This is a genomic window from Salinarimonas soli (assembly GCF_008386575.1).
GTDB lineage: Bacteria > Pseudomonadota > Alphaproteobacteria > Rhizobiales > Beijerinckiaceae > Salinarimonas_A > Salinarimonas_A soli.
On sequence record NZ_VUOA01000019.1, the window covers coordinates 374,979 to 468,977 of the forward strand.

Annotated in this window: 86 protein-coding genes and 2 tRNA genes; 39 read left to right on the forward strand and 49 right to left on the reverse strand. The window is 71.1% G+C overall.

Features of this window, described 5'->3' with window-relative positions:
- Positions 1 to 219: 219 nt before the first annotated feature.
- Complete coding sequence (gene fae / locus F0L46_RS10980) at positions 220 to 738, forward strand: formaldehyde-activating enzyme (RefSeq protein ID WP_149817366.1); 519 nt, start codon at positions 220 to 222, stop codon at positions 736 to 738.
- Positions 739 to 874: 136 nt separating this feature from the next.
- Here fae and F0L46_RS10985 read toward each other — a convergent pair whose 3' ends face one another.
- Positions 875 to 1,576 carry a HisA/HisF-related TIM barrel protein gene (locus tag F0L46_RS10985; RefSeq protein WP_149817368.1) on the reverse strand — a complete coding sequence of 234 codons (702 nt, stop codon included), beginning with the start codon at positions 1,574 to 1,576 and terminating at the stop codon, positions 875 to 877.
- Between the two features lie 25 nt (positions 1,577 to 1,601).
- Between F0L46_RS10985 and F0L46_RS10990 the strand changes: the two genes are divergently transcribed.
- Positions 1,602 to 2,633: a hydantoinase/oxoprolinase family protein gene (locus tag F0L46_RS10990; RefSeq protein WP_149817370.1), complete on the forward strand. Its 1,032-nt coding sequence runs from the start codon at positions 1,602 to 1,604 to the stop codon at positions 2,631 to 2,633.
- Between the two features lie 4 nt (positions 2,634 to 2,637).
- Here F0L46_RS10990 and F0L46_RS10995 read toward each other — a convergent pair whose 3' ends face one another.
- The 8 genes from F0L46_RS10995 to F0L46_RS11030 are packed head-to-tail and all read right to left on the reverse strand — an operon-like array spanning position 2,638 to position 8,557.
- Entirely contained in the window at positions 2,638 to 3,576 is a 939-nt protein-coding gene (locus F0L46_RS10995; RefSeq protein ID WP_188311929.1) for a beta-propeller fold lactonase family protein, read from the reverse strand.
- Entirely contained in the window at positions 3,576 to 4,121 is a 546-nt protein-coding gene (locus F0L46_RS11000) for an SRPBCC family protein (RefSeq protein ID WP_149817374.1), read from the reverse strand. Before F0L46_RS11000 ends, F0L46_RS10995 begins: the two co-directional genes overlap by 1 nt.
- 12 nt (positions 4,122 to 4,133) lie before the next feature.
- Positions 4,134 to 4,724, reverse strand: coding sequence for a DUF447 domain-containing protein (locus F0L46_RS11005; RefSeq protein WP_149817376.1), 591 nt, complete (start codon positions 4,722 to 4,724; stop codon positions 4,134 to 4,136).
- A gap of 1 nt (position 4,725) precedes the next feature.
- Positions 4,726 to 6,132, reverse strand: coding sequence for a DUF6513 domain-containing protein (locus tag F0L46_RS11010; RefSeq protein ID WP_149817378.1), 1,407 nt, complete (start codon positions 6,130 to 6,132; stop codon positions 4,726 to 4,728).
- Between the two features lie 7 nt (positions 6,133 to 6,139).
- Positions 6,140 to 6,697, reverse strand: coding sequence for a flavoprotein (locus F0L46_RS11015; protein ID WP_149817380.1), 558 nt, complete (start codon positions 6,695 to 6,697; stop codon positions 6,140 to 6,142).
- Positions 6,694 to 7,329, reverse strand: coding sequence for an amino acid kinase family protein (locus tag F0L46_RS11020; RefSeq protein WP_149817381.1), 636 nt, complete (start codon positions 7,327 to 7,329; stop codon positions 6,694 to 6,696). Before F0L46_RS11020 ends, F0L46_RS11015 begins: the two co-directional genes overlap by 4 nt.
- Positions 7,326 to 8,048, reverse strand: coding sequence for a (5-formylfuran-3-yl)methyl phosphate synthase (locus tag F0L46_RS11025; protein WP_149817383.1), 723 nt, complete (start codon positions 8,046 to 8,048; stop codon positions 7,326 to 7,328). Before F0L46_RS11025 ends, F0L46_RS11020 begins: the two co-directional genes overlap by 4 nt.
- Positions 8,049 to 8,056: 8 nt before the next feature.
- Positions 8,057 to 8,557, reverse strand: a complete 501-nt coding sequence (locus F0L46_RS11030) for a DUF3280 domain-containing protein (RefSeq protein ID WP_149817385.1) — start codon at positions 8,555 to 8,557, stop codon at positions 8,057 to 8,059.
- Positions 8,558 to 8,683: 126 nt separating this feature from the next.
- On the opposite strand from F0L46_RS11030, the gene F0L46_RS11035 reads away from it, so the two are divergent.
- Genes F0L46_RS11035 through F0L46_RS11055 form a run of 5 tightly spaced genes read left to right on the forward strand, consistent with a single transcriptional unit; the run spans position 8,684 to position 13,215 of the window.
- Positions 8,684 to 9,898, forward strand: a complete 1,215-nt coding sequence (locus tag F0L46_RS11035; RefSeq protein WP_149817387.1) for an ABC transporter substrate-binding protein — start codon at positions 8,684 to 8,686, stop codon at positions 9,896 to 9,898.
- Between the two features lie 59 nt (positions 9,899 to 9,957).
- On the forward strand, positions 9,958 to 10,935 hold the full coding sequence (locus F0L46_RS11040) for a YVTN family beta-propeller repeat protein (protein ID WP_149817389.1): 978 nt from the start codon (positions 9,958 to 9,960) through the stop codon (positions 10,933 to 10,935).
- The gene (locus F0L46_RS11045; RefSeq protein WP_240539952.1) at positions 10,932 to 11,693 is read left to right on the forward strand and encodes an ABC transporter ATP-binding protein; all 762 of its coding nucleotides are present in this window, start codon (positions 10,932 to 10,934) and stop codon (positions 11,691 to 11,693) included. The genes F0L46_RS11040 and F0L46_RS11045 overlap by 4 nt, the downstream gene beginning before the upstream one ends.
- On the forward strand, positions 11,690 to 12,586 hold the full coding sequence (locus tag F0L46_RS11050) for an ABC transporter permease (RefSeq protein WP_149817391.1): 897 nt from the start codon (positions 11,690 to 11,692) through the stop codon (positions 12,584 to 12,586). Before F0L46_RS11045 ends, F0L46_RS11050 begins: the two co-directional genes overlap by 4 nt.
- Positions 12,587 to 12,600: 14 nt before the next feature.
- Positions 12,601 to 13,215 (forward strand): hypothetical protein, encoded by a 615-nt coding sequence (locus F0L46_RS11055; protein ID WP_149817393.1) that lies wholly within the window; start codon positions 12,601 to 12,603, stop codon positions 13,213 to 13,215.
- A gap of 205 nt (positions 13,216 to 13,420) precedes the next feature.
- On the opposite strand, the gene fdhF is transcribed toward F0L46_RS11055, so the two are convergent.
- Both fdhF and F0L46_RS11065 read right to left on the reverse strand, forming a co-directional pair.
- Complete coding sequence (gene fdhF / locus F0L46_RS11060) at positions 13,421 to 16,192, reverse strand: formate dehydrogenase subunit alpha (protein ID WP_149817553.1); 2,772 nt, start codon at positions 16,190 to 16,192, stop codon at positions 13,421 to 13,423.
- Positions 16,193 to 16,415: 223 nt separating this feature from the next.
- Positions 16,416 to 18,128: an NAD(P)H-dependent oxidoreductase subunit E gene (locus tag F0L46_RS11065; RefSeq protein WP_149817395.1), complete on the reverse strand. Its 1,713-nt coding sequence runs from the start codon at positions 18,126 to 18,128 to the stop codon at positions 16,416 to 16,418.
- A gap of 145 nt (positions 18,129 to 18,273) precedes the next feature.
- On the opposite strand from F0L46_RS11065, the gene F0L46_RS11070 reads away from it, so the two are divergent.
- Positions 18,274 to 19,173: a LysR family transcriptional regulator gene (locus F0L46_RS11070; protein WP_149817397.1), complete on the forward strand. Its 900-nt coding sequence runs from the start codon at positions 18,274 to 18,276 to the stop codon at positions 19,171 to 19,173.
- Here F0L46_RS11070 and F0L46_RS11075 read toward each other — a convergent pair.
- Positions 19,170 to 19,403 carry a hypothetical protein gene (locus tag F0L46_RS11075; protein ID WP_149817399.1) on the reverse strand — a complete coding sequence of 78 codons (234 nt, stop codon included), beginning with the start codon at positions 19,401 to 19,403 and terminating at the stop codon, positions 19,170 to 19,172. The two genes, F0L46_RS11070 and F0L46_RS11075, sit on opposite strands and share 4 nt — an antisense overlap.
- 269 nt (positions 19,404 to 19,672) lie before the next feature.
- Here F0L46_RS11075 and F0L46_RS11080 point away from each other — a divergent pair, with 269 nt between their 5' ends.
- A complete protein-coding gene (locus tag F0L46_RS11080) occupies positions 19,673 to 20,014 on the forward strand; it encodes a hypothetical protein (RefSeq protein ID WP_149817401.1) in 342 nt (113 codons plus the stop codon).
- A 77-nt stretch (positions 20,015 to 20,091) separates the two neighbouring features.
- Here the strand turns inward: F0L46_RS11080 and F0L46_RS11085 are convergent, their stop codons facing one another.
- From F0L46_RS11085 to F0L46_RS11110, 7 genes are all read right to left on the reverse strand, one after another.
- Positions 20,092 to 20,517: a cupredoxin domain-containing protein gene (locus F0L46_RS11085; RefSeq protein WP_149817403.1), complete on the reverse strand. Its 426-nt coding sequence runs from the start codon at positions 20,515 to 20,517 to the stop codon at positions 20,092 to 20,094.
- A 19-nt stretch (positions 20,518 to 20,536) separates the two neighbouring features.
- A complete protein-coding gene (locus F0L46_RS11090; RefSeq protein WP_149817405.1) occupies positions 20,537 to 20,791 on the reverse strand; it encodes a hypothetical protein in 255 nt (84 codons plus the stop codon).
- A gap of 14 nt (positions 20,792 to 20,805) precedes the next feature.
- On the reverse strand, positions 20,806 to 21,927 hold the full coding sequence (locus tag F0L46_RS26120; protein ID WP_188311921.1) for a DUF6662 family protein: 1,122 nt from the start codon (positions 21,925 to 21,927) through the stop codon (positions 20,806 to 20,808).
- A gap of 119 nt (positions 21,928 to 22,046) precedes the next feature.
- A complete protein-coding gene (locus tag F0L46_RS26125) occupies positions 22,047 to 22,217 on the reverse strand; it encodes a hypothetical protein (RefSeq protein WP_188311922.1) in 171 nt (56 codons plus the stop codon).
- A gap of 65 nt (positions 22,218 to 22,282) precedes the next feature.
- Positions 22,283 to 23,650 carry a sensor histidine kinase gene (locus F0L46_RS11100; RefSeq protein ID WP_149817407.1) on the reverse strand — a complete coding sequence of 456 codons (1,368 nt, stop codon included), beginning with the start codon at positions 23,648 to 23,650 and terminating at the stop codon, positions 22,283 to 22,285.
- Positions 23,647 to 24,318, reverse strand: a complete 672-nt coding sequence (locus F0L46_RS11105; protein WP_149817409.1) for a response regulator transcription factor — start codon at positions 24,316 to 24,318, stop codon at positions 23,647 to 23,649. The genes F0L46_RS11100 and F0L46_RS11105 overlap by 4 nt, the downstream gene beginning before the upstream one ends.
- A 2-nt stretch (positions 24,319 to 24,320) precedes the next feature.
- A complete protein-coding gene (locus F0L46_RS11110) occupies positions 24,321 to 24,596 on the reverse strand; it encodes a PepSY domain-containing protein (protein ID WP_149817411.1) in 276 nt (91 codons plus the stop codon).
- A gap of 187 nt (positions 24,597 to 24,783) precedes the next feature.
- Between F0L46_RS11110 and F0L46_RS11115 the strand changes: the two genes are divergently transcribed.
- Positions 24,784 to 25,047 carry a hypothetical protein gene (locus F0L46_RS11115; protein ID WP_149817413.1) on the forward strand — a complete coding sequence of 88 codons (264 nt, stop codon included), beginning with the start codon at positions 24,784 to 24,786 and terminating at the stop codon, positions 25,045 to 25,047.
- 227 nt (positions 25,048 to 25,274) lie between these two features.
- Here the strand turns inward: F0L46_RS11115 and F0L46_RS11120 are convergent, their stop codons facing one another.
- Both F0L46_RS11120 and F0L46_RS11125 read right to left on the reverse strand, forming a co-directional pair.
- Positions 25,275 to 26,006 carry a DUF1003 domain-containing protein gene (locus F0L46_RS11120; RefSeq protein WP_188311923.1) on the reverse strand — a complete coding sequence of 244 codons (732 nt, stop codon included), beginning with the start codon at positions 26,004 to 26,006 and terminating at the stop codon, positions 25,275 to 25,277.
- 256 nt (positions 26,007 to 26,262) lie between these two features.
- A tRNA-Pro gene (locus F0L46_RS11125) sits at positions 26,263 to 26,339 on the reverse strand.
- Between the two features lie 175 nt (positions 26,340 to 26,514).
- On the opposite strand from F0L46_RS11125, the gene F0L46_RS11130 reads away from it, so the two are divergent.
- The 6 genes from F0L46_RS11130 to F0L46_RS11155 all read left to right on the forward strand — a co-directional run bounded on the left by F0L46_RS11130 (position 26,515) and on the right by F0L46_RS11155 (position 31,580).
- Positions 26,515 to 26,589, forward strand: a tRNA-Gln gene (locus F0L46_RS11130).
- Between the two features lie 333 nt (positions 26,590 to 26,922).
- The gene (locus F0L46_RS11135) at positions 26,923 to 27,816 is read left to right on the forward strand and encodes a glycine betaine ABC transporter substrate-binding protein (protein ID WP_438646666.1); all 894 of its coding nucleotides are present in this window, start codon (positions 26,923 to 26,925) and stop codon (positions 27,814 to 27,816) included.
- A gap of 41 nt (positions 27,817 to 27,857) precedes the next feature.
- Entirely contained in the window at positions 27,858 to 29,348 is a 1,491-nt protein-coding gene (locus F0L46_RS11140) for an HAL/PAL/TAL family ammonia-lyase (RefSeq protein WP_149817419.1), read from the forward strand.
- The gene (locus F0L46_RS11145; protein WP_149817421.1) at positions 29,345 to 29,974 is read left to right on the forward strand and encodes an ABC transporter permease; all 630 of its coding nucleotides are present in this window, start codon (positions 29,345 to 29,347) and stop codon (positions 29,972 to 29,974) included. Before F0L46_RS11140 ends, F0L46_RS11145 begins: the two co-directional genes overlap by 4 nt.
- Positions 29,974 to 30,612 carry an ABC transporter permease gene (locus F0L46_RS11150; protein WP_149817423.1) on the forward strand — a complete coding sequence of 213 codons (639 nt, stop codon included), beginning with the start codon at positions 29,974 to 29,976 and terminating at the stop codon, positions 30,610 to 30,612. The genes F0L46_RS11145 and F0L46_RS11150 overlap by 1 nt, the downstream gene beginning before the upstream one ends.
- Positions 30,609 to 31,580 carry an ABC transporter ATP-binding protein gene (locus tag F0L46_RS11155; protein ID WP_149817425.1) on the forward strand — a complete coding sequence of 324 codons (972 nt, stop codon included), beginning with the start codon at positions 30,609 to 30,611 and terminating at the stop codon, positions 31,578 to 31,580. Before F0L46_RS11150 ends, F0L46_RS11155 begins: the two co-directional genes overlap by 4 nt.
- Before the next feature lie 7 nt (positions 31,581 to 31,587).
- On the opposite strand, the gene F0L46_RS11160 is transcribed toward F0L46_RS11155, so the two are convergent.
- The gene (locus tag F0L46_RS11160; RefSeq protein WP_210247631.1) at positions 31,588 to 32,391 is read right to left on the reverse strand and encodes a phosphate/phosphite/phosphonate ABC transporter substrate-binding protein; all 804 of its coding nucleotides are present in this window, start codon (positions 32,389 to 32,391) and stop codon (positions 31,588 to 31,590) included.
- The gene (locus tag F0L46_RS11165) at positions 32,388 to 33,392 is read right to left on the reverse strand and encodes an ornithine cyclodeaminase family protein (RefSeq protein ID WP_149817426.1); all 1,005 of its coding nucleotides are present in this window, start codon (positions 33,390 to 33,392) and stop codon (positions 32,388 to 32,390) included. The genes F0L46_RS11160 and F0L46_RS11165 overlap by 4 nt, the downstream gene beginning before the upstream one ends.
- A gap of 555 nt (positions 33,393 to 33,947) precedes the next feature.
- On the opposite strand from F0L46_RS11165, the gene F0L46_RS11170 reads away from it, so the two are divergent.
- From F0L46_RS11170 to F0L46_RS11190, 5 genes are all read left to right on the forward strand, one after another.
- Positions 33,948 to 34,925, forward strand: coding sequence for an ester cyclase (locus F0L46_RS11170; RefSeq protein WP_188311924.1), 978 nt, complete (start codon positions 33,948 to 33,950; stop codon positions 34,923 to 34,925).
- A 52-nt stretch (positions 34,926 to 34,977) separates the two neighbouring features.
- Positions 34,978 to 36,291 (forward strand): ABC transporter substrate-binding protein, encoded by a 1,314-nt coding sequence (locus F0L46_RS11175; RefSeq protein WP_149817430.1) that lies wholly within the window; start codon positions 34,978 to 34,980, stop codon positions 36,289 to 36,291.
- 61 nt (positions 36,292 to 36,352) lie between these two features.
- On the forward strand, positions 36,353 to 37,231 hold the full coding sequence (locus F0L46_RS11180) for a carbohydrate ABC transporter permease (RefSeq protein ID WP_149817431.1): 879 nt from the start codon (positions 36,353 to 36,355) through the stop codon (positions 37,229 to 37,231).
- Positions 37,228 to 38,127, forward strand: coding sequence for a carbohydrate ABC transporter permease (locus F0L46_RS11185; RefSeq protein ID WP_149817433.1), 900 nt, complete (start codon positions 37,228 to 37,230; stop codon positions 38,125 to 38,127). The genes F0L46_RS11180 and F0L46_RS11185 overlap by 4 nt, the downstream gene beginning before the upstream one ends.
- 8 nt (positions 38,128 to 38,135) lie before the next feature.
- The gene (locus F0L46_RS11190) at positions 38,136 to 39,212 is read left to right on the forward strand and encodes an ABC transporter ATP-binding protein (RefSeq protein WP_149817435.1); all 1,077 of its coding nucleotides are present in this window, start codon (positions 38,136 to 38,138) and stop codon (positions 39,210 to 39,212) included.
- 149 nt (positions 39,213 to 39,361) lie between these two features.
- Here F0L46_RS11190 and F0L46_RS11195 read toward each other — a convergent pair whose 3' ends face one another.
- The 5 genes from F0L46_RS11195 to dctP are packed head-to-tail and all read right to left on the reverse strand — an operon-like array spanning position 39,362 to position 43,504.
- Positions 39,362 to 40,225, reverse strand: a complete 864-nt coding sequence (locus tag F0L46_RS11195) for a shikimate dehydrogenase (protein ID WP_149817437.1) — start codon at positions 40,223 to 40,225, stop codon at positions 39,362 to 39,364.
- Complete coding sequence (locus tag F0L46_RS11200; protein ID WP_149817439.1) at positions 40,218 to 40,667, reverse strand: type II 3-dehydroquinate dehydratase; 450 nt, start codon at positions 40,665 to 40,667, stop codon at positions 40,218 to 40,220. The genes F0L46_RS11195 and F0L46_RS11200 overlap by 8 nt, the downstream gene beginning before the upstream one ends.
- A 9-nt stretch (positions 40,668 to 40,676) precedes the next feature.
- Positions 40,677 to 41,978: a TRAP transporter large permease gene (locus F0L46_RS11205; RefSeq protein WP_149817441.1), complete on the reverse strand. Its 1,302-nt coding sequence runs from the start codon at positions 41,976 to 41,978 to the stop codon at positions 40,677 to 40,679.
- Entirely contained in the window at positions 41,975 to 42,490 is a 516-nt protein-coding gene (locus F0L46_RS11210; RefSeq protein WP_149817443.1) for a TRAP transporter small permease, read from the reverse strand. Before F0L46_RS11210 ends, F0L46_RS11205 begins: the two co-directional genes overlap by 4 nt.
- A gap of 27 nt (positions 42,491 to 42,517) precedes the next feature.
- On the reverse strand, positions 42,518 to 43,504 hold the full coding sequence (dctP, locus tag F0L46_RS11215; protein WP_149817444.1) for a TRAP transporter substrate-binding protein DctP: 987 nt from the start codon (positions 43,502 to 43,504) through the stop codon (positions 42,518 to 42,520).
- A 134-nt stretch (positions 43,505 to 43,638) separates the two neighbouring features.
- On the opposite strand from dctP, the gene F0L46_RS11220 reads away from it, so the two are divergent.
- A complete protein-coding gene (locus F0L46_RS11220; protein WP_149817446.1) occupies positions 43,639 to 44,307 on the forward strand; it encodes a GntR family transcriptional regulator in 669 nt (222 codons plus the stop codon).
- Positions 44,304 to 44,975, forward strand: a complete 672-nt coding sequence (locus F0L46_RS11225; protein ID WP_149817448.1) for a GntR family transcriptional regulator — start codon at positions 44,304 to 44,306, stop codon at positions 44,973 to 44,975. The genes F0L46_RS11220 and F0L46_RS11225 overlap by 4 nt, the downstream gene beginning before the upstream one ends.
- A 135-nt stretch (positions 44,976 to 45,110) precedes the next feature.
- Here the strand turns inward: F0L46_RS11225 and F0L46_RS11230 are convergent, their stop codons facing one another.
- The 5 genes from F0L46_RS11230 to F0L46_RS11250 all read right to left on the reverse strand — a co-directional run bounded on the left by F0L46_RS11230 (position 45,111) and on the right by F0L46_RS11250 (position 51,162).
- Positions 45,111 to 46,115 (reverse strand): 2-dehydropantoate 2-reductase, encoded by a 1,005-nt coding sequence (locus tag F0L46_RS11230; protein WP_149817450.1) that lies wholly within the window; start codon positions 46,113 to 46,115, stop codon positions 45,111 to 45,113.
- 230 nt (positions 46,116 to 46,345) lie between these two features.
- On the reverse strand, positions 46,346 to 47,881 hold the full coding sequence (locus F0L46_RS11235; protein ID WP_149817452.1) for an acyl--CoA ligase: 1,536 nt from the start codon (positions 47,879 to 47,881) through the stop codon (positions 46,346 to 46,348).
- Positions 47,882 to 48,091: 210 nt separating this feature from the next.
- A complete protein-coding gene (locus tag F0L46_RS11240) occupies positions 48,092 to 49,612 on the reverse strand; it encodes a tripartite tricarboxylate transporter permease (RefSeq protein WP_149817454.1) in 1,521 nt (506 codons plus the stop codon).
- Between the two features lie 10 nt (positions 49,613 to 49,622).
- Entirely contained in the window at positions 49,623 to 50,126 is a 504-nt protein-coding gene (locus F0L46_RS11245) for a tripartite tricarboxylate transporter TctB family protein (RefSeq protein WP_149817456.1), read from the reverse strand.
- A gap of 28 nt (positions 50,127 to 50,154) precedes the next feature.
- On the reverse strand, positions 50,155 to 51,162 hold the full coding sequence (locus F0L46_RS11250) for a Bug family tripartite tricarboxylate transporter substrate binding protein (RefSeq protein ID WP_149817458.1): 1,008 nt from the start codon (positions 51,160 to 51,162) through the stop codon (positions 50,155 to 50,157).
- Positions 51,163 to 51,334: 172 nt separating this feature from the next.
- On the opposite strand from F0L46_RS11250, the gene F0L46_RS11255 reads away from it, so the two are divergent.
- Positions 51,335 to 52,768 (forward strand): helix-turn-helix domain-containing protein, encoded by a 1,434-nt coding sequence (locus F0L46_RS11255; RefSeq protein ID WP_149817460.1) that lies wholly within the window; start codon positions 51,335 to 51,337, stop codon positions 52,766 to 52,768.
- A 289-nt stretch (positions 52,769 to 53,057) separates the two neighbouring features.
- Here F0L46_RS11255 and F0L46_RS11260 read toward each other — a convergent pair whose 3' ends face one another.
- The 3 genes from F0L46_RS11260 to F0L46_RS11270 are packed head-to-tail and all read right to left on the reverse strand — an operon-like array spanning position 53,058 to position 57,273.
- Positions 53,058 to 54,155: an ABC transporter ATP-binding protein gene (locus tag F0L46_RS11260; protein ID WP_149817463.1), complete on the reverse strand. Its 1,098-nt coding sequence runs from the start codon at positions 54,153 to 54,155 to the stop codon at positions 53,058 to 53,060.
- 19 nt (positions 54,156 to 54,174) lie between these two features.
- Positions 54,175 to 55,884 (reverse strand): ABC transporter permease, encoded by a 1,710-nt coding sequence (locus tag F0L46_RS11265; RefSeq protein WP_149817465.1) that lies wholly within the window; start codon positions 55,882 to 55,884, stop codon positions 54,175 to 54,177.
- A gap of 60 nt (positions 55,885 to 55,944) precedes the next feature.
- The gene (locus F0L46_RS11270) at positions 55,945 to 57,273 is read right to left on the reverse strand and encodes an ABC transporter substrate-binding protein (protein ID WP_149817466.1); all 1,329 of its coding nucleotides are present in this window, start codon (positions 57,271 to 57,273) and stop codon (positions 55,945 to 55,947) included.
- Between the two features lie 322 nt (positions 57,274 to 57,595).
- Here F0L46_RS11270 and F0L46_RS11275 point away from each other — a divergent pair, with 322 nt between their 5' ends.
- From F0L46_RS11275 to F0L46_RS11285, 3 genes are all read left to right on the forward strand, one after another.
- Positions 57,596 to 58,324, forward strand: a complete 729-nt coding sequence (locus F0L46_RS11275) for a response regulator (RefSeq protein ID WP_149817468.1) — start codon at positions 57,596 to 57,598, stop codon at positions 58,322 to 58,324.
- Positions 58,325 to 58,402: 78 nt separating this feature from the next.
- Positions 58,403 to 59,110 (forward strand): response regulator transcription factor, encoded by a 708-nt coding sequence (locus F0L46_RS11280; RefSeq protein ID WP_149817470.1) that lies wholly within the window; start codon positions 58,403 to 58,405, stop codon positions 59,108 to 59,110.
- Between the two features lie 56 nt (positions 59,111 to 59,166).
- The gene (locus F0L46_RS11285; protein ID WP_149817472.1) at positions 59,167 to 61,116 is read left to right on the forward strand and encodes a hybrid sensor histidine kinase/response regulator; all 1,950 of its coding nucleotides are present in this window, start codon (positions 59,167 to 59,169) and stop codon (positions 61,114 to 61,116) included.
- Between the two features lie 3 nt (positions 61,117 to 61,119).
- Here F0L46_RS11285 and F0L46_RS11290 read toward each other — a convergent pair whose 3' ends face one another.
- The 6 genes from F0L46_RS11290 to F0L46_RS27050 all read right to left on the reverse strand — a co-directional run bounded on the left by F0L46_RS11290 (position 61,120) and on the right by F0L46_RS27050 (position 72,016).
- Complete coding sequence (locus F0L46_RS11290; protein WP_149817473.1) at positions 61,120 to 62,019, reverse strand: alpha/beta fold hydrolase; 900 nt, start codon at positions 62,017 to 62,019, stop codon at positions 61,120 to 61,122.
- A 26-nt stretch (positions 62,020 to 62,045) separates the two neighbouring features.
- Positions 62,046 to 62,918: a homoserine O-succinyltransferase gene (locus F0L46_RS11295; protein ID WP_149817475.1), complete on the reverse strand. Its 873-nt coding sequence runs from the start codon at positions 62,916 to 62,918 to the stop codon at positions 62,046 to 62,048.
- 26 nt (positions 62,919 to 62,944) lie between these two features.
- Positions 62,945 to 63,145, reverse strand: a complete 201-nt coding sequence (locus F0L46_RS11300) for a DUF1127 domain-containing protein (protein WP_149817477.1) — start codon at positions 63,143 to 63,145, stop codon at positions 62,945 to 62,947.
- A gap of 27 nt (positions 63,146 to 63,172) precedes the next feature.
- Complete coding sequence (locus tag F0L46_RS11305; protein ID WP_149817479.1) at positions 63,173 to 63,586, reverse strand: globin family protein; 414 nt, start codon at positions 63,584 to 63,586, stop codon at positions 63,173 to 63,175.
- Between the two features lie 290 nt (positions 63,587 to 63,876).
- On the reverse strand, positions 63,877 to 70,173 hold the full coding sequence (locus tag F0L46_RS11310) for a hypothetical protein (RefSeq protein ID WP_149817481.1): 6,297 nt from the start codon (positions 70,171 to 70,173) through the stop codon (positions 63,877 to 63,879).
- A 196-nt stretch (positions 70,174 to 70,369) separates the two neighbouring features.
- Complete coding sequence (locus tag F0L46_RS27050) at positions 70,370 to 72,016, reverse strand: methyl-accepting chemotaxis protein (protein ID WP_149817483.1); 1,647 nt, start codon at positions 72,014 to 72,016, stop codon at positions 70,370 to 70,372.
- Between the two features lie 140 nt (positions 72,017 to 72,156).
- On the opposite strand from F0L46_RS27050, the gene F0L46_RS11320 reads away from it, so the two are divergent.
- The 8 genes from F0L46_RS11320 to eda all read left to right on the forward strand — a co-directional run bounded on the left by F0L46_RS11320 (position 72,157) and on the right by eda (position 82,584).
- Entirely contained in the window at positions 72,157 to 73,011 is an 855-nt protein-coding gene (locus tag F0L46_RS11320) for an SIS domain-containing protein (protein WP_149817485.1), read from the forward strand.
- A gap of 138 nt (positions 73,012 to 73,149) precedes the next feature.
- A complete protein-coding gene (gene zwf, locus F0L46_RS11325) occupies positions 73,150 to 74,640 on the forward strand; it encodes a glucose-6-phosphate dehydrogenase (protein WP_240539953.1) in 1,491 nt (496 codons plus the stop codon).
- Positions 74,637 to 75,323 carry a 6-phosphogluconolactonase gene (gene pgl / locus F0L46_RS11330; protein WP_149817486.1) on the forward strand — a complete coding sequence of 229 codons (687 nt, stop codon included), beginning with the start codon at positions 74,637 to 74,639 and terminating at the stop codon, positions 75,321 to 75,323. Before zwf ends, pgl begins: the two co-directional genes overlap by 4 nt.
- Before the next feature lie 178 nt (positions 75,324 to 75,501).
- Complete coding sequence (locus F0L46_RS11335; RefSeq protein ID WP_149817560.1) at positions 75,502 to 76,524, forward strand: ABC transporter substrate-binding protein; 1,023 nt, start codon at positions 75,502 to 75,504, stop codon at positions 76,522 to 76,524.
- An 83-nt stretch (positions 76,525 to 76,607) separates the two neighbouring features.
- A complete protein-coding gene (locus F0L46_RS11340; protein ID WP_149817488.1) occupies positions 76,608 to 78,821 on the forward strand; it encodes an ABC transporter permease in 2,214 nt (737 codons plus the stop codon).
- Positions 78,818 to 79,888 (forward strand): ABC transporter ATP-binding protein, encoded by a 1,071-nt coding sequence (locus F0L46_RS11345; protein WP_149817490.1) that lies wholly within the window; start codon positions 78,818 to 78,820, stop codon positions 79,886 to 79,888. The genes F0L46_RS11340 and F0L46_RS11345 overlap by 4 nt, the downstream gene beginning before the upstream one ends.
- Positions 79,889 to 80,126: 238 nt before the next feature.
- Positions 80,127 to 81,950, forward strand: coding sequence for a phosphogluconate dehydratase (gene edd, locus F0L46_RS11350; protein WP_149817492.1), 1,824 nt, complete (start codon positions 80,127 to 80,129; stop codon positions 81,948 to 81,950).
- Between the two features lie 4 nt (positions 81,951 to 81,954).
- Entirely contained in the window at positions 81,955 to 82,584 is a 630-nt protein-coding gene (gene eda / locus F0L46_RS11355) for a bifunctional 4-hydroxy-2-oxoglutarate aldolase/2-dehydro-3-deoxy-phosphogluconate aldolase (protein WP_149817494.1), read from the forward strand.
- Positions 82,585 to 82,957: 373 nt separating this feature from the next.
- Here eda and F0L46_RS11360 read toward each other — a convergent pair whose 3' ends face one another.
- The 4 genes from F0L46_RS11360 to F0L46_RS11370 form a co-directional block, all read right to left on the reverse strand.
- On the reverse strand, positions 82,958 to 83,458 hold the full coding sequence (locus F0L46_RS11360; RefSeq protein WP_149817496.1) for a Ros/MucR family transcriptional regulator: 501 nt from the start codon (positions 83,456 to 83,458) through the stop codon (positions 82,958 to 82,960).
- A gap of 79 nt (positions 83,459 to 83,537) precedes the next feature.
- Entirely contained in the window at positions 83,538 to 83,774 is a 237-nt protein-coding gene (locus tag F0L46_RS11365; RefSeq protein WP_149817498.1) for a hypothetical protein, read from the reverse strand.
- 72 nt (positions 83,775 to 83,846) lie between these two features.
- Positions 83,847 to 84,017 carry a hypothetical protein gene (locus tag F0L46_RS26130; protein ID WP_188311925.1) on the reverse strand — a complete coding sequence of 57 codons (171 nt, stop codon included), beginning with the start codon at positions 84,015 to 84,017 and terminating at the stop codon, positions 83,847 to 83,849.
- An 86-nt stretch (positions 84,018 to 84,103) separates the two neighbouring features.
- Complete coding sequence (locus F0L46_RS11370) at positions 84,104 to 84,283, reverse strand: hypothetical protein (RefSeq protein ID WP_149817499.1); 180 nt, start codon at positions 84,281 to 84,283, stop codon at positions 84,104 to 84,106.
- 524 nt (positions 84,284 to 84,807) lie between these two features.
- Between F0L46_RS11370 and F0L46_RS11375 the strand changes: the two genes are divergently transcribed.
- The gene (locus F0L46_RS11375) at positions 84,808 to 85,455 is read left to right on the forward strand and encodes a PhoH family protein (RefSeq protein ID WP_149817562.1); all 648 of its coding nucleotides are present in this window, start codon (positions 84,808 to 84,810) and stop codon (positions 85,453 to 85,455) included.
- A gap of 31 nt (positions 85,456 to 85,486) precedes the next feature.
- Here F0L46_RS11375 and F0L46_RS11380 read toward each other — a convergent pair whose 3' ends face one another.
- The 3 genes from F0L46_RS11380 to F0L46_RS11390 form a co-directional block, all read right to left on the reverse strand.
- A complete protein-coding gene (locus tag F0L46_RS11380; protein WP_210247632.1) occupies positions 85,487 to 86,023 on the reverse strand; it encodes a response regulator in 537 nt (178 codons plus the stop codon).
- Positions 86,024 to 86,180: 157 nt separating this feature from the next.
- A complete protein-coding gene (locus F0L46_RS11385) occupies positions 86,181 to 86,972 on the reverse strand; it encodes a bacteriorhodopsin (protein ID WP_149817501.1) in 792 nt (263 codons plus the stop codon).
- 123 nt (positions 86,973 to 87,095) lie between these two features.
- Entirely contained in the window at positions 87,096 to 88,856 is a 1,761-nt protein-coding gene (locus F0L46_RS11390) for a sensor histidine kinase (protein ID WP_149817503.1), read from the reverse strand.
- A 292-nt stretch (positions 88,857 to 89,148) separates the two neighbouring features.
- On the opposite strand from F0L46_RS11390, the gene F0L46_RS11395 reads away from it, so the two are divergent.
- From F0L46_RS11395 to F0L46_RS11405, 3 genes are read left to right on the forward strand one after another with little or no spacing between them, the layout of a single operon-like run.
- On the forward strand, positions 89,149 to 90,513 hold the full coding sequence (locus tag F0L46_RS11395) for a flagellar hook protein FlgE (protein ID WP_149817505.1): 1,365 nt from the start codon (positions 89,149 to 89,151) through the stop codon (positions 90,511 to 90,513).
- A gap of 19 nt (positions 90,514 to 90,532) precedes the next feature.
- Positions 90,533 to 92,284 carry a flagellar hook-associated protein FlgK gene (gene flgK, locus F0L46_RS11400; RefSeq protein ID WP_149817507.1) on the forward strand — a complete coding sequence of 584 codons (1,752 nt, stop codon included), beginning with the start codon at positions 90,533 to 90,535 and terminating at the stop codon, positions 92,282 to 92,284.
- An 11-nt stretch (positions 92,285 to 92,295) separates the two neighbouring features.
- A complete protein-coding gene (locus tag F0L46_RS11405) occupies positions 92,296 to 93,777 on the forward strand; it encodes a flagellin family protein (RefSeq protein WP_149817509.1) in 1,482 nt (493 codons plus the stop codon).
- The last annotated feature ends 222 nt before the right edge of the window (positions 93,778 to 93,999 follow it).

The following is a 93,999-nucleotide window of genomic DNA, read 5'->3' on the forward strand; positions in this document are numbered from 1 at the left end:
GGCGCTCCAGGCCCGCGCGCGCGAGCGCAGCGCGCATCGGCCGGACCCGCCCGACGGTGCTGCGACCGCTTGTCGTTGGGGCAGCCGCGGGCTACCCTCCCGGGACTATCTGGCCAACCGGTTCGGCGCCGCCGAACGCTGAGAACAAGGATAGGCGAGTCGGCTGCTGCCTCTCGCGCAAGCGGCCGGAATGTGCAGCTCCAGGGGAGGAATCCGGAGATGGCGACAATCAGCAAGGTCATGGTTGGTGAGGCGTTGGTCGGCGACGGCAACGAGGTGGCGCATATCGATCTTCTCATCGGGCCGCGCGGCTCGGCGGCCGAGACCGCCTTCTGCAACAGCCTGACGAACAACAAGCACGGCTTCACATCGCTTCTCGCGGTGATCGCGCCGAACCTGCCGTGCAAGCCCAACACCCTCATGTTCAACAAGGTGACGATCAACGACGCCCGGCAGGCCGTGCAGATGTTCGGCCCCGCCCAGCATGCCGTCGCCATGGCGGTGCAGGATTGCGTCGCCGAGGGCACGATTCCCCTCGCGGAGGCCGACGATCTCTACATCTGCGTCGGCGTGTTCATCCACTGGGAGGCGGCGGACGACGCCAAGATCCAGAAATACAACTACGAGGCCACGAAGCTCGCCCTGGAGCGCGCCATCCGCGGCACGCCCACGGCCCGCGAGGTCACCGAGCAGCGCAAGAGCGCCAGCCATCCCTTCGCGGCCCAGACCGCCGCTTAGGGGAGCAGCCATCCTGAGCAGAACAAGCCACCGCCGGTATCGGGAGGCCTGCTTCAGCGATTGGCAGCTATCTTTCTTGGACGGACGTGACGTCGAGGGGGGCCCCATGGCCCCCCTCGTCCTCCCTCGGAGGCCCCTAGCCGAGCCCCAGATGCTCCCGCCGCAGGCGCCCGTCATGGATCGCGGAGGCGACGAGCGCCCCCGCCGCTCCCGCCCGGCGCAGGGCCGGCAGGTCCTCCGGGCCGCGCAGGCCGCCCGCTGCGTAGAGCTTGGCGCGCGGCGAGAGCCGGCGCGCGGCGGCGATCCGCTCGAGGTCTGGCCCGAGGCCGAGGCCCACCCGGGCGAGCGTCATGACGATCACGTCGTCGGGCCAGAGGGACGCGTCCTCGTGCAGGGGGGCGGGCCCGAGAGGCACCTCGCCCCGGCTGTCGAGGGACAGGATCGCGTCCGCTCGGAAGCGTCGCACGAGGGTCACGTCGGCCTGGCTCTCGCTGCCGAGAACGGCGCGGCCGAGGCCGAGCGACAGGAAATCCGCGACCGCCTCCCCGGTCGCGAAACCCGCATCCACCCACAGCTCGATCCCGGGGCAGGCGGCGGCGATGGCACGAAGGCCGGCGATGTCGGCCGGGCGGCCGGCGATGGCGTCGAGATCGGCCACGTAGAGGCGGCGCGCCGGCACCGCCGCGACGAGGCCCCGCGCCACGGCGGCAGGCTCGGCGCTCGGGCTCAGCGGCGTCTCGATCGGCGCATAGGTGTCGCGCGCGCCCGCCCGGGCCCGCACCACGAGGCCGCCGCGCAGGTCGATCACGGGCACGACGTCGAACGGGCCCTCGCTCATCATCCGGCTCCCAGGATCCCCCGCGATGTCGCATGATTCGCACGCCGCCGTCGTCGGCTGGGATCTGGGCGGCGTGCACGTGAAGGCGGCGCGCGTGGAGGGCGGCCGGGTGCGCGCCTTCGTGCAGGCGCCCTGCGCCCTCTGGCAGGGCGTGGACGCCCTCGACGAGACCCTCGCCGGGCTCCCGGACTGGGCGCGGGGCCGGGCCCTCCATGCCGTCACCATGACGGGCGAGCTCTGCGATTGCTTCGCCGATCGGCGCGAGGGCGTGGGCGCGCTCACCGCCTGGGCCGTGGAACGCCTGCCGGGGCGGGTGCTGGTCTATGGCGGCCGGTCCGGCTTCCTCGATCCCGCCGCGGCCCGGGCCGCCGCGACGGAGGTCGCCTCGGCGAACTGGCACGCGAGCGCGGTGCTCGCAGCCCGCCTGGTCCCGGACGCGCTTCTCGTCGACATCGGCTCGACGACGGCGGACCTCATCCCCCTGGCCGGCGGACGCTCCGTGGCTGCGGGCTATACCGACGCGGAGCGGCTCGAGACGGGGGAACTCGTCTATACGGGCCTCGTGCGCACGCCGGTCATGGCCTTGGCCCACGCCGCGCCGTTCCGGGGCGGCCTCGTGCGCCTCGCGGCGGAGCATTTCGCCACCACGGCGGACCTGTACCGGCTTCTCGGCGCGCTGCCCGACGCCGCCGACCAGCAGGAGGCGGCCGACGGGCGCGGCAAGTCGCTGCCCGAGACGCGCACGCGCCTTGCCCGCATGATCGGCCGCGACCGCGACGAGGGCTCGGACGAGGACTGGCGCCGGCTCGCCGCCTATCTCGCCGAGCGCCAGCTCCGCCGGCTGCATGACGCGGCGGCGCAGGTCCTATCGCGGGGCGTCGTGCCGGAGGGGGCTCCCGTCATCGGCTGCGGCGTCGGCCTCCCCCTCGCCGAGGCCCTGGCGGGGCGCCTTGGCCGGCCCTTCCTCGATCTGGCCGCCCTCGTCGAGGCGGACGACCGGGCCTGGCTCTCGGCCTGCGCGCCCGCCATGGCCGTGGCGCTGCTCGCGGCGGGGTGACCCCTCAGCGCAGGAACGCCCCGAAGGCGCGCGGGCCCGCCCCCACGGGGATCTCGCCGATGACGGCCAGCGTGCCCGTGTCGATGACGCTCAAGGTGTCGGATTCCCAGTTCGCGACGAAGATCCGCCGCCCGTCCGGGCTCGCCGCGATCCCCTCCGGGTACTCGCCGACGGGGATCTTCGTGATCGGAGCAAGCGTCGCGAGATCGAACACGCTGACGCTCGCCCCGTACTGATTCGTGGCAAAGCCCCGCCCGCCCGCGAGCGCCACCGCGTAGGGCCGCTCGCCGACGGGGACGGTGCCCACCACCCGGCGCGCCGCAAGATCGACGACCGTGACGTCGTTCGAGCCCACATTGGCGGTATAGGCGCGGGCCCCTTCCGAATCGATCGTCACCCCGAACGGCCGCTTGCCCACCGGCACCGCCGCGACCCGGGCAAGCGTCGCTGCATCCACGAGCGAGAGCGTGTCGTCGTCCCGATCCGCGACAGCCAGCAGGGCGCCGTCCGGCGTCACGGCGATGCCTGAAGGCGAGGCGCCCACGGTAGCCTCGCCCGCGATCTTGCGCTCCGCCGCGTCGACCGCGAGGACGCGCTTGGCATACCAGTCCGCCACGTAGACCCGGTCGCCCCGCGGCGCGACGGCGATGCCGAGCGGCCCGCCGGGGAGGGGCATGCGGGCCTCGACGGCGCGGGTCGCCGCGTCGATGATCGTGAGGGCCGGGCCTTCCGGGCTCGTCACGTAGACCTTGCCCGTCGCCCCGTGCACCGCGACGCCCGCCGGAGCGCCGGGCACCGGCACGCGGGCCGCGACCCGGCCGCCGTCGAGATCGACGATGGCGACCTCCTCGGCGGTCTGGTTCGTCACGAAGGCCTCGAGGGCATAGCCGGGGCGCGGCGCCAGGAGGGCGAGGAGAGCCGCGCCGACGATCGCTCTGCCGATCACGAGCCGCCCTTCTCGATCCGCTCTTTGAGAGCGTCGAGCCCGGCCCGGTAGACGCCCGACACCGCCTTCATGGCGGCCTCGTCGTTCAGCTCCGGCGGCGGGTCGTTGTTCGGGTAGCCGCGATAGAAGGCGCCGCGCCACTCCACCTTGGAGCGGCCCTCGCCCGCAGGCTCGACGATGAGCGTCGCGGAATAATTGGTGACGGGCAGCACCTTCGGGTCGACCTCGGCGATGCGATAGAAATAGCTGCGCTTCTCGGGCTCGTAGCGGGCCAGCACCTCGTCGATCGTGCCGCCGCCTTTCAGCGTCAGGCGCCGGGTCGCGTCTGTGGCGTTGCCGCCCTTGCCCTCGGTCTTCTCGACCACGGGATGCCAGCTCATGTCCTGAAAGTTGCCGATCACGGCCCAGACCTTGTCCGGCGGGGCGTTGATCTCGACGGCCTCGGTGGTCTTCTTGCGGCTTGGGCCGTGGGCCGCGGCGGCAAGCGGCACGAGGGCGGCGAAGGCGAGGGCGAGGCCCAGCGTGCGGCGGTTTGGCGTCATGGATTGGTCTCCTTACCCTTGGGATTGTTCTGCCGGGGCCGGCGCCGGGCCGAGCGCGGCGCCGATCTTCGCCCCGATCCAGTCCCAGGCTTCCCGTTCGCGGGGCCCGGCGGTCTTGGATATCGCAATCTCGAGATAGGCCATCTCGGCGCGGATCTTCTCCGGCGGCAGCATGTGCAGGCGCGTGGAGAGGATCGCGGCCTCGATGACGGCGCCCTGCGCCCGGTTGTAGCCGATGAAGGGCCGGTGCATGGCCTGGTGCACGACCCGGCAGCGAAAACGCGGCCGGATCTCGTCCTCTTCCCGGTCCACCACCTCCAGCTCCGCGTGGGCGAAGGCGTCGGCGAGCCGCAGGCCGGGGATAGCTTGGCAGGGCACCACGGGCCAGTCGCGCCGCCCCGTGACGCAGCCGGCGATCACCCGCACGTCGGCGGGCGCGGCGGCCGAGAGGAAGCGGTGCGCTTCCAGGTTCGTGATCGTGGGGGAGGGGCGGAACGGCGCGACGATCAGATGATCGCCCTCCGCATGCAGGCCGAAGGGCACCAGATGGTGGCCCCCGTCGGGATTGCGGGTGATGACGACGGTCTCCAGGATCAGGGGCACGTCACGCCTCCCGGGCCCGGGCGCGCAGCGTATGACCTGCCTCCTTGAAGCGGGTCGAGTCCTCCGCCGGGCGGTCCGCCGAACAGCCCCAGTCCAGGGGCTCGTCCTGGACGTAGCGCTTGCCCAGCCGCCAGGCGATCTCGGCTTTCGCGAGCTCGGCGCCGAGATAGAAGGCGTGCCCGCCGTCGCTCTCCACGGCGAGCCGCGGGAAGAAGGCGAGGGCGTCCGTCTCGACCACGTGGACCGCGCGGTTGAACACGTGAATGCCGTCCTCGGCCACCGCGATGCGGTAATTGGCGTCGCGCACCTGGTCGGCTTGCCCTGCGATCTCCTCGGGCGTCTGCACGAAGGGGCGCCGGTCGTGCAGGCCTAGCAGCGCGCGGCCATAACCCTTCGGGAGCGCGCCGTCGGCCTTGGCGGCATGCATGACCCGCCGCGCCGCGTCGTGCTCCTCGATCGTTCGGCGGGTATGGTGGCTCACCTGGACCACGAGCACGTTGCGGATCGACAGCTCGGAGCACATCCCCAACAACGAGGCCGTCATGCCGAGGCTATCGGCCTCGGTCAGCTCCGTCAGGTTGCCGGTCCCCATGAGCATCTCGACCTCGGGCATGAGCCGCCGCACCTCGGCGTAGCGCACGATCGAGTCGACGAAGCCGAAATGGATCGGCTCGAGGATCGCGTCGGCCATGAAGGGCCGGCCCGCCGCATCAAGGCGCTCGGCGGCGCGAAGGAGCGAGGGGAGGTCGTCGGGACGGGTCGGCACCAGGATGGGCACGGCGTCGGTCTCGAAGGCGAGGTCGACGGTGTCCTCGTTGAGGCTGAGCAGGAAGTCGGCGCCTGCCGCCGCGCCCCGGCGCAGCTCGTCGGGGGAGAACGAGTCGACGCTGACCCGCAGGCCCTCGGCCTTGAGCAGCCGGACGGTGCTCTCCAGGTGCGGGAAGGGGGTGTCGGGCAGGCCGCCGATGTCGATGACGTCCGCGCCCCGGCGCGCGAGGTCGAGGGCGCGCCGCAGCGTCGCCTCCGGGTCGAGGCGGGGCGCGTCGACGATCTCGGCGAAGATGCGCAAGCTGTGGCGCGACAGGTCGGGCCGGCGCCCCGCAAGGCCGAGATGGGCCGGCAGGTCCACGATCTCGTCGGGTCCCCGCTCGACGGGCACGCCGAAATGAAGGCTGAGCGCATCGAGATCCGCGCGGCAGCGGCCGGGCAGGACGATCCGGGTGGCACCCTGAGGAATCGTGAGGCGCCGGCGCAGGATCTCCTCCGTCATCAGCGCCGCGACCTTCACGCCGGCGTCCAGGATCGTCCAGTCGTAGCGCTCGCGGGGCAGGGCGGCGGCGACCGCCTCCAGGCGCGGCCTGGCGAGGTGGCCGGTGACGAAGACGAGGTGTTGGCGCGGTTCGCTCAAGGCGCCCTCACTCGTGCCGGGCCAGGGCGGCGAGGCGCTCGCGCAGCGCCCCGCGCAGGCCCTCCAGGCTCTCCACCACGGTGGTCGCCTCGAAGCTCTTGAGCTTCTCCACGTTCTCCAGGTCGATGCGGCGGGGATAGACCTTCACCATGCCGTCCGGCGCCATGGTCTCCATCTCGGGTGCGGTGTCGCAGGCGAAGACGATGGCGGGGACGCGGCACTTGCCGGCCTGCGCGTAGACGTTCGTCGCAAGCGTGTCGGAGATGCCGTAGACGCACTTGGCGATGGTGTTCGAGGTTGCGGGCGCTACCACGAGGGTGTGGTAGACGCCGTGGTAGAACTGCCCCACGGGCGCCGCGCTCGCCGTGGTGTCCTTGATGATCCGCACGCCCGGCGGCAGCTGCTCCAGCCGGTGGCGGTAGAGCTTCACTACCTCGGCGGCCGCGCGCGTCACGAACACGTCGAGATCCGGGACCTCCGCCATGAGCTCCAGGCTCTCGGTGAAGAAATGGCCGGAGCCGGTGAGCGCCCAGGCGAGGCGCTGCGGACGGACGGGCGCGTTCATGGGGCGGCCGCCTCGAGGAGCGCCGGGGCCCGGGCGGGCACGTCCGCGACGCCCGACAGGTCGTCTCCGTCGGCGGGCCCATGGATCGTGACGGTGCCGGGGAAGCCCGCCGCGAAGCGCGGGAACGCCTCGTCGACGAGGCCGAAGCGGGCGAGCGCCGCCGCGTCCGCGCCCGGCGGGCTGTCGGCGGATTTCACGAGGACGAGGCGTGCGGCGCCGATCGTCCGGGCAAGCCACAGGCCGAGCGAATCCGAGGTGACGCCCCAGGTCTCGGGGACGTCCGGGTGGCCGCGCCGCAAGGGGGCGGCGTTCCAGACCGGGATGCGGGCGGACCAGGCGGCTTCCGCGAGGGCCTCGGGGCGTCGCAGGATGCGCAGGTCGGGCCTGAGCGCCCGCAGGACCTGCGCGGTCGCCCCCATGGCGTCGAGGGCAAGGCGGTGGGCAAGCGCGTCGCTGAACCCCACTTGCGCCTGCGTCGTCCGCACCGCGTCCGCGAAGGCGCCGCCGCCCGGGACGACGACGATGCCCCGGCCGGCGGGCAGGGAGGCGAGCACGGCCCGCAGGCGCCGGCTGCCCAGGAGGCTCCCGCCGATCTTGACCACCACGGGCGCCGGCCGCACGGCCCGCCTCATGCCGCCACCGGCGCGAGCCGCCGTCGGGCCTCGCTCACGCGCGCGGGATCGAGCCGCCCCCGCCGGTCGCTGCCCACCGACAGGCCGCCGCGAAAGCCGAGATAGCTCGGGCCGCAGCCCGAGAGGCGCGGGATGTCGTCGAGGGTGAGCGACCCGGCAAGGCCCGAGAGGAGGCCGAGGCGGCGGCAGGCCATCACGAAATCTGTAAGCGCGCTCAAGGTCAGATGGTCGGTGAGCCGCAGGCCCGCCTTGCCCCGCGTGTCGATCATCGCGCCCGCGAAGCCCGCGAGCGCGAGGTTCGGGAGCCACTCGGTGCGCGGCCCGTCCTCGGCGAAGAGCACCGCGACCGTGGGCGTGCCGAGGGCGCCGAGCGCGCCCGCGAGCCGCTCCAGGTCCGGGTCGGCGGCGAGGGCGGGCGAGAGCGCCACCTTCACCATGCCCACCCCGCAGGCCGCCGTGACGCGGATCCGGGTCACGAGGTCGCCAAGGCCCGCCGCCTCCCCCGCCACCGCGCTGACGCAGGCCCGCCCGCCGACCGCGAGGGTGATCGCGCGGACCGTGTCGGGCGCCAGGGAGCCGAGCGCCCCCTCGTCCGGGTCCTTGGCGTCGACGAGGTCGGCGCCGGCGCCCGCGGCCTCCACGGCCTCGCGGGTGTCGCGGACGCTGACGAGAAGGCGCGGCGCCGGCTGGTCGAGGGAGAATCCGATGGCGTGGGGCATCGGCGCGTTCACGTGCGCACCGGCAGCGGCTCGGCGAGCAGCCGGTTCTTCACGATCCAGCGGACCCCGCGCAGCCACGTCCCGTCGTCGTTGCCGCGGATGTCGACCTGCCCGCCGCGGATCACCTTGCCGGTCCCGACGTCCTTCACGGTGACGACGAAGCTGAGGATGAGGTTCGAGGTCTTCTGGACGTAGCCCGAGACCACGAGATCGGCGCCGAGCGCCTTCCCGATGTCCTCCTCGCAGCCGTTGCACTTGAGGATCGGCGACTTGGCCTCGATCGCGGCGGCCTGGGGCGCGATGTCGACGAGCGCGAGCTGGTCGGAGGCCCCGAGCAGCCTGCGCAGCTCCTGGCTTGCCAGGGCGAGGCGCTGGGTCTCGTCGGGGCGCCGCCCGCGCTCCCCCTCCTGGCTCATGTCGAGAAGCTCGATGTCGAGCACGGCCGTCTTCGCGGGGGCCGCCCAGGCGGGCGTGACCAAGAGGAAGGCTAGCATCGCCAGGATACGCATCGGCCGGCTCCTTGAAGAAGAGTGTGGCACGGCCTTTCCAATTCACGCAACGCGAGCGGGGCTTAATTTTCTCTTATGCTTATTGCCTTGAAGATCGCGTCCGGCGCCTGCTAGCCTCAGCCTGGCATGGTGTACCGACATCGTTGTGACCCTCTCTGGAAGACCTTGGTGCTTGCTGCGCTCGTCGCAGCAGGCGCCATCTTTCTCCAGCCCCGGGCCGCGTCGGCACAGGCGGCCGACATCCGGATCGCCCTCATCGCGCGAAAGCCCCCTCCGCCCCCGCTCTACGACTTCGATGCCCCTCCGGAGGACGATGGAGTCGCGGGCGGGCGCATGGCGGTCGCCGACAACAACACCACGGGCCGCTTCACGGGCCACCGCTTCGCCCTCGACGAGCGCGAGCTCGCCGAGGGAGAGGACGCCGCCGCCGCCGCCCGCACCCTCGCCGACGAGGGCGTCTCCCATCTCGTCCTGGCGCTCAACGCCGACGAGACTCTTGCCGTCGCCGACGCCCTGAAGGGCCGCCCCGTCACCCTCTTCAACGCCGCCGCGCCCGACGACCGGCTCCGGGGCGAGGATTGCCGCGCGGGCCTGCTCCACGTGGCGCCGAGCCGGGCGATGCAGACCGATGCGCTGGCGCAGTTCCTCGCCTTCAAGCGCTGGCGGCGGATCTTCATCGTCGTAGGCCCGCAGCCCGGCGACCGGCTCTATGCCGACGCCATGCGCCGCTCGGCCAAGAAGTTCGGCCTCCAGGTCGCGGCCGAGAAGCCTTGGGAGTTCGGGCCGCTCGCGCGCACCAAGGGCGACAGCCCCACCACGGCCGACGCCCTCGTCTTCACCCGGGGCGTCGACTACGACGTGGCGGTGGTGGCGGACGAGGCGGGCGACTGGGGCGACTATCTCGCCTACCGCACCTGGGACCCGCGGCTCGTCGCGGGCACGCAGGGGCTGACGCCCACCACCTGGCACCCGACCCTGGAGGTCTGGGGGGCGGCGCAAGCGCAAAACCGCTTCCGGCGCATGGCGAACCGGCCCATGCGCCCCCTCGATCATCAGGTCTGGATCGCGGTTCGCTCCATCGGCGAGGCCGTGACCCGCACCAAGAGCACGGATCCGGCGGCGATCGCGGCGTTCCTGCGCTCGCCCGACTTCGCGATCCCCGCCTACAAGGGCGTCCCGCTGAGCTTTCGTCCCTGGGACAACCAGCTGCGCCAGCCGATCCTGATCGCCCAGGCCCGGTCGCTCGTCTCCGTCGCGCCCGAGCGCGGCTTCCTGCACCAGCGCACGCCCCTCGACACGCTGGGCTTCGACGAGGGGGAGAGCGCCTGCAAGGCGCGCTGACGCCATTCGCGAGGCCCGCCCGCCCCCAAACGAGGCCGGCCCGACACGGGAGGACGACGATGAAGGGACCATGGATCGCAGCCGCGGCGCTGGTCTGCGCCGCCCCGGCGCTGGCCGGCCCCGTCTACGTGTCGAACGAGAAGGACAACACGGTCACCGTGCTCGACAGCGAGAAGCTGGAGGTGACCGCGACCTGGAAGGTGGGCCGGCGCCCGCGCGGAATCACGCTGAGCCACGACGGCCGGCTCCTCTATGTCTGCGCGAGCGACGACAACCGCATCGACGTCCTCGACACCGCCACGGGCAAGATCCTGCGCAGCCTGAAATCCGGCCCGGACCCGGAGCTGTTTGTCCTCCATCCGACGGGGAACGTCCTCTTCATCGCCAACGAGGACGACAACATGATCACCGTCCTCGACGTGGAGAAGAACCAGATCCTCTCCGAGGTGCCCGTGGGCGTGGAGCCCGAGGGGCTGGCGATCAGCCCCGACGGCAAGACGCTCGTGAACACCTCCGAGACCACCAACATGGCGCACTTCATCGACGCCGTGTCCCACAAGGTGCTCGACAACGTGCTCGTGGACGCCCGGCCCCGAGTCGCGGAGTTCTCGCCCGACGGCAAGACGGTCTGGGTCTCGGCCGAGATCGGCGGCACAGTGAGCGTCATCGACGCCGCGACGCGCAAGATCGTGAAGACGATCACCTTCAAAATCCCCGGCATCGCCGACGAGGCGATCCAGCCGGTGGGCGTGCGCCTCACCCGGGATGGCAAGAAGGCCTACGTGGCGCTCGGGCCCGCCAACCGCGTCGCGGTCATCGACCAGCAGACCCACGAAGTGAAGGCCTACCTGCCGGTGGGCCAGCGGGTCTGGCAGCTCGCCTTCACGGCGGACGAGAGCCTGCTCTTTACCACCAACGGCACCTCGAACGACGTGTCCGTCATCGACACGGCGAGCGACAAGGTGCGCAAGAGCATCAAGGTCGGGGCCTATCCCTGGGGCGTGGTCACCGCCCCCCCCAAGGCGACCACCAATTGACCGGCGGGGGAGGGACGATCAGGGGCGGCCCGGGTCCGGCCCTCTCGGTCGAGGGCGTCAGCCACCGCTTCGGCGCCCGCGAGGCCCTGAGCGGGGTCTCGCTCGCCGTGCCCGTGGGCCGCTTCGTCGCCCTGCTCGGCCCCAACGGCGCGGGCAAGACCACGCTGTTCTCCATCGTGACCAGGCTTTACCACACGCGCCAGGGCCGGGTCGCCGTGTTCGGCCACAACCTCGCCCGGGAGCCGGCGCAAGGGCTTGCCCGCATCGGCGTCGTGTTCCAGGCCCGCACCCTCGACACCGACCTGACGGTCCGCCAGAACCTGCTCTACCACGCGGCGCTCCACGGCCTGCCGCGGCGCGTTGCGATGGGGCGGGTCGAGGCGCTGCTCGCCCGCGTCGGCCTCCTGGACCGGATCGACGACAAGATCCGGGTGCTCTCGGGCGGCCAGAGCCGGCGGGTCGAGATCGCCCGCTCCCTGGTGCACGGGCCGAGCCTCCTCCTCCTCGACGAGCCGACGGTGGGCCTCGACCTCGAATCGCGCGCCGACATCCTCGCGACCGTGCGGGCGCTCGTGCGCGACGAGGGCATCTCGGTGCTGTGGGCGACGCATATCTTCGAGGAGCTGCAGCCCGACGACGCCCTCGTGGTGCTGCATCGCGGGCGCGTGATCGCCGACGGCACCGCGGCGCAGGTCGCCGGGGGAGGGACCCTGGAGGCCGCCTTCCGCCGCATGACGGCCCTGGAGAAGGCCGCATGACCGCCGCCGTCCGGCCCACAGACCCACCGCTGGAGGCCGCGTCCCCGGCCGCCTCCGCGCCCGTGGCGTCGCGGCTCGGCCTTGCGGGCTATCTCGTCTGCGCCGGCGGGATCGTGCGCCGCGAGCTGCTGCGCTTCGTGAACCAGAAGGAGCGCTTCTTCTCCGCGCTGGTGCGCCCGCTCGTCTGGCTCTTCATCTTCGCGGCGGGCTTTCGCAACGTGCTCGGCGTCTCGATCATCCCGCCCTACGAGACTTACGTCCTCTACGAGGTCTACGTGACGGCGGGGCTCGCCGCGATGATCCAGCTCTTCAACGGCATGCAATCGTCGCTGTCCATGGTCTACGACCGGGAGGTGGGCTCCATGCGCGTGCTGCTGACGAGCCCCTATCCGCGCTGGTCCCTGCTGCTCGCCAAGCTCGCCGCAGGCGTCGCGGTCTCCCTGGTCCAGGTCTACGTCTTCCTCGCCATCGCCCGGTTCTGGGAGGTGGACGTGCCCTGGCTCGGCTATCTGACGGCGCTGCCGGCCTTCGTCGCCGTGGGGCTGATGCTGGGCTCCATCGGGCTCTTCCTGTCGTCTCTGGTGCGCCAGCTCGAGAACTTCGCGAGCGTGATGAACTTCGTCATCTTTCCGATGTTCTTCGCCTCCTCGGCCCTCTACCCGCTCTGGCGCATCCGCGAATCGAGCGAGGCGCTCTACCTCATCTGCCAGGCGAACCCCTTCACCCACGGCGTCGAGCTCATCCGCCACGCGCTCTACGGCTCCTTCGAGCCCGTGGCCTGCGCGGTCGTGGTGGGGACGACGCTTCTCTTCTTCCTGCTCGCCGTCGTGGCCTACGACCCGGGCCGCGGCATCATGGCCCGGCGGGGCGGGCCCCCCGGCGAGGGATCCTGACGATCGGACATCCCATGACCCATCTCACCCGCACCCTCGCAGCCGCCCTCGTCCTTGCCGGCGTCTCGACCGTCGCGATGGCCCAGCCCAAGCCCGATCCGGACTGGCCCTGCGTCCAGCGCAAGGTGCCGACCCTGACGCTCGGCTCCGTCTGGTCGGGGCCCGATCCGGCGGGGGCAGGGGAATGGGGGCGCGACTTCCAGGCTGCGTCCCTCGCCCAGCGTCTCGCCTCCCGCCGCACACCGATCGACGAGACGGACGCGCTCATCCAGGCCTTCGCCAATGAGGCGGGCGCCGAGCGGGCGCAGCGCCTGACCCGTGTCATGGCCGGGGTCCACGAGCTCATCAACGCGGAGCGGGGCAAGGTGCTCGGCGGCATCGAGCGCTATGCCCGCGGCCAGCGCCGCCTCGCCGAGCGCATCCGCGAGGAGGCCGACCAGGTGAGCGCGACCCGCGACGCCGTGGAGGTGAAGCCCGTCAAGGAGCAGGCGGAGGTCGAGCAGCGCTTCGCCTGGGACCGCCGCATCTTCGAGGACCGCTCCCAGGCCCTCGAATATGTCTGCGAGACGCCGGTCCTGCTGGAGCAGCGCCTGTTCGAGATCGCGCGCCGGATCCAGGCACGGCTCTGACCTCCTCTCCCCGCGGGCCGGGAGAGGGCTCCGGCTGCGGACCGGCAGCCGGAGCAAGCGAACCGAAGGTGAGCGAGGGTGAGGGGGCCTGGACGGTGGAGCTCCACCTTGCGGCGCCCCCTCACCCTCGGGCTGCTGCCCTCGCCTCAGCCCCCGGTGAAGGGGGCCTCGGCCCTCTCCCCGCGCGGCGGGGAGAGGTGAACGCTTACTCCGCCGCCTCCGCCAATCCTCCCGTCGCGGTCACCCGCGCGGCGCAGAACTTGAACTCGGGGATCTTGCCGAAGGGGTCCAGCGCCGGGTTGGTGAGGAGGTTGGCGGCGGCCTCGATGTAGCAGAAGGGCATGAACACCATGCCCTCGGGCACGTCCCGGTCGGCCCGCACCCGCACCTCGACGGCGCCGCGCCGGGTCTCCAGGCGGATCGCGTCGCCGGCCGTGAGGCCCCGGGCGCGCAGCTCGCGCGGGTGCAGGAAGGCGAAGGGCTCGGGCTCGATGGCGTCCAGCGCCTCCGAGCGGCGGGTCATGGAGCCCGTGTGCCAGTGCTCCAGGATGCGCCCGGTGGAGAGCACCATGGGATAGGCCTCGTCTGGCACCTCGTCGGGCGGCGTGAGCCCGGCCGGCATGATACGCGCGCGGCCCGATTCGGTGGGGAAGCCTGAGTAGAAGATGATCTCATTGCCCGGCCCGTCCGGCGTGTCGACCGGATAGGTGACGGCGCCCTCGCGCTCCAGGCGCTCCCATGTGATGTTCTTGAGCGACGGGCTCACCTGGGAGAGCTCCGCGAACACGTCCGCCGGTCCCTCGTAGGCCCAGTCGAGGTCGAGCCGGCGGGCGATCTCCCGGATGATCCACCAGTCCTGCCGGGCGTCCCCCGGGGGCGCCAGGACGGGGCGGGCGATCTGGACGCGCCGGTCGGTGTTGGTGAAGGTGCCGGCCTTCTCGGGCAGGGCGGAGGCGGGCAGGATCACGTCGGCGTGGAATGCAGTCTCGGTGAGGAAGAGGTCCTGCACCACGAGGTGGTCGAGCTTCGCCAGGGCCTCCCGGGCGTGGTTGAGGTCGGGGTCCGACATGGCCGGGTTCTCGCCTTCCACATACATGCCCCGGATCGCGCCCGCATGGATCGCGTCCATGATCTCGACGACGGTGAGGCCGCGCTTGGGGTCCAGGGGCTGGCCCCAGAACTCCTCGAAGAAGGCCCGCACCGTGTCCTTCTCGACGGGCTGGTAGTCGGCATAGACCATCGGGATGAGGCCGGCGTCGGAGGCACCCTGCACGTTGTTCTGGCCTCGCAGCGGATGCAACCCCGTGCCGGGCCGGCCGATCTGGCCCGTGACCAGCGCCAGCGCGATGAGGCAGCGGGCGTTGTCCGTGCCGTGGACGTGCTGCGACACGCCCATGCCCCAGAAGATGATCGACGAGCGCGCGCCCGCATAGGCGCGGGCGACCTCCTTCAAGGTCTCGGCCGGGATGCCGCAGACGGCCTCCATGGCCTCGGGCGAGAAGTCGCCGATGCGCTCCTTCAGCGCCTCGAAGTTCTCCGTGTAGCCCGCGATGTACTGCTCGTCGGTCAACCCCTCCGTGATGATCGTGTGGAGCATGGCGTTGAGCATCGCCACGTCGGTGCCGGGCTTGAAGGCGAGATGCCGCCAGGCGTGGCGCGAGAGCGTCTGCCCGCGCGGGTCCATCACCACGAGCCGGGCGCCGCGCTCCTTGACCGCGTTCTTGATGAAGGTCGCGGCCACGGGATGGTTCGCCGTGGGGTTCGCCCCGATGACGATGATCACCTCCGCGTCGAGCGCCGCCGCGAAGGGCGCCGAGACCGCGCCGGAGTTCAGGCCCTCCATGAGCGCCGCCACCGAGGAGGCGTGGCACAGGCGCGTGCAATGGTCGACGTTGTTGGAGCCGAAGCCCATGCGCACGAGCTTCTGGAAGAGGTAGGCCTCCTCGTTCGAGCCCTTGGCCGAGCCGAAGCCCGCGAGGCTCCTCGGGCCGCTCTCCCCGCGGATGGCCTTGAAGCCCCCCGCCGCGATGTCGAGGGCCTCCTCCCAGGTCGCCTCGCGAAAATGCGTCCAAGGGTTCGCGGGGTCGACGACGTCGCGCGCGTCCTTGGGCGCGTTGGGGAGGCGGACCAGGGGCTTCGTCAGCCGGTGCGGGTGGTGGATGTAGTCGAAGCCGAAGCGGCCCTTCACGCACAGCCGGTTGCGGTTCGCCGGGCCGTCGCGCCCCTCGGCCACGACGATGCGCTCGTCCTTCACCCCGTAGGTGATCTGGCAGCCCACCCCGCAATAGGGGCACAGCGAATCCACCTCCCGCTCCGCCCACACGGTGCGCACGCCCTCCTCGTTCACGAGGCTCGCCGGCATCAGCGCGCCCGTGGGGCAGGCCTGGACGCACTCGCCGCAGGAGACGCAGGTGGACTCGCCCATCGGGTCGTCGAAGTCGAACACCACCTTGGCGTCGGCATTGCGGTAAGCCATGCCGATGACGTCGTTGACCTGGACCTCGCGGCAGGCGCGAACGCAAAGACCGCACTGGATGCAGGCGTCGAGATGGACCCGCATGGCCGGGTGGCTCGGATCGCGCTCCCAGCGCCCGGCGGACGGGAAGCGGCTCGCCTCGATCCCCACCGCGTCGGCCTGGGCCCAGAACGCCGAGGTCGGGTCCGGCGACACGTCGCGGGCGGGCTGGTCGGCGAGCAGGAGCTCGATCACCATGGCCCGGGCGGTGGCCGCGCGCTCGGACGACGAGCGCACCTTCATCCCCACCGCCGGCACGCGCTTGCAGGAGGCGGCGAGCACGCGCTCGCCCTCGATCTCCACCATGCAGGCGCGGCAATTGCCGTCGGGCCGGTAGCCGGGCTGCGGCCGGTGGCACAGATGCGGGATATCCGTGCCGAGCCGCTTCGCCACCTCCCAGATGGTCTCGCCGGGCCGCGCCTCCACGGCCTGCCCGTCGAGCTCGAACACCACGCCCGGGATGCCCTCGGGCACATGGCGGATGCCGCCGGTGCCGCTCGGCGCGGGCCCAGCCTGGCCGCCCGCCTTCGGCCCTTGCGAATAGGCGCCGCCCGGCACGGGCTGACCCGCCGTGGCGCCGGGACCGGCGGCATCGCTGGGTCCCTGCGGGGCGGTCACCAGCGGGTCGGTGCCGGCGGGATGGCTGCGGGTGGTGCCGCTGCTCATGGGGGCATCCTTCTGGTCCCTACTCGGCCGCCATGGGGGCGGGCGTCGGGAAGAGGTCGGGGAAGAAGCGGATGAGGCTCGTGAGCGGGTTCGAGGCCGCCTGGCCTAGGCCGCAGATGGAGGCGTCGCGCATCACCTGCGCCAGCTCGTCGAGGAGGCCTACGTCCCAGACCGGCCGCTCCATCAGGAGGCGCGCCTTGCGGGTGCCGATCCGGCAGGGCGTGCACTGGCCGCAGGATTCGTCCTCGAAGAAGCGCATGAGGTTGAGGGCCGCGGCCTTCAGATCGTCCCGGTCCGAGAGCACCACAACGGCCGCGGAGCCGATGAAGCAGCCGTACTTCTCCAGCGTCCCGAAATCGAGGGGCACGTCGTCCATGGATGCGGGAAGGATGCCGCCCGAGGCGCCGCCCGGAAGATAGGCCGCAAGCCGGTGGCCCTCGGCCATGCCGCCGCAATATTCCTCGATCAGCTCCCGCACCGTGATCCCGGACGGCGCGAGCTTCACGCCGGGGTCACGCACCCGGCCCGAGACGGAATAGCTGCGAAGCCCCGTGCGGCCGTTGCGCCCGTGGCCCGCCCACCAATCCGCCCCGCGCTCCAGGATGTCGCGCACCCAGAACAGGGTCTCGACATTGTTGATGAGCGTCGGCCGGCCGAAAAGGCCGACCTGGAACGGGTAGGGAGGCTTGTGCCGGGGCAGGCCGCGCTTGCCCTCGATAGATTCGATGAGCGCCGATTCCTCGCCGCAGATATAGGCGCCCGCGCCCCGCCGCAAATGCAGGACCGGCCCGCCCGGCGGCAGTTTCGCCATCTCCCGGCGCAGCACCTCGATGGAGGCCGGGTACTCGTCGCGGATGTAGATGTAGACGTCGGTGGCCTCGACCACGTGGGCGCCAATCAGCATCCCCTCGAGGAACCGGTGCGGGTCGGTGTCGAGGTAGAAGCGGTCCTTGAACGTGCCGGGCTCGCCCTCGTCCCCGTTCACCGCCATGAGGCGCGGTCCCGGCTCGCCGCGCACGGAGCGCCACTTGCGCCCCGTCGGGAAGCCCGCGCCGCCCAAGCCCCGAAGCGACGCGCCGTCGAGGGCGTCGAGCACCGCCTCGGAGGTCAGCTCGCCCGCGCGCAGCCGCTCCAGGAGCGCGTAGCCGCCCCCGGCGCTGTAGGCGTCATAGTCGACATAAGGCGGGAGCGCCGCATGGGTGTCACCCGCAGCGACCGCTGCCATGACGTTCTCGGGCGTGGCGCGCCGCACGAAGTTGTGGCCGACCTCGGCCACGGGCGCCGCGTCGCACAGGCCCACGCAGGGCGCGCGCACCACGCGCATCTCCGGCCCCGCCCGTTCGCCCAAGGCGGCGAGCAGCGCCTCCGCCCCGGCCATGGCGCAGGTGAGGCTGTCGCAGACCCGGATCGTGAGGGGCGGCACCGCCGGATCGCCCTCCTTCACCACGTCGAAATGGGCGTAGAACGTCGCGGTCTCGAACACCTCGGCGAAGGCGAGCCGCATCTCGTCGGCCAGCGCCGCGAGATGCGCGGCGGAGATCTGGTGGTAGGTGTCCTGGATCAGGTGGAGATGCTCGATGAGGAGGTCGCGCCGCCGGGGCGCGTCGCCGAGCAGCGCGCGGATCTCGTCGAGGGCCGCCGGATCGACCACCCGACCCTTCGGGACCGGGCGGCCGCCGCGGCGACCGGAGGGCCTGGGATCGGGGGCGGGCGCTGTGGAATTCGCGGTCATGGCGCTCTTGTCGTTGCCAGCCCATCGAAGCAGACCCTATGATTGATAACAATCACCCAATCTGTATAATTCAATAGATGCCCTCGATCGAACCACGCCGCTGGCCCATCGTCCGCCACCCTCGATCGCCCGGTCACGAGGTCGCATGATCGACAAGCTCGAATACCTCATCGCGCTCGCCCGCCAGCAGCATTTCGGCCGGGCCGCGGAGGCGTGCGGCGTGACCCAGCCCACGCTGTCGGCGGGGCTCAAGCAGCTCGAGAGCGGGCTCGGGGTCCTTCTCGTCCAGCGCGGGGCGCGCTACCGGGGCCTGACGCCGGAGGGCGAGCGGGTGCTCGCCTGGGCGCTGAGGATCGTGGGCGACGTGCGCCAGATGCGCCAGGAGGTGGGCAGCCTGCGCCAAGGCCTGTCGGGCCATCTGCGCATCGCCGTGATCCCCACCGCGCTGCCCATGGTGCCCCAGATCACCACGCCATACCGCGAGCGCTATCCGGACGTGCGTTTCACGATCCTGTCGCGCACCTCCGCCGAGATCGGCGCCATGATCGAGGGCCTGGAGGTCGAGGCGGGCCTCTCCTACCTCGACGAGCAGCCCCTGGGCCGGTTGCGCTCGGTGCCGCTCTACCAGGAGCGCTACTGCCTTCTCATCGCCGCCGACCACCCGTTCTCCAGCCGCGAGACGGTAACCTGGGCGGAGCTCGGCGAGGTGCCGCTCTGCCTTCTCACCGACGACATGCAGAACCGGCGCATCCTCAACCGGCGCCTGGGCGAGGCGGGCACGCAGGCGCGTACCACGCTCGAATCGAACTCCATGCTCGTGCTCATCGCGCATGTCCGCACGGGCCGGTGGGCGAGCATCATGCCGGCGCTCCTGGCCGAGACCCTGGACCTCACGGCCTCCGTGCGCACCGTCCGCATCGTCGAGCCCGACGCGGTGCACCAGGTCGGGCTGATCGTGCCCGAGCGCGAGCCGTTGCCGGCCCTGACGGCGGCACTCTACAAGCTCGCTCAAAAAATGAGCAACAATCTCGTGCTCGGCGCCTAGTCGGCGGGCCGCGCCGCGACCACGGTCTCGCGCCGGTCGCAGCGGATCTTCACGTAGACGTCGGGGCCCGTGGCGAGGCCGAGGCTCGCGATCCGGGCCTGCCCGCCCATGGCGCATTCCATGATGCTGTTGGCGGGCATGACGATCACGTCGAGCGCCGTCTCGCGCGAGCAATCGGGCCCGGGGAGGGTGGAGGCGCAGATGAGCGCCACGGTGAGAAGGTCGGCCATAGAGGTCTCCGGCATCGAAGGACCGGGGCCGCGCCGCGGTCCCGGGGCTGAAAGGCTGCCGGAGCCCTTCTGCCGCCGACGTCTCTTCCGCGGATGCGCAAGGCAAGCGATGTGCCAGGTGACGTAGGGGACGACGCCCGCGTCATGTGTGGCCCGGCACGCCGGCCGAGGCGGGTTGGGACTAGGGTCCCCTCACTCGCCACCGGGTGGGACCGGGCATCCTCCGGCTTCCGGTTCGGCGGGCCACCCACTTTCCAAGGACGACCCCGATGACCAAGCTGCTCGCGCTCGTTTCCGTGCTGGCCCTCACGGCGCTGCCAGGCGCGCCGCTGGCCGGCGAGATCGCTCCCCGGGCGGGCGAAAGCCTCTCCCTGGGCTCCGTCTCGGGAACCCTGTACTACACCGTCGAGGACAACGGCTTCCGCGTCGTCGCGACGCTCGCGGCCGAGGACGCCGCGCCCGTCCGCTTCGTGACCACGCTCCAGCCCGGCCAGACCGCCACGATCTCCGTGCCGCGCGGCCCCGAGGAGAGCGCGCTGGAGATCGAGATCGCCCGGATCGGCCAGACCCTTCAGGTCGCCAAGGCCCAGAAGCTCTCCAGCCTGAACTAGGCTCATGGCCGGGAACGGCCGAGAGCGAAGCCCTGGGCGCGACGGATCCCGCAAGGGGTCGTCGCGCCCGCTCTCGTCTAGCCCTTGACCTCGAACACCACGCGCTGCGACGGGGCGGTGGTGCCCGGGATGCGCAGCTCGAAGCGGCCGGGGCGGATGGGCACGAAAGTGATCGTCGCCTCGCCCTCCGCGTCGAACTCGATGCTGTCGAGGCCGAGCGGGCGGATCTCGATACGGTTGATCACCACCTCGTTGATCCAGACGTTGCGGAAGAACTCGGCCCCCGCGAGGGCCATCTCCTGGCTGCCATCCGAGCGGATGGGCAGGCGGTAATACTTGCCCGTCTCGAGCTCGTAGGGCGCCTCGGCGAGCGGCTTGCCGGCCGATAGCTCGATGGGCGCGAGCCGGATCGAGCGGCCCACGAGCCCCGACTGGGCGGAGGCGGCGGCCGGCGCTAGCAGGGCGAGGCCTGCGGCGATGATGAGCGGGCGGAACCGGTGCATGGGGCGTCCTCTTGGCGGGCTAGCGGCGCAGGGCCTTGCGGGCGTCGTTCACGGCGTCCACGCATTCGTCGAACTCCGCCTCCTTCAGCTCGCGTTCGGCGCTGCGCAGGGCACGCTGGAGAGCCGTGAGCGTCGCTTGGGGCGGGTTCTTGGCGATCTCGGCGCGGATCATCGCGATGCCGGCGACGCAGTCGGCCTGGTCGTCGGCGAGGGCGGGCACGGGTGCGGCCAGGGCGGCCGCGAGACCGAGCATCGGGACGACGGTTCGGCGCATGGGCGCGTCCTCCTCTAGAACTCGTAGGTGAGCTTCAGCCGCGCCTGGTGACGCGAGAAGTTGTCGAGGTCGAGCCGCCGGTCCGGGCTGTCTGACGCCCGCCCCGCGACCTGGGACGAGAACGCCGCCGACAGGGTGAAGCGCTCGCCGAGCTTTGCATACAGGGTCGGGCCGGCGAAGAGGGCGTGGCCCTCGAAGGAGCGCAAGGCCAGCCCCTCGTAGGCCCGCAGGTAGCGCAGCTCGCCGCCCAGGAAGACGTTCGGCGCGATCTGGAAGGAGACGCCGCCCGAGATCCCGATCCGGCTGTCGCGCTCGGTCGGGCTGCGCAGGCTGAAGGCGGGGCAGCTCTCGCCGGCGGGATCCGTGCAGTCCGGCGGCCCCTCGATCGGCTCGCCCTCGGCGTTGAGGAGGATGCGCCGGCGGGGCCGGAACGCCTCCGCCTCGTAGATCAGGTTGAGCCCGGCGAAGACCTTGTCGGGCACCAGGGCCGCGTCGAGGGCGATGCGGGTTTCGAGGCCCGTGCGCCGCCCGCGCCGCCCGCTCTCCTCGTCGACGAAGCCGAGGGTCGGTTCCGCAACGAGGGTCAGCCCGATCGGGGATTCCTTCCCCCGCTTGACCACCTGGTACTTGACCTCGGCCGAGAGGCCCCCGAATGCCGCGCCGCGGCGGTCGTCGAGGTCGGGCACGTTGCGGATCGAGAAGGCGTTGGCGATGGCGCCGATCTCGATGCTCAGGCCCTCCAAGGGCGCGAAGGCGAAGGTGTTGCGCACCGAGCCGATGCGGTAGCGCCCGGCCCGCCGGCCGAAGCCCCCGACGATCTCGCTCGACAGCTCGAACTTGCCCCGGTCGAGCACGTCCGTGCCCACCGTGAAGCCGAACATGTCCTCCGTCTCTGGCCCTTCGTCCTCCTTGCCCCCGCGCACGATCTCGGCGCACTCGTCGTACTCCCGCTCGCCGAGCTCGCGCTCGGCGCGCCGGAGGTTGCGCCGCGGCTCCGCGGCCTCGTCCGGCTTGGAGGCGCGGGCGACGTCGGCGCGAAGCCGGGCGATGCCCGCCTCGCAATCGGCGCGGTCGTCGGCCAGGGCGGGCAGGGCCGCCATCATCGTGAGGGCGGTGGCGGCCAGGAGGAGACGCATGGGCTCGATCGTTCGCGAAACTGCGGGGAGCCCATCATTCGCACGCGCGCCGCCGCGCGCCAGACCCGCGCGTTCTTAAGTTTCTCTTCTGTGGCCGCGCGGTGACATCCGGCTCCCGCCTATGGCGCGGCCGTCAGCAGGTGGACGGGGTGGCCCTCGTGGGCCGCGATGCCGAGGGCGGCGAGGGTCCCGGCACCGCCGATGTCGACGGCGAGCGCCGCGAGCAGGGCGAGGGCGGTGAGGGTCGAGAGGGCGCCGATGCGGACGTGCCTGCGATGAAGGATGGACATGGTCTTGGCTTCTCGTTGAGGGACGGCGATCGTGCGCCCCTGAACCTGTCGGAACGCTGACAGGTTCAGGCGGCGATGGGCAGGATCAGGTCCGCCTGGAGCCCCCCGAGATCCGAGCGGCCGAGCGTCAGCGTCCCGCCATAGGCCTCGGCCATGTCCTTGGCGATCGCCAGGCCGAAGCCCGTGCCGGGCACCCCCTCGTCGAGGCGCCGCCCCCGCACCGGATCGAAGCCGTCCTCGGGCAGCCCCGGCCCGTCGTCCTCCACGCGAAGCTGGACGAAGCCGGGCTCGGGCGCGGGCGTCACGGCCACGCGCACCCGGGAGCGGGCCCACTTGCGGGCGTTGTCGATGAGGTTGCCGCACATCTCCAGGAGATCGGTCTCGTCCACCCCGACCTGCAGGGCGGGGTCGATCGCGACCTCCACGGCGGGGGCGTCGTCGCCGCCGAGCCGCCCGATGGTCCGCGCAAGGCGCTCGACGATCGCCGCCGGCGCCACGGCATGCCCCGTGCGGGTGTCGGCGCCCGTGCCGGCGCTGGCGCTGGCGCGGGCGCGGGCGAGCTCGCGGGCGACGACCCGGTCGAGGCGCTCGACCTCCTCCAGGATCGCGGCGCCCTCGGCGCGCCCCGCGGCCTCGACATCGCGCCCGAGCGCCGCCAGCACGGCGAGCGGCGTCTTGAGGGCGTGGGCGAGGTCGCCCGCCCGCCCCCGCGCCCGGGCGAGGTCGCCCTCGCGGGCCGCCACGAGCCGGTTGAGCTCCTCCACCACGGGGCGGATCTCGGCGGGGAACTCGCCCGTGACCCGCCGCGTCCGCCCGGCCCGCACCGCCGCGAGCGCGTCGCGAAGCGCGTCGAGGGGGCGAAGGCCGTAGGAGACGAACACCGACAGGGCCCCCACGAGAAGGAGGCCGAGCACCGCGAGGGCCGGAACCATGAACTCGAGGAAGCCCTCGCGCAGCACGTCGAGCTCGCGCTCGTCGAGGCCGACCGCAAGCCGCACGGGCTCGCGCCCCGAGCCCTCGATGAAGACGCGGCGGGTCACGACGAGGAGGCGACGCCCCTCCGGCCCCGGCACCTCGACCACCCGCGGCTCGGCGGGACCTCCCTGGGGCGGGGGCAGGGCGATGGTCTCATCCCACAGCGACCGGGAGCGCAGCTCCACGCGGGTCCCGCGGCCCACCTGCCAGTAGAGGCCGCCGAAGGGGGCCGAGAACCGGGGATCGGGGGGCTCGACGTCGAGGATGAGGATGTCGCCGGGCAGGACCCGCACGTTCGCGGCGAGGATGCGCAGGTGGCTGCGCAGCTCCTGGGCGGCGCGGGAGCGCACGGAGGTCTCGAACATGCCCGTGAGCCCGAAGCCCGCCGCCACGAGGGCGAGCATCACGGCGACGCTGGCCCCGATGGCGAAGCGGCGGCGCAGGGACCCCTGGTTCATGCGGGGCCGTCGCGGCGCTCGATGACGTAGCCGTGGCCGCGGCGGGTTTCGAGGAGCGGCACGCCGAGCTTCTTGCGCAGGCGCGCCACGAGCACCTCGACGGCGTTCGATTCGTGCTCGACGGAATCGGAATAGATGTGCTCGGAGAGCTCGTGCTGCGACACGACCCGGCCGGCATGGGTCATCAGGTAGGCGAGCAGCCGGTATTCGAGGGCGGTGAGCGCCACCGCGCGCCCCTCGACGGACAGCGAGCGGTGCCGGGTATCGAGCTCCACGGGGCCGATGGCGATGAGCGGCGAGGTCCGCCCCGCGGCGCGGCGGGTGATGGCGCGCACGCGGGCGACGAGTTCCTCCATGCGGAAGGGCTTGGTGAGGTAATCGTCGGCGCCTGCGTCGATCGCGTCGACCTTCTCGCGCCAGCCGTCGCGGGCGGTGAGGATGAGCACGGGCAGGGGGCGGCCGGCGGCGCGCCAGCGCTTGAGCACGCTCACGCCGTCGAGGCGGGGCAGGCCGAGATCGAGCACGGCGGCGTCGAAGGGCTCCGAATCGCCGCGAAACCAGCCGTCCTCGCCGTCATGGGCCACCTCGGCGACGAAGCCGGCCGCGTCGAGCGAGCGGGCCACGTCCGCCGCGATCCGCCGCTCGTCCTCGACCACCAGGATCCGCATCCCTACTCCTCCGACACGACCGCGAGGGTGCTGCCGTCGAGCACCAGCCGGTGGCGGCGGCCCCCCGTCCCCACGACCTTGAACACGTAGACGATACGATCGTGCTCCCGCGCAAGCCGGGTGTCTACGATCTCGCCGGGCTCCACGGCACGGGCCGCCGCGCGGGCATCGGCGAGGGGGCGCGGCGGCACCTCGGGCGGGCCTTGAGCCTGCGCGCCTGCGGCTCCGAGCAGGCAGGGAACGCAAAGGAGGAGTGGGGAGGGGGCTGTGCTGGTCATGGTGCCATCGTGGGACGGCGCAGCTGACGGAAGGCTGACATCCGGGCCGCCGGCCGGCCACGTCGCGGGACTTCTCGTTCCTGACGGCCCCTGTCAGGTGGCTGCAAGCTGGACCGGATTATCACCGAAAGCGTCGGCACGGCCCGCGGCCGGTGCGGCAAACACGAAACGAAAAGGACATCCCACCATGAAGCGCGTCGCGACCCTCGCCGCCGTCATCCTCGCCGGCTTCAGCCTCCCGGCCCTCGCCAAGCCCGCCCATACCCACATGCCCCGCGAGCAGGCCTCCGCCGCCGCCCCGGCCGCAGCCACGCAATCCGTCTCCTCCGAGGAATACGGTGCGATGGAGCCGAGCCCGGTCCTGTCCGACCTCGACCGGGCGATGCTCGCCCACGACCAGAACGGCGAGTGGGGCAACAACAGCGACGGCGGCTCCAACAGCAACAACTGAGCCGGGCTTCGGTCCCACCCGCTCGGGTCGGCCGCTCATGTCCCGCGAGCGCCCGACCCGATCGCCCCAGCGGCCCCGCCGCGCGCCCCCAGCGCGGTCCGGGGCCGCTTTCTATTTGGGGGAGCGGGACAATCCTCGCTCCACGCACCTCACGCTGAGGAGGCCTGTGAGGCAGGCTGTCTCGAAGCACGCACCCCGCTCACCCACCGCACCGGAATATCGGTCCCTCAGCGCTTCCAGCGCTTCTCCTGCATGATCTCGAGCTGCAATTGCTGGATCTCGGCGAGGCGCTGCCACTGGCGGGTGATGAGGTGGTCGAGCTTCTCGTGCAGATGCCGGATCTCCAGCTCGGCCTTGAGGTTGACCCGGTAGTCGTTGAGCGAGCGCATCCGGTCCTTCTCCTCCTGCCGGCGCTGGCTCATCATGATGATCGGGGCCTGCACGGCGGCGATGCAGGAGAGGACGAGGTTGAGGAGGATGAACGGATAGGGGTCGAAGGCCCCCGCCGTTCCCAGGGCCACGTTCAGGGCCATCCAGGCGACGAGCACGATCCCGAACGAGATCAGGAAGGCCCAGGAGCCGCCGAAGGAGGCGAGCCCGTCGGACAGGCGCTCGGCGAGGGTCCGGCGCTCCTCGAAGTCCGCTTCCACGTTCTGGGCGATGGTGTCCTGCGCCTCGATGCTCGCCGCGACCTGCCGGTCGAGCTCGGTCACCTCGCCGTGCTCCTCGCGCAGGAGCTCCTCGACATAGAGGCTGCGATAGCGCGCAAGCTCGCGCCGATCGATCAGGTCCTCCTCGGCGAGGCCCGGATGGTCGGCCCGGATGCGGTCGGCGAGGGTGGGCCGCAGCGTGTCGAGGCGCACCAGGTCCTTGCGCGGCCGCTCGCGCCCCGTGATGGCGCAGGCCTGGCGCTTGGCCAGGGGGATGGAGCTTGTATTCGTGATGTCCGGCTCGTCCATGGCACCCTCGTCTGCGGCCCCGTCCTCTAGGCTTGCAGGCCTGACGCGACGCTGACAAGCCGGCCGGAGCGCGCCTGCGGAGGCTGGGCCGCCGGCGCCATGCGATCCCGCAAGCGGTGGCGTCCAGCCCGAGGAGGTCGGGACCGATGCGGGAAAAGGCCGAGGTCCTGGATCAGGGCCCGGGTGCGTGCGGAGATGCGAGGTGCGGATCGGCTTGGAGGGGCGCTCGGGACACCCCATGCCACTGTGGATCAGATGGTCGGAGTGGCAGGATTCGAACCTGCGACCCCCACGTCCCGAACGTGGTGCGCTACCAGACTGCGCTACACTCCGACATCGCCGTGGCCGGCGAGACGCGTCATATAGCGGGGCTCGGGCCGGGCCGCAAGCGGCCAGGGCCCGAAAGTACCGACGGGACGGCCTGCGGGCGATCCACGGTTCGTCGGGGGGAATCGCCGGGTTGCGGTTGCGCTCGAAACCGGCGCCGATTATGTATCGGCCCGGTCATTGGGGCGTCGCCAAGCGGTAAGGCAGCGGTTTTTGGTACCGCCATTCCCAGGTTCGAATCCTGGCGCCCCAGCCAACCCTCCTAGGTCTCTGACAGCGCTGCGCCAATCGCTTGCCGGGTGGACGTGTATCCCACATGGGACGCCCGGCTGGGCACGGGTCCCGAACCCGGGAAGGCAGGGGTGATCCTCGCCGCGACCCCGGAGCGACGGGGAGCCGTCCACCGGCGCCGCCGCCCGCAACGGCCTGCCTCGCCCAGCGAGCGCTCATCGCATCCCTGACCTCAACAGCCCTGTGCACGACGAGCCGGCACACGCGGCGACGCAGCAGGTGGCCTGCGCGACGTCCGAGGATTTAGCCTTGGCAGGTGCGCGATGTCCCTCGTAGTCTGCCTGCGACAAAATGGGGGATGGCGATGAAGATCTTGAAGCTGGTCGGCGCGGCCGGGTTGTTCGTGGCGCTCGGGGTTCAGGGCGCATGGGCGCAGACCATCAAGGTCGGCTCCAAGAATTTCACCGAGCAGTTCATCGTCGCAGAGCTTTACTCGGCGGCGCTCGAGAATGCTGGCTTCAAGGTGGATCGTAAGATCAACCTCGGCACGACGCTGGTCGCTCACGAGGCGCTGCGGACCGGAGCGATCGACCTCTATCCCGAGTATACGGGGACCGGCCTCAACGCCGTCATGAAGGCGCAGGGCGTCACGGACACCGACCCGGCGAAGATCCACGCCATGGTGAGGGAGTTCTACGAGAAGGAGTTCAAGCTCACCTGGCTCAAGCCGTCGGGCGTCAACAACGGCTACGCCATCGTCGTTCGGCCGGAAACCGCCCGGGAGCTCAACGTCAAGACGCTCTCGGATCTCGCGAAGGTCGCCTCCAAGCTGAAGCTCGGCGCCGGCCCCGAATTCGGCGATCGCCGCGACGGCCTGAAGGGGCTCAAGGAGGTCTACAATCTCGAGTTCGGCGAGTTCCGCCAGTTCGCGGCCTTGCGCCTGCGCTACGAGGCCCTGAACCAGAAGCAGATCGACGTGGCGAACGGCTTCTCGACCGACTGGCAGATCGCCGCCGAGAAGTTCGTCGCGCTGGCCGACGACAAGACCCTGTTCCCGCCCTACTATCTCACGCCCGTCGTGCGGATGGACACTGTGGCCGGCAACCCGAAGATCGTCGAGACGCTCGAACGGATCGGCGCGCTGATCGATACCCCGACCATGCAGGAGCTCAACCGGCAGGTCGAGGTCGAGAAGAAGGAGCCGCGGCAGGTCGCGGCGGAGTTCCTGAAGGCTAAGGGCGTCACGAAGTGACGGCCTCCGCCGCGGCGGCGCGCGGGGAGGGTGCAACGCTTATGCTCGGCGAGGGCCGCCTCGCCGTCTCGAACGTGGTCGCAGCCGCCCGCGGGGCGCATGTGCGCCTCGCCCCGACGGTGATGGAGCGGCTCCACCGCGCGCGTGGCGTGGTCGAGCGCATCGCCGCCAGCGACCGGCCGGTCTACGGTCTGACGACGGGCCTCGGCGCGGCCGTCGATACCCGTCTGGAGGCCGCCGACCTGGCGGCCTTCCAGCGCCGCGCCGTCAACGCGCGGGCCGTCGGCGTCGGGGAGCCGGCAAGCGAGGAGGAAGTGCGGGCCATGCTCGTCGTGCGCCTTGCCGGCATCTGCCAGGGGGCCTCCGGGATCAGCCCCGCCTTCGCCACGGTTCTCGAGGGCCTGCTCAACGCCGGGATCGTTCCGCAGGTGCGCCGGACCGGAACGCTGGGAGAGGCGGATCTGAGCCCCCTCGCCCAGGCCATGCTGCCGCTCGTGGGCGGCGGCACGGCGGTCTTTCGCGGCGAGGCGCTCCCTGGGCCCGAGGCGTTGCGGCGCGCGGGCCTCGTGGCGCCGGACTTCGGCGCCAAGGACGGGATCGCGCTCCTCAACTCCAACGCCTTCGGGGTCGGGATCGCATGCCTTGCGCTGCATGACGCGGATTTGGCCCTCGAGGCCCTGACGGCGGCCGGCGCCCTCTCGCTCGAGGCCTTTCGGGCCAACCTGTCCCCCTTCGAGCCCCGTCTCGTCGCCCTTCGTCCCGCCCCCGGGCAGGCCGCGGCGGCCGAGCGGATCCTCGGGCTCCTCGCGGGAAGCGACCTCTTGGAGGCCGGCGCGGCGCGGCGCGTCCAGGATCCGCTCTCGTACCGCTGCCTTGCGCCCGTCCACGGCGTCGCGGCCGAGCGGCTGGCCGAGGCTCTCCGTTGCGTCGAGGCGGACCTCAACGGCGCCGGGGACAGTCCCGCCGTGCTCGTCGGCACCGGCGAGATGGCCTCCACGGTGGGCTTCGACACGACCGCCATCGCGCTCTCGCTCGAAGGGCTCGGCCAGGCGCTGAGCCATGCCGCGGCCCTGGCGGCGTTCCGGGCCGTGAAGCTCATGTCGCCCGCCGTGAGCGACCTGCCGCGCTTCCTGACGCCCTTGGGCGGCACGCGGACGGGCTTCGCGACGGTGCAGAAGACGATCAGCGCGCTGGAAAGCGAGATCCGCCATCTCGCCCAGCCGGTCGGCGCGCTCAGCGTTCCCGTGGCCGACGGGGTCGAGGACTATGCCCCCATGACCCCGCGCGTGGCCGAGAAGACCCGTGAGCTCGCGCGCCGCCTCGCCGCGCTTGCGGCCGTCGAACTCGTCGTCGCGGCCCAAGCCGTCGACCTCCGCGGCGGGATCCGTCTGGGACAGGGCACGGGCGCGGCCCACCGCTTCGTCCGCTCCCGGATCGCCTTCCTCGACGAGGACCGGCCGCTCGGCGGGGAGATCCACGAACTGAGCGAGGCCATCCTGGCGGGCGCGCTCCGCGAGGCGCTGGCCCGATGAACTGGACCCTCGCCAACTACGATCGGCTGTTCACCGCGCTCGCCGAGCATGTCGGCCTCGTCGCGACGGCGCTCGCGATCTCGCTTGCCATCGCGCTGCCGCTCGGCGTCGTCTCGGCGCGCCGGCCCTGGGCCTATGCGGGGGTCATGGCCGTGACGGGGGTGCTCTACACGATCCCGGCCCTCGCGCTCTTCGCGCTCCTCATCCCCTTCATGGGGCTCGGCACGGCGCCGGCCGTCACGGCCCTGGTGCTCTACTCGCTCCTCATCCTGGTCCGCAACGTGGCGACGGGCCTGCGCGAGATCCCGCACGAGATCCTCGAGGCGGCGGACGGCATGGGCTACGGGGCGTGGCGGCGGCTCGTGCGCATCGAGCTGCCGCTGGCGCTCCCCGTGATCGTGGCCGGCATCCGGATCACGGTGGTGACGCAGATCTCGGTGGCGACGGTCGCGGCCTATATCAGCGCCGGCGGCCTCGGCGACATCATCTTCCAGGGCATCACGCAGGATTTCGGCGAGAAGGTCGTGGCGGGCGCGGTGGTGACGGCGGCGTTGGCCGTGGTCGCCGACGAGAGCCTCAGGGTCCTGGAGCGCCGCCTGCGGGCGGCCCAGTCGGAGCGCGCCTGATGGTGGGGCCCGTCTTCACCTGGATCGCCGAGCACCCGAAGGTGTTCTGGACCGCCGCGCAGCAGCATCTGGTGCTCTCGGCCGCCGCCCTGGGGCTCGCCCTCGCGCTCGCGCTCCCGCTCGCCGTCGTGCTCCTGCGCTGGCGCCGGGCCGCCGCCACGGCGATCGCCCTCGTCAACGTGCTGCGCACGATCCCGAGCCTCGCGCTCCTCGTCGTGATGCTGCCGATCCTCGGCACCGGCTTCCAGCCCGCCCTCGTGGCGCTGACCCTCTACGGCCTGCCGGCGATCCTCATCAACGCCTACACGGCGCTCAGCGAGGTCGATGCCGACATCGTCGAGGCGGCGACGGGCCAAGGCCTCTCGCGGGCCCAGATCGTGCGGCGCATTCAGGTTCCCCTGGCGCTGCCCGTGATCTTCGCCGGCATCCGCACGGCGGCCGTGCAGATCGTCTCGGCCGCGACGCTGGCCGCCTTCATCGGCGGCGGAGGCCTGGGCGAGCTCATCACCGCCGGCATGGGGACCCTCGACATTCCCCAGCTCGTGGTCGGTGGGCTCGCGGTGGCGGCCCTCGCCATCCTCACCGAGCTCGCCTTCGGCCTCGCCGAGCGCCGTCTCAACCGCACGAGGCACGCATGATCGCGCTCGAAGGCGTCTCCAAGATCTATCCGGGCCTGCCGCGCCCGGCCGTCGACGACCTGACCCTCATGGTGCCGGGCGGGCGCACCTGCGTGCTCATCGGCCCGTCGGGCTGCGGCAAGACCACGACGATGCGCATGGTCAACCGGCTGATCGAGCCGACCCGGGGGCGGATCGTCGTCGAGGGGGAGGACGTGACCCATGCCGACCCGGTGAGCCTGCGCCGGCGCATCGGCTACGTGATCCAGCAGATCGGCCTGTTCCCGCACATGACCATCGCCCAGAACGTCGCGACGGTGCCGGAGCTGCTGGGCTGGCCCTCGGCCCGCGTCGCCGCGCGCGTCGACGAGATGCTCTCCCTGGTCGGCCTCGATCCCGGCGGGGTGCGGGACCGCTACCCGCGCCATCTCTCGGGCGGCCAGCGCCAGCGGGTCGGGGTAGCCCGCGCCCTCGCGGCCGATCCGCCCGTCATGTTGATGGACGAGCCGTTCGGGGCGGTGGATCCGCTGGTCCGCACGCATCTGCAGGACGAGTTCCTGTCCATCCTGAAGCGCCTGCGCAAGACCGTTATCCTCGTCACCCACGACATCGACGAGGCGATCCGCATGGGCGATCTCGTGGCCATCCTGAAGGACGGGCGCCTCGTGCAATGCGATGCGCCCGACCGCCTGCTCGCCATGCCGGCCAATGCCTTCGTGGCCGATTTCGTGGGCGCGGACCGAGCCCTCAAGCGCCTGTCGCTCGTCATGGCGGGCGACGCCTGCGAGCCGGGCACGGCGCCGGCCGGCGCGCCCGAGATCGCGGCCACCCTGTCCCTGCGCGACGCGCTCGCGATCCTCCTCGGGACCAGCACCGAAGCCCTGCGGGTGACGGGCCCGGACGGGCAAGCGGTCGGCATCGTGACGCTGGCCGGCATCCGGGCCAGGGCCGGGGAGGGCGCCGGGCGGGGCTTGCGGGCGGCCGGCTGAGCTCTCGTCAGGCAAGCGTCGCCCAACCCGCCGCGTCGGCGCCTCGGGCGGCGTCGAGGAGCGTGGCATAGTCGCCGGCGCTGACGGGAGCGAAACCCGACAGGCCCAACGGCTCCAGGAGGGTTCGCGCCGGCCCGTCCTCGGCGATCCCCACCAGCGCCTCCCGCAGCCGATCGACGATCCCGTCCGCCACGCCCGCCGAGGCCACGAGGAGCGGCATGGGCGTCAGCGGCGTCGTGGCGAGCGTGCGCAGCCGCGCCGCGACGTCGGGCTCATGGCGCGTCAGCAGATCGTGGACATAGGAATCGAGCGGCCCGACATCGATCCGGCCGTCGAGCACCGCCTCGATCACCCGGCGCGGGGTGACGAGCGGCCCGACCGCCTCGCGATAGCGCGGCGCGCCGATCGCGGCGAGGTGGGCGCGCACGGCGTTGAAGCCGGATTGCGAGTGCTCGACCGTCCAGCCGATCCGGCCGCCGAACGAATCCTCCAGCCCGTGGAGCGGCCCGTCGGCACGGGCCACGAGGTCGGTGGCGTAGACGGGGCGCCCGCCGTAGCGCCTGCCCGCCGGCACGGGCGCAGCGACCGGGCGCAGCGGGAAGCGGTCCGTCGCGAAGGGATAGCCGCAGGCGAAGGCGAGCCCGAGATCGGGCCGGTGCCAGAGCTCGTCGAGCGGCGCGGGCGCCGCGTGCTCCAGATGATCAAGGCGAACGCCCGATACCTGCGACACCCGCGCGAAGAGCGCGGCCCACAGGTCGCGCACGGCCGGCCCGAGGGCGTACATGCGGGCATTCGCGACGAGCGGGTTCACGCGTAGCGCAGCCGCTGGCCGATCCCGAGGCGGTGCGCCTTGGCCAGCATGGCGTGGCCAAGCGCGATGTCGGACAGCGAGAGGCCTCGGTGCCAGAACAGGTTGGTCTCGTCCTCGGATTCACGGCCGGGCTTCAGGCCGGCCACGATCTGCCCCATCTCGGCGTGAAGGGTCGTCTCCGACAGCTTGCCCGTCTCGACATGGGCGCGAAGGGAGCCGAGCTGACCTGTCTTGCACTGGCCCCAGTCGTCGACCACGAGCTTCGTCATGATATCGGTGAGCGACAGCTCGACCGCGCTCATGGTGCCGTAGGGCACGACGAAGGCGCCGGGCTTGATCCACGCGGTCTTGAGCATCGGCTCCGGCTGCAGGAGGCGCGACGCCTCGACCACGATGTCGGCGCCCTCGACGCAGGACCGCCAGTCCTCGGTCGCCCGCACAGGCTTGCCGAGATCCCTCGACAGGCGCTCCGCGAAGGCGTCACGGCTTTCCGGGCGCCTCGAATGCACGCGGATCTCGTCGAAGTCGAAGAGGTGGTCGAGCAGCCGCACGTTCCAATAGGCGGTGCCCCGCGCGCCCACGTGACCGAGCACCTTGGAGCCCTTGCGGGCGAGGTGCTTGGCGCCGATCGCGGTCACGGCGCCGGTGCGCATGTCGGTCAGGTGGCTGCCGTCCACGATGGCGGTCGGCACCCCCGTGGCGGGATCCATCAGGAGGAGGATGCCCATCTCCGAGGGGAGCCCGTGCTTGTAGTTGTCGACATAGTCGCCGATCACCTTCACGCCGGCCCGGTTGATCGGCGCGCGAAACGAGCCGCGCAGCACGTTGAAATGGCCGTGGACATTCTTGTCCGGGACGAGATGCATCCGCGGCTCGATGACGGTCTCGCCGCGTCCCTGGGCCGCGAGGCCGTCCTCCACCGCGGCGAGGATCTCGTCGTCGGTGAGCTCCAGGGCCTCCACGTCGAGGGCATTGAGGAAGTCGAGATACAATGCAGGCACGTCGACGGTCCCCTCGGCCTCGTTATGCGGCCGCGATCTTCGGCGCGCCGCCAAGGGCGGTCAAGCGTCACGCCGAAGGGGGCCGGTCATTCGTCAGGTTCGGTGTCGGGCCCTCGCGTCCGCCTGCGCCGTGGTGCGCTGTCGGCTCGGCGAGGACCCGGGCGGCCTCTCGCCGAACCGACGGGCCGGGACGGAGGGCGCCTGGGGAAGAGATCGGTTGGACGTCGTCGGGCGCGCTAGGATCGCGGGGGGCGGCGACGGGATGGGACGGATGTTGCATACCCATGCAAGGTCTGGGTACCCTCTGCGCCGGTTCGTGGGGGAGGCCATGGGGCCGGTCGTGATCGAGGCTGCGCTCATGGGAGCCTTCTTGAAGACGGCGGAGGTCCAGCCGGGAGGTGGCGGTTCCTCGGACCGCCGCGAACCGCAGCCTCGTGCCGAGGCTGCCGGACTGCCCTCCCTGACGCGGGCCGCTGGCACGCAAGGGGTGACGTCTGACATGGGGAAGCCGGCGGTCGCACGATCCGGCTCGATGGGAGGGAGACCTGAATGGGCATGAGAGGATTCGATCCGGATTTCACGGATCTTCCCGACTACATCGTCAAGATCACCGAGCGGATCTGGGAGGGCAGGGGGATCGGCCTGATCCGGCGCTGGTACTCGGACGACTGCCCCGTCCACACCACGATGGGGCCGTTCAGGGGCGCCGAGGCCATGGTGGCCGGGACGCTGGAGACCCTCAACGCGCTGCCCCAGCGCCGCCTGCTGCCCGAGGACGTCATCTGGTCGGGCAACGAGACCGACGGCTTCCTCTCGTCCCACCGCCTCATCTGCCCGGGATCCCACAAGGGGGACGGGCCGCTCGGGCCCCCGACCGGCCGGCCCGTCGTCGTCCGGGCCATCGCCGATTGCTTCTGCATCGAGAACCGGATCGTCGAGGAATGGCTCATCCGGGACACGGCGGGGCTCCTGGCTCAGATCGGCGTCGATGCGGTCGAGTACGCCGCCCGGCTCGCCGAGGCGGACGTGGCGCGGGGCAAGGGGCCCTGGCACCTGGACGAGGCCGCGAGGCTCCGTGACGAGGGCGGCTTCCGGCCGCCGGTGCATCAAGACCATCCGGCGGCGGCCCTGGCCCGCGACACCCTGAACGCGATTTGGCGGGCCGACCTCGACGTGGTCGGACGGGTGTACCACCCGGCCTGCAGCGTCCACCTGCCGGGCTTTCGCACGGCCTACGGCCACGAGCAGCTCTACGAGTTCCTGTTCGGCTATCTCGCGGCCTTCCCGGATGCGCGGATCGCCATCGAGCACTCGATCGCGCGCGACGATCCCGGCCACCCGACGCGGGTCGCCACCCGCTGGTGGCTCACCGGTACGCATAGCGGCTACGGCGCCTTCGGCCCGCCGAGCGGGGCCACCGTCCTCGCGCTGTTCATCAACCATGCCCACGTCGTCGACGGCCGGATCCGCGAGGAGTGGGTGCTCGTCGACGAGGTTGCAGTCCGCAAGCAGATCGCCCTCCATCGCGGCTAGCTTGCATACGATTGCAGCTTTGCTAGCATCCCGCAAAACAGGGAGGGACCACATGGCCATCAACAGGCGTCAGCTGATCGGAACGGGACTCGGGGCGGGCGCGGCGCTCGCCTTGCCGAGGTTCGCCTTCGCGCAGGGCAAGCCGTTCGCCGGAACGACGGTGAACGTGCTCCTGCCGGTGGGGGCGCAGTTCCGGGCGCAGGAGAAGCGGTTCGCGCAGTTCGAGGCGGCGACGGGCATCAAGCCCGTCTACAATTACGTCCCCTACGGCCAGCTGCGCGACAAGATCGCCACCGAGGGGGTGGCGGGGTCCTCCACCTTCGACATCGTCTGCTACCAGGACAGCTGGGGCCCAGGCCTCGCCGTCTATCTCCAGCCCATCGACGATCGGCTGCAGCGCGACGGCATCAGCATGGACCGCTACCCGCAGGCCTACCGGCAGGGCAGCCAGATCGAGGGGAAGACCGTGGGCCTGCCCGTGCGCGGGCACCCGCAGATGCTGTTCTACCGCAAGGACCTTCTCGACCAGGCCGGCGTCCAGCCCCCCAAGAGCTGGGACGAGCTCGTCACCGTGGCCGACGCCGTGCAGAAGAAATCCGGCATTCCGGGCGTCGCCATGTATTACGGCAAGGGCAATGGCGGCCAGAACCTCTTCCTGTGGCTCAACCATCTCTGGGGCGCGGGCGGCGACATCTTCACGCCGGACTACAAGACGACGCGGTTCAACGAGCCCGTGGCCGTGGAGGCGACGCAGCGCTATCTCGACTACCTCCTCAAGCACAAGGTCGCGGCGCCCGGCTCCGTCCAGTTCGTGGAGGCCGACGCCGTCAACTCGGTCGCTCAGGGCAACTCGGCCATGGTGATGGTGTGGTGGTGGGTCTATCCGCAGCTCACGGGCGGTCAGTCCACCCTCAAGCCCGAGCAGGTGGCCTTCGCGCCGATGCCGCGCTACGCGCCCGACAAGCCCGCCTCCTACGCCCTGTCGCTGCCCTTCGCGATCTGGGCCAACTCGAAGAGCAAGGACGCCGCCTGGGAGTTCATGAAGTGGGTGTCGAGCCCCGGGCTCGAGGTCGACTGCGCCACGGACAAGACGGACAAGGATACGGCCGACATCGTGGTGACCCACCGGGCGAGCTTCCTCGACCCGCGGGTGAACGAGGTCAATAACGGGCTGCACCGCGTCGCGGCGCAAAGCCTGGAGGGCTCCCGCATCATGCCGCAGCTCAAGGAATGGCCGCAGATCGCCGCCGTCCTGGAGAACACGATCTCGGAGCTTGCCACCGGCACGAAGCCCGTCAAGGCGGGGCTCGACGGGGCGGCGCAGGAAGCCGACCGCATCCTGCGCCGGGCGGGCCGCCGGACCTGACCTCGAGGCGGGGAGGGTGCCCGGCATCCTCCCCGCCCGCCGCTTCGAAGGGTGGGGCCGGATGCACGATCGCGTTCTCAAATATTGGCTGATCGCTCCGGCCCTCCTGGTCATCGCCGGAACGCTGCTCTACCCGCTCGTCTCTGGGCTCTGGTACTCGCTCCACGAGTGGAAGCTGTCCGACAGCCCCGCGCTCGGGCCCTTCGTGGGGCTCGGGAACTACGTGGTCGCGGTCAGCGACGACCCCGACCTGCTCAACAGCGGCCGGGTGACGCTGATCTTCACCGTCCTGTCGGTCGTCTGCACGCTGTCGGTCGCCATGGGGCTCGCCGTTCTCCTGTCGGGCAACGGCCGGCTGGAGGTGAACGCCCGGACCCTGCTCGTCATCCCCTTCGCGATGTCGCCGGCGCTCGTCGGGGTGTCCTGGCGCTTCCTGCTCAATCCCGAGTTCGGCGGCTTTTCCGCCCTCATCGGGGCGCTCGTGCCGGGCCTGAAGGGCGCCTCGTTCCTCGCCGATCCGACGCTCGCCATGGCTGCGCTCATCCTGTGCGACGTGTGGCACTCCGCGCCCTATTTCATGCTCATGTTCATCGGCGCGCTCGCCTCCCTCCCGCAGGAGACCGTCGAGGCGGCGCAGGTCGACGGAGCCTCGCGGATCCGACTGTTCTTCGAGATCGTCCTGCCGCAGCTCAAGCCGGTGCTCGCCATCGCCGTCCTCCTGAAGATCATCTTCTCCCTGAAGGTTCTCGACCAGGTGATCACGCTGACCAACGGCGGCCCGGGCACCTCGACGGAGACGCTGGCGCACTTCATCTACCAGACCGCCTTCCGCTGGTACGACGTCGGCTACGCGGCGGCGACGGCCTATCTCCTGGCGGCCTGCATGGCGGTGTTCGCCGCGATCTATTTCCAGCTGATCACGGAGCGGCGTCCCGCATGACCGAAGGCTCCTCCCTGCCCGGCGCCATCGCCGCCGCGCCGCGCCCGACCCGGGCCGAGCCCGTGCGCCTGTCGTCTCGCTCCCGCAGGCGCATCGCCGGGGCCGCCCGGACGCTGACGATCCTGCTCGTGATCCTCGTGTTCTTCGGGCCCGTCGTGTGGATCATGCTCACGGCGTTGAAGCAGCCGCGCGACGTCTACAGCCTCAGCGTGATCTTCACGCCGACCCTGGACAATCTCCGGACGGCGTTCGCCTCGCCCTATTTCCTGGGCAGCCGCACCCTCAACAGCATCATCGTGACGACCGGGACCATCGTCCTGTCGCTGCCCATCGCGACGGCCGCGGCCTACGCCTTCTCGCGGTTTCGCTTCCCCGGCGGCAACGCATGGTCGCTCGGCGTGCTCGCGACCCAGTTCATCCCGCCCGTCATCATCATCATCCCGCTCTTCGTCGCCTTCCGCTCGGCGGGGCTCCTCGACACCCGGCTGGCGCTGATCATCGCCAACATGTCCTTCGTGGTCCCCTACTCGATCTGGATGATCAAAGGCTTCATCGACGCGATTCCCGCCGACATGGAGGAGGCCGCGCAGATCGACGGCGCCTCGCGGCTGCGGGCCATCTGGGACGTGGTCGTCCCCATGGCGATCCCCGGCATCGCGACGGCGGCGATCTTCGCCTTCGTGGTGTCCTGGAACGAGTTCTTCTACGCGCTCGTCCTGTCGCGCCAGGACGCGGTGACCCTTCAGGTCGGCCTCATGGGGGCGCGCACCGAGCGCGGCGACGCCTGGGAGATCATGGCGGCCATGGGCCTCGTGATCATCCTGCCGATGCTGGTCCTCTCCCGTTACGTGCAGAGATATTTCGTGGCCGGGCTGGTGTCCGGCTCGGTTCGGTAGGAGGGGACATGGCATCCGTCGAGCTCGTCGGGGTCGAGAAGCGGTTCGGCTCCTTCTCCGCGTTACAGCACCTCGACCTGTCCGTCGCCGACGGCGAGTTCCTGGTTCTTCTCGGGCCTTCCGGCTGCGGCAAGACCACCACCATGCGGATGGTGGCGGGCCTGGAGGAGGCGACGGCGGGCGAGATCCTGATCGGGGGCAGGCGGGTCAACGACGCGCTGCCGAAGGACCGGGACGTCGCCATGGTGTTCCAGAACTACGGCCTTTATCCGCATATGAGCGTCGCCCAGAACATCGGCTATCCGCTCAAGGTGCGGGGCATCGGCGGACCCGACCGCGAGGGGCGCGTCAAGCGGGCGGCCGAGAAGGTGGAGCTCGGGCCGCTCCTGCACCGCAAGCCCCGGGAGCTCTCCGGCGGCCAGCGGCAGCGCGTCGCCCTGGCGCGGGCGATCGTGCGCACGCCGCAGGTCTTCCTCATGGACGAGCCGCTGTCCAACCTCGACGCGAAGCTGCGCGTCACCATGCGGGCCGAGATCAAGCATCTTCAGCACGAGCTCGGCGTCACGACGATCTACGTCACCCACGACCAGATCGAGGCCATGACGCTGGCCCACCGGGTCGCGGTGATGAACGGCGGCGTCATCCAGCAACTCGACACGCCGGAGGCGATCTACGACCGGCCGGCGAACCTGTTCGTGGCGGGCTTCATCGGCTCGCCGCCGATGAACCTGGTGCCGGGACGCATCGCGGGCGGCACCTTCCAGGCCCCCGGCATCACCATCGCCGGCGCCTTCCCGGCGGCAGGCGGAGACGTGATTTTGGGCATCCGGTCCGAGGACGTGACGATCGCGGCTCCCGGCGAGGGCTCCATCGAGGGGCAGGTCTACGCGTCCGAGCTCACGGGAGAGGCGGTGCTCGTGACGGTGAGCGCCGGCGGGGCCCGGCTGATCGCGCGCGCGCCGCGATCCTTCCGCGGGGGCTTCGGCAGCCCGATCGCGCTGAACGTGGACGCTGGGAAGATCCACCTCTTCGACGAGGCCACGGGGCGGCGTATCGCGTTCGCCGACCGAAGCGACGGCGGCTAGCACGGCTTGGGGCGGGAACGCCGAAATCCGCACGCTCGGCTCACCCAAGCTCAAACCCGGCGCTGGATCACGGTCCGCTGGCGCCGCGATTCTCCCTCGCCGTGACCCCGACGGGCGATCGCGCGGCCGCGCGACGCGGACGGCGTCGCTCAGAGCGACTCGAAATGGCGCCGCATCCGCTCGGCGTCGGGCTCGATCCCTGTGAAGAGCTCGAAGGCCCGGACAGCCTGGAAGACGGCCATGCCGCTCCCGCCCATGGTCCGGCAGCCACGGGCCCGCGCCTCGCGAAGGAGCGCGGTCTCGATCGGGAGATAGATGATGTCGGCGACCCATTGCTCCGGGGTCAGGAGGTCCGGCGGGAGCGGCGTTCCGGGATGATCGGCCATGCCGACCGGCGTGGCGTTGACGATCCCCCGGGCTCCCGGCAGGGCCTGTGCCGCCTCGCCGATGCTCGCGCGATCCCGGCCGAAGCGACGCTCCAGCGCCTCGACGAGGGTCGCGGCGCGGGCCGGCTCCGGATCGACGATGGTGAGCCGCTCCACGCCGAGATCGAGGAGCGCGTGGGCCACGGCCGCGCCCGCGCCGCCGGCGCCGAGCTGGACCACGGCCTCGCGCGACGCGTCGCCGAGCTCGCGGCGGAAGCCCTCGGCGAAGCCCCAGCCGTCGGTGTTGTGCCCGATGCGGCGTCCCTCCCGGAACAGGACCGTGTTGACGGCCCCGAGCGCTGCCGCCTCCGGCGAGAGCTCGTCGAGGAGCGGAATCACGGCCTGCTTGCAGGGATGGGTGATGTTGAGGCCCGTGAACCCCATGCGCTCGGCCGCCGTCACGAGATCGGGAAGCGCCGAGGCGTCGAGCCCCAGGGCGGTCAGGTCGATGAGCCTGTAGATCGTGCGCAGGCCGTGGCGGGCCCCCTCGCGCTCGTGCATGCGGGGCGTGCGCGAGGCCTGGACGCCGGCGCCGATGAGCCCGAGCAGGATCGGGGGCCAGTCCGAGGGGAGCGGTGCCTCAGGCATCCGCGGCGCTCGCCAGAAGGTCGCGCATGGCGCGGACCGCCGTCGGGTAGCCGCGGGGGCCGAGCCCCGCGATCACGGCCGTCGCGATGGGCGACACGTAGGAGCGGTGATAGATCGGCTCGCGCCGGTGGATGTTGCTCAGGTGGAGCTCCACGAGGGGCCCCGGGAACATCTTGAGGGCATCCATCAGGGCCATGGACGTGAAGGTGAAGGCGGCCGGGTTGACGATCAGCCCCGCCGCGCCCGCGTCGATGGCCTCGTGGACCCACTCGATGAGCTCGTATTCGCGGTTCGACTGGCGGAACACCAGCGGCGTCGATCCGGCCTCGGCCCGGCACATGGCCTCGATCTCGGCCAGGGTCGCGCGCCCATAGATCGCGGGCTCGCGCGTGCCGAGGCGGTTGAGGTTCGGGCCGTTGAGGATGTGGATCGGCGCGGCCATGATCGGCTCCTAGCCCTTGTAGCCGAAGAGGCGGGGAAGCCAGAGGACCGTCTCCGGCACGAAGGTGATCACGGCGAGCGCGACGATCATGGCGAACAGGAAGGGCAGGGTGTCGCGCACGATGTCGCGCAGGGGCTCGCCCGAGATGTTGGCCATGATGAAGAGGAGCAGGCCGTAGGGCGGCGTGATCAGGCCGAGCATGATGTTGACCACGACCACCACGCCGAAATGGACGAGGTCGATGCCCAGGGCCTGCGCGGTCGGGATGAAGACGGGCACGACGATGAGCAGGATCGCGGTCCCCTCGAGCACGCAGCCGAGCAGCAGGAGCAGGCCGTTGACGAGGAGGAGGAAACCGACCGGCGAGAGCTGCCAGGAGGCGAGCAGCACCTTCACGGTCTCGGGGATGTTCTCGACCGTGATCACGTAGTTGAAAACGAGGGCGCCTGCGATGAGCATGCCGATCGAAGCGCTCGTACGCGCGCTCACGGCGATGGAGCGGTAGAAGTCGCGCCAGCTCACGCTGCGATAGAGCCCCGCCGAGATCAGGAGCGCGTAGGCCGCGGCCACCGCGGCGGCCTCGGTGGGGGTCATGACGCCGCTATAGATGCCGCCCAGCAGGACGACGGGCATCATGAGGGAGGGCAGCGCCCGCCAGGTGATCCCCGGGAGCGCGCGCAGCGCCACCGGCTCCTCGACGGGGAAGTTCTTCCGCCGCGCCGTGATGGTGACGATCACCATCTGGCTCAGCGCCATGAGGAGCCCGGGGACCACGCCGCCGAGGAAGAGGAAGCCGATGGAGGCGTCGGAGACCAGCGCGTAGAGCACCATGGGGATGGAGGGCGGGATGATGGGCCCGATCACCGAGGACACCGCGGTCACGGCCGCCGCGTAGCTGCCCGTGTACCGCCCGCCGCGGGTCATCATGACCTGCATCATCCGGCCCGTGCCGGCCGCATCCGCGATGGCGGAGCCCGACATGCCGGCGAAGATGATGCTCTGGAGGATGTTGACCTGGGCGAGCCCGCCGCGGAACCGCCCGACGAGCGCGTTGCAGAAGAGCATCAGCCGGTCGGTCATGCTGCCGACGTTCATGAACTCGGCGGCGAGGATGAAAAGCGGCACCGACAGGATGACGTAGTTCGTGTACATCCCGTTGAGGAGTTGCTCGGCGACCGTGCCCATATCCTGGCCCGCGAGCAGCAGGTAGAGGGCCGAGCCCGCGATCATCGCGTGCCCGACCGGCAGGCCGAGCAGCGCCAGTACCGTGATCGCGACGATGGACAGCGAGAAGGGGCTGGCGAGGGTCATAGGCCGGACGTCGCCTGCGTCGCATCGGTCGCGGGAGCGTCGCCCCGCAGCGCGCGCCAGCCGAGCCAGAGATGGCGTGCGATGGCGGCGACGACGAAGACTCCATAGATCGAGAACAGCACGTCGAAGCGAACCTTGAGATAGGCCGTTCTCTCCACCTTCATGAAGGCGATGTAATCGAGCACCGCCGGCAGGGAGACCCCGTAGAGCGCGACCAGCCCGAGAGACGCGGCCAACGCCATGACGCGGCGGGTCCGCGGCCCCACCGCGCCGGTGACGATGTCGAAGCGGATCTCGTCCCGCTCGCTCACCACGAAGGCCGCCCCCCATAGGACGAGCCAGACCCACAGCATGGCGCTGAGTTCGTGGGTCCAGCCCGTGGGCAGGCCGACGAGGTAGCGGAACGCGATCTGGACGAGGAAGGCCGCGAACATGGCCGCGAGCATCGCCGCCGCCACGTTCTCGGCCCGGCGGGCGAGCCAGGGCGCCGCCCTGCGCAGGAACGCTGTCATGTGGGTGATCCCCGGCCCGCGGCCCGCCTACATCGCGTTGATGGTGTCGAGCATGCCGGCGGGCCAGCTCTTGGCGAGATCCGAGGCGAGATAGCGCTTCTGGGCGTAGTCGCGGAAGGCTTTCACGTCGGGAGCGTAGACGTCGAGCCCCTGCGTCTTGAAGAACTCGGCGAGCTCGCCCTCCTTCTTCAGATGCTCGGCCGTGCTCCAGGCGATGGCCTTGTCGGCCGCGGCCTGGAACGCCGCGCGCTTGTCGGCCGGCATGGCGTTCCACACCTTGTTCGAGACCGACAGGAGGTCGAAGCCGACGAGGTGGGAGGTCAGCACGATCTGCGAGTGCACCTCGTAGAACTTCATGTTCTGGACGTTGGGCAGCGGGTTGTCCTGCCCGTCGATGGCCCCGCTCTGGAGACCCGTATAGACCTCGGCGTAGGCCATGGGGGTCGGGTTGGCGCCGAGCGAGGTGCCGAGGAACTGCCAGGCGTCGCCGCCGGGCATGCGCAGCTTGATGCCAGCCATGTCGGCGGGGGTGGCGATGCGCTTCTTCGGCTTGAGGCCGACCTGCCGGGTGCCGAAATAGGTGGGCCCGAGGATGTGGATACCGAGCTGGTCGGAGGCCATCTTCTTGAGCTGACCGCCGACCTCGCCGTCGAAGACGCGCTTGAGGTGATCGGCGTCGCGGAACAGGTAGGCCGAGGTGACGATCGACCAGGCCGGGATCTGGTTCGAGATGTCCTGCGGCGCGATGTTGCCCATTTCGAGGTTGCCGCGCTGCATGGCGACGAGCTCCGTGCCCTGCTTGAACAGGGTGCCCCCGTAATAGGGCTGGAGATTGAAGCCGAGCGCCTTCGCGTCCTCGCCGAAGCGCTTCATCATCTCGGCGCGGATGTCCTGCTCTGAGAACACGGCGGAGAAGCGCAGGTTGGCCGAGGCCTGGGCCCGGACGCTTCCGGCGGCGCAGGCGATGGCGGCGGCGCCACCCGCGAGCGCGGCGCGGCGGCTGATCGTGGTCATGGGGTTCCTCCTGGTCGTGCGTTATCGCTTCTTGGCGCGCATCATCATCTCGCACTTTCCGCAGATCAATAGGCGAGGGGTGCTTCATGTGATATTTTCGGATCCGTCCGATTATAGCTCGGGGCGGAGCCGGCATGAGCGTCGAAGGGGTTGCGAGCTCGATCGCGGATCGCGCCTATGAGCGCATCCGCGCCGACATCGTGTTCGGCCGCCTGGTTCCCGGCACGCGCCTCCCCCTCGACCCATTGGCGGCAGGCTACGGCGCCGCCGTGGGCACCTTGCGGGAGATCCTCAGCCGCCTGGCCTCGGAGGGCTTCGTCACGGCGGAGGAGCAGCGCGGCTTCCGGGTGATGCCCGTCACGCCGGACGGCTTCGAGGACGTCGCGGCCATGCGGCTTCTGCTCGAGACCCATGCCGTCCCGCTCTCCTTCGCGGCCGGCGATCTCGAATGGGAGAGCCGGGTCGTCGCCGCCCATTACAGGCTTGCGGCCCTGGAGCGGCGCATGGCGGCCGGTGAGCGCGACCAGGCGGAGCTCTGGAAGCGCTACGATCGCGAGTTCCACGGGACGCTCATTGAGGCCTGCGGCTCGCAGACTCTCCTCGACCTCTACCGTGGGGTCTACGACCGGTTCCTGCGCTACCAGATGGTCGCGGTGGTCTATCGCGGCGAGACCGCGGCCCGGGAGCATCGCGACCTGCTCGATCGGGCGCTCGCGCGCGACGCCGACGCCGCCTGCCGCATCCTGGAGGCTCATGTGAACGGGTGCGTGGCCCACACCCTTGAGAGCGGAGCCCTGCGATGAGCCGCGACGCGGGCGCCGGCCAGACCGTCGCGCAGGGCGCCTACCAGCGCATCCGCCACGACATCATCGTCGGGCGGCTTCCACCCGGCCAGAAGCTCAAGCTCGACCGGTTGCGGGAGGACTACGGCGCCGGCGTCGGGACCCTGCGGGAGATCCTGAACCGCCTGCAATCCGAACGGCTCGTCGTCGCCGAGGGTCAAAAAGGGTTCGAGGTCGCACCCGTCTCGGCCACGAACCTGCGCGAGATCGCCGCCCTGCGCCAGCTCCTCGAAGGGCGGGCGCTGCGGCAGTCGTTCCAGGCCGGCGGCATGGATTGGGAGGGGCGGGTGGTCGCCGCCCACCACCGCCTGTCCCGCCTGGAGGCCCGGATGGCGGAGGGCGACCGCAGCGGGACCGAGGAATGGAAGCAGTACGACTGGCAGTTCCACGGGGCCCTGATCTCGGCCTGCGGCTCGCGCATGCTCGTCGAGACCCACGCGGCCGTGTTCGACAAGTATCTGCGCTACCAGATGATCGCGTTGAGCTATCGCGGCGCGGTCGCGGCCGCCGAGCATGCCGAGCTTCTCGACTGCGCCTTACGGCGCGACGCGGACCGCGCGTGCGAGGTCCTCACCCGCCATGTCGCGGGGGGCGTCGAGCATGCCCTGGCCGCCGGCACGATCGCCTGACCTCGGCTGTCGAGGAGGGGGAGCGCTTCGCCCGCCGTCAGGCGCGGGTGACGTGCCGCGCGACGAGAAGGCCCGCGCACAGGACGCTGACGAGGTGGAGCGTGAGGTGGAGGTCCATGGGGGCTTTCCTTCCGGTCAGGCGGCCTGCGGGGCGGCGGTGGCTGTCGCGGCGTCGCGGGTGCGCACGCGCTGGCGCACGAGGCTCAGGACCGCGGAGCCGATGGGGGTCGGCACGTCGACCCAGGTGCCCATCTCGACCACGGCGCCGAGCAGCGCCTCGATTTCCAGGGGGCGGCCCTTCTCCAGGTCCTGGAGCATGGAGGTGCGGTGCCGGCCGACCTCCGCCGCGCCCTCGATGCGCTTGTCGACGTCGATGGCGAAGCGCACGCCGAGCCGCTCGGCGATGGCCTGGCCCTCCAGCATGAGGGCGCGCGCCGTGGCGCGGGTGTCGGCGTCGCCCACGATCTCGTCGAGGGTCGCCATGGTGAGCGCGCTCAAGGGGTTGAACGCCATGTTGCCCCACAGCTTGACCCATAGCTCGTCGCGGATGCGCGGGCGCACGGGCGCCTTGAGGCCCGCCTTGATCATGAGCTCGGACAGGCGCCCAGCGCGCTCCGAGCGGCTGCCGTCGGCCTCGCCGAGGCTGAAGCGGTCGCCATAGGTGTGGGTGACGACGCCGGGCTCGGCGATCTCGGCCGCGGGGTAGACGATGCAGGCCAGCGTCTGGGCCGGCGGCAGGCGCGCCCAGAGGGTGCCGTCTGGGTCGACGGCGCGCACGATGCGGTCCTCGTAGGGGCCGGCGAGCCGGTAGGTGTACCACCAGGGTACCCCGTTGATGGCGGCCACGATTGTGGTGTTCGGGCCGATGAGCGGCGCGAGCTGGGGCAGGGCGGGCTCCAGGGAATGAGCCTTCAGCGTCAGGAACAGGTAGTCCTGCGGGCCCACCGCCCGGGGATCGTCGGCGACGCGGGGATGCGTCGTGGTCTCCTCGCCGCCGCTGACGAGCCGCAGGCCCCGCGCGCGCATGGCTTCGAGATGGGCCCCGCGGGCCACGACCGTGACGGGGGTGCCGGCGGCTTCGAGCCGCGCCGCCAGATAGCCGCCGATGGCGCCGGCGCCGAACACGCAGATGGAGGTCAAGATGGGACTCCTGATGGGATGCGACGATCTCCTCTCCCCGCGGGCGGGGNNGGGCCTCAGCCCCCCTTTGCCGGGGGCTGAGGCGAGGGCGGCAGCCCGGGGGTGAGGGGGCGTCTCAGGTAGAGGCTCCTCCGGAGAGACCCCCTCACCCTCGCGGCTCCGCCGCTTGCTCCGGCTGCCGATCCGCAGCCGGAGCCCTCTCCCCGCCCGCGGGGAGAGGTGAACCGCGCTCACGCCGCCTGGTCGACGAGGCCGAGCTTCTGGGCGAGGCCGACGCGCTGGAGCTTGCCGGTGGCCCCTTTGGGGATCTCGGACACGAAGAGCACGCGCCGGGGTACCTTGAAGTCGGCGAGGCGCGCCGCCACGAAGGCCCGGATCTCGGCCTCCGTCGCCTGCATCCCGTCGCGCAGCACCGCCACCGCCGCGACCTCCTCGCCGAGCTTCGCGTGCGGCATGGCGAAGGTGACCACCTGCGCCACCGCCGGGTGGTCCATGATCACGGTGTCGACCTCCAGCGGCGAGATCTTCTCGCCGCCGCGGTTGATGAGCTCCTTGAGGCGGCCGGTGAGGAAGAGATAGCCCTCCTCGTCGAGCCGGCCCTGGTCGCCGGTGCGGAACCAGCCGCCCGCGAAGGCCTTCAGGTTCGCGTCCGGGTTCGACTCGTAGCCGCCCGTCACGTTGGGGCCCCGGATCACCACCTCGCCGATCTCGCCCTGGGGCAGGAGGTGGCCCTCCTCGTCCATGATCGCGATCTCTGGGCCCGCCGCGATGCCCACCGAGCCCGGCTTGCGGGCGCGGGGCGGGAGGGGGTTCGAGGCCATCTGGTGCGAGGCCTCCGTCATGCCGTAGGCCTCGACCACGGGGCAGCCGAAGGTCTTCTCCAGCTCCGCCATGACCTGCGGCGGCAGGGAGGCGGAGGAGGAGCGGATGAAGCGAAGGCGTGTGCCCTTGGCGAGCCGCTCGGCGTTGTGGCCGGCCCGGCCCAGGATCGCCTGGTGCATGGTGGGCACCGCCGTGTACCAGGTCGGGTCCACATCATCGAGCCAGGAGAAGAATTTCAGCGCGTTGAAGCCGGGCGTGCAGCTCACGGCCGCGCCTGCGCCGAGGGAGGAGAGCACCGCCGCGATGAGGCCGTGGATGTGGAACAGCGGCATGATGTTGAGGCAGGTGTCGCCGGACCCGAGCCCCAGGGTGGCGCCGATGTGGCGGGCCGAGGCCGCGAGGTTCGCGTTCGAGAGGGGCACGATCTTCGGGCGCGCCGTGGTGCCCGAGGTGTGGAGCACGAGGGCGACGTCGTCGCCCTGCGCCGGCCCGCCCGCCCGGGGGTTGGCTCCCGGCCGCCCCTCGACCGCGAGGCGGTACGTGCCGGCCGGCGCCGCCTCGTCTGGCACGAGCTCGACGACCGCCACCCCGAGCCGCTCGGCCACCGCGCGGGCGGGGGTGTCGTCGCCCGCCTTCACCACGAGGGCCTTGGGGCTGAGGTCGGTGAGGTAGAACTCGAACTCCTCGGCCCGATAGCTCGGGTTCAGCGGGGCCGCCGTGGCGGCGCAGGCGATCGAGACGAAGCCCGTCGCCATCTCGGGGCCGTTGGGGAGCACGATGGCCACCCGGTCGCCCCGGCCGATGCCGATGCCGTTGAGCGCGCGGATGGTCTCGGACGCGAGAACCCGCAGGCCGTCATAGGTGAGCCAGGGCCGGCCCGGCGCACCGATGGCGCGCGCCTCGGGCGCGCCGGCCGCAAGAACCTCCCAGATCGTGCTCGGCATGGTCTTCTCCTCCGGCAATCGTTGATGTCCCGCCTCGCTGCGGCGGGCGTGCTTGGCGCATTAGAGCCGTTTCCAGGCTGGCTGGAAACGGCTCCGGTTCGGTTTTGGATGCATCCGCCTCGGTGGCCGGCCCAAGATATTCGGTGTCGGGTCGCGGAGCGCCTTGGCGGTTGCGGGACGGGACGGCGCGCCGTCCCGTCCCGCCTCGGCTCAGGGCGTCTCGGTGATCTTCGGCCTCGCCAGCGCGCCGATCTGCCCCCACGCCCAGTTGGCGAGCGGCCAGACCAGGAGGGCGATGCCGGCCGCCATGATGGTGGCGACGAGCGGGTTCGCCCAGAAGATCGCGACGTCGCCCTGGGACATGAGGAGCGACTGGCGGAAGGCCTGCTCCGTGCGGTCGCCGAGCACGAGGGCGAGCACCATGGGGGCGAGGGGGTAGTCGAGCTTCTTCAGCACGTAGCCCACCACGCCGAAGACCAGCATCAGCAGGATGTCGAACCAGGCATTGTGCACCGTGTAGGCGCCGATGGCGCAGACCACGAGGATCGTCGAGGCGACCACCGCGAATGGGATGCGCAGGATCGCCGCGAAGGCGGGCACGCAGGCCAGCACGATGGCGAGGCCGACGAGGTTGCCCATGTACATGGAGGCGATGAGACCCCACACGAAGTCCTTCTGCTCCACGAAGAGCATCGGGCCGGGCTGGAGACCCCACATCATGAGGCCGCCGAGCAGCACCGCCGCGGTGGGCGAGCCCGGCACGCCGAGCGCCAGCATGGGCAGGAGCGCGGAGGTGCCCGCCGCGTGCGCCGCGGTCTCGGGCGCGATCACGCCCTCGATGCGGCCCTTGCCGAAATCGGCGCCGTGGCGGGACATCTTCTTCGCCACGCCGTAGCTCATGAAGGAGGCGGGCGTGGCGCCGGCGGGCGTGATGCCCATCCAGCAGCCGATGAGCGAGGAGCGCAGCGAGATCGCCCAGTAGCGGGGCAGCTCGCGCCAGGTGCGCAGCACCGTCGAGAGCGTGATGCGCGCCTGCTTGCCCCGGAAGGCGAGGCCCTCCTCGATGGAGAGCAGGATCTCCGAGATGCCGAACAGGCCGATGACGAGGACGAGGAAGTCGAAGCCGCGCATCAGCTCCACGGAGCCGAAGGTCATGCGCAGCTGCCCCGTCACCGTGTCCATGCCCACCGCCGCGAGCAGGAAGCCCAGCATCATGGCGGTGAGGGTCTTCATCGGCGCCGTGCGCGACATGCCGACGAAGCTCGCGAAGGCGAGAAACATCACGGCGAAGAACTCAGGCGGCCCGAACTTCAAGGCGAAGCCGGCCACCGCCGGCGCCACGAAGGTGATGAGGACGATGGCGAAGAAGGCGCCCACGAAGGACGAGGTGAAGGCGGCGGTGAGCGCCTCCGCGGCCCGGCCCTGCTGGGCCATGGGATAGCCGTCGAAGGTGGTGGCCACCGACCATGGCTCGCCGGGGATGTTGAACAGGATCGACGTGATCGCGCCGCCGAACAGCGCCCCCCAATAGATGCAGGAGAGCAGGATCACCGCCGAGACGGGCGGGAGGGAGAAGGTCAGCGGCAGGAGGATCGCGACGCCGTTGGCGCCGCCCAGTCCCGGCAGGACGCCGATGACGACGCCGAGCACGATCCCGATGACCATGAGCACGAAGTTCTGCGGCTCGAGGGCGACCGCGAAGCCCTGGAAGAGGAGTCCGAGCTGTTCCATGGGGTGATCCTCAGTAGCCGAGCCAGGTCTCGAGCGGGCCCTTGGGCAGCGGCACGAGGAACCAGATCTCGAAGGTGACGAAGGAGAGCACCGCGATGGAGGCGCCCGTCAGGAGGCCGGCCCGCCAGGAATAGCCCCCGAGCCGGGCCATGAACCAGGCGATGAGGAGGGCTGCCGGGACATAGAGGCCTGCCCAGGCGATCGCGAGGACGAAGGCGGTCGCGGGCGCGAGGATCGAGAGCACGAGGCCGAGCTGGGGGCGGGTCAGGAAGGTCTCGTCGGGCCCCGCGTCGCGCCAGGCCGACACGAGGGTGAAGAGGCTCGCGCCCGTCATGATGAGGGCGATCCAGAACGGGAAGTAGCCCGATTGCGGCCCGTCCGTGCCCCAGCCCGCCCCGATGCGGGACGAGTCCCACAACCCCACGATGCCGATCGCCGCGAAGGCCGACGCCGTCACCACCTCGACCGCGCGGCGCGAGACGCCCGCCGCGCGCGGCTGCATGGATCCGCTCATGCGCTCTACTCCTGTCCGGTCCCGGGGGTCAGTTCGTGGCGGCGAGGAAGCCCGCCTTCTGCATCAGGGCGCGATGGCGCTCCTCCTCCCGGGCGACCCAGGCCTTGAACTCGTCGCCCTTGAGGGTCGTCTGGTTGAAGGCGCCGCTGGCGACGAGGTCCTTCCACTCGGGCGTCCCCCGCACCTTGTCGAGGAGGTCGGTGTAGAAGCCGATTTGGGCCGGCGTGGCGCCCGGGCCCATGAAGATGCCGCGCAGCATGAGGTACTCGACGTCGATGCCGCTCTCCTGACAAGTCGGGATGTCGCTCCATCCTTGCGTCGCCGTCACCTTCTCGGTGTAGGGCAGGCGCTTGGTGTCGAAGACGCAGAGCGGGCGCAGCGCGCCGGACTTCCAGTGGCTCACCGCCTCGATGGGGTTGTTGACCGTGGCGTCGATGTGCTTGCCCACGAGCTGCACCGCCACCTCGCCGCCGCCGCGGAAGGGCACGTAGGTGAAGTCGGCGCCCGTGGCCTGGGTCAGGGCCGCGGTGATGATCTGGTCTTCCTGCTTGGACCCCGTGCCGCCCATTTTGAGGCGCCCGGTGGCAGGCGCGGCCTTCGCGGCGGCCACGAGGTCGGCGGGGGTCTGGTAGGGCGACTCGGCGTTCACCCAGAGCACGAACTCGTCCAGCGCCATCATCTTCACGGGCGTCACGTCCTTCCAGGAGAAGGGGATGCCCGTGGCGAGCGGGGTCGTGAACATGTTGGAGAGGCTGATGAGCAGCGTGTGCGGGTTGGCGCGCGACGCCTTCACGTCCATGAAGCCCTCGGCGCCCGCGCCGCCGGCCTTGTTCACGACGACCATGGGCTGCTTCATGAGGCTGTGCTTCGTCACGATGCCCTGGATGACGCGGGCCATCTGGTCGGCGCCGCCGCCCGTGCCGGCCGGCACCACGATGGTGACGGGGCGGGTGGGCTCCCAGGTGGCCTGGGCCCAGGCCGGATTGGCGAGGGCGGCCAGGGTCATGGCGGCGAGGGCTCTCGTGACAGCCTTCATCGGGTGCTCTCCTCAGGAACTGTGGCCGCCCTACGGCGACGCTCGTCGCTAACGGCTCAGGCGGAGGAAAGTGGCACGTTTGCGCCCGTCGGCAGCCCCGGGAGGGGGCGTTCAAAGGTGGGGCAGTCACGAGTTGACAAACCGCGGCTGTAAGTCTGTAAATTTACGCACCATGTCCCAGGACTACGCCCGCAAGCTCTTCGTCGGACCCAAGCTCAAGCGCCTGAGGCGCGAGCTCGGCTTCACCCAGGCGCGCATGGCCGACGAGCTCGGCGTCTCGGCGAGCTATCTCAACCTCATCGAGCGCAACCAGCGCCCCGTCACGGCGCAGATCCTGATCCGCCTCGCCAACGCCTTCGACGTGGACGCGCGCCAGTTCTCCGCCGACGACGACGAGCGGGTGGTGGCGGAGCTCGAGGAGATCCTCGCCGATCCCCTGCTGAAGGGCATCGAGGTCGGGCGCGGCGAGCTGCGGGACGTGATCGACGCCGCGCCCGCCATGGTGGACGTGGTGCGACGCCTCTACGAGGCGCATGTCGCCCTGCGCGGCCGGCCCGAGGCCGCGTCCCCCGCGCTCGCCGACACCGACCGGGCGGAGGGCGCCTATGTCGAGAACCCCGTCGACCGGGTCCGGGCCGTGGTCCAGGACGCGCGCAACCACTTTCCCGAGATCGAGGAGGCGGCCGAGCGGCTCGCCCTCGAGCTCGCGACGCCGGGCCACGAGCTGTTCTACGCCCTGCGGCAGCGGCTGAAGGACCGGCACGGGATCCGGGTCAGCATCGTTCCCGACGAGCTGATGCGCCACGACCTGCGCCGCTACGACCGGCATCGCCGCCAGCTGCGGATCTCGGAGTTCATGGAGCCCTCCGGGCGCACCTTCCAGGCGGCCTACCAGCTCGCCTTCGCGGAAGCGGGCGAGATCATCGAGCGGCTCGCCAACGCCCTGGAGCCGGAGATGACGGATGCCCGGCGGCTCCTGCGCATCATGCTGGCGAACTATTTCGCCGCCGCCCTGATGATGCCCTATGCCCGCTTCCACGAGGCGGCGGAGGCGCTTGGCTACGACATCGACGTGCTCGGCGCCCGCTTCGGGGCGAGCTTCGAGCAGGTGGCGCACCGGCTCACCACGCTCGCCCGCCCCACCATGCGCGGGGTGCCGTTCTTCCTCTTGCGGGTCGATTCCGCGGGCAACGTCTCGAAGCGCTTCTCCTCGGGGCGCTTCCCGTTCTCGCGCTTCGGCGGCACCTGCCCGCTCTGGACCGTGCACGCCACCTTCAAGACGCCGGGGCAGATCCTCACCCAGGTGGTCGAGCTGCCCGACGGCTCGCGCTGGTTCTCGGTGGCCCGCACCGTGCGCCGGGCGCTGAGCCCCTACGGCGTGCCAAGCCCCCATTTCGCCTTAGGCCTCGGCTGCGAGCTCAAGGACGCCCACCGCCTCACCTATGCCCGCGGCCTCGACCTCGCCGCATCGGAAGCCGCGCCCATTGGGATCAATTGCCGCCTGTGCGAGCGCGCCTTCTGCCCGCAGCGGGCGGCGCCGCCGATCTCGAAATCGCTCCTCGTGGACGAGACCGTCCGCAGCGTGTCCCCTTTCGCCTTCGTCTGATCCCCCAAATCGGCGTTGGCTGGCTTAGGGTCGGCGGTCGGTTCCACTCTCACCCTCGTCCCGGCTTGCCGCGAAGACTCGGCCGCTCCTCCAGACCCTGGAGCCCGCGCGGCGCCTCGTCCATCGAGAGCCCGTGGCGCTCGTTCAGGGTCACGCGCTCCGCATGCTGGGACAGGATGCCCGCCGCGAGCAGGCCCGCGACGTTGCCCCCGATCGCCGCAGCGCGGCCCGACTCCCGCCCGTCTTGGCTCCCCTCAGGCCTCCCGTGGCTGTTGCGCCCTGGGGCGGATCAGCTGGCAAGCCAGAGGGCCGAGCGGGGCGACACGCTCACCGTGATCGGGCGGCCGGGCTCGTGCAGCACGTTGCCGGATTGGAAGGGCGTGTCGACCACGATCTCGGTGCCGCCGATCTGGATCCCGTAGCGCACGGACGAGCCCAGGAACTCCCGGTGGGCGATGGTGCCGGGAAGCGGCACGGCGCCGGTCTCGACCCGGTCGAGGGCGGCGTCCTGCGGGCGGAAGACGAGCTTGGCGTCGGCGGGCACCACGGCGTCGGGCGGGATGGGGAGCACGATCCCGTCCTCGATGTTGAAGATCCGGTCCGGCCCCTGGCCCTGAATCCGGCCCTCCAGGATGTTGGCGGTGCCCAGGAAGTTGGCGACGAAGAGGTTTGCCGGGCGCTCGTAGAGCTCCATGGGCGTGCCGACCTGCTGGACCACGCCGTCGCTCATCACGGCGATGCGGTCGCAGATCGTGTTAGCCTCCTCCTGGTCGTGGGTCACGAAGATCGTGGTGATGCCGAGCCGCTGCTGCAGGTCGCGCAGCTCGCGGCGCACCTGGACGCGCATCTTGGCGTCGAGGTTCGACAGGGGCTCGTCGAGGAGGAGCACCTTGGGCTCCACCGCCACCGTGCGGGCCACCGCGACGCGCTGCTGCTGGCCGCCCGAGAGCTGCGAGGGGCGCCGCTCGGCGAGGTGCCGGAGGCCCACGAGGTCGAGCGCCCTCTCGACCCTGGCCTCGATCTCCTGGCGTGGGAGCTTTCGCTCCTCAAGGCCGAAGGCGACGTTGCGGCGGACCGTCATGTGCGGCCACAGGGCGTAGGACTGGAACACCATCCCGACGTCGCGCTTCCAGGGCGGCAGGCCCGAGATGTCCTCGCCACCCACGATCACGGAGCCCGTGTCGGCTTGGTTGAAGCCGGCGATGAGGCGCAAGAGCGTGGTCTTCCCGCAGCCCGAGGGACCGAGGAAGGCGAAGAACTCGCCCGGCCGGATCTCCAGGTTCACGTCCTTGAGGACGTGGTTCGTGCCGTAGGACAGGTTCACGCCCTCGACGCGCACGCCCGCCGCGCGGGTCCGGGGCGCCGGATGGGGGATGGGAGCCGCCATGATGGTCTCTCCTGGGGGTTTACTGCGCGGCGCCCTTGGCGCGTTGGCTGCGTTCGACGACGAGGTGGGAGGCGAAGGTCGAGAGGGCGACGAGGAGCACGGCGACGATGCCGAGCGCCGCTCCCGCGCCCCGGCCCGCGGGCGACTGCATGAACACGTAGAGCCCGTAGGCGAGCGGCGCGTCGGAGTTCGACTGCACGAGCATGAGCGTCGCCGAGAGCTCGACGGCGGCGGTGGAAAAGCTCGAGATGAAGCCCGCCAGGATGCCGCCCGTCATGAGCGGCACCACGACCCGGCGCACCGTGCGCGTCTTCGTGGCGCCGAGGTTCTCGGCCGCCTCCTCCAGGGACACGGAGATCTGCTGGAGCGCCGCGTAGCAGGCGCGCAGCGCATAGGGCAGGCGGCGGATGGCGAGCGCCAGCACCACCATGATCCAGAGCGCGGCGAGCGGCGTGCCGCCGGGCAGGGTGACCCCGTAGAACGTGCGCAGATACCCGATGCCGAGCACGACGCCGGGGATCGCGAGCGCCGCGGTGGCGGCCCAGTCGAGCCAGTGCCGGCCGACCAGCCTTGTTCGCAGGACGAGATAGGCGATGGCCGTGCCGAGCACCACGTCGATGAGGCCGGCGAGGGTCGCGTAGATCAGCGTGTTCTTGATGTAGATCGAGCTCTCGCCGAACACCCGGGCGTAATGGGCGAGGGTGAAGGCGTCGGGGAAGGGCGAGAACGACCAGATCGTCGCGATGGAGAGCAGGAACAGGCCGATATGCGGCGCCAGCACCAGGAGCAGGATGAGCCCGACGATGCCGTAGGCGAGCGCGCTCTCCCAGGGTTTCAGGCGCCGCTTGGCGAGCCCGCCGCCGCCGCGCTGGACCGTGGCGTAGTCGCGGCCCTTCATGGCGGCGGCCGAGGCCCACATGGCGAGGATCGAGGCCACGATCAGCACCACCGCGATCACGTAGCCCATCGGGTCGGCGATGCCGATCGACGTGACGCGCAAGTACGCCTGCGGCGCCAGCATGTCCTTCACGTTGAGGAGGAGCGGCGTCGCGAGGTCGTCGAAGACCTTCACGAAGACGAGGGACGCGCCCGCCAGATAGCCCGGCAGGGCGAGCGGGAACACCACGCGCCGGAACAGCCGGAAGCCCGAGGAGCCGAGGTTCTGCGCGGCTTCCTCCATCGAGCGGTCGATGTTGCGAAGAGCCGCCGACAGGTTGATGAGGATGAAGGGGAAATAGTGGACGGACTGGACGAAGATCACCCCGTTGAGCCCGTCCATGAACGGCACCTTGACCCCGAACCAATCGTCGAGGAGCAGGTTCACGGTGCCGTTGCGGCCAAACAGGAGCTGCATGGCGACCGCGCCCACGAAGGGCGGCATGATGAGGGGCAGGAAGCCGAGCGTCTGGATGAGCGCCGCGCCCCGGAACTCGAAGCGGGTCGTCAGATAGGCGAGCGGCAGGGCGAAGACGGAGGCCCAGACCACCGACATGCCAGAGACATAGACCGAGTTCCAGAACGATCGCACGAAGAGGTCGGTGCGGGCGAAGTCGAGGAAGTTCACGAGGGTGAAGGCACCCGTGCCCTTCTCGGTGAAGGCCACGTAGATCACGGTCGCCACGGGCACCACGAGAAAGAGGAGCAGGAACGCCGCGATGGCGCCCGCGACCAGAAGCTGGCCTGGCGAGAGGTGGGACCGGGGAACCGGGCGTGAGAGCGCGAGCGCCATCGGCGTGCTCCTGGACGGGGAGGGGGAGGGCGGCGCCGCTGGTGCGCCGCCCCGGAGGCGTCAGCGGGCGAGCTTGAGCGCCTCGTCGGCCTTCGCCTTGGCTCCCGCATAGCGCTCCTTGGCGAAGGCGGCCCATTGCTGCTCCACCTCGGCTTGGCGCGCGCCCTTCTGGCTGCCGCCCGTGAAGGCGCCGCGCAACTCCGCGCCCGAGGCCTGCGCCTCGCTGACGGGCATCGCGGCGATGAGGTCGCGTGCCTCCGCGACGAGCGCCCGGGCCTTCGGGTTGTCCTTCTTGGCGAGCGCGCCCTCGACCTCGTGCAGGGTCTTGGTGACAGCCTTCAGGTCGTTGAGCTGGAAGGAGATCAGCTGGTCGAAGAGCGTGTCGACCACCGCCGTGCGGGCCTCCGACTTGTCGACGTCGAAGGTGATCATCTTCTGGAACTGCGCGTCCTTGAACGGGTTCGGATAGCCCGCCGGGGCCTTGGCGTAGACGGCGGGGTTCACGGGCAGGCGGCGGATGCCGGGGTCGAACAGCACCTCCTGGCCCGGCGTCGAGAGCAGGAACTCCACGAAGGCCTCGGCGCCGGCCTTGTTGGGCGCGTTGGCAATGATGCCGACATTCGCCGGCACCACGGTGGTGACGGTCGGGTAGGCGAACTTCACGGGGAAGCCCGCCGCCTGCGCCGAGAAGGCGAAGAAGTCGATGACGATGCCGACCCCGACCTGGCCCGAGTTCACCGCGTCCGGCACGCCGAAGGAGCGCTCCGTGATCTGGTTGAAGTTGCCCGCCATCTCCTTGATCGTGCGCCAGCCCTTCTCCCAGCCCTCGCCCTGGAGGATCGTCTCGACGGTGAGGTGGGTGGTGCCCGAGCGGGCGGGCGAGGCGATGGAGACGTGATCGTAGAAGGCGGGCTTCGTGAGGTCCGCCCAGTCCTTCGGCTCGGGCAGCTTGTTGGCCTTCGCGTAGCGCTCGTTCCACATGATGCCGTAGCCCGAAGCCGCGAAGCCGAAATAGGCGCCCTCCCGGTCGTTGATCGGGTAGGAGCCGACCTTCTCCGGGATGCCGGTGGCCTTCGGCGCGTATTTCTGGAGCAGGCCCTTGCCCTTGAGGACCTCGAAGGCGTCGGGCGCCGAAGCCCAGAACAGGTCCGACTGGTTGTTGCCCTTGGTCTCCTCGATGAACTTCACGCCCGCGTTGGTGTTGCGGTTCTGGACCTCGAGGCTCGTGCCCGGATAGGCCTTCTCGAAGGCCTTCTTGAACGGGTCCGTCACGTCCTTCGAGAACGAGGTCACCACGGTCACCTTGCCCGTCGGCGCCTGGGCATGGGCGAGGGTGGCGGCGAGCGAGAGGCCGAGGGCGGCGCTCACGCTCAGGAATCGGGTCGACATGGGCAGTCCTCCGCGCTGTGGCCCCTCTCTTCCGGAGCGGCTGGATCAAGCCTAGCAATGCGCGAGCGAAAAGCCGAGCCTGCGCTTCCATCGTGAGGGTCCGCGCATGTGCGCACGGCGGCGGGAGGGTGCGCAAGGCTGCCGCCTCGATCGGCGAGCGACGCGCCCCTCGGGGCATGGGAGGGGCGCCCGCAGGCACGAAGCGGCAGCCTGGCGACGCTTGGCGGTGGATGCCGCGTCGCGCGGCTTGACCTGCGGCTTCCGATCCTATCGAGTTCAAGCCATTGCGAGCCAAGCCTTTCCGGGACCGAGAGCAAGCCCCATGCCGACCATCGCCATCGTGGAAGACGAACCGGACCTGCGCGAGGCGGTCGCCGAGTACCTGAGCGAGCGCGGGCTCACGGTCGTGGCGGCGGGCAGCGCGGCGGAGTTCAGGGCGAAGGCCGCAAACGCCGCCATCGACGTGGCGGTGCTCGATCTCGCCATGGCGGGCGAGGACGGCCTGTCGCTCGCGCGCTGGCTCACCGGCCTCGACGATCCCCCCGGGATCATCATGGCGACCGCCGCGGGCTCCGCCGTCGACCGGGTCGTGGGCCTGGAGGTCGGCGCCGACGACTATCTCGTAAAACCCTACGACCTGCGCGAGCTCCTGGCCCGCATCCGCAGCGTGCTGCGCCGCCTGCCGCCCGCCGCGGCTCGCCGCGCCCCGGTGGCGGACCAGCGGGCCGAGGAGCCGGGCCGCCTGCTACCGGTCGGCCGCGACCGCCTGGACCTCCAGAGCCGCCAGCTCGTGAAGGAGGACGGCCGCCTCGTCGCCCTCACGGCCGCCGAGTTCGATCTCTTGGAGGTGCTGGCCCGGCGCCCCAACCGCCCGCTCTCGCGCGGCCAGCTCCTCGACCTCGCCCAGGCCCGCGAGGATAACGACAGCGAGCGCAGCATCGACGTCCGCATCACCCGGCTCCGGCGCAAGCTGGAGAGCGACCCAGGCAACCCGAGCCTCATCCGCACCGTGCGCGGCGAGGGCTACATGTTCGTCCCCGACGGCGCGTGAACGCGCGCCGTGACGTTCCGCACGTCGCCCGGGCGCCGGCCCGCCTAAGAGGGGCGGGGCCGGCAGGGAGCGGACGCCATGGGACGGGCACGGATCGCGATCGCGTACGACGGGGCTGAGGCCGCCGCGGCCCACGCCGACTATCTGAGCGGCCTCGGCCACGAGGTGCTGGTCGCTGGGAGCGGCGCCGGGCTCGACCGCCTCATGGAGCCCGCCGCGCCCGACCTGATCGTCCTCGCCCTCGACCTCCCCGGCGAGCGCAGCATCGACGTCCTGCGGCGCCTGCGCCAGCGGGGCGAGCGCTGCCCCGTCGTCATCCTCACGGCCGATCCCGACCCCTTCGAGCGGATCGTGGGGCTGGAGCTCGGAGCCGACGACGTGGTGGCGAAGCCCGTGGAGCCGCAGGAGCTCGCCGCCCGGGTGGCGGGGCTCCTGCGCCGCTACGGCCGCGCCAACCGCGAGATCGTCGCCTTCGAGAACGCCACCGTCGACCTCACGGCCTCGCGCCTCCTGCGCGTCGGGCAGGCTCCTGAGCGGCTCGGCCCCGCCGAGGTGATGCTCGTGCGGGCGCTGGCGGGCCGGCCGAACGAGGTCCTGACCCGCGACGAGCTCATCCGTCAGGCGCCGGGCGAGAGCCTCGACGCCTTCGACCGCTCCATCGACAACCGCATCGCCCGCCTGCGCCAGAAGCTCGACACCCAGGCCATCGTGACGGTGCGGGCCCGTGGCTACATGTTCGTGGCGCCTCAAGGCCCGGGCCGGCGCCCGCTCGCCAAGGCGGCGTGACGGAACCCCTCGGGAGCGCTAGGAAACGTCCGACGCCTGACCGGACGGGGATCACGATGGAGCCGAGCCTGCGAACGCCCGACGCCGCGAGCGCGCCGCTCGGCCACCCCGACGCGGACCTCCTGCACGCCATCATCGACCTCATCCCGGCCCGCGTCGTGTTCGTCGACGCGGACCACCGCTATCGCTACGTCAACAAGGCGTTCCTCTCCTTCGTCCGCCGCCCGGCCGAGGAGATCCTCGGGCGCTCCGTCGCTCAAGTTTTCGGGGAGGAGGTCTACGAGGCCTACAGGCCGCTCGAGCCGCGCCTTGCCGCGGGCGAGATGGTCTGGCGCGAGGGCTGGGTCGACTATCCGGGCCATGGGCGGCGCTACATCCAGGAGGGGCTCGCGCCCTACCGCTCGGGCGAGGTGTCGGGCATCCTCGCCTTCGCCCGGGACTTCACGGAGCTCAAGCAGAGCGAGGAGGAGCTCGCCCGGCGCCTCGATCGCCTTCAGGCGAGCGAAGCCCTCAACGCGGCGGTGGTCAACTCGGCCCTCGATTGCGTCATCGTCATCGACGAGGAGGGCTGCGTCCTCGAGTTCAACCCCGCCGCCGAGGCCACGTTCGGCGTGACCCGCGACGCCGTGATGGGCAAGCCCATCGGCGACATCATCGTGCCCCCGGCCCTGCGCCGCCGCCACGCGGAAGGGTTCAAGCGCTATCTCGCGACAGGGCAGGGCTCCGTCATCGGCCGGCGCATTGAGGTGGAGGGCATGCGGGCGGACGGGTCGGTGTTCCCCGTCGAGCTCGCGATCACCGAGGTGCGGCTGCCCGAGCGCCGCTTCTTCACCGCGTACCTTCGCGACCTCACGCCGGCCCGGGAGGCGGCGGCCGAGATCGAGGCGCAACGCACGCGCCTGCACCAGATGGAGAAGCTCTCGGCCATGGGCTCGCTGCTCGCGGGCGTGGCCCACGAGCTCAACAATCCTCTCGCCATCCTCATCGCGCAGGCGACGCTTCTCCAGGACAAAGCGCCCACCGACGACGTGCGGCGGCGCGCCGAGCGCATCCACGCCGCCGCCGGGCGCGCCGGGCGCATCGTGAAGAGCTTCGTCGGCATGGCGCGCCAGAAGCCGCCGCAGCGCGAGCCCGTGGACCTCAACGAGATCGTCGAGGCCGCCGCCGAGATGACGGCCTATGGCCGGCGCAGCGCCGGCATCGGGATCGAGCGGGCGCTCAGTCCCGGCCTGCCCGTGGTGAGCGCCGACAAGGACCTCCTGGGCCAGGTCGCCGCGAACCTCCTCCTCAACGCGACCCAAGTGCTGCTGGAGCAGGAGGGCGAGCGGCGCATCTTCGTGCGCACCCACATGGAGGCGGGCGCCGTCGTGATCACGGTCGCCGACAACGGGCCCGGCGTGCCGCCCGAGATCCGCGCGCGGATCTTCGAGCCTTATTTCACGACCAAGCCCGTGGGGGCTGGCACGGGCATCGGCCTGTCGATCTCGCGGGGCATCGTGGAGAGCCACGGCGGGCGCATCGAGGTGGGGGACCGGCCGGGCGGCGGGGCGCAGTTCCGCGTGGTGCTGCCCTGCGAGGCGGCGGTCCCGCAGGAGCCGGCGGCGGAGGAGGCGAGGGGGCCGTCCGGCCTCTCCATCCTCATCGTGGACGACGAGATCGACGTCGCGGGCTCGCTCGCCGAGATGCTGGAGGACATGGGGCACCGCACGCGGGTGCTGGAGGGCTCCGCTCCCGCCCTCGCCGAGCTCAATCGCGTCCGCTTCGACGCGGCGTTCTTCGACCTGCGGATGCCGGGCCTCAACGGGATCGAGCTCTGGCGGCAGGTCGCGGCGCGCGACCCGGCGCTCGCGGGCCGCACCATCGTCATGACGGGCGACATGGTGGCGGGCCCGGAGCTCGTCGGCGGGCCGGCGGGGGAGGGCGGGCCGATCCTGCTGGAGAAGCCCTTCACGGCGGAGAGCGTGCGCGAGGCGCTCGCCCAGGCGGAGGCCTCAGGCCCCGCCTGAGGCCTAGGCGCGGGGCTGGACGGGAAAACCTCCGGCGAGGCCGGCGGGCATGGCCCGTGATCCCTGGATCCTGTGATCCTCCCCGCGCGACCAGGCCTCGATGTGGCGGACGATGGCCGCGTTCACGGCCGCCGCGTGGGTGACCGGTCCCATGTGCCCGGCGCCGGGAACGGCGCGGGAGACGGCGTGGGGCAGGGCGCCCGCGAGAAGCCCGCAGATGCGCCGCGTGGTGGCGTTGGTGACGCCGCCATGCAGGACGAGGGTCGGGGCCGCGATGCCGGCGGCAAGCGCTGCGAGCGGGGTGTCGTCCTCGAAGGCGGGCGCCCATTCCCGGGCGGTCTTGGCGGCCGTGACGCGCAGCATGGCGCGAACCCCCTCGGGCGCCGCCGCCCAGGCGCCCGGGCCGTTCCAGTAGTCGAGATAGGGGCGGGCGGCGGCGTCTGCGTCGCCCCGCGCGAAGGCGGCGCGGAAGGTGTCGGCGATGCCCCGGATCTCGCCGTAGAGCGCCGCCTCGCCGGCAAGCCGCAGGAGCCAGAACGCGATCGGCTCATAGAGCGTGAGGCTGCGCAGGCGCACTCGGCCCTCCATGGCGAGCCGCAGCGCCGTGAGGCCGCCATAGGAATGGCCCACGAGGTGGACCGGACCGCCGCCCAGATGCTCCACGGCCTCGTCGAGGAGCGCCGTCTCGTCCCGGCTCGCAAGCTCGTCCGCCGGGTCCCAGGCCGACGAGCCGCCATAGCCCAGGAGGTCGGGCGCCGCGACCCGGTAGCGGTCCTGCAGCGCGGCCTGGAGGTCGCGCCACTGGCGCCCCGAGCTCGACGAGGCGTGCAGGAGGAGCACGGGCTCGCCGGAGCCGCTCTCGCGCAGGTGCATATGGAAGCGTCCGGCGGTCAGGATGGTCATGGGAACCTCGTAGGGATCATGGGACGTCAGGCGGCTGCGGCCGGCCGCAGGGCCCGGCACGCCTCGACCCGGTCGAGCCAGTTGCGGAAGAACAGGGCGGCGTAGGGCCGCCAGGACCAGCCCGGCCGCGCCATGAGCGGGGGATGGGCGGGCTTGCCGGCTGCGAGGTCGCGCTCGTATTCGAGCGCCAGCGTGTCGGCGTCGTATTCCAGGTGGTCGAACATCAGGACGGCCCGGTTGTCGGGATCGTCCACGAGGCAAGCGCCGCCCTCCGCCGAGCGGGCGAGCGGGGCGAGCCCGCACGCCGCCAGCGCCGTCTCGCACACGCCCGCATGGCGCGAGACGGGGGCCGGGAAGCGTGGGCCGAGCCCCATCGTCAGCGGCGAGGCGGGGGCGAGCACGTGCTGCTCGAACACCCCGAAGGCCTTGGCGGGCAGGAGGGTTTTCGGGATCCCGCGATTGATGTTGAGGGCCGCCTGCGCGGCCCAGCAGATGTAGAGCGTGCTGCCGGCGTTTGCCCGCGCCCACGTCACGATCTCGCGCATCTCGCGCCAATAGACGACGTCGGTGAAGGGCAGGGTCTCGACGGGCGCGCCCGTCACGACGAGCCCGTCGAAGGCCTCGTCCCGGACCTGCGGCCAGCGCCGGTAGAAGCGGGCGAGATGGGCCGGGTTCGCGGTGCGGGGCGCGTAGCTCCCGGGCACCACGAGGGTGAGCTCCACGTCGCACCCGCCGCCCGCGAGAAGCCGCGCGAGGGCAAGCTCGGTCGCCTCCTTGCGAGGCATGAGGTTGACGAGCGCGATGCGCAAGGCGCGCCCGCTTCCGGGACGGCCCGTGCGCGTCAGGCCCTCGGCGTCGAGAATGCGCGCGGCGGGCAGGCCGCTCGGCAGCGTGATCATGATGGCTCCTCCCCCAGGCGGGGCGGTCAGCGCGGGATGCGGGTGGTGTCCGCCTCGCCCTGGTGGGCGATCGAGGCGGCCTCGGAGCGGTGGAGGCCGATGTCGCTCAGCATGCGGTCGTCGAGGCCGTCGAGGGCGCGGGCGGTGCGGTGCTCCATCCAGCGGCGGCGCAGGAGGGCGACGGCGCGGCCGAGGGCCGGCGCCGAGACGAGGGTCATGGCGGTCATGGGGGTTCTCCCGTGGGGATCGAGGGCTCAGGCCGCGCGCGCCTGCGGGAGCATCGCCGCGCAGATGGCGCCGTAGGAGCTCGCCCAGGCGTCCTTCACCTCGGGCGTGAAGGCGGCGCCCAGGCCCTGCTCCAGGGTCCACAGGAGGGCCGTGCCGACGCTCGCGTAATGACGGGCCTCGACGCCATAGGCCTCGTGGCGCTCCGCGAGGTCGCGCAGGTTGTCGCTCACGGAGCCGAGATCGTCGAGGGCGCCCACCACGGCCGCGATCGCCGCCATGAGCTTGGCGCCTTGCGCCTGCATGTCGGTGCGCGCGAACAGGGGCCGCGTCGTGGGATCGACGAGGAACAGGCGCTCGTAGAACAGGGAAGCGGCCTGGTCGGCGATCGCGACGACCCCCGGAAGGGTGTCGCGCACGAGCTTGATCTGATCTTGACGCATGGGATGCTCCGAACCTTGGGAGCCTCACCATCGCGGCGCCGTGTTGCGGGGCGATGTCGCGCCGTCGCGGCTTTTTTACGTGGCCGATACCCTCCTGTTACAAGCTCCTCGCCCCCATGGCGCGGGCGCACGTCCCCGGCGGGCGCCGCCCACCCTCACGGACGGGCCGGCGCCTGCGATGGCTCCCTCGCCGAAACCCGGGGCGGATCTCGGCCGTCCCCGCTGCGAGAGGGCGCCCCAGCCGGTGCTGCCCTCTCGCGGTGTTCCGCGATCCCGTCCGGACCGGACGCTCAGGGCGCCTGGTTCGGCGGGGTCTGCCGGGTGGCGTCGAGGATGCGGGTCGCTTCGCCCTGGCGCTGGGTCAGCTCGCGCGCCGTTCCGGCGTCGAGACCGACCGGCGGCTGGCCGCCGTTCTGGCGCAGGAGCGTGCCCACCTCGGCCGCGGCGTCGTTGACCGCCCGGCGCGTCGTCGCGTTCGGGTTCGCCTTGTAGGCGTCGAGCGCGGAGCCGAGCGCGTCGTTGAGGCCGGTCGCGCGGGCCGCGACCCCGGGCTGGATCGGGCCCACCGCCGTGGGCGAGGGCTGGGGCGCCGCCGGCGTCGGCGCGGGCTGCGCAGCCGGAGCGGGCCGCGGCGCCGGGGCGGCCTGGTTGCTGTTTACGCCCGAGTACTTCTCGAACAGGTCCCGGACCGCGTCGCCGTTGCGCAGGACGGCCGGGTTGCCCGCGGACCGGTTGAGAAGAAGTTCGAGTTCGCGCTTGGCCATCTCCTGCGTCGCGGGCGGCTGCTTCGTGGTCAGGTCCCCCATGAGCTTCGCCAAGCTCTTGCGCACGTCGGGATCGGCCGGGTTGGCCAGAAGGCGGCTCTGCAGACCCCGCAACCCGTTCTGGGCCGTGTCGAGCCGGATCTGCTCCGGCGAGACGAAGAGGGGCGTGCCGCCGGGCAGAAGGACCGAGTCGAGGCCGCGCTCTCGCACCTGCTCCGCGCCTGCCAGACGCGTGGGGTTGTTGCCCATGGTCATGTCGTAGGTCGAGGAGTCCTGGCGGTAATTGGCCAGGGGGCTGTCGAAGATGTTGGCGAGGCGGAGGACGCCGCCTCGCTGCGTCAGGGCGGTGCCGGCGTAGGAGCCGTCCAACTCGGTCCCGTTGTCGAGCCGCAGCTTCGAGACGCCCTCGAGCTTGATGTTCGGCGCGAGGCTGAGCGTCGCCTGATGGTCGATGAGCGGGTTGTGGCCACCGCCGAAGATGGCGTGCGTGACCGAGGGCGGCGCATTCACGCCAGGCACGAGACCCTCTGCCGGGGTGACGCCCTGCCGCAGGCCGTCGTTGGGGAACAGGGTGGGATCGAGGCGGGGCCGCGTCGCGCCGAACGAGAAGCGGCTCGGCATGCCCGGGATGTTCGTGGGTGCAAGGTCGATGTTGATGAGGTCGCCCGAGTAGCGGACGATGCCGAGGGCGCCGTAACCGCGGGTGCCGAGTTGGAACCCTTCGCCGCTCGTGATCGCGCCGCCCTCCAGGCGGGCGCCGCCGCCGAAGGTCGCGAACTGGACTACGGCGTTGCCGCGGACCTGGAAGATCTCATTATAATCCTTGAGGCTGACGCTGTAGCCGGCGCCCGCGAGGGCTCCGCTGGCGCGGAACGTGACGTTGCGCGCCGCTTGCTGAGCTCCGTCAGCTCCTTCGCGCACGAACTGCGACGCGACCAGCTGATCCCACTGGATGGCGTTCCCGAAGTCGCCCCGGGCGATGGCCTGGGGACTGACGCCCTTGATCGTCGGCCCCGAATAGATGAACCCGATCCGGGCGTCGACCAGGAAGGTTTCCGACGTCCGGATTCCGAGGGCGCCCGGATTGATCGACTGGAGTTCGTTGGTCGAGAAGTTCGCGCTTTGCAGCATCACCTTCGCGTCCTTCTGCGACAGGGGCCGGATGTCGCCCGTGAACGAGGCCCAGCCGATCGCGCCGGGCAGAACCTGGGTCGCGGCCACCTGGCCCACCGTCCTGAGGTTGTCGAGCGTGCCCGTCACCATGCCCTGGATCGGGGCGACGATCGGCTCGGCGCGGGTCGCCACGTTGTTGAAGGCCGCGCCCGCAAGGTCGATGGCGCTCTGTGCCGCCTCCGACGTGCGCTGCACGATCGGCATGCGCACCCCCTCGTAGACGGTCCGCCCGACCTCGTTGCGGAGCGAGTTGCGCGGCAGTTCCTGGTTGAGGGGATCGGGGTTGCCGAGAAAGAGTTCGCGCGTGGTGAGGCGGACGTCGTTGCCGATCGGGTTGTTGTGGAAGAAGTCGTCCGCAGCCCGACCGACCGTGTTGCCCACCGCGTTGGTGAGCGGCTGGACCACCGTGTCCTTGGCAAAGCCCAGGACGGGGCGCGCCACGTTCTCGGCGGCTTCCAGCCCGCTCCGGATGAGCGGGCGCGCCACGCGGTTCACGAAGGGCTCGGTGACCCGGCCCAGGGCGTTCGGCACGGCGTCGCGGTACGCGTGCACGCCGTCGATCACGTTCTGGCGCAAGGACTCCGTGTTCTGCCAGCCCTGCTGGAGCAGGTTCGGCCGGTTCTCGCTCGCATCCTGGCGCTGGGCGCGGATGTAGTTGGTGTCGAGATTCAGCTGCTCCGTCACCCGGTCGAAGGCCGGGATGCGGCCCTGGCCGGGCTCGTAGGCGTCACGCCGGGCCTCGAGGCCGTTGTTGAAGTCCTCCAGGTTGAGGCGCAGCTCGCGCACCTTGGCGCTCATCGGCGGGCGTTCCACGTCGTTGAGGCGGTCGATGGCGCGGGGCGGCGTCTGGGCGACCTCGGACGAGGCAGTTCCGCCTGGCGCGATGAGCGCGCCGCCGGGGGTGGTGCCCGCCGTCCGGGGCGGGATCGTGGAGGCGTCGTCCGTGGTCGGAACCATGCGGTTCAGCTCGACCGGGGTGATCGGCTGGGCCTGCGCGCCGCCCACCGGCGACACCTTGCCGTCGGACGCGATACGGTAGACGTTCGTCGCCCCGCCCTCCGGCTTCTGGGCGTAGATGCTGCCGTCGCCGCGCTGCTCGACGATCTGGAGTGTCGGGTTGTCGTTCAGGACCGCGCGCTGCTCGGCCGAGGCCTCCACGCGCCGGCCGCTCATGGTGCGCAGCTCGGGGCCGTTCGGCCCGTCCGGCGGCGGGGGCGCGCCCGTGGCGGTGGGCCGGCGGGGCGGGTTGTTGTTGATGCCGCCGCTGCCGGGATCGGCCGGCGGCGTCTCGGCCCGACCGGTATTGGCCGGCGCGTTGGTGGAGACGGTCGTCTCGTTGCCGGACCGCGGGGGCTGCGTCGAGGACGTGACGCGCCCGCCGCCCTGGGGCGGCGCCTCGGTGCGGGCCTGCGGCTGAGGCCGGGTCGCGTCGAGGACACGGGTCGCCTCGCCCTGGCGCCGGGTGAGCTCGCGGGCCGTGGTCCCGTCGAGCCCCGCCGGGGGACGCCCGCCGTTCTGGCGCATGAGGGATCCCACCTCCGCAGAGGCGTCGTTCAGCGCCGCGCGGGTCGCCGGGCCCGGATTCGCCTTGTAGGCGTCGAGGGCTCCGCCGAGCTGGTCGTTGAGGGTCGTGGCGCGGGCCACGGCCGGCGGGACGGCGACGCGCGCGGGCGCGGCGGCTTGCGTGGTCTGTCCCGTGGTCTCGGTGCGGGCCGCCTGCGCCGGCCGGGTCGTCTGCGGCCGCGTGGCGTCGAGGACGCGGGTCGCCTCGCCCTGGCGCTGGGTCAGCGCGCGCGCCGTGGTGCCGTCCAGGCCCGCCGGGGGACGGCCCCCGTTCTGGCGCATGAGGGTGCCGACCTCCGCCGAGGCGTCGTTGAGCGCCGCGCGGGTCGCCGGACCCGGGTTCGCCTTGTAGGCGTCGAGGGCTGCGCCGAGTTGGTCGTTGAGGCCCGCGGCGCGGCTCACGGCGGGGGGCGGCGTGGGGCGCACGGGCGCGGCGGTCTCGGCCGCGGGGGTCTGGGCGCGCTGCGGCTGGGGCCGGGTCGCGTCGAGGAGACGGGTTGCCTCGCCCTGGCGCTGGGTGAGCTCACGGGCCGTGGTGCCGTCGAGCCCCGCCGGGGGACGGCCGCCATTCTGGCGCATGAGGGTGCCGACCTCCGCCGAGGCGTCGTTCACCGCGGCGCGGGTGGCGGGGCCGGGATTGGCCCGGTAGGCGTCTAGGGCGGCGCCGAGCTGGTCGTTGAGGCCTGTCGCCCGCGTCGCGGCCGGGGGCACGGCCGGTCGCGTGATCGCCGAGGACGTGTTGGTGCGCCCCGCCGAAGCCGTCTCGGCGCGGGGCTTGAGCTGCTCGGCGAGGCGCTGGGCCTCCGGGTTGTCGAAGGCGCGCAGGCGCTGGGCGATCTGCCCCGCCTCCTGCGGGTACTCGCGGGCGAGACGGTTCATGCCCTCCGGGCCGATCCGGTCGAGGCCGGCCTTGATCTCGGCGAAGTTGGCGCCCTCGAGCTTGGCGCCGAGGTTACGCCGCGTGGCGAGGGAGGCGGCGTTGTCGGCGGCACCCGTGCCGGCGCGTCCGCCCGGCGAGGGGGCGAGGAAGCCGCCCAGCAGATCGCCGAGCTGGAAGGCCCGGCTGTCCGGGTTGGCGCCCAGGTTGCGCGCGATGTTGTTCTGCAGGTTCTGGACGGCCGCCTGGCTGTTGTTGGCTTCGGTGAACTGGGTCCGGCGCTCGAAGTTCAGCGGGTTGGAGGGACCCGTGCGCGAGCGGTCGGCGGGATCGGCGACGTCGACGAGACGGTCGAGGCCGTCGGCGATGTTGCGGCTGAGGCCCACCGCGTTGCGGAAGAGCCCCTCCGGGATCCCCACCACCATCTTGGGCAGGTCGAAGGGAATGCCCGTGGCCACGCCGACGGCCGCGTCGCGCAGGTTGCCATTGGGGGTGCCGGCCGTCTGGCCCTGACGGATATTGGACGGCGCGTTGAGCTTCTGGGCCGCCTCGCTGAGCTTCGGCAGGATCTGGCCCTCGCGCCCGAAATCCTCGTCGCGCACCCGGCGGTTGGAGGAGAACACGAGCACGTCGCGTTCGATGCGGTTGGGCTGGAGCGACTGGGCGCGCACCTCCCAGGCCCCCGACTCGCGGTTCTGCACCTGGTAGACGGCGATCTCGCGCCCGCGCCAACGATTGCTCTGGAAGGTCTGGATCACCTCCGGGGTGCCGTAGCGGCTCGGGCGCTGGGTGGTCTCGGCGGCGCTGGTCTGGGTGGCGGCGTTGGCGCGGTTGGGCGAGGAGGCGTCGAGCTTCTGCTTGGCCTGAGCACGGTAGCTCGACAGGTTCTCCAGGGCGGCGCCCGATAGCTGCTCCACCTGGTCGTTCCGGATCCGGCCGGCGAACGCGTTCGCCTCGTAGGACGCGTTGTTCAACGCGCGCCGGGTCTCGGCGTTCGGGTTGTCGTTGTAGGCCTTGAGAGCGTTGCGCAGGGTGTCGACGTGGGTGGTGAGCGAGGCGTTGAGCTGACGCGCCTCCTGCTGCTGAGGCGTTTGTGTGGTCGCCTGCGCGGCACCCGCGCGGTTGGGCGAGGAGGCCTCCAGCTTCTGCGCGGCCTGAGCGCGGTAGCTCGACAGGTTCTCCAGGGCGGCGCCGGAGAGCTGGTCGACCTGATCGTTCCGGATCCGGCCAGCGAACGCGTTCGCCTCGTAGGAGGCGTTGTTGAGCGCCCGCCGGGTCTCCGGGTTGGGGTTGTCGTTATACGTCTTGAGAGCGTTGCGCAGGGTCTCGACGTGAGTGGTGAGCGAGGCGTTGAGCTGGCGCGCCGCCTGCTGCTGCTGGTTGGCCTGCACGCGGTTGGGCGAGGAGGCGTCGAGCTTCTGCGCGGCCTGGGCGCGGTAGCTCGACAGGTTCTCCAGGGCGGCGCCCGAGAGCTGGTCGACCTGATCGTTCCGGATCCGGCCGGCGAACGCGTTCGCCTCGTAGGACGCGTTGTTCAACGCGCGCCGGGTCTCGGCGTTCGGGTTGTCGTTGTAGGCCTTGAGAGCGTTGCGCAGGGTGTCGACGTGGGTGGTGAGCGAGGCGTTGAGCTGACGCGCCTCCTGCTGCTGCTGGTTCACCCGCCCGGCATTGTCGAGGCGGTTCTTGGACTGGTCGAGGAAGCTGCGCAGGTTCGCCTGAGTGGACTGATTGATCCGCCCCTGGTTTTCCGCCAGGAAGTCGTTGGCCTCCTTGCGGACGGCGCGCAGCTCGTCCGCCGAGACGGTGCCGCCGTTGAAGCCCCGGAGGCTGTCGCGCAGGTCGCGCACGAGCTGGGCGCCCTTCTGGTTCCGGGCCTCGGCCTGCTGCGCGGCCTGAGCCTGCTGGGCCCCGAGCCGGCGGTCGATCTGCTTGAGGAATTCCTCCTGGTTCGCCTGAAGCTCCTTGGGGAGGCCCGAGCCCATGGTGGACACGAGCGCGCGGCGGGCGTTCTCGAGGTCGGTCGCCGTGAGGGCATTGCTGTTGAAGCCCTGGAGCGCCCGGCCCGCGTTGCGGACGGCTTCCCAACCGCTGCTGATCTGAGCCGCCGAGGCGGTGCCCGTCGTCGCCTGAGCCAGGAAGTCCGTGCTGCGCTGGCCTCCCACGTTCATATCACGCGAGGGGCCCATATCAGTCCGCGGCAGAACGCTCATCGATACCTCCATCCGTTGGAGGTATGATTAAATCAGCTAACGATGCATGCAAGCAGTTTTGAATAACAACTAATTATGTTGCATGCTTTAAAGAATGCTCTCCTTGTCATGTCCCCAATCAGCTTGCCCCTCCAAGAGACACGAAAGGCTGGTGCGACGCCAGCACCGGCCTCCCGTCCGGCGTCCATCGCGCGCGCTAGCGCGCCGCCGTGACCCCCTGCAGGAAGCGCCCGATGCTGCCGCGCAGCTCGCCGCCGCCCCTCGTGAGGCTGCGGGCCGCCGCGTCGACCGTGCCCGAGGCCCGCTCGGTGCTCTCCATGGAGGCCACCAGCTCGCCGATATGCCGCGACACCGCGCCCATCCAGCCCGAGGTCACGGCGGCGTCGCCCGAGATCTGGTCCATCGCCCCCGTCTGCCGGGCGACGGCGGACGCGACCTGCGCGGTCACCGACTCGATGGCGCCGATGCTCGTCGAGAACGCCGTGATGGAGGCGGCGGCCGAGGTGGCGCCCGCCTGGATGGCGGCGATCTGCTCCGCGATGCGATGGGTCGCCGCCGCCGTCTGGCCCGCGAGCGCCTTCACCTCGGAGGCCACCACCGCGAAGCCCTTGCCGGCCTCGCCCGCGCGGGCCGCCTCGATCGTGGCGTTGAGCGCCAGCAGGTTGGTCTGCTCGGCGATGGACCGGATGAGGGTCACCACCTCTCCGATCGTGTCCGCCTTCAGGGCGAGATCGTGCACGAGCCCGCCCGTCGCCGCATTGGTCTCGCTCGCCTCTCCCACGATCCGCCGGGCCTCGCCGATCTGGCGCTCGATGTCGCCCACCACCCGGGCCATGTCCTCGGCGGCGCCCGCCACGTTCTCCACTTGCGCCCGCGCCGCGGCGATCTCTTCCACCGCAGCGCCGGTGAGATGGCGGGAGGTGCCGATAGCCTCGGCCAGCGAGCGCGCCGCCGCCTCCAGCGAGTCGCTCTCGCGGCCGACGCCGTCGACGAGGCGCTCGGTCTCGAGCCGGAACTCGGCGATCATCCGCGCGACCCGGGCCTCGCGCTCGGTCTTGCTGCGCTGCTCGGCATCCGAGGCCTCCTGGAGCCGCATCCGGTCGACCATCGCGGCCTGGAACACGGCGATGGCGCGCGCGATGGCGCCGATCTCGTCGCGGCGCCGGGCATGGGGCACGTCGAGGTCGAGGCGCCCGTCGGCGAGGGCCTGCGTCGCCCGGGACAGGTCCACCATCGGCGTCGTGAAGCGCCACAGGAGCAGGGCCAGCACGCCGTTGAGGAGGAGGAGGAACCCGCCGCCCAGGGCCAGGGCCGCCGTGATGCTGTCGCGGGTCCGCGCGCTCAGGCGCTCGGTCGAGTAATGCGCCACGAGATAGCCCACCACGCGCTGACGGGCGACGGGCGGGCGCAACGCCACCACCTCGGTGAGGCTCGCGGGGCCCGCGACGAGCCGCAGGTCCCCCGCGCCGAGCACCTCCTTGACGCCGCCGCCGAGCCAGCCCTGGACCGTGTCGAGATGCAGCTCGTCCTCCACGGCGTCGTTGCGGCCCACCCTGAGGCGCACGAAGAGATCGGGCCCCAGGATGACGGCTCCCACGAAGTCCGCGTCCGTGCGCAGCGCCGTCGCGAGATATTCGGCGGTCGAGGGATCGCTCATGTGAAGGGCCTGGGCTGCGCCGTCGCGGATGGGGGCCATGGTGGCCGCGATCTTCTCGGCCAGCCCCTCGGTCGCCTTGCGCCGCTCGTTCGAACCATAGATCATGACGGCGGACGCGATCGCCGCCGCGACGACCGCGTTGATCGCGAGGGTGATGCTCCAGCGAAGCGAACGATGTTTCCACATGTGCAGACGGGTCCTCCTGCGCGTGGAACTTGTGGCTTGCGTGTAAAGAATCCCTTTCTGTTTCTCTGCTCTAAGCGATGGCTTGCGGCAGTTGCGGCATGCGGGGGTTCCCCCATGCGGCTCTTGTATGGGTTGCGACGATGGATGAACCGGGACGTACCCTCCTGTCGCGGATCGAGGCGCTCCGGGACGACCTGACCCCCTCCGAGGCGCGCGTCGCCGACGTGGTTCTCGCCAGCCCGCACCGGGCCATCGAATGGTCGATCGGCGCGATGAGCACGGCGGCGGACGTGAGCGAGCCCACCGTGGCGCGGTTCTGCAAGTCGCTCGGCTTCTCGGGGCTCAAGGAGTTCAAGATCCAGCTCGCCCGCAGCCTCGGCGAGACGGTGGGGACGCCGTTCGTCCACCAGGACGTCACCCCCGACGACAGCGCCGGCGACGCGGCCCTCAAGGTGATCGGGCGGGCGGTCCACGCCCTGGAGGGGTTCGGAAGCCGTCTCGACAGCGGCGTCCTGAAGAGCGCGGCGGTGGCGATCACACGGGCTCGGCGGGTCGAGTTCTACGGGCAAGGCAATTCCGGCGTCGTGGCGCTCGACGCGCAGCACAAGTTCTTCCGCCTTGGGCTCGCGACGGCCGCCTACAGCGATCCCCACGTCCATGCCATGTCGGCGGCGCTGCTCGGCCCCGAGGACGTGGTCGTCGCGATCTCGGCGGGCGGGCGCACCCTCGACCTCATCCGCTCGGTGGAGATCGCGAAGGCCGCGGGCGCCACGATCGTGGGCCTCACCACGCGCGGCTCGCCGCTCGCGCGCCATTGCGACCTCACGATCGCGACCGACGTGGAGGAGGACGCGGACATCTATGCTCCCATGACCTCGCGCCTCGTGCACCTGACGGCCATCGACGTGCTCGCCGCCATCGAGGTGGGGCCGAAGCTCGCGGGTCATCTGGAACGCGCCAAGCAGAGCGTTCGTGAGAAACGTGCCGCCCGCTGATATGCTCGTAAAACGATTGATTGAAAGCTACATCGTTTTGTATCAAATAGACGTGAGCGTTGCGGCGCTCATCCTCCCTGACTCGGGGCGCGGGCTCGGCACCGGTCGAACCTGCGCCCCATCTTTCAGAGACCCACGATGATGGACCTCGAGCTGCCGGTCGTGCCGGAGCGGACCCCCGTTCCGACCTTCGATCTCGTCATCGCGGGGGCCAGCGGGGATCTCGCGCTGCGCAAGCTCTTTCCCGCCCTGGCCCATCGCGTCGCGGAGGGCGTGATCCCCCGCGACAGCCGGGTGATCGGCCTCGTGCGTTCCCACGATCCCGGCGACGGGCTGATGCGCACCGTGGAGGCCCGCCTGCAAGAGGAGGGCCTCAGCCGCGCCCAGGCCGAGGCCTTCATGCCCCACCTGGAATTCGTGCGCACCGACGTGACGAATCCCGAGAGCATGACGGCCCTGAACGAGCGTCTCGGGCCGCCGGACCGGGTGCGCGCCTTCTACCTCGCCACGCCGCCGCAGCTCTTCGCGCCCGCAAGCCGCGCCCTCGCCGGCGCGGGGCTCCTCGACGGCGAAGCGCGGCTGATCCTGGAAAAGCCCCTGGGCAAGGATCTCGCCTCCGCGAAGGCCATCAACGAGGCTGTGGCCGAGGTCCTGCCGGAGCGGCGCACCTACCGGATCGACCATTATCTCGGCAAGGAGACGGTGCAGAACCTCCTGGTCCTGCGCTTCGCCAACACCCTGTTCGAGCGCTCCTGGTCGCAGCGCGACATCGACCACGTCCAGATCACGGTGGCCGAGACCGTGGGGCTGGAGAAGCGGGCCGACTACTACGACGGCGTGGGCGCCCTGCGGGACATGGTGCAGAACCACGTCCTCCAGCTCCTGTGCCTGTTCGCCATCGAGCCGCCCAACACCCTCGACGCCGACGCGGTCCGCGACGAGAAGGTGCGGGTCCTGCGGGCGCTGCGCCCGATCCATGGCGCCGACGTCCTCCAGCGCACGGTGCGGGGCCAGTATGTCCGGGGCTCGTCGAACGGGCAGGCCGTGCCGGGCTATGCCGAGGAGCTCGGCCGGGCGAGCGGCACCGAGACCTTCGCGGCCCTGCGCTGCGATCTCGACACCTGGCGCTGGGCCGGGGTTCCGATCTATCTGCGCACGGGCAAGCGCATGGGCGCGCGCTATTCCGAGATCGCGGTCACCTTCAAGAGCGTGCCGCATTCGATCTTCGGCGGCGACCGGCGCGACGGCCTCGCCCCCAACCGCCTCGTGATCCGCCTCCAGCCCAATGACGGCGTGCAGATGCACCTCATGATGAAGGTGCCCGGCAGCGGCCGCCTGCAGCTCGTGCCCCGCACCCTCGACCTGCGCTACGACACCGCCTTCAACGAGCGCACCCCCGACGCCTACGAGCGCCTCCTCACCGACGTGATCCGCGGCGACCAGACCCTGTTCATGCGCCGCGACGAGGTGGAGACCGCCTGGGGCTTCGTCGATCCCATCATCGGGGGCTGGCGTGACTATTACGCGACCCCGCATCGCTACCCCGCCGGAACCGCCGGCCCCTCGCAGGCGGTCGGCCTGATCGAGCGCGACGGCCGCAGCTGGTCCGAGCCGGAGCTGCGCGGATGAGCGCCCGCATCGCGGTCCGGCGTTTCCCCTCGATCGAGGAGGCCTCCGCCCAGCTCGCGGAGGACGTGGCGGACGAGCTCCGGCGCGTGCTCGCGCGGGCGGGGGAGGCCACGCTGGCGGTGCCCGGCGGCACCACCCCGGTCCCGTTCCTTGAGCGTCTCGGCGCCCAGGGCCTCCCCTGGGAGCGCGTTCTCGTCCTGCCCACCGACGAGCGCTGCGTGCCCCCCGACCATCCCCGGTCGAACGAGCGGATGATCCGCGCCGCGCTCGCGCCGGTTCGCGAGGGCCGCGCCCGATTCATGCCCCTGAGGACTGAGGACCCCGACCCGGCGGCCGCCGCGCGGGTCCTGTCGGGCGCGATGGCGGGCCGGGGGCCGATCGACGTCTGCGTGAGCGGGATGGGCGAGGACGCGCACGTGGCCTCGCTCTTCCCAGGCCATCCCGCCCTGTCGGGGGACGGGGAGGGGGCGCCCGTCGTGGTGGCCCGGCCGGATGGGCTCGATGCGCGGCTGAGCCTCGGGCCTTCCCTGCTCGCTGGGGCCCGCATGCGGGCCCTGCTCATCGCGGGCCTTGCCAAGTGGGCCGTGCTGCACGAGGCGCTGGAAAGCGAAAACCGGTCGCGCTACCCGGTCCGCGTGCTGTTCGGGGCTCCCGGGTCTCTTAAGGTTTATTCTGCAACCTAGCGTCTTGACGCAATTGTCGCGCGACCTCGATAAAAGGCCGTGCTAATTGCGAAAAGCCTTGCCGCAAGGGAGCCGATGTCATAGAGCTACATAAAAATGTAGCTCAACACCCTAACCTTCCCGGTCAGGGCAAGGACGGGCACTGTCGAGGAAACGAGGAGGAACTCAAACGATGCGTATGTTGGTGATTGGCGGTCTGGCCGCGGCGATGATGGCGGGCGTGTCGGCCCCCGCGGCCGCTCAAGGGACGCTCAACCTGTATTGCTCCGTGCAGGTGGAGTGGTGCCAGGCGGTCGCGACGAACTTCCAGCGCGACACCGGGATCCGGGTCAACATGACCCAGAAGGGCTCGGGCGAGACGCTCGCGCAGATCCGCGCCGAGGCGCAGAACCCGAAGGGCGACGTGTGGTTCGGCGGCACGGGTGATCCGCACCTGATCGTGGCCGAGGAAGGCCTGAGCGAGGCCTATCAGTCGCCGCGCAACAAGGAGCTTCAGGACTGGGCGCTCAAGCAGTACGAGGCCGCCAAGGGCCGCTCCGTCGGCGTCTATTCGGGCGCTGTGGGCTTCGGCTACAACAAGGAGCTGCTCGGCAAGAAGAAGATCGCGGCGCCCGCGTGCTGGGCCGACCTCGTGAAGCCCGAGTACAAGGGCGAGATCCAGGTCGCGAACCCGAACTCCTCCGGCACCGCCTACGTGATCATCGCCACGCTCGTCCAGCTCATGGGCGAGGAGAAGGCCTTCGATTACCTCAAGAGCCTGAACGCGAACGTGAACGCCTATGCGCGCTCGGGCACCGGCCCGATCAAGGCGGTGGCGCGCGGCGAGACGGGCGTCTCCCTGTCGTTCATGCAGGACGCAGCGACCGAGGTGACCGCCGGCTTCCCCGTGGGCTACAACGCGCCGTGCGAGGGCACCGGTTACGAGATCGGCTCCGTCTCGATCATCAAGGGCGGCCGCAACACGGACAACGCCAAGAAGTTCGTCGACTGGGCCCTGAGCCCCGAGGCTCAGAAGATCGGCTACGAGGTCGCCAAGCAGTACCACATGCCCTCGAACAAGAGCGCGCCTCTTCCCCCCGGCGGCCCCGACTTGACCAAGATGAAGCTCGTGAATTACGACTTCAACAAGTACGGTCAGGCCTCCGAGCGCAAGCGCCTCCTCGAGCGCTGGGACCGCGAGATCGGCTCGCTCCCCCGCTGACGCACGGGACCGCATGACGGTCTAAGGTCAGCCGTCGCCCGTGGGCGGCGGCTGGTTCCTATCCAGCATCACGCGAGTTCGCCATGAAACGAATCGACCCCGCCGTCGCCTGGTGGTTTGTCGCGGCGGTGGGCCTGTGCCTGCTGCCCTGGTACATGGTCCAGGACGGGTTCCTGAGCGCCCTCCCGGCCTTCGGCACGGGCGATCCCGAGGCGGCGTCCGCCGCCGTCCAGGTCTTCTCGCGGGGCCGCTGGTGGTTCCTGCCCATGTTCGCCGCCCTCGCCATCGGCGCGGCGGGCTTCCTCTCGGCACGGCGCGAGACGCGTGCGATCGCCTTCATCGCCGGCGGTGCCCTCGGGGTCGCGGGTCTCGTCCTCCAGGCCTGGTTCATCGGCCTGCGGGGCTGGACCTACCCCTGGCTTGTGGCCCTGTTCGGCGAACTCGGCGACCGGCAGTTCGGCGTCGGCGTCGGCGGCGCCCTCGCCTTCGGAGGCTTCCTCCTGCTCCTCACGGAAGGGCTCGCGGTCCGCGGCTATTTCGGCGGCGACCGCTTCGTCTCGGGGGCGGTGGGCGTCCTCACCGCCTGCATCGCCCTCTTCACCATCTGGCCTGTGGCGATCATGCTGGGGCAGAGCCTCACGGCCTCCGCCGACCAGACGCTCCTGACCTCCTTCCTTCAGCGCTTCGCCACAGGCAAGAACTGGGGCCTGGCCTGCCTGTCCGGCGGCGGCTCCTGCGGCGTGGCCTGGAACACGCTGGCCCTTGCCACCGCGACCGCGACCTCCTGCACGGTGCTTGGCCTCGCCTTCGCGCTCATCACGGTGCGCACGGGCTTTCGCTACAAGAAGTTCCTGCGCCTGCTCACGATCCTCCCGATTATCACGCCCTCCTTCGTCGTGGGCCTCGGCCTGATCCTCATCTTCGGGCGCTCAGGGATCGTGAACCAGCTCGTCGAGTCGGTGACCGGCGCCAATATGGGCCGCTGGATCTACGGCTTCGGCGGCGTCTGGCTCGCCCAGACCTTCAGCTTCACGCCCACCGCCTTCCTGGTGCTGATCGGCGTCGTCGAGGGCCTCTCCCCCACCATGGAGGAGGCGTCCCAGACCCTGCGCGCCTCGCGCATGCGCACCTTCAAGAAGGTGACGCTCCCGCTGATGATGCCGGGCCTCGCCAACGCCTTCCTGGTCTGCTTCGTCGAGAGCCTCGCGGATTTCGGCAACCCGATCATCCTCGGTGGCTCGTTCGGCGTGCTCTCCACGGAGATCTTCTTCGCGGTGGTGGGCGCGCAATCCGACTTCGGCCGCGCCGCGACGCTGGGCCTGATCCTGCTCGGCTTCGCCGCCACCACCTTCTTCCTCCAGCGGCGGATCGTCGGGACGAAGTCCTACGTGTCCATGTCGGGCAAGGGCGACACGGGCCTCGCCCAGCCCTTGCCCCGCCCGGTGCGCACCTTCGCCTTCGCGGTGGCGATCCCGTGGTCGATCCTCACAGTGACCGTCTACCTGCTCGCCCTCATGGGCGGCTTCGTGAAGGTGTGGGGACGCGACTGGACGCCGACGCTCTCGCATTTCGGCCGCGCCTTCGCGATCGAATGGGGGCCGGGCGGCATCATCTGGGCCGGCGGCGCGTGGAACTCCCTGTTCACGACGATCAAGCTCGCCGCCATCGGGGCGCCGATCACCGCGATCATCGGGCTGCTCGCCGCCTGGATCTTCTCGCGCAAGAACTTCGCCGGCCGCGGGATCCTCGAATTCGCCCTGATGCTCACCTTCTGCGTGCCGGGCACCGTCATCGGCGTCGCCTACATCCTGACCTACAACATCCCGCCCCTCGAGATCACGGGCACGGCGACGATCCTCGTGATCTGCTTCGTGTTCCGCAACCTGCCCGTGGGCGTGCGCTCGGGCGTCGCGGCGCTGAGCCAGCTCGACAAGAGCCTCGACGAGGCCTCGGTCATGCTGCGCGCCTCGTCCTTCCGGACGCTCACGAAGGTCGTGCTGCCCCTCATCAAGCCCGCCATCGTCACCGCGCTCGTCTATTCCTTCGTGCGCGCCATGACGACGGTGAGCGCCGTGATCTTCCTGGTCTCGGCCGAGTACGAGATGGCCACGGTCTTCATCATCAACCGCTCGATCAACGGCGATTACGGGCTCGCGATCGCCTATTCGGCCGTCCTCATCGTCCTGATGATGGCCGTGATCGGGCTCATCCAGCTGGGCGTGGGCGAGCGGCGCCTGGGCCGCCGCAAGGCGCTCGCCCCCACTCCCGTCCTCAAGCCGGCGCAGGAAATGCCATGAGCCAGACCAAGAAAGCCGCGGACGTCGTTCTCCAGGGCGTGACCAAGCGCTACGGCGCGGTCACCGCCGTGAAGCCGCTCAACCTGCACATCAAGGCCGGCAACCTCGTCACCCTGCTGGGGCCCTCGGGCTGCGGCAAGACCACGTTGCTGCGCATGATCGCGGGCCTGGAGCGCGTCACCGAGGGGCGTCTCCTCATCGGCGGGCGCGACGTCACCGACATGTCGGCGGGCGAGCGCAACGTCTCGATGGTGTTCCAGTCCTACGCCCTGTTCCCGCACATGAGCGTGCGCGAGAACGTGGCCTACGGGCTGATCTCCGGTGGCGTGGCGCGGCGCGAGGCCCTGGAGAAGGCGGAAGGCGCGCTCGCCACCGTGGGCCTCAAGGGCTTCGGCGACCGCCTGCCATCCGAGATGTCGGGCGGCCAGCAGCAGCGCGTGGCCGTGGCCCGCGCCCTGGTGCTCGAGCCCGACGTGCTGCTCTTCGACGAGCCCCTGTCGAACCTCGACGCGCGTCTGCGCCGCTCGATGCGCGAGGAGATCCGCGCCCTGCAGCAGCGCCTAGGCCTCACCGTGGTCTACGTCACCCACGACCAGAGCGAGGCGCTCGCGGTCTCCGACCAGATCGTGGTGATGCGCAACGCCGAGATCGCCCAGGCGGGCTCGCCGCGCGAGCTCTACGAGGCGCCCGAGAACGTGTTCGTGGCCACCTTCATGGGCGAGGCCAACCACGTGAAGGGCGTCCTGCGCGACGCCTCGCCCGGCGAGGGCATGGTGCAGCTCGGCGACCTCGCCATCCGCCTGCCCCACAAGGGGCTCAGCGAGGGCGAGGTCGACGTGGTGATCCGCCCCGAGGCGATCATGCTCACGGAAGCGGGCGCGGGCGGCGTGCTCACGGGCACCGTCGCGACGGCCACCTATATGGGGGCTCACGCCGAGTACAACCTCGACACGCAGGTCGGCCGGCTCTTTGCCATCGCCCCCGAGGCCACGCGCCTGCGCCGGCCCGGCGAGCAGGTGGGCGTGCGCCTCGCCGACCACGGCGTCTTCGCGGTCCGCGCCGGCTGAGGGCCCGCCGCATCGACGACAGGGCTCCGCCCGGCCGCCAGGTCGGGCGGAGCCCCATGCCGTGCCTTTGCGGGGGGCGGCTCCGGCAGGATCGGCGGGTCGGCGCGACGGGATGGACCTGAAACGGGCTTGTAAGCGTGCTACGGATTGATGTAGTGTAATCACATCAAGGCCGGGCGATGCCTGCCCGCCGTCCCGACAGCCGCCGGCCTTCCTGCCGGCCCACCGGACACCTGCCATGCCCCGCACCGCTCCCTCGGCCGTTCTCCAGTCGGTCGCCGCCCGCATCGAGGAGCGTTCGGCCGAGACCCGGGCCGACTATCTCGACGGGCTCGCCGCGACGAGGCGGCACAACCCGCCCCGGCGCAAGCTCTCCTGCGGCAACCTCGCCCACGCGGCGGCGGCCTGCGACGCGCACGGCAAGGCGGCGCTCACCCGCGGCAGCGCGCCCAATATCGGCATCGTCACGTCCTACAACGACATGCTGTCGGCCCATCAGCCGCTCCAAACCTACCCCGATCTCATCAAGGCGGCGGCGGGGGAATTCGGCGCCACGGCCCAGGTCGCGGGCGGGGTGCCCGCCATGTGCGACGGCGTCACGCAAGGCCAGCCCGGCATGGAGCTGTCCCTGTTCTCCCGCGACGTGATCGCCATGGCGACCGCCGTCTCCCTGTCGCACAACGTGTTCGACGCCGGCCTCATGCTCGGCGTCTGCGACAAGATCGTGCCGGGCCTCCTCATGGGGGCGCTCGCTTTCGGGCACCTGCCCGCGGCCTTCGTGCCGGCGGGGCCCATGCCCACGGGCCTCTCCAACGACGAGAAGACCCGCGTGCGCCAGGCCTATGCGTCGGGCGAGGTCGGCCGCGAGGCGCTCCTCGACGCCGAGATGAAGAGCTACCACGCGCCGGGCACCTGCACCTTCTACGGCACGGCGAACTCCAACCAGATGCTCATGGAGATCATGGGCCTGCACGTGCCGGGCACCGCCTTCGTGCCGCCGGGCACGCCGTTGCGCGACGCGCTCACCCGGGAGGCCGTGCGCCTCGTCATGGAGCGCGCGGCGGCGGACGAGCCCCGGGGCATCGGCGAGTGGCTCGACGCGCGCAGCTTCGTCAACGCCATCGTCGGCCTGCACGCCACCGGCGGCTCTACGAATCACCTCATCCACCTCGTGGCCATCGCCCGCGCGGCGGGCTACGCGATCTCGTGGGAGGATTTCGCCGATCTCGCCGCGGTGGTGCCGCTGCTCGCGCGCATCTATCCCAACGGCTCGGCGGACGTGAACCAGTTCCACGCCGCCGGCGGCCTCGCCTTCGTGATCCGCGAGCTCCTCGACGCCGGCCTCCTGTTCGAGGACGTCGCGACGCTCGCGGGCGGGGGCCTTCGCGCCTATGCCCGCGAGCCCGTGCTGGCGGACGGGGCGCTGATGTACCGCGATCCCCCCGCCGTCTCGCCCCAGCCCTCGATCCTGCGCCCCGTCTCCGAGCCGTTCCAGGCCACCGGCGGCATCGCGCTCGTCACGGGCAATCTCGGCCGCGCCGTCGTCAAGACCTCCGCGGTGAGCGCCGACCGTCACGCCATCACGGCGCCGGCGCGGGTGTTCGAGTCGCAGGAGCACTTCCAGGCCACCTTCAAGGCGGGCGAGCTCGCCGGAGACATGGTGGTCGTGGTGCGCAACCAGGGGCCCATGGCGAACGGCATGCCCGAGCTCCACAGCCTCATGCCGGCGCTGGGCCTCATGCAGAACCGCGGCCTGCGCGTGGCCCTCCTCACGGACGGGCGCCTGTCGGGAGCCTCGGGCAAGGTGCTGAGCGCCCTCCACGTCACCCCGGAGGCGCGCGACGGCGGGCTCATCGCGCGGCTTCGCGACGGTGACGTGATCACCATCGACGCCAATGCCGGGCGCCTCGACGTGGCGGTCGAGCCCGCCGTGCTCGCCGAGCGCCCCGTGCCCGCTCCCAACGCCACCCCCGGCGACCGGGGCATCGGCCGCGAGCTCTTCGCTCCCTTCCGCTCGTCCGTCGGCCCCGCCGACCGGGGCGCGGCGGTCTTCTGGCACTGATCCCATGACCGCACCCATCGACCTCGCCGGCCTTCTCACGCGCACCCGCATCGTCCCCGTGCTCGTGGTGGACGACCTCTCCAGCGCCGTGCCGCTCGCGCGCGCCCTCGTGAAGGGCGGCCTGCCGGTGCTGGAGATCACCATGCGCACGCCGATCGCCCTCGACGTCGTGCGTGCCATGAGCGCAGAGGTGGAGGGCGCGGTGGTGGGCGTCGGCACGGTGCTGACGCCGGCCCAGCTCGCCGAGGCCGAGGCCGCGGGCGCCGCTTTCGCGGTCGCCCCCGGCGCCACCGACCGGCTCCTCGACGCGGCGGGCGCGGTGCCGCTCCTGCCGGGCGCCGCGACGCCATCCGAAAGCATGCGCCTCCTGGAGCGGGGCTATACGCTGCAGAAGTTCTTCCCCGCGGAGCCGAGCGGGGGCGCGGCCTATCTCGGGGCGCTCGCCTCGCCGCTGCCGCAGGTGCGCTTCTGCCCCACCGGCGGCATCACGGCCGAGACGGCGGGCGACTACCTGCGCCTGCGCAACGTGGCGGCGGTCGGGGGCTCGTGGATGGCGCCCGCGCGCCTCGTCTCCACCGCCGACTGGTTCGGCATCGAGCGCCTCGCCCGTCAGGCGGTGCACGCGCTGGGATAGGGCAGGGGCGGAGCGGTGCGCCTTTCCCACCTTCTAACCTCGTCCTGAGGTGCCCTGCGCAGCCCGGCCTCGAAGGGCGCTCCAGGGATCTTCCCCCGGCTGTGGCGGCGTCCTGCGTGCTTCGAGACGGCCTGCTTCGCAGGCCTCCTCAGCATGAGGGGGAGATATCTGGACAAGCGCGATACCCCCTCACCCCCGGCCCCTCTCCCCATGGGAGAGGGGAGCCACCCGAGACTTCATTCGGGGGAGCCTCGACGGGCGCTCCAGCGGTCTCAAGACGGCTGTGGCAAGCACCCTGCGTGCTTCGAGCCCCCCTTCGCAGGGCGCTTCAGCATGGGGACGGGAGGACGGCCCGTCGCTCCGGGCCGGGCCCTCAGGTCGCCGGCTTGATCTTCTTCGGGCGGCCGCGGCGGGCGGGGGCCTTGGGGGCTTCCTCGGCCGCCGGAGCGGGGGCTTCCTCGCCGGCGCGCTTGGCGCGCATCTGGCCCAGGCCGAGGGACTTGGCGAGTTCGGAGCGCTGCTTGGAATAGTTCGGCGCGACCATCGGATAGTCGTGCGGCAGGCCCCACTTGGCGCGGTACAGCTCGGGCGTCAGACCCATCGTGGTGAGGTGGCGCTTGAGCGAACGATATTGCTTGCCGTCCTCCAGGCTGATCAGGAAGTCCGGCGTGATCGTCTTGCGGATCGGCATGCGCGGCTCGAGCTTCACCGGCTCGGGCTCGGGCGGCGTGTCGAGGCCCTGGAGCGACTTGTGCACCGCGCCGATCAGGACGGGCAGCTCGGCCCGCGAAACCCTGTTGTGGGACACGTAGGCCGCGACGATGTCGGCGGCGAGACCAACGAAATCGATGGGCTCATTACCTTCGGATTGCATGGATCGACTTTCTTTCGTGAAATAACTTTGTTTCGCTTCATCAGGCCTCTTGTCAAGAGGCGCGAGAGCTTATGCCCCGTCACTTCATCCGGTCCAGGGCGTGCACGAGGAGCGCGATCGAGCCCATGGCAAGAAGGAGCGGGCGCCACAGCATGAACTCGGCGCCCGGCGGCGCGCCCGTCGCGGGTGCGCGGGCCGTCTCGGGGGGAGAGGCGGCGGGCGGGCGCTCGGTCCTGGCGAGCCTCGCCTCGGCGAGCAGGAGGCAGGCTTGCAGCCGGGCGCGGTCGCCGGTGGGGTTCGCGATGTGGTCGGCCATGCCGTGACGTTACGGCACAGCCCGTAAATGGCGGCTTTCGGCGATCCTCGAAAAGGCGCCGCATCGCCCATGTCAGGGCCGCCGCCGCTCGCGCTCGTTGCGCTGGAGCCGGGCCAGAAGCTCGGCGTGGTCGGCGGGGATCGGCGCTTCCGTCACGGGCATGTCGGCGCGCAGGGCCTTTCCGATGCGGTTTCGCGCCTCGCGGTCGAGCCGCGGGGGTGGATCGTCCTTCCGGTCAGCCATGGCACCTGCTTTCCTGCAATGCGCTCATGGTCGGCGGCTTTGGTAAAGACCGGGTTACCAGGTTGCAGAAGCCCGCCCGGTCCGGCCTATGCCTCCCGCCGGCGCTCGCGCTCCTTGCGGCGCAGCGCCAGGAGCAGGTCCACCTGGTCGTCGGGGATGGGGCTGCCCTCCGGGGGCATATGAAGGGTGCGCAGGAGATAGCCGATCCGCGTCTGGGTGCGCCGCTCGATGCGGGCGCGGGTCGGGGCGTTGGACTCGTCGGGCATGTCAGGCCTCTCGGGGGACAGGGCGCGAACCCAAGGAGGCTTCTGCAAAGATGGTTAACGAAGCGTTAAATTCCTTGCCGGCTCTGCCATTCGATGCCCGGCATCAGCGCGCGCGCCGGCCCTGCGGCATCGCGACCATGGCAAAACTGCCACGTTGGCGCGCTCTTTCACGGAACCCGCACGGCATTCCCACATTTGACTCGCATAGACCTGGCTCGGCCGTAAGCTGTTCCAGAGATTCGCGAACGGCTCACGACGTGAGCCAGAAAGTCGAGTGTCGGTGGGCGCGCAGATCCTTCCACTGCCCCTTCTCAGGCCGGGCCCGCCGGATCCAAGACGACTCGGCTTTCGTCTCAACCCCTCGACCGAATGCGTGACGGACGGCCTCTTGGCCGTCCGTTCTCGTTTGTGCCCCTTGATGCAGGGAGTATGAAGCCTTGAGCAAGCGCCAGGACAAATTGCGTCGCAAGAGCAACCGCCGTTTCGACGGCTCGGACATCGTGGAGCTTCACGCCGACCGCTTCATGCACGAGCGACAGCAGCCGCCGATCAAGCCCCTCAACGCTACCCAGGCCGATTACCTCGACGCCCTGGCCCGCGGGACGCAGACGGTGGTGCTCGGTCCCGCCGGGACCGGCAAGACCTGGATCGCCGCCACCTACGCCGCCGACCTCTACCGCGAGCGGCGCATCCGCAAGATCATCCTGACCCGGCCCAACGTTCCCGGCGGCCGGGGCTTAGGGTTCCTGCCCGGCACGCTGGAGGAGAAGTTCGGCCCCTGGGCCGCCCCCCTCATCGATGCGATCAAGGAGCGCATCGGCGCTGCGGCCTACGAGATCGCGCTCAAGAACGGCGACATCGAGATGGTGCCCTTCGAGGTGATGCGCGGGCGCTCGTGGAAGGACTGCTTCGTCCTCCTGGACGAGGCGCAGAACGCCACCCCCCACGAGATGAAGCTGTTCCTCACCCGCATCGGCGAGGAGTGCCGGGTGGTGATCAACGGCGACGTGAGCCAGTGCGACCTGCGCGAGGCCTCGGGCCTCGGCACGGTGATCCACCTCATCAAGTCGAACATGATGCCGGTGCCCGTGATCGAGTTCACCCAGGCCGACATCGTGCGCTCAGGGATCTGCGCCATGTGGGTCCGCGCGTTCCACGACGCGCAGATCTAGGCCTCAGGCTCCGGGGCGGGGCGCCCCGGGCCTAATCCTCGATCCCGGTGCCGGGCTTCCTCAGCGGCGCCGGGTCGGCCTGGCCGAGCAGGGCCTCCGGCAAGGCCGGCCGCGGCAGGACCGGGGCGGGCCGCGCGGGCGCCACCTCCGGCACCACCTCTCGGGGCAGGATGATCGGCGCGGGCGCGTCGCCGGGGCGCTCCCCGATCAGGGTGCGGATCGTGTCCACGAGCGCGAGCGGCGCATAGGGCTTCGTCAGGAAGCGCGCCCCCGGGGGGAGGGGCCCCGTCAGGTTCAGCCCCGAGGTCACGACGATCGCCACGTCGGGCCACCCGACATGGACCGCGTGGGCGAGCGCGAGACCGTCCATGGAGCCCGGCATGTTCACGTCGGTGAAGAGGACCCGCACGTCGGTGCGCACCCGCAGGATGGCGATCGCCTCGTCCGCGTTCGCGGCCGAGATGACCCTGAACCCCCCATCCTCGACGAGAACCTCGTCCGCGAACATGCGCACGAGGGCCTCGTCCTCGACGAGGAGGACGACGGCGGGCTTCTGATCGTCGGTCATGATGGTCCTTGACATCCGCTCGACTGAGAGCGGCGGCGCCATAGGGCGCCCGGCAGGTTCGCCGCTCGAAAACCTGTGCGACGGTTACTTATAGTCGACTTTACGACAAAAAAGACCTGCGCGTTCGGTCATACGGTCTCGTGCGGATAACGCTGGGTCAGCCGGATCGGGCCGGATCGGCCTCTGTCCCGCCCGCCCGCCGGGCGGCCTCGTCGAGGGTCAGGGCCGGGGCGCCGGCCCGGTCGGTCAGCGCGCGCACGCCCGTGATGGCGAAGAAGCCGTAGGCCGCCTTCGAGGCGAGGTCGAGGAGCGTGTAGATCGCGGTCGTCGCGGTGCCGCCCCATTGCCCGAGCCCCTCGTTCCCGAGAAGGAAGTTCACGGGATAGAGAAACCAGATCACCGAGAGCACCACGGCGTTGCGCAAGTAGAGCCGGCGGTGGTCGGCCCCCGTGACCCGCGCTTCCAGGAGAAGCGGCCCGCAGATCAGGTAATAGACCGCCAGGAACGCGCCCGAGCTGACCCCGTACCAGATCCATTTCTCGTGCGAGCCCGAGGGCGAGAGGGCCGCCACAAGGCCCGTCAGGATCATGATGATGTCGGCGCCGATGAGCCCCGCCACCACGGGCTTGCGCCGGGTGATGGGAGAGCCGAGCGCGGTGGTGGCGAGGCCGAGCAGCAGGAGCGGGGTCGTGAAGGTCCAGGTGATGTAGCGCGAGACGAAGACCTGCCGCCCGTCGTCGGCCGTGAGGCTGCCCTGGCCCAGCGCCATGGCGAGATAGGTGCCAAAGGCGATTAGGAGGACGAAGAACTGGCTCACCGCCTGGCTCTCCTCGAAGGGCGTGCGGGCGCGCTTCACGAAGGCGAGCATCACGATGGCCGCGAGCGCCATGCCGGCGACGCCGACCCACAGCCAGGCTTCCGTTGCGGGCTCGATGGGTCTGGGATTCATGGATGCCTTCCGCTCCGTCTCAAGGCCGCGGGCGTGCTCATCGGACGGGCGGTCGCGGGCTGATCGAAAACGGCCAAGCCGGGACGCGGTTCGCGGGTGCGGCGAAGAGGACCAGCGCGCCTGCTACAGAGCCGCGATGGCGGGCCTGCCCCGGCGGGGCTCGAGGGGGAGGACGGGCTTCGTCTGCGCCTCGCCGAGCGACACCAGCATGCGGCAGGCGAGTCCCTCGGGCGCGAAGTCGAGATGGGTCTCGCCGTCGAGATCGCGGGCGATGCCCTGCTGGAGCAGGCGCGAGCCGAAGCCCTTGCGCGCGGGCGGGGTCACGCGCGGGCCGCCCGTCTCCTTCCAGACGAGATGGAGGCGGGGTCCCGCCTCGTCGTCGCTCACGCGCCACGACACCCGGATGCAGCCCTCGGGCACCGAGAGCGCCCCGTATTTCGCGGCGTTGGTGGCAAGCTCATGGGCCGCGAGCCCCATGGGAACGGCGACGCGCGGCGACAGGGGCACGGAGGGGCCGTCGAGGACGATGCGCCGCCCGGAGCGGTCGTCGTAGGGGTCGAGCTCGGTGCGCAGGAGATCGTGCAGGGACACCGTCTCCCAGGCGGCCGCCGTGAGGAGGTTGTGGGTCTTCGACAGGGCCATGATGCGTGCCTCCAGGTTCTCCCGGTAGGCCTCCTGGGTCGGCGCCGAGCGGCCCGTGAGCATCGCCATGGCCTGGACGGTGGCGAGCGTGTTCTTGACCCGGTGGTTCAACTCCTTGATGAGCAATTGCTGCCGGCGCTCCTTGGCGTCGAGCTCGCGTGCGGCGGCCGCAAGCGCGTCTGCCACCTGGCCCACCTCGCTCGTGGCGCCCTCGGGCACGGCGATCGGCTCGCCGCGGCCCAGAGCCGCCGCGGAGCCCGCGAGGGTGCGCAGGGGACGCACCACGATCTCGGCCGCGAACCACGCCAGCACCGCGGTGAGGAGGGCGACGAGGGCGCCCCAGATCGCGATCCGCCGCTGCATCTGCCCCACGGCAGCGAAGGCGAGGTCGGCGTCCTGGCGCACGAGAACCGACCACCCCAGGCCCGGATAGTCGCGATAGCCGGAGGTGCGCGTGTAGCCGCTGAGATAGGTGCGCCCGTCCGCCCAGGTCTCCACCGCCGAACCGCCCGTGCCCGCGGCGGCGCTCCTGGCGCTGCGGGCGGTCGGAACGGTCTTGAGGAGCTCCCGCGGGCCGAGCAGGACGGTGCCGTCGCGGGCGAGCACGAACACGTCGATCTCGGGGTGGCGCACATGCGCCGCCCGGCGCAGGGCCCGCTCCAGGTCCTCCGCCCACGACCAGTAGAGATGCGCCGCGAGCACGCCCGCGAACGAGCCGTCGGCCGCCTGCACGGGCGCCGCGAGATCGACGAAGCGGGGAGGATCCCTTGGGTCGTTCGCCAGGAGGTTGGCGAGCAGGATCGCGTCGTGCACGTCGCCGACGAAGGGAGCCTTGCTGCCCTCCACGAAATAGTCGCGCTTCCCCACGTCCGCGCCGACCACCTTCGGGATCGTGGCGGCCTGGACCACGCCGTCGGGGGGAACGAAGAGGATCGCCGCGTAGTCGGGATAGGTGGCGCGCAGGCGCTCGATCGCGGCGCTCCGAACACCGGGGCTCGAATCGCGCACGCCGTCGAGCGCGGCCGCGACCTGGATGTCGCGCCAGCGCTCGTACATGCCGCGGTCGAGATTGTCCGCCATGTGGGTGGCGAGCTCGGCGAGGTCCGCACCGATGTCGCGGCGCAGCCGCTCGCTGGTCTCGCGGCTGGCGAGGATCGCCAGGGCGGCGGTCGCGACGAGGCCGATGACCGCGATGGTCATCGCGAACACCAGGCGAAGCGACGGGCGGCGGCCCGCGACCATGACCATCCTCACGTTGAGCGGCGCGAGGCTAGACCATTTTCCCGCTTCGCGACAGGCCCCGGGGCGAGGCGGCCCGCGTCATTCCCGCTCATGGCGAACGAAACGTCACAGGCGCCGCCGGCGGCGCCCCGCATCCCTCTGCCGACCCGGCAATTCCTGCCGCGCGCCGGGCAGAACCTGCGGGGCCGAGCGCCAGGGCTGGGAAAAAACGCCAGCGGAATCAACGAACTTCGCCCGGCATGCCCCTTGCGAGCCCTCTCGCGGTCCATCCAAGCCGGATGAGGGGAGTACCATGGGTATCTTCGGAGCGATGACGACGGCCGTCTCCGGCCTTCGCGCGCAGTCCTACTCGCTCGAGAACATCTCGGGCAACATCGCCAACTCGCAGACGACGGGCTTCAAGCGCGTCGAGACGAGCTTCGTCGACATGATTCCCGACACCCCGCCCAACCGCGGCCTGGCGGGCTCGGTGACGGCCTATTCGCGGCTTACCAACACCATCCAGGGCGACCTGCAGCCCACCGGCATCTCCACCAACATGGCGATCAATGGCGAGGGCTATTTCATCGTCCGCGAGCGCACGGGCACGAACAACACCGACCCGGTGTTCTCGGGCCGCAACTATTACACCCGTCGCGGCGATTTCAGCCTCGACCGCAGCGGCCACCTCGTGAACGGTGCGGGCTTCTACCTGCGCGGCGAGACCATCGACCCGGCGACGGGCCAGGTGCGCAACGGCGGCGCGGGCGTGATCCAGATCTCGCAGGCTCCGCTCCCAGCGACGAAGACCGAGACCATCAAGTACGCCGCGAGCCTGCCCAGCCGCCCGGCCACCAACGCGTCGATCGGCGGCGCGGCGAATTCCGAGCTCCTCTCCCTCGTGGAGAGCGGAGGCGGCTATACGGGAGCCCAGCAGTCGGCCTTCCTGGACCAGACGATCTCCGGCGGCTCGATCGTCGCCTACAACGAGATCGGGGCGCCGGTCGACGTGCAGTTCCGGTGGGGCAAGACGAACAACGGCACCGCGGGCCCGCCCGCCACGTCCGGCACCTGGAACCTCTATTACATGACGAACAGCACGGCGACGGGCGGGACCCAGGCGTGGCGGAACGTGGGCACCTCGGTCACCTTCGACACCGCCGGCCGGATGACCCTACCCGCCGCGCCGGGCACGCTCAGCATCTCGAACCTCACCATCGACGGGCTCGTCGTGGGCGACGTCACGGTGGATTTCGGCGACCAGCTGCGCCAGTACCCCGCCACCAACGGCGCCATCCAGGGCGCTGCCCTCCAGCAGAACGGCTTCCCGACCGGTACCCTCGACTCGGTCGCCGTGAACTCGGACGGGCTCATCGTCGGCAACTATTCCAACGGCCGGATCGTGCCGGTGGGCCGGGTGACCGTGGTGCAGTTCAACGCCGACAACGCCCTGAAGCGCGGCGACGGCGGCACCTACGAGGAGACCTTCGAGTCCGGCCCGCCGATCATCGGCATGGGCAGCGCGAACCTCACCGGCGGCCATGTCGAGAACTCGAATACCGACATTGCCGAGGAATTCTCGAAGATGATCGTAACCCAGCAGGCCTATTCTGCGAACACGCGCGTGGTCTCCACCGCGCAGCAGATGATGCAGGACATCATCAACATCGTCCGGTGACGTGAGGGGAGGCGACGCGATGAGCCTGGGAGGAGCCCTGAATTCGGCGCTGTCGGGCCTGCGCACCACGCAGGCCGGGATCAACGTCGTCTCGCAGAACGTCGCGAATGCCGGGTCGGTGGGCTATTCCCGCCGGCAGATGTCCGCGGTGCAGACCCTCTCGGGCACGAGCACCACGGGGGTTCGGGCCGGGGAGGTCCAGCGGATCCTCGACGTCGTGGCGCAGCGCCAGCTGCGCCTCGAGACCTCGGCCGCCGGCTATACGGGCCTGCGCGCCGACTACGCCTCGTCCCTCGAGCGCCTGTTCGGCCAGCCCGGCGCCGCCGGGTCCCTCGACAAGGCGGTGAACGACTTCACGGGCGCGCTCCAGTCGCTCATGGCCAATCCCGGCGATCCCGCCACCCGCGCGGCCGTCCTCGACCGCGCGGGCGGGCTCGCGAGCCTCATCGGCGCCACGGCCGACGGCATCCAGTCCCTGCGCACGGACGCCGAGGGTCGGATCGGGGGCGCGGTGCGGCGCGCCGACGACCTGCTCCAGGGCATCCAGGCGCTCAACGCCCGGGTGATCACCCCGAAGGGCGGGACGCCCGACGCGGCGCTCCTCGACGAGCGCGACCGCCTGATCGACGAATTGTCGGGCCTCATGGACGTCCAGGTCTCCATGGACGACACCCATTCGGTGCGGCTCTCGACCCAGGCCGGCCAGACCCTGTTCGACGGGTCCATGGCGGTGCGCCTGAGCTTCGACGGGCGCTCGAGCCTCGGCCCCGACACCCTCTACGCCACCGATGCCACCCGCGGCGTCGGCACCATCTCGGCCCAGGTGCCAGGCGGCGCCAAGATCGACCTTATCGCCCGCGGCGCGTTCCGCTCGGGCGAGATCGGCGCCGCCATCGAGATGCGCGACGATGTCCTCGTCCAGGCGCAACGCCAGCTCGACGAGCTCGCGGCGGGGCTCGCCGTGGCGGGCTCGGAGACGCGCCGCGAGGGCGTGGCGGTGACGAACGGCTTCCAGGTCGACACCACCGGCTCGCGTACGGGCGACGTGATCAACGTGAGCTGGCTCGACGCGGGCGGCGTGCGCCGGGACGCGTCCTTCGCGGACGCGAGCGCGGCCCAGGCGGGCCTTGGCCCTACCTTCACCGTGACCGCCTCGGGCGGCACCGTCAGCATCGTGGGCACCACCCCGGGGCGGGTGCTCGGCGCCTCGTTCTCGAGCCCGGGCACGCTGGCGCCGCGGGCCCTCGCCGACCGGCTGCCTGGCGACGCGCCGCCGCTCTTCACCGACCGGTTCAGCACCGACACCACCTATGGCGGCGTCCACCCGTCGACCCTCCAGGTCACGGGGCTCGCCCAGCGTCTCGGGGTCAATCCGGGGCTGCTCGGCGACCCCAAGACGATCAACGGCTTCACGGCGCTCCCCGGCGACGCCACGCGGGCGACGGCCATCGTCGACAATCTCACCCGCGCCGCGCGGGCCTTCACGCCCGCCACGGGTGTCGGAGGCGCGAACGCCACCTATGCGGCGCCGGTCACCGACTTCGCGCGCCGCGTGGTCGAGACCCAGGCGGCCAACGCCGAGTCCGCCGGCCGCCTCGACGAGGGCCAACGCATCGCGCTCTCCTCCGTGGAGGCGCGCTTCGCCGACAAGGCGGGCGTGAACATCGACGAGGAGATGGCGCAGCTCGTGCAGCTCCAGACGGCCTACGGCGCGAACGCCCGGGTCATGAGCGCCGTGCGCGACATGCTCGACATGCTGCTGCGGATCTGAAGGAGACCCTCATGGCCCTGACCCCCTTCGCGGCCGGATCGGCCGGCACCCGCCGCACCGCCGAGTCCTTCACGACGATGCGCCGGGATCTCGAGGATCTGCAGCGCCAGCTCGCGACGGGCCAGCGCTCGGACACGTTCTCAGGCCTCGGCCTCGGCCGGCGCACCAGCCTCGACGTGCGCGCCAAGCTCTCGGCCATCGCGGGCTACCAGGAGGGCATCGCCAACGGCTCGCTGCGGCTCCAGGTGATGAACAAGGGGCTGGAGAGCGTCACCAAGGCCATCGGCCAGCAGAAGGCCCAGTCGACGCCGCCCTCCTTCGAGCCCGGCGGCAGCGGCCAGACGCCCATGCAGCGCGTGGCGATGGCCAACCTGCGGCACGCCGTCGATGTCCTCAACGCGAACGTGAACGGGCGCTACCTCTATGGCGGGCGCGCCGACGACAAGCCGCCGGTCGCCGACGTCGACGCCATGCTCAACGGCGACGCGACGGGGCGCGGCCTGATCGCCGTCATCGCCGACATGAAGGCAGCCGACCGGGGCACCGCCGCGTCGCCTGGCCTGCTGACGGTCGGCGGCAGCGGCGCGCTCACGACCCTCACGGAGACGAGCGCCACCAACGGCTTCGAGATCCCCGCCCAGACCCCCTTGGGCTCGGCCTCGATCAGCGCCTCCGTCAGCGGCGCGGCGGGGTCGCGGGCGTTGAGCTTCACCGTCAACACGGTGCCGGCCGAGGGCGAGGCGGTGAGCTTCGAGCTCGGCCTGCGCGACGGCACCACCCTGCGGATCGCGCTCACGGCGCGCGCCGGCAGCCCCGCGGCGGACGCCCGCTCGTTCCAGATCGGCGCCACCGCCGCCACCACGGGGGACAACCTGCGGGCTGCCGTCGACGCCGCGGTGCGCGACGCGCTGCCCGCCCTCGACGCGGCCTCCGCGATGCGGGCCACCACCGCCTTCTTCGATGGCACCGCGCCGGGCGCGATGACCTGGTACAAGGGCGAGGGGGTCCGCTCGGTCGCTCCCCCGGATCCTCTCTATTCCGTCACGGCGCGCAACGGCGTGCCGCTGCGCGTGGACACGGCGCAGTCGGTCGGCGTGGGGGCGCGCGCCAACGAGGCGGGCTTCACCAACATGCTGGCGGGCTTCGCCGTGATGGCGGCGGAGACCTTCAGCACCGACCCGGCCAAGCGCGACGGCGAGGCGGCGCGCTACGCGGCGCTCGCCGCCCGGTCGACGGCGAGCCTCGATCCCCCCGCCGACAAGGGCAACCTGCGCGACATCGTCGCCGATCTCGGCTACGCCTCCGCCGCCCTCGACGGGGCCAAGAGCCGGCATCAATCGGCGAAGGTCATGTGGGAGAACGCGATCGCGGGCGTCGAGAAGGCGAACGACGAGGAGGTCGCGGCGAGCATCCTGAGCCTGCAGACCCGCCTTCAGGCGAGCTACCAGACCACCTCGATCCTCTCGAAGCTGTCGATGGTGAACTATCTCTGACGGAGCGCCTTCGGCGCAGGTTCTTGCGCTGGATCCCCGATCAGCGATCCGCTTCGGCTAAAGCCTCCGCTCCTCTTGGCCGGGAAAGTGCGGTTGAGGTTCTGGCGACCTCTGGACCAATTCCAACGCCACTTTCCCGGACAAGCCTCGCGAAGCGAGGTGCAGATTCGGGATCCAGCGCAAGAATCCGCGCCGCAGGCGCTCCCTCTATCCCGCCACCAC

What these genes read in the sequence shown, in the direction of transcription:
- fae (WP_149817366.1), top strand. Translation starts at nt 220, where the DNA reads ATGGCGACAATCAGCAAGGTCATGGTTGGTGAGGCGTTGGTCGGCGAC.
- F0L46_RS10985 (WP_149817368.1), bottom strand. Translation starts at nt 1,576, where the DNA reads ATGAGCGAGGGCCCGTTCGACGTCGTGCCCGTGATCGACCTGCGCGGC.
- F0L46_RS10990 (WP_149817370.1), top strand. Translation starts at nt 1,602, where the DNA reads ATGTCGCATGATTCGCACGCCGCCGTCGTCGGCTGGGATCTGGGCGGC.
- F0L46_RS11000 (WP_149817374.1), bottom strand. Translation starts at nt 4,121, where the DNA reads ATGACGCCAAACCGCCGCACGCTGGGCCTCGCCCTCGCCTTCGCCGCC.
- F0L46_RS11015 (WP_149817380.1), bottom strand. Translation starts at nt 6,697, where the DNA reads ATGAACGCGCCCGTCCGTCCGCAGCGCCTCGCCTGGGCGCTCACCGGC.
- F0L46_RS11020 (WP_149817381.1), bottom strand. Translation starts at nt 7,329, where the DNA reads ATGAGGCGGGCCGTGCGGCCGGCGCCCGTGGTGGTCAAGATCGGCGGG.
- F0L46_RS11025 (WP_149817383.1), bottom strand. Translation starts at nt 8,048, where the DNA reads ATGCCCCACGCCATCGGATTCTCCCTCGACCAGCCGGCGCCGCGCCTT.
- F0L46_RS11030 (WP_149817385.1), bottom strand. Translation starts at nt 8,557, where the DNA reads ATGCGTATCCTGGCGATGCTAGCCTTCCTCTTGGTCACGCCCGCCTGG.
- F0L46_RS11035 (WP_149817387.1), top strand. Translation starts at nt 8,684, where the DNA reads ATGGTGTACCGACATCGTTGTGACCCTCTCTGGAAGACCTTGGTGCTT.
- F0L46_RS11040 (WP_149817389.1), top strand. Translation starts at nt 9,958, where the DNA reads ATGAAGGGACCATGGATCGCAGCCGCGGCGCTGGTCTGCGCCGCCCCG.
- F0L46_RS11050 (WP_149817391.1), top strand. Translation starts at nt 11,690, where the DNA reads ATGACCGCCGCCGTCCGGCCCACAGACCCACCGCTGGAGGCCGCGTCC.
- F0L46_RS11055 (WP_149817393.1), top strand. Translation starts at nt 12,601, where the DNA reads ATGACCCATCTCACCCGCACCCTCGCAGCCGCCCTCGTCCTTGCCGGC.
- F0L46_RS11065 (WP_149817395.1), bottom strand. Translation starts at nt 18,128, where the DNA reads ATGACCGCGAATTCCACAGCGCCCGCCCCCGATCCCAGGCCCTCCGGT.
- F0L46_RS11070 (WP_149817397.1), top strand. Translation starts at nt 18,274, where the DNA reads ATGATCGACAAGCTCGAATACCTCATCGCGCTCGCCCGCCAGCAGCAT.
- F0L46_RS11075 (WP_149817399.1), bottom strand. Translation starts at nt 19,403, where the DNA reads ATGGCCGACCTTCTCACCGTGGCGCTCATCTGCGCCTCCACCCTCCCC.
- F0L46_RS11080 (WP_149817401.1), top strand. Translation starts at nt 19,673, where the DNA reads ATGACCAAGCTGCTCGCGCTCGTTTCCGTGCTGGCCCTCACGGCGCTG.
- F0L46_RS11085 (WP_149817403.1), bottom strand. Translation starts at nt 20,517, where the DNA reads ATGCACCGGTTCCGCCCGCTCATCATCGCCGCAGGCCTCGCCCTGCTA.
- F0L46_RS11090 (WP_149817405.1), bottom strand. Translation starts at nt 20,791, where the DNA reads ATGCGCCGAACCGTCGTCCCGATGCTCGGTCTCGCGGCCGCCCTGGCC.
- F0L46_RS26120 (WP_188311921.1), bottom strand. Translation starts at nt 21,927, where the DNA reads ATGCGTCTCCTCCTGGCCGCCACCGCCCTCACGATGATGGCGGCCCTG.
- F0L46_RS26125 (WP_188311922.1), bottom strand. Translation starts at nt 22,217, where the DNA reads ATGTCCATCCTTCATCGCAGGCACGTCCGCATCGGCGCCCTCTCGACC.
- F0L46_RS11100 (WP_149817407.1), bottom strand. Translation starts at nt 23,650, where the DNA reads ATGAACCAGGGGTCCCTGCGCCGCCGCTTCGCCATCGGGGCCAGCGTC.
- F0L46_RS11105 (WP_149817409.1), bottom strand. Translation starts at nt 24,318, where the DNA reads ATGCGGATCCTGGTGGTCGAGGACGAGCGGCGGATCGCGGCGGACGTG.
- F0L46_RS11110 (WP_149817411.1), bottom strand. Translation starts at nt 24,596, where the DNA reads ATGACCAGCACAGCCCCCTCCCCACTCCTCCTTTGCGTTCCCTGCCTG.
- F0L46_RS11115 (WP_149817413.1), top strand. Translation starts at nt 24,784, where the DNA reads ATGAAGCGCGTCGCGACCCTCGCCGCCGTCATCCTCGCCGGCTTCAGC.
- F0L46_RS11120 (WP_188311923.1), bottom strand. Translation starts at nt 26,006, where the DNA reads ATGGACGAGCCGGACATCACGAATACAAGCTCCATCCCCCTGGCCAAG.
- F0L46_RS11135 (WP_438646666.1), top strand. Translation starts at nt 26,923, where the DNA reads ATGGCGATGAAGATCTTGAAGCTGGTCGGCGCGGCCGGGTTGTTCGTG.
- F0L46_RS11140 (WP_149817419.1), top strand. Translation starts at nt 27,858, where the DNA reads ATGCTCGGCGAGGGCCGCCTCGCCGTCTCGAACGTGGTCGCAGCCGCC.
- F0L46_RS11145 (WP_149817421.1), top strand. Translation starts at nt 29,345, where the DNA reads ATGAACTGGACCCTCGCCAACTACGATCGGCTGTTCACCGCGCTCGCC.
- F0L46_RS11150 (WP_149817423.1), top strand. Translation starts at nt 29,974, where the DNA reads ATGGTGGGGCCCGTCTTCACCTGGATCGCCGAGCACCCGAAGGTGTTC.
- F0L46_RS11155 (WP_149817425.1), top strand. Translation starts at nt 30,609, where the DNA reads ATGATCGCGCTCGAAGGCGTCTCCAAGATCTATCCGGGCCTGCCGCGC.
- F0L46_RS11170 (WP_188311924.1), top strand. Translation starts at nt 33,948, where the DNA reads ATGAGAGGATTCGATCCGGATTTCACGGATCTTCCCGACTACATCGTC.
- F0L46_RS11175 (WP_149817430.1), top strand. Translation starts at nt 34,978, where the DNA reads ATGGCCATCAACAGGCGTCAGCTGATCGGAACGGGACTCGGGGCGGGC.
- F0L46_RS11180 (WP_149817431.1), top strand. Translation starts at nt 36,353, where the DNA reads ATGCACGATCGCGTTCTCAAATATTGGCTGATCGCTCCGGCCCTCCTG.
- F0L46_RS11185 (WP_149817433.1), top strand. Translation starts at nt 37,228, where the DNA reads ATGACCGAAGGCTCCTCCCTGCCCGGCGCCATCGCCGCCGCGCCGCGC.
- F0L46_RS11190 (WP_149817435.1), top strand. Translation starts at nt 38,136, where the DNA reads ATGGCATCCGTCGAGCTCGTCGGGGTCGAGAAGCGGTTCGGCTCCTTC.
- F0L46_RS11195 (WP_149817437.1), bottom strand. Translation starts at nt 40,225, where the DNA reads ATGCCTGAGGCACCGCTCCCCTCGGACTGGCCCCCGATCCTGCTCGGG.
- F0L46_RS11200 (WP_149817439.1), bottom strand. Translation starts at nt 40,667, where the DNA reads ATGGCCGCGCCGATCCACATCCTCAACGGCCCGAACCTCAACCGCCTC.
- F0L46_RS11205 (WP_149817441.1), bottom strand. Translation starts at nt 41,978, where the DNA reads ATGACCCTCGCCAGCCCCTTCTCGCTGTCCATCGTCGCGATCACGGTA.
- F0L46_RS11210 (WP_149817443.1), bottom strand. Translation starts at nt 42,490, where the DNA reads ATGACAGCGTTCCTGCGCAGGGCGGCGCCCTGGCTCGCCCGCCGGGCC.
- dctP (WP_149817444.1), bottom strand. Translation starts at nt 43,504, where the DNA reads ATGACCACGATCAGCCGCCGCGCCGCGCTCGCGGGTGGCGCCGCCGCC.
- F0L46_RS11220 (WP_149817446.1), top strand. Translation starts at nt 43,639, where the DNA reads ATGAGCGTCGAAGGGGTTGCGAGCTCGATCGCGGATCGCGCCTATGAG.
- F0L46_RS11225 (WP_149817448.1), top strand. Translation starts at nt 44,304, where the DNA reads ATGAGCCGCGACGCGGGCGCCGGCCAGACCGTCGCGCAGGGCGCCTAC.
- F0L46_RS11235 (WP_149817452.1), bottom strand. Translation starts at nt 47,881, where the DNA reads ATGCCGAGCACGATCTGGGAGGTTCTTGCGGCCGGCGCGCCCGAGGCG.
- F0L46_RS11240 (WP_149817454.1), bottom strand. Translation starts at nt 49,612, where the DNA reads ATGGAACAGCTCGGACTCCTCTTCCAGGGCTTCGCGGTCGCCCTCGAG.
- F0L46_RS11245 (WP_149817456.1), bottom strand. Translation starts at nt 50,126, where the DNA reads ATGAGCGGATCCATGCAGCCGCGCGCGGCGGGCGTCTCGCGCCGCGCG.
- F0L46_RS11250 (WP_149817458.1), bottom strand. Translation starts at nt 51,162, where the DNA reads ATGAAGGCTGTCACGAGAGCCCTCGCCGCCATGACCCTGGCCGCCCTC.
- F0L46_RS11255 (WP_149817460.1), top strand. Translation starts at nt 51,335, where the DNA reads ATGTCCCAGGACTACGCCCGCAAGCTCTTCGTCGGACCCAAGCTCAAG.
- F0L46_RS11260 (WP_149817463.1), bottom strand. Translation starts at nt 54,155, where the DNA reads ATGGCGGCTCCCATCCCCCATCCGGCGCCCCGGACCCGCGCGGCGGGC.
- F0L46_RS11265 (WP_149817465.1), bottom strand. Translation starts at nt 55,884, where the DNA reads ATGGCGCTCGCGCTCTCACGCCCGGTTCCCCGGTCCCACCTCTCGCCA.
- F0L46_RS11270 (WP_149817466.1), bottom strand. Translation starts at nt 57,273, where the DNA reads ATGTCGACCCGATTCCTGAGCGTGAGCGCCGCCCTCGGCCTCTCGCTC.
- F0L46_RS11275 (WP_149817468.1), top strand. Translation starts at nt 57,596, where the DNA reads ATGCCGACCATCGCCATCGTGGAAGACGAACCGGACCTGCGCGAGGCG.
- F0L46_RS11280 (WP_149817470.1), top strand. Translation starts at nt 58,403, where the DNA reads ATGGGACGGGCACGGATCGCGATCGCGTACGACGGGGCTGAGGCCGCC.
- F0L46_RS11285 (WP_149817472.1), top strand. Translation starts at nt 59,167, where the DNA reads ATGGAGCCGAGCCTGCGAACGCCCGACGCCGCGAGCGCGCCGCTCGGC.
- F0L46_RS11290 (WP_149817473.1), bottom strand. Translation starts at nt 62,019, where the DNA reads ATGACCATCCTGACCGCCGGACGCTTCCATATGCACCTGCGCGAGAGC.
- F0L46_RS11295 (WP_149817475.1), bottom strand. Translation starts at nt 62,918, where the DNA reads ATGATCACGCTGCCGAGCGGCCTGCCCGCCGCGCGCATTCTCGACGCC.
- F0L46_RS11300 (WP_149817477.1), bottom strand. Translation starts at nt 63,145, where the DNA reads ATGACCGCCATGACCCTCGTCTCGGCGCCGGCCCTCGGCCGCGCCGTC.
- F0L46_RS11305 (WP_149817479.1), bottom strand. Translation starts at nt 63,586, where the DNA reads ATGCGTCAAGATCAGATCAAGCTCGTGCGCGACACCCTTCCGGGGGTC.
- F0L46_RS11310 (WP_149817481.1), bottom strand. Translation starts at nt 70,173, where the DNA reads ATGAGCGTTCTGCCGCGGACTGATATGGGCCCCTCGCGTGATATGAAC.
- F0L46_RS27050 (WP_149817483.1), bottom strand. Translation starts at nt 72,016, where the DNA reads ATGTGGAAACATCGTTCGCTTCGCTGGAGCATCACCCTCGCGATCAAC.
- F0L46_RS11320 (WP_149817485.1), top strand. Translation starts at nt 72,157, where the DNA reads ATGGATGAACCGGGACGTACCCTCCTGTCGCGGATCGAGGCGCTCCGG.
- zwf (WP_240539953.1), top strand. Translation starts at nt 73,150, where the DNA reads ATGATGGACCTCGAGCTGCCGGTCGTGCCGGAGCGGACCCCCGTTCCG.
- pgl (WP_149817486.1), top strand. Translation starts at nt 74,637, where the DNA reads ATGAGCGCCCGCATCGCGGTCCGGCGTTTCCCCTCGATCGAGGAGGCC.
- F0L46_RS11335 (WP_149817560.1), top strand. Translation starts at nt 75,502, where the DNA reads ATGTTGGTGATTGGCGGTCTGGCCGCGGCGATGATGGCGGGCGTGTCG.
- F0L46_RS11340 (WP_149817488.1), top strand. Translation starts at nt 76,608, where the DNA reads ATGAAACGAATCGACCCCGCCGTCGCCTGGTGGTTTGTCGCGGCGGTG.
- F0L46_RS11345 (WP_149817490.1), top strand. Translation starts at nt 78,818, where the DNA reads ATGAGCCAGACCAAGAAAGCCGCGGACGTCGTTCTCCAGGGCGTGACC.
- edd (WP_149817492.1), top strand. Translation starts at nt 80,127, where the DNA reads ATGCCCCGCACCGCTCCCTCGGCCGTTCTCCAGTCGGTCGCCGCCCGC.
- eda (WP_149817494.1), top strand. Translation starts at nt 81,955, where the DNA reads ATGACCGCACCCATCGACCTCGCCGGCCTTCTCACGCGCACCCGCATC.
- F0L46_RS11360 (WP_149817496.1), bottom strand. Translation starts at nt 83,458, where the DNA reads ATGCAATCCGAAGGTAATGAGCCCATCGATTTCGTTGGTCTCGCCGCC.
- F0L46_RS11365 (WP_149817498.1), bottom strand. Translation starts at nt 83,774, where the DNA reads ATGGCCGACCACATCGCGAACCCCACCGGCGACCGCGCCCGGCTGCAA.
- F0L46_RS26130 (WP_188311925.1), bottom strand. Translation starts at nt 84,017, where the DNA reads ATGGCTGACCGGAAGGACGATCCACCCCCGCGGCTCGACCGCGAGGCG.
- F0L46_RS11370 (WP_149817499.1), bottom strand. Translation starts at nt 84,283, where the DNA reads ATGCCCGACGAGTCCAACGCCCCGACCCGCGCCCGCATCGAGCGGCGC.
- F0L46_RS11375 (WP_149817562.1), top strand. Translation starts at nt 84,808, where the DNA reads ATGCACGAGCGACAGCAGCCGCCGATCAAGCCCCTCAACGCTACCCAG.
- F0L46_RS11380 (WP_210247632.1), bottom strand. Translation starts at nt 86,023, where the DNA reads ATGACCGACGATCAGAAGCCCGCCGTCGTCCTCCTCGTCGAGGACGAG.
- F0L46_RS11385 (WP_149817501.1), bottom strand. Translation starts at nt 86,972, where the DNA reads ATGAATCCCAGACCCATCGAGCCCGCAACGGAAGCCTGGCTGTGGGTC.
- F0L46_RS11390 (WP_149817503.1), bottom strand. Translation starts at nt 88,856, where the DNA reads ATGGTCGCGGGCCGCCGCCCGTCGCTTCGCCTGGTGTTCGCGATGACC.
- F0L46_RS11395 (WP_149817505.1), top strand. Translation starts at nt 89,149, where the DNA reads ATGGGTATCTTCGGAGCGATGACGACGGCCGTCTCCGGCCTTCGCGCG.
- flgK (WP_149817507.1), top strand. Translation starts at nt 90,533, where the DNA reads ATGAGCCTGGGAGGAGCCCTGAATTCGGCGCTGTCGGGCCTGCGCACC.
- F0L46_RS11405 (WP_149817509.1), top strand. Translation starts at nt 92,296, where the DNA reads ATGGCCCTGACCCCCTTCGCGGCCGGATCGGCCGGCACCCGCCGCACC.